97 protein-coding genes and 2 pseudogenes (1 of these 99 running past the window's edge) are annotated in these 115,343 nt (G+C 72.1%); 48 read left to right on the top strand and 51 right to left on the bottom strand.

What is annotated here, in order from left to right:
- The 5 genes in view from ID574_RS45195 to ID574_RS45175 are tightly spaced (at most 29 nt apart) and all read right to left on the bottom strand, a layout consistent with a single transcriptional unit that may run on beyond the window.
- Positions 1-1,232, bottom strand: partial view of an acyl-CoA synthetase gene (locus tag ID574_RS45195; RefSeq protein WP_188195227.1) — the 5' portion only. Its footprint begins 271 nt before the window's first position; 1,232 of the gene's 1,503 nt are visible here — the first part of the coding sequence; it begins with the start codon at positions 1,230-1,232; its stop codon lies beyond the left edge, outside the window.
- 14 nt (positions 1,233-1,246) lie between these two features.
- Positions 1,247-2,578 (bottom strand): MFS transporter, encoded by a 1,332-nt coding sequence (locus ID574_RS45190; RefSeq protein WP_188195226.1) that lies wholly within the window; start codon positions 2,576-2,578, stop codon positions 1,247-1,249.
- 29 nt (positions 2,579-2,607) lie between these two features.
- Positions 2,608-3,066, bottom strand: coding sequence for a MaoC family dehydratase (locus ID574_RS45185; RefSeq protein ID WP_188195225.1), 459 nt, complete (start codon positions 3,064-3,066; stop codon positions 2,608-2,610).
- The gene (locus ID574_RS45180) at positions 3,063-3,938 is read right to left on the bottom strand and encodes an amidohydrolase family protein (protein WP_188195224.1); all 876 of its coding nucleotides are present in this window, start codon (positions 3,936-3,938) and stop codon (positions 3,063-3,065) included. Before ID574_RS45180 ends, ID574_RS45185 begins: the two co-directional genes overlap by 4 nt.
- Positions 3,935-4,846 carry an SDR family oxidoreductase gene (locus ID574_RS45175; RefSeq protein WP_188195223.1) on the bottom strand — a complete coding sequence of 304 codons (912 nt, stop codon included), beginning with the start codon at positions 4,844-4,846 and terminating at the stop codon, positions 3,935-3,937. The genes ID574_RS45180 and ID574_RS45175 overlap by 4 nt, the downstream gene beginning before the upstream one ends.
- Positions 4,847-5,308: 462 nt before the next feature.
- Here ID574_RS45175 and ID574_RS45170 point away from each other — a divergent pair, with 462 nt between their 5' ends.
- On the top strand, positions 5,309-6,154 hold the full coding sequence (locus ID574_RS45170; protein WP_223167739.1) for a PaaX family transcriptional regulator: 846 nt from the start codon (positions 5,309-5,311) through the stop codon (positions 6,152-6,154).
- On the opposite strand, the gene ID574_RS45165 is transcribed toward ID574_RS45170, so the two are convergent.
- Positions 6,155-6,955 carry a TauD/TfdA family dioxygenase gene (locus ID574_RS45165; protein WP_188195222.1) on the bottom strand — a complete coding sequence of 267 codons (801 nt, stop codon included), beginning with the start codon at positions 6,953-6,955 and terminating at the stop codon, positions 6,155-6,157.
- Between the two features lie 77 nt (positions 6,956-7,032).
- Between ID574_RS45165 and ID574_RS45160 the strand changes: the two genes are divergently transcribed.
- Positions 7,033-8,094: a phosphotransferase enzyme family protein gene (locus tag ID574_RS45160; protein ID WP_188195221.1), complete on the top strand. Its 1,062-nt coding sequence runs from the start codon at positions 7,033-7,035 to the stop codon at positions 8,092-8,094.
- Positions 8,095-8,420: 326 nt separating this feature from the next.
- On the opposite strand, the gene ID574_RS45155 is transcribed toward ID574_RS45160, so the two are convergent.
- Together ID574_RS45155 and ID574_RS45150 are read right to left on the bottom strand one after the other, a co-directional pair.
- The gene (locus ID574_RS45155; RefSeq protein ID WP_188195220.1) at positions 8,421-9,839 is read right to left on the bottom strand and encodes an amidase; all 1,419 of its coding nucleotides are present in this window, start codon (positions 9,837-9,839) and stop codon (positions 8,421-8,423) included.
- A gap of 241 nt (positions 9,840-10,080) precedes the next feature.
- Positions 10,081-10,536, bottom strand: coding sequence for a GNAT family N-acetyltransferase (locus ID574_RS45150; protein ID WP_223167738.1), 456 nt, complete (start codon positions 10,534-10,536; stop codon positions 10,081-10,083).
- A gap of 242 nt (positions 10,537-10,778) precedes the next feature.
- Here ID574_RS45150 and ID574_RS45145 point away from each other — a divergent pair, with 242 nt between their 5' ends.
- The 4 genes from ID574_RS45145 to ID574_RS62035 all read left to right on the top strand — a co-directional run bounded on the left by ID574_RS45145 (position 10,779) and on the right by ID574_RS62035 (position 14,188).
- Positions 10,779-11,645 carry a sulfotransferase family protein gene (locus ID574_RS45145; protein ID WP_188195218.1) on the top strand — a complete coding sequence of 289 codons (867 nt, stop codon included), beginning with the start codon at positions 10,779-10,781 and terminating at the stop codon, positions 11,643-11,645.
- Positions 11,642-12,832 carry a glycosyltransferase family 4 protein gene (locus ID574_RS45140; RefSeq protein WP_188195217.1) on the top strand — a complete coding sequence of 397 codons (1,191 nt, stop codon included), beginning with the start codon at positions 11,642-11,644 and terminating at the stop codon, positions 12,830-12,832. Before ID574_RS45145 ends, ID574_RS45140 begins: the two co-directional genes overlap by 4 nt.
- Before the next feature lie 63 nt (positions 12,833-12,895).
- Positions 12,896-14,047, top strand: a complete 1,152-nt coding sequence (locus ID574_RS45135; RefSeq protein WP_188195216.1) for a ferritin-like domain-containing protein — start codon at positions 12,896-12,898, stop codon at positions 14,045-14,047.
- A gap of 6 nt (positions 14,048-14,053) precedes the next feature.
- Entirely contained in the window at positions 14,054-14,188 is a 135-nt protein-coding gene (locus ID574_RS62035) for a hypothetical protein (RefSeq protein WP_262496127.1), read from the top strand.
- A gap of 90 nt (positions 14,189-14,278) precedes the next feature.
- Here the strand turns inward: ID574_RS62035 and ID574_RS45130 are convergent, their stop codons facing one another.
- The gene (locus tag ID574_RS45130) at positions 14,279-14,926 is read right to left on the bottom strand and encodes an alpha/beta fold hydrolase (RefSeq protein WP_188195215.1); all 648 of its coding nucleotides are present in this window, start codon (positions 14,924-14,926) and stop codon (positions 14,279-14,281) included.
- Positions 14,927-15,140: 214 nt separating this feature from the next.
- Between ID574_RS45130 and ID574_RS45125 the strand changes: the two genes are divergently transcribed.
- From ID574_RS45125 to ID574_RS45115, 3 genes are all read left to right on the top strand, one after another.
- Entirely contained in the window at positions 15,141-16,532 is a 1,392-nt protein-coding gene (locus ID574_RS45125) for an amino acid permease (protein WP_188195214.1), read from the top strand.
- 113 nt (positions 16,533-16,645) lie between these two features.
- The gene (locus ID574_RS45120; RefSeq protein WP_188195213.1) at positions 16,646-18,979 is read left to right on the top strand and encodes an ATP-binding protein; all 2,334 of its coding nucleotides are present in this window, start codon (positions 16,646-16,648) and stop codon (positions 18,977-18,979) included.
- Positions 18,976-21,033, top strand: a complete 2,058-nt coding sequence (locus tag ID574_RS45115) for an ATP-binding protein (RefSeq protein ID WP_188195212.1) — start codon at positions 18,976-18,978, stop codon at positions 21,031-21,033. The genes ID574_RS45120 and ID574_RS45115 overlap by 4 nt, the downstream gene beginning before the upstream one ends.
- Here the strand turns inward: ID574_RS45115 and ID574_RS60780 are convergent.
- From ID574_RS60780 to ID574_RS45095, 4 genes are read right to left on the bottom strand one after another with little or no spacing between them, the layout of a single operon-like run.
- On the bottom strand, positions 21,012-24,950 hold the full coding sequence (locus ID574_RS60780; RefSeq protein ID WP_223167737.1) for a hypothetical protein: 3,939 nt from the start codon (positions 24,948-24,950) through the stop codon (positions 21,012-21,014). The two genes, ID574_RS45115 and ID574_RS60780, sit on opposite strands and share 22 nt — an antisense overlap.
- The gene (locus ID574_RS45105) at positions 24,947-25,759 is read right to left on the bottom strand and encodes a carbohydrate ABC transporter permease (protein WP_223167736.1); all 813 of its coding nucleotides are present in this window, start codon (positions 25,757-25,759) and stop codon (positions 24,947-24,949) included. Before ID574_RS45105 ends, ID574_RS60780 begins: the two co-directional genes overlap by 4 nt.
- The gene (locus ID574_RS45100) at positions 25,756-26,682 is read right to left on the bottom strand and encodes a carbohydrate ABC transporter permease (protein ID WP_223167735.1); all 927 of its coding nucleotides are present in this window, start codon (positions 26,680-26,682) and stop codon (positions 25,756-25,758) included. Before ID574_RS45100 ends, ID574_RS45105 begins: the two co-directional genes overlap by 4 nt.
- A complete protein-coding gene (locus ID574_RS45095) occupies positions 26,679-27,980 on the bottom strand; it encodes an extracellular solute-binding protein (protein ID WP_188195211.1) in 1,302 nt (433 codons plus the stop codon). The genes ID574_RS45100 and ID574_RS45095 overlap by 4 nt, the downstream gene beginning before the upstream one ends.
- 189 nt (positions 27,981-28,169) lie before the next feature.
- Here ID574_RS45095 and ID574_RS45090 point away from each other — a divergent pair, with 189 nt between their 5' ends.
- The 6 genes from ID574_RS45090 to ID574_RS45065 all read left to right on the top strand — a co-directional run bounded on the left by ID574_RS45090 (position 28,170) and on the right by ID574_RS45065 (position 35,144).
- Positions 28,170-28,907 (top strand): DeoR/GlpR family DNA-binding transcription regulator, encoded by a 738-nt coding sequence (locus tag ID574_RS45090; RefSeq protein ID WP_188195210.1) that lies wholly within the window; start codon positions 28,170-28,172, stop codon positions 28,905-28,907.
- Between the two features lie 95 nt (positions 28,908-29,002).
- A complete protein-coding gene (locus tag ID574_RS45085; protein WP_188195209.1) occupies positions 29,003-30,574 on the top strand; it encodes an alkaline phosphatase D family protein in 1,572 nt (523 codons plus the stop codon).
- Between the two features lie 13 nt (positions 30,575-30,587).
- Positions 30,588-31,472, top strand: a complete 885-nt coding sequence (locus tag ID574_RS45080) for a discoidin domain-containing protein (protein WP_188195208.1) — start codon at positions 30,588-30,590, stop codon at positions 31,470-31,472.
- A gap of 17 nt (positions 31,473-31,489) precedes the next feature.
- Entirely contained in the window at positions 31,490-32,920 is a 1,431-nt protein-coding gene (locus ID574_RS45075; RefSeq protein ID WP_188195207.1) for an L-fucose/L-arabinose isomerase family protein, read from the top strand.
- A gap of 431 nt (positions 32,921-33,351) precedes the next feature.
- On the top strand, positions 33,352-34,491 hold the full coding sequence (locus tag ID574_RS45070) for a sensor histidine kinase (RefSeq protein ID WP_223167734.1): 1,140 nt from the start codon (positions 33,352-33,354) through the stop codon (positions 34,489-34,491).
- Positions 34,488-35,144 carry a response regulator gene (locus ID574_RS45065; protein ID WP_188195206.1) on the top strand — a complete coding sequence of 219 codons (657 nt, stop codon included), beginning with the start codon at positions 34,488-34,490 and terminating at the stop codon, positions 35,142-35,144. The genes ID574_RS45070 and ID574_RS45065 overlap by 4 nt, the downstream gene beginning before the upstream one ends.
- Here the strand turns inward: ID574_RS45065 and ID574_RS45060 are convergent.
- Entirely contained in the window at positions 35,134-35,790 is a 657-nt protein-coding gene (locus ID574_RS45060; RefSeq protein ID WP_188195205.1) for a DUF2306 domain-containing protein, read from the bottom strand. The genes ID574_RS45065 and ID574_RS45060 overlap by 11 nt on opposite strands.
- Before the next feature lie 154 nt (positions 35,791-35,944).
- Here ID574_RS45060 and ID574_RS45055 point away from each other — a divergent pair, with 154 nt between their 5' ends.
- Together ID574_RS45055 and ID574_RS45050 are read left to right on the top strand one after the other, a co-directional pair.
- Positions 35,945-36,943 carry an NAD(P)-dependent alcohol dehydrogenase gene (locus ID574_RS45055; protein ID WP_188195204.1) on the top strand — a complete coding sequence of 333 codons (999 nt, stop codon included), beginning with the start codon at positions 35,945-35,947 and terminating at the stop codon, positions 36,941-36,943.
- Between the two features lie 89 nt (positions 36,944-37,032).
- On the top strand, positions 37,033-37,845 hold the full coding sequence (locus ID574_RS45050) for a peptidoglycan recognition protein family protein (RefSeq protein ID WP_188195203.1): 813 nt from the start codon (positions 37,033-37,035) through the stop codon (positions 37,843-37,845).
- A 40-nt stretch (positions 37,846-37,885) separates the two neighbouring features.
- On the opposite strand, the gene ID574_RS45045 is transcribed toward ID574_RS45050, so the two are convergent.
- The 4 genes from ID574_RS45045 to ID574_RS60775 form a co-directional block, all read right to left on the bottom strand.
- Complete coding sequence (locus ID574_RS45045) at positions 37,886-39,790, bottom strand: S41 family peptidase (protein ID WP_223167733.1); 1,905 nt, start codon at positions 39,788-39,790, stop codon at positions 37,886-37,888.
- Between the two features lie 164 nt (positions 39,791-39,954).
- The gene (locus ID574_RS45040; protein ID WP_188195201.1) at positions 39,955-41,421 is read right to left on the bottom strand and encodes an MFS transporter; all 1,467 of its coding nucleotides are present in this window, start codon (positions 41,419-41,421) and stop codon (positions 39,955-39,957) included.
- A gap of 61 nt (positions 41,422-41,482) precedes the next feature.
- Positions 41,483-42,112 (bottom strand): TetR/AcrR family transcriptional regulator, encoded by a 630-nt coding sequence (locus tag ID574_RS45035; protein WP_188195200.1) that lies wholly within the window; start codon positions 42,110-42,112, stop codon positions 41,483-41,485.
- 4 nt (positions 42,113-42,116) lie between these two features.
- Entirely contained in the window at positions 42,117-42,692 is a 576-nt protein-coding gene (locus ID574_RS60775) for a TetR/AcrR family transcriptional regulator (RefSeq protein WP_223167732.1), read from the bottom strand.
- A gap of 116 nt (positions 42,693-42,808) precedes the next feature.
- On the opposite strand from ID574_RS60775, the gene ID574_RS45025 reads away from it, so the two are divergent.
- Positions 42,809-43,465 carry a class I SAM-dependent methyltransferase gene (locus ID574_RS45025; RefSeq protein ID WP_188195199.1) on the top strand — a complete coding sequence of 219 codons (657 nt, stop codon included), beginning with the start codon at positions 42,809-42,811 and terminating at the stop codon, positions 43,463-43,465.
- A 28-nt stretch (positions 43,466-43,493) separates the two neighbouring features.
- Here the strand turns inward: ID574_RS45025 and ID574_RS45020 are convergent, their stop codons facing one another.
- A complete protein-coding gene (locus tag ID574_RS45020) occupies positions 43,494-47,999 on the bottom strand; it encodes a cation-translocating P-type ATPase (protein WP_188195198.1) in 4,506 nt (1,501 codons plus the stop codon).
- A 134-nt stretch (positions 48,000-48,133) separates the two neighbouring features.
- Complete coding sequence (locus ID574_RS45015; RefSeq protein WP_188195197.1) at positions 48,134-48,694, bottom strand: TetR/AcrR family transcriptional regulator; 561 nt, start codon at positions 48,692-48,694, stop codon at positions 48,134-48,136.
- A gap of 64 nt (positions 48,695-48,758) precedes the next feature.
- Here ID574_RS45015 and ID574_RS45010 point away from each other — a divergent pair, with 64 nt between their 5' ends.
- On the top strand, positions 48,759-49,508 hold the full coding sequence (locus ID574_RS45010) for an SDR family NAD(P)-dependent oxidoreductase (RefSeq protein ID WP_223167731.1): 750 nt from the start codon (positions 48,759-48,761) through the stop codon (positions 49,506-49,508).
- A 564-nt stretch (positions 49,509-50,072) separates the two neighbouring features.
- Here the strand turns inward: ID574_RS45010 and ID574_RS62030 are convergent.
- The 6 genes from ID574_RS62030 to ID574_RS44985 all read right to left on the bottom strand — a co-directional run bounded on the left by ID574_RS62030 (position 50,073) and on the right by ID574_RS44985 (position 55,406).
- Positions 50,073-50,201 carry a hypothetical protein gene (locus ID574_RS62030; RefSeq protein ID WP_262496126.1) on the bottom strand — a complete coding sequence of 43 codons (129 nt, stop codon included), beginning with the start codon at positions 50,199-50,201 and terminating at the stop codon, positions 50,073-50,075.
- A gap of 63 nt (positions 50,202-50,264) precedes the next feature.
- Positions 50,265-50,690, bottom strand: a complete 426-nt coding sequence (locus tag ID574_RS45005; protein WP_188195195.1) for an SPW repeat protein — start codon at positions 50,688-50,690, stop codon at positions 50,265-50,267.
- Positions 50,691-50,804: 114 nt separating this feature from the next.
- Positions 50,805-50,960, bottom strand: coding sequence for a zinc ribbon-containing protein (locus ID574_RS45000; protein ID WP_188195194.1), 156 nt, complete (start codon positions 50,958-50,960; stop codon positions 50,805-50,807).
- A gap of 28 nt (positions 50,961-50,988) precedes the next feature.
- The gene (locus tag ID574_RS44995; RefSeq protein WP_188195193.1) at positions 50,989-52,158 is read right to left on the bottom strand and encodes an SRPBCC family protein; all 1,170 of its coding nucleotides are present in this window, start codon (positions 52,156-52,158) and stop codon (positions 50,989-50,991) included.
- A 149-nt stretch (positions 52,159-52,307) separates the two neighbouring features.
- Positions 52,308-53,969 carry a heparinase II/III family protein gene (locus tag ID574_RS44990; protein WP_188195192.1) on the bottom strand — a complete coding sequence of 554 codons (1,662 nt, stop codon included), beginning with the start codon at positions 53,967-53,969 and terminating at the stop codon, positions 52,308-52,310.
- 402 nt (positions 53,970-54,371) lie between these two features.
- Complete coding sequence (locus tag ID574_RS44985; protein ID WP_188195191.1) at positions 54,372-55,406, bottom strand: LacI family DNA-binding transcriptional regulator; 1,035 nt, start codon at positions 55,404-55,406, stop codon at positions 54,372-54,374.
- A gap of 221 nt (positions 55,407-55,627) precedes the next feature.
- Between ID574_RS44985 and ID574_RS44980 the strand changes: the two genes are divergently transcribed.
- Positions 55,628-57,049 (top strand): RICIN domain-containing protein, encoded by a 1,422-nt coding sequence (locus ID574_RS44980; RefSeq protein WP_188195190.1) that lies wholly within the window; start codon positions 55,628-55,630, stop codon positions 57,047-57,049.
- Between the two features lie 310 nt (positions 57,050-57,359).
- On the opposite strand, the gene ID574_RS44975 is transcribed toward ID574_RS44980, so the two are convergent.
- Positions 57,360-59,441 (bottom strand): P-loop NTPase family protein, encoded by a 2,082-nt coding sequence (locus tag ID574_RS44975; protein ID WP_188195189.1) that lies wholly within the window; start codon positions 59,439-59,441, stop codon positions 57,360-57,362.
- A 595-nt stretch (positions 59,442-60,036) separates the two neighbouring features.
- Here ID574_RS44975 and ID574_RS44970 point away from each other — a divergent pair.
- From ID574_RS44970 to ID574_RS44950, 5 genes and pseudogenes are all read left to right on the top strand, one after another.
- A complete protein-coding gene (locus ID574_RS44970) occupies positions 60,037-60,981 on the top strand; it encodes a cucumopine synthase-related protein (protein ID WP_188195188.1) in 945 nt (314 codons plus the stop codon).
- Positions 60,982-61,036: 55 nt separating this feature from the next.
- A pseudogene (locus tag ID574_RS44965) lies at positions 61,037-62,128 on the top strand (NAD(P)/FAD-dependent oxidoreductase); the annotation flags it as partial.
- A gap of 3 nt (positions 62,129-62,131) precedes the next feature.
- Positions 62,132-63,358 (top strand): cytochrome P450 family protein, encoded by a 1,227-nt coding sequence (locus tag ID574_RS44960; RefSeq protein WP_188195186.1) that lies wholly within the window; start codon positions 62,132-62,134, stop codon positions 63,356-63,358.
- A 202-nt stretch (positions 63,359-63,560) separates the two neighbouring features.
- Positions 63,561-64,733: a mannose-6-phosphate isomerase, class I gene (gene manA, locus ID574_RS44955; RefSeq protein ID WP_223167730.1), complete on the top strand. Its 1,173-nt coding sequence runs from the start codon at positions 63,561-63,563 to the stop codon at positions 64,731-64,733.
- A 146-nt stretch (positions 64,734-64,879) separates the two neighbouring features.
- Positions 64,880-65,080, top strand: coding sequence for a hypothetical protein (locus tag ID574_RS44950; protein WP_188195185.1), 201 nt, complete (start codon positions 64,880-64,882; stop codon positions 65,078-65,080).
- Between the two features lie 20 nt (positions 65,081-65,100).
- On the opposite strand, the gene ID574_RS44945 is transcribed toward ID574_RS44950, so the two are convergent.
- On the bottom strand, positions 65,101-65,745 hold the full coding sequence (locus ID574_RS44945; RefSeq protein ID WP_188195184.1) for a response regulator transcription factor: 645 nt from the start codon (positions 65,743-65,745) through the stop codon (positions 65,101-65,103).
- A gap of 15 nt (positions 65,746-65,760) precedes the next feature.
- Positions 65,761-67,011 (bottom strand): sensor histidine kinase, encoded by a 1,251-nt coding sequence (locus ID574_RS44940; RefSeq protein WP_188195183.1) that lies wholly within the window; start codon positions 67,009-67,011, stop codon positions 65,761-65,763.
- Positions 67,012-67,671: 660 nt separating this feature from the next.
- Between ID574_RS44940 and ID574_RS62525 the strand changes: the two are divergent.
- Positions 67,672-67,785: pseudogene (locus tag ID574_RS62525) on the top strand (hypothetical protein); the annotation flags it as partial.
- Positions 67,759-68,607: an alpha/beta hydrolase gene (locus ID574_RS44930; protein WP_336245616.1), complete on the top strand. Its 849-nt coding sequence runs from the start codon at positions 67,759-67,761 to the stop codon at positions 68,605-68,607. The pseudogene ID574_RS62525 and the gene ID574_RS44930, both read left to right, overlap by 27 nt.
- 59 nt (positions 68,608-68,666) lie before the next feature.
- Here the strand turns inward: ID574_RS44930 and ID574_RS62520 are convergent, their stop codons facing one another.
- The gene (locus ID574_RS62520) at positions 68,667-70,397 is read right to left on the bottom strand and encodes an FAD-dependent oxidoreductase (protein WP_188195180.1); all 1,731 of its coding nucleotides are present in this window, start codon (positions 70,395-70,397) and stop codon (positions 68,667-68,669) included.
- A gap of 93 nt (positions 70,398-70,490) precedes the next feature.
- On the opposite strand from ID574_RS62520, the gene ID574_RS44920 reads away from it, so the two are divergent.
- The 4 genes from ID574_RS44920 to ID574_RS44905 all read left to right on the top strand — a co-directional run bounded on the left by ID574_RS44920 (position 70,491) and on the right by ID574_RS44905 (position 73,480).
- Positions 70,491-71,069 carry a helix-turn-helix domain-containing protein gene (locus tag ID574_RS44920; protein WP_188195179.1) on the top strand — a complete coding sequence of 193 codons (579 nt, stop codon included), beginning with the start codon at positions 70,491-70,493 and terminating at the stop codon, positions 71,067-71,069.
- 92 nt (positions 71,070-71,161) lie between these two features.
- Positions 71,162-71,725, top strand: coding sequence for an Rv1733c family protein (locus tag ID574_RS44915; RefSeq protein WP_188195178.1), 564 nt, complete (start codon positions 71,162-71,164; stop codon positions 71,723-71,725).
- A 196-nt stretch (positions 71,726-71,921) separates the two neighbouring features.
- Positions 71,922-72,263, top strand: coding sequence for a YciI family protein (locus tag ID574_RS44910; protein ID WP_188195177.1), 342 nt, complete (start codon positions 71,922-71,924; stop codon positions 72,261-72,263).
- A gap of 50 nt (positions 72,264-72,313) precedes the next feature.
- The gene (locus tag ID574_RS44905) at positions 72,314-73,480 is read left to right on the top strand and encodes an RNA polymerase sigma factor (RefSeq protein WP_188195176.1); all 1,167 of its coding nucleotides are present in this window, start codon (positions 72,314-72,316) and stop codon (positions 73,478-73,480) included.
- On the opposite strand, the gene ID574_RS60760 is transcribed toward ID574_RS44905, so the two are convergent.
- From ID574_RS60760 to ID574_RS44895, 3 genes are read right to left on the bottom strand one after another with little or no spacing between them, the layout of a single operon-like run.
- The gene (locus ID574_RS60760; protein ID WP_223167729.1) at positions 73,452-73,883 is read right to left on the bottom strand and encodes an aldo/keto reductase; all 432 of its coding nucleotides are present in this window, start codon (positions 73,881-73,883) and stop codon (positions 73,452-73,454) included. The genes ID574_RS44905 and ID574_RS60760 overlap by 29 nt on opposite strands.
- Positions 73,805-74,509, bottom strand: coding sequence for an aldo/keto reductase (locus ID574_RS44900; RefSeq protein ID WP_223167728.1), 705 nt, complete (start codon positions 74,507-74,509; stop codon positions 73,805-73,807). The genes ID574_RS60760 and ID574_RS44900 overlap by 79 nt, the downstream gene beginning before the upstream one ends.
- 35 nt (positions 74,510-74,544) lie before the next feature.
- Positions 74,545-75,390 carry an NmrA family NAD(P)-binding protein gene (locus ID574_RS44895; RefSeq protein ID WP_188195175.1) on the bottom strand — a complete coding sequence of 282 codons (846 nt, stop codon included), beginning with the start codon at positions 75,388-75,390 and terminating at the stop codon, positions 74,545-74,547.
- Positions 75,391-75,732: 342 nt separating this feature from the next.
- Between ID574_RS44895 and ID574_RS44890 the strand changes: the two genes are divergently transcribed.
- On the top strand, positions 75,733-76,644 hold the full coding sequence (locus ID574_RS44890) for an AraC family transcriptional regulator (RefSeq protein WP_188195174.1): 912 nt from the start codon (positions 75,733-75,735) through the stop codon (positions 76,642-76,644).
- Between the two features lie 543 nt (positions 76,645-77,187).
- Here ID574_RS44890 and ID574_RS44885 read toward each other — a convergent pair.
- Together ID574_RS44885 and ID574_RS62025 are read right to left on the bottom strand one after the other, a co-directional pair.
- Entirely contained in the window at positions 77,188-77,673 is a 486-nt protein-coding gene (locus ID574_RS44885; RefSeq protein ID WP_188195173.1) for a VOC family protein, read from the bottom strand.
- Between the two features lie 35 nt (positions 77,674-77,708).
- Entirely contained in the window at positions 77,709-77,843 is a 135-nt protein-coding gene (locus ID574_RS62025; RefSeq protein WP_262496124.1) for a hypothetical protein, read from the bottom strand.
- Positions 77,844-78,303: 460 nt separating this feature from the next.
- On the opposite strand from ID574_RS62025, the gene ID574_RS44880 reads away from it, so the two are divergent.
- A complete protein-coding gene (locus tag ID574_RS44880; protein ID WP_188195172.1) occupies positions 78,304-78,456 on the top strand; it encodes a hypothetical protein in 153 nt (50 codons plus the stop codon).
- Between the two features lie 108 nt (positions 78,457-78,564).
- The gene (locus tag ID574_RS44875; protein ID WP_188195171.1) at positions 78,565-79,539 is read left to right on the top strand and encodes a TIGR04222 domain-containing membrane protein; all 975 of its coding nucleotides are present in this window, start codon (positions 78,565-78,567) and stop codon (positions 79,537-79,539) included.
- 54 nt (positions 79,540-79,593) lie between these two features.
- On the opposite strand, the gene ID574_RS44870 is transcribed toward ID574_RS44875, so the two are convergent.
- The 4 genes from ID574_RS44870 to ID574_RS44855 all read right to left on the bottom strand — a co-directional run bounded on the left by ID574_RS44870 (position 79,594) and on the right by ID574_RS44855 (position 83,148).
- Positions 79,594-80,487, bottom strand: a complete 894-nt coding sequence (locus tag ID574_RS44870; RefSeq protein ID WP_188195170.1) for an ABC transporter permease — start codon at positions 80,485-80,487, stop codon at positions 79,594-79,596.
- A gap of 62 nt (positions 80,488-80,549) precedes the next feature.
- Positions 80,550-81,194 carry a TetR/AcrR family transcriptional regulator gene (locus tag ID574_RS44865; protein ID WP_188195169.1) on the bottom strand — a complete coding sequence of 215 codons (645 nt, stop codon included), beginning with the start codon at positions 81,192-81,194 and terminating at the stop codon, positions 80,550-80,552.
- A 41-nt stretch (positions 81,195-81,235) separates the two neighbouring features.
- Positions 81,236-82,126, bottom strand: a complete 891-nt coding sequence (locus ID574_RS44860) for a LysR family transcriptional regulator (RefSeq protein WP_188195168.1) — start codon at positions 82,124-82,126, stop codon at positions 81,236-81,238.
- A 146-nt stretch (positions 82,127-82,272) separates the two neighbouring features.
- On the bottom strand, positions 82,273-83,148 hold the full coding sequence (locus ID574_RS44855) for a hypothetical protein (RefSeq protein ID WP_223167727.1): 876 nt from the start codon (positions 83,146-83,148) through the stop codon (positions 82,273-82,275).
- Between the two features lie 144 nt (positions 83,149-83,292).
- Here ID574_RS44855 and ID574_RS44850 point away from each other — a divergent pair, with 144 nt between their 5' ends.
- From ID574_RS44850 to ID574_RS44835, 4 genes are all read left to right on the top strand, one after another.
- On the top strand, positions 83,293-84,363 hold the full coding sequence (locus tag ID574_RS44850) for a hypothetical protein (protein WP_188195167.1): 1,071 nt from the start codon (positions 83,293-83,295) through the stop codon (positions 84,361-84,363).
- A 72-nt stretch (positions 84,364-84,435) separates the two neighbouring features.
- Positions 84,436-85,278 (top strand): hypothetical protein, encoded by an 843-nt coding sequence (locus tag ID574_RS44845; RefSeq protein WP_188195166.1) that lies wholly within the window; start codon positions 84,436-84,438, stop codon positions 85,276-85,278.
- A gap of 51 nt (positions 85,279-85,329) precedes the next feature.
- Positions 85,330-86,082, top strand: a complete 753-nt coding sequence (locus ID574_RS44840; RefSeq protein ID WP_188195165.1) for an HAD family hydrolase — start codon at positions 85,330-85,332, stop codon at positions 86,080-86,082.
- Positions 86,079-88,982, top strand: coding sequence for a pyridoxamine 5'-phosphate oxidase family protein (locus ID574_RS44835; protein ID WP_188195164.1), 2,904 nt, complete (start codon positions 86,079-86,081; stop codon positions 88,980-88,982). Before ID574_RS44840 ends, ID574_RS44835 begins: the two co-directional genes overlap by 4 nt.
- A 60-nt stretch (positions 88,983-89,042) precedes the next feature.
- Here ID574_RS44835 and ID574_RS44830 read toward each other — a convergent pair whose 3' ends face one another.
- Together ID574_RS44830 and ID574_RS44825 are read right to left on the bottom strand one after the other, a co-directional pair.
- A complete protein-coding gene (locus ID574_RS44830; RefSeq protein WP_223167726.1) occupies positions 89,043-90,146 on the bottom strand; it encodes an esterase-like activity of phytase family protein in 1,104 nt (367 codons plus the stop codon).
- Between the two features lie 193 nt (positions 90,147-90,339).
- A complete protein-coding gene (locus ID574_RS44825; protein WP_223167725.1) occupies positions 90,340-90,975 on the bottom strand; it encodes a TetR/AcrR family transcriptional regulator C-terminal domain-containing protein in 636 nt (211 codons plus the stop codon).
- A 458-nt stretch (positions 90,976-91,433) separates the two neighbouring features.
- On the opposite strand from ID574_RS44825, the gene ID574_RS44820 reads away from it, so the two are divergent.
- Positions 91,434-93,590 carry a S9 family peptidase gene (locus ID574_RS44820; RefSeq protein WP_223167724.1) on the top strand — a complete coding sequence of 719 codons (2,157 nt, stop codon included), beginning with the start codon at positions 91,434-91,436 and terminating at the stop codon, positions 93,588-93,590.
- Positions 93,591-93,897: 307 nt separating this feature from the next.
- Here ID574_RS44820 and ID574_RS44815 read toward each other — a convergent pair whose 3' ends face one another.
- Positions 93,898-94,290, bottom strand: a complete 393-nt coding sequence (locus tag ID574_RS44815; RefSeq protein ID WP_188195162.1) for a hypothetical protein — start codon at positions 94,288-94,290, stop codon at positions 93,898-93,900.
- 227 nt (positions 94,291-94,517) lie between these two features.
- Between ID574_RS44815 and ID574_RS44810 the strand changes: the two genes are divergently transcribed.
- A complete protein-coding gene (locus ID574_RS44810; RefSeq protein WP_188195161.1) occupies positions 94,518-95,354 on the top strand; it encodes a putative protein N(5)-glutamine methyltransferase in 837 nt (278 codons plus the stop codon).
- Positions 95,355-95,532: 178 nt separating this feature from the next.
- Here the strand turns inward: ID574_RS44810 and ID574_RS44805 are convergent, their stop codons facing one another.
- From ID574_RS44805 to ID574_RS44795, 3 genes are all read right to left on the bottom strand, one after another.
- Positions 95,533-96,396 carry an SMP-30/gluconolactonase/LRE family protein gene (locus ID574_RS44805; protein WP_188195160.1) on the bottom strand — a complete coding sequence of 288 codons (864 nt, stop codon included), beginning with the start codon at positions 96,394-96,396 and terminating at the stop codon, positions 95,533-95,535.
- Positions 96,397-97,260: 864 nt separating this feature from the next.
- Positions 97,261-98,637, bottom strand: coding sequence for a TrkH family potassium uptake protein (locus tag ID574_RS44800; RefSeq protein ID WP_188195159.1), 1,377 nt, complete (start codon positions 98,635-98,637; stop codon positions 97,261-97,263).
- Between the two features lie 391 nt (positions 98,638-99,028).
- The gene (locus tag ID574_RS44795) at positions 99,029-99,691 is read right to left on the bottom strand and encodes a potassium channel family protein (protein ID WP_188195353.1); all 663 of its coding nucleotides are present in this window, start codon (positions 99,689-99,691) and stop codon (positions 99,029-99,031) included.
- Between the two features lie 253 nt (positions 99,692-99,944).
- Here ID574_RS44795 and ID574_RS44790 point away from each other — a divergent pair, with 253 nt between their 5' ends.
- Positions 99,945-100,088, top strand: coding sequence for a hypothetical protein (locus ID574_RS44790; RefSeq protein ID WP_188195158.1), 144 nt, complete (start codon positions 99,945-99,947; stop codon positions 100,086-100,088).
- Positions 100,089-100,404: 316 nt separating this feature from the next.
- On the opposite strand, the gene ID574_RS44785 is transcribed toward ID574_RS44790, so the two are convergent.
- Positions 100,405-100,881, bottom strand: coding sequence for a fasciclin domain-containing protein (locus ID574_RS44785; protein ID WP_223167723.1), 477 nt, complete (start codon positions 100,879-100,881; stop codon positions 100,405-100,407).
- Positions 100,882-101,348: 467 nt separating this feature from the next.
- Between ID574_RS44785 and ID574_RS44780 the strand changes: the two genes are divergently transcribed.
- Positions 101,349-102,059, top strand: coding sequence for a spondin domain-containing protein (locus tag ID574_RS44780; RefSeq protein ID WP_188195157.1), 711 nt, complete (start codon positions 101,349-101,351; stop codon positions 102,057-102,059).
- Positions 102,060-102,288: 229 nt separating this feature from the next.
- On the opposite strand, the gene ID574_RS44775 is transcribed toward ID574_RS44780, so the two are convergent.
- Positions 102,289-105,813, bottom strand: a complete 3,525-nt coding sequence (locus tag ID574_RS44775; protein ID WP_188195156.1) for a serine/threonine-protein kinase — start codon at positions 105,811-105,813, stop codon at positions 102,289-102,291.
- A gap of 478 nt (positions 105,814-106,291) precedes the next feature.
- Between ID574_RS44775 and ID574_RS44770 the strand changes: the two genes are divergently transcribed.
- Positions 106,292-107,581, top strand: a complete 1,290-nt coding sequence (locus tag ID574_RS44770; protein ID WP_188195155.1) for a TRAFAC clade GTPase domain-containing protein — start codon at positions 106,292-106,294, stop codon at positions 107,579-107,581.
- Positions 107,578-108,300 carry a hypothetical protein gene (locus tag ID574_RS44765; protein ID WP_188195154.1) on the top strand — a complete coding sequence of 241 codons (723 nt, stop codon included), beginning with the start codon at positions 107,578-107,580 and terminating at the stop codon, positions 108,298-108,300. The genes ID574_RS44770 and ID574_RS44765 overlap by 4 nt, the downstream gene beginning before the upstream one ends.
- A 209-nt stretch (positions 108,301-108,509) precedes the next feature.
- Here the strand turns inward: ID574_RS44765 and ID574_RS62020 are convergent, their stop codons facing one another.
- Both ID574_RS62020 and ID574_RS60750 read right to left on the bottom strand, forming a co-directional pair.
- Positions 108,510-108,608 carry a hypothetical protein gene (locus tag ID574_RS62020; protein ID WP_262496123.1) on the bottom strand — a complete coding sequence of 33 codons (99 nt, stop codon included), beginning with the start codon at positions 108,606-108,608 and terminating at the stop codon, positions 108,510-108,512.
- Positions 108,608-109,114: a hypothetical protein gene (locus ID574_RS60750; RefSeq protein WP_223167721.1), complete on the bottom strand. Its 507-nt coding sequence runs from the start codon at positions 109,112-109,114 to the stop codon at positions 108,608-108,610. Before ID574_RS60750 ends, ID574_RS62020 begins: the two co-directional genes overlap by 1 nt.
- A 517-nt stretch (positions 109,115-109,631) precedes the next feature.
- Between ID574_RS60750 and ID574_RS44755 the strand changes: the two genes are divergently transcribed.
- Both ID574_RS44755 and ID574_RS44750 read left to right on the top strand, forming a co-directional pair.
- A complete protein-coding gene (locus ID574_RS44755) occupies positions 109,632-111,032 on the top strand; it encodes a family 43 glycosylhydrolase (RefSeq protein WP_223167720.1) in 1,401 nt (466 codons plus the stop codon).
- Between the two features lie 10 nt (positions 111,033-111,042).
- Positions 111,043-112,497 carry a glycoside hydrolase family 43 protein gene (locus tag ID574_RS44750; protein WP_188195153.1) on the top strand — a complete coding sequence of 485 codons (1,455 nt, stop codon included), beginning with the start codon at positions 111,043-111,045 and terminating at the stop codon, positions 112,495-112,497.
- 305 nt (positions 112,498-112,802) lie between these two features.
- Here ID574_RS44750 and ID574_RS44745 read toward each other — a convergent pair whose 3' ends face one another.
- The gene (locus tag ID574_RS44745) at positions 112,803-113,330 is read right to left on the bottom strand and encodes a MauE/DoxX family redox-associated membrane protein (RefSeq protein WP_188195152.1); all 528 of its coding nucleotides are present in this window, start codon (positions 113,328-113,330) and stop codon (positions 112,803-112,805) included.
- 83 nt (positions 113,331-113,413) lie between these two features.
- On the opposite strand from ID574_RS44745, the gene lepB reads away from it, so the two are divergent.
- Together lepB and ID574_RS44735 are read left to right on the top strand one after the other, a co-directional pair.
- The gene (gene lepB, locus ID574_RS44740) at positions 113,414-113,872 is read left to right on the top strand and encodes a signal peptidase I (RefSeq protein ID WP_223167719.1); all 459 of its coding nucleotides are present in this window, start codon (positions 113,414-113,416) and stop codon (positions 113,870-113,872) included.
- 354 nt (positions 113,873-114,226) lie between these two features.
- Positions 114,227-114,931, top strand: a complete 705-nt coding sequence (locus ID574_RS44735; protein WP_188195150.1) for an endonuclease/exonuclease/phosphatase family protein — start codon at positions 114,227-114,229, stop codon at positions 114,929-114,931.
- 299 nt (positions 114,932-115,230) lie between these two features.
- On the opposite strand, the gene ID574_RS44730 is transcribed toward ID574_RS44735, so the two are convergent.
- The coding region (locus tag ID574_RS44730) for a Sua5 family C-terminal domain-containing protein (RefSeq protein WP_262496129.1) at positions 115,231-115,343 on the bottom strand (113 nt) is incomplete at its 5' end.

The following is a 115,343-nucleotide window of genomic DNA, read 5'->3' as shown; positions in this document are numbered from 1 at the left end:
GCGGGATAGACGTTCTCTCCCCCGGAGATGTACATGTCCTTGACCCGGTCGACGATGTACAGGTGCCCCTCCTCGTCGAGGGTGGCGACGTCGCCGGAGCGGAACCAGCCGCCCTCGGCGAAGGCCGCCTCGGTCGCCGCCGGGTCGTTCCAGTAGCCGGGGGTGACGTTCGGGCCCTTGATCAGGACCTCCCCGGGCTCGCCGGGCCCGGCGTCGGTGAGGTCGGGCCGGACGACCCGGACGTCGGCGAAGAAGACCGGCACGCCGGCCGAGCCGGCCTTGCGCTCGCTCTGGCTGGCCTCCAGGAAGGTCGCCCCCGGCGAGGTCTCCGTGAGCCCGTACCCCTGGCAGAACACCAGGCCCCGCTCCTGGTAGGTGCGGATCAGCGCGGGCGGGATCGACGCTCCCCCGGACATCAGCGTGCGCAGCGAGGACAGGTCCGCGCGGTCCCAGCGCGGCGAGCGGGCGAGCGCGGCGAACATCGTGGTGACGCCGAACATCCACGTGACGCCGTGCTTCTCGACGAGGTCGAAGCACTCGTCCACGTCCCACGACGGCATGATCACCGAGCGGCCGCCTTTGACGAACGTCGGCAGCAGCGTCTGGTTCAGCGCCGCGACGTGGAACAGCGGGGCGCTGACCAGCGTGGTCTCGTCACCGGCGACGTCGACCCCGATGAGCATGTTGTACGTGTTCCACACCAGGTTGGCGTGGCTGAGCGTGGCGCCCTTGGGGCGGCCGGTGGTGCCCGACGTGTAGAGGATGAGCGCGAGATCCTCCAGGGCCACCGGCACGTCGATCGGCGTGGGGTCGCCGCCGGCCAGCCAGCTCTCGTAGTCCTCGAGGGCCACGATCGCGTCCGGGGCCGAGCGGTCGGGCAGGGCGTCCACCACGCCGGCGCACTGCGGCGCGTAGATGAGGACCTTGGCGCCGCAGTGACCGAGCATGTAGTCGATCTCGGGCGTCGCGAGCCGGAAGTTCAGCGGGACGAAGATCGCGCCGAGCGCGTGTGCGGCGAACATCGTCTCGGCGAACGCGGTGTGGTTCGGGCCGAGGTAGGCGACCCGGTCCCCGGCGCGCACGCCGCTGTCCCGCAGCCGCGACGCCAGCCGGTTCGCCCGCTCGTGGACCTCGGCGTACGTCAGGGAGCGCGCGCCGAAGACGAACGCCGTCCGGTCCGGCGTCATGAGGGCCCGCCGCGCAGGCCAGCCCCCGATCCCGGAGTTCTGCATGACGTGTGGTTCTCCTATCGGGACGAAGGGGCGCCGGTCGCGCCCGCTGCCGCGCCGGTGGCCGGCTCCCCGGCCGCCAGGTCGCCGCGGCTGGTCTCCTTGAGCGCCAGCGTGCAGGCCACGGCCAGCAGGCAGGCGGCGGCGATGACCGCGGAGACCACGAGCGTCCCGCCACCGCCGCTCGCGGCCTGGATCTGGGCGAAGAGCACCGGTGCCAGACCGGCGCCGAGCCCGGCCAGCTGGTAGCCGAGCGACGCGCCGGTGTAGCGGGCGCGGGTGCTGAACAGCTCGGTGTAGAGGGCGGCGAGCGGGCCGTACATCAGCGGGTGGATGACGGACTGGCCCAGGACCAGCGCGAGGGCGAGCAGCGCCGCGTTGCCGCTGTCCACCAACGGGAACAGCGCGAACGCGAACACCGCCATGATCAGCGCGCCGGTGACGACGACGGGGCGCCGCCCGATCCGGTCCGACAGGGCCGACCAGCCGAGGATGCCGACCACGGCCAGGCCCGAGGACAGCGTCAGCCCGTTCAGCACGGTCTGCCGCTCGAAGCCGGCCTGGACGCCGTACGCGATGAGGAAGGTGGTGAGCGTGCCCTGCGCCACGAACGCGGCCAGGCCGACCCCGATCCCCAGCAGCAGCGTCTTCGGGTGGCCGCGCAGCACGTCCATCAGCGGGGTCCTGGAGACCTTCTCCTCCCTGAGGGCGGCGCTGAACACGGGGGTCTCCTCCACGCGCGTCCGGACGAACAGGCCGATCGCGAGCAGGACGATGCTGATCAGGAACGGCACCCGCCATCCCCACGCCAGGAAGGCGTCGTTGCCGAGGACGGCGGCGGTGCCGCTCAGCGCGCCCGTGGACAGCACCATGCCGAACGGCGCCCCGGCGTTGGTGAAGCTGGCCCACAGCCCGCGGCGGGCGGTGGCGTGCTCTGCCGACATCAGCACCGCGCCGCCCCACTCGCCGCCGACCGCGATCCCCTGCACGAGCCTGAGCAGCACGAGCGCGATGGGCGCGAGCACGCCGGCCTGCGCGTACGTCGGCAGCAGCCCGATGAGGAAGCTGGCCACGCCCATCAGCACCATGGTGAGCACGAGCATGCGCTTGCGGCCGAGCCGGTCGCCGAAGTGGCCGAACACCACGCCGCCGACCGGCCTGGCCAGGTAACCGGTGGCGAACGTGCCGAAGCTGGCGACCGTGGCGGTCAGGGGGTCGAGGTTGGAGAAGAAGACCTTGTTGAACACGACCGCGGAGGCCGTGGCGTACAGGAGGAAGTCGTAGTACTCGATGACGCTGCCGAGGAAGCTCGACGCTACCGCGCGGCGCAGCTGGACGGGGTTCGACATGAGTGGGGGGCTCCTCACATCCGGGCAGGTCAGGCGTAGTGCCGGTAGACGGCACGGGCGACGCACGCGGGCTTGGCCGCGCCGTCGATCTCCACGGTGAAGTCGAGCAGCATCTGGACGCCGTCGCCGGGCACCTCCTCGACCTCGGCGACCGTCGCGGCCAGCCGGATCTTGGCGCCCACCTTGACCGGGCTCGGGAAGCGGACCTTCTCCAGCCCGTAGTTGATGCTCATCTTCACGCCCTGGATGTCGAGCAGCTCGGTGAAGAGCGGGATGAGCAGCGACAGGGTCAGGTAGCCGTGCGCGATCGTGCCGCCGAACGGGCCGTCCTTCGCCCGCTCCGGGTCCACGTGGATCCACTGGTGGTCGTTGGTGGCGTCGGCGAAGGTGTTCACCCGCTCCTGGGTGATCTCCAGCCAGTCGCTGCGGCCGAGGTCCTTCCCGGCCAGGGCCTTCAGCTCGTCGAGGCCGTTGGCGGTGGTGGTCATGACTGCTCCTTGGGGGTCAGGCCGAGCAGGCGGGCGGCGTTGTCCTTGAGGATCTTGGGCCGGACCTCGGGCTTGATGTCGAGCTTGGCGAAGTCGGCCAGCCAGCGGTCCGGGGTGATCACCGGGTAGTCGGAGCCGAACAGCACCTTGTCCTTGAGCAGCGTGTTCGCGTAGCGGACGAGCTGCGGCGGGAAGTACTTCGGCGACCATCCGGACAGGTCGATGTGGACGTACGGCTTGTGCGTGGCGACGGCGAGAGCCTCGTCCTGCCACGGGAACGACGGGTGGGCCAGGATGATCTTCAAGTGCGGGAAGTCCACGGCCACGTCGTCGACGAGCATCGGGTTGGAGTGCTTGAGCCGGATGCCGCCGCCTCCCGGCACGCCCGCGCCGATGCCGGTCTGGCCGGTGTGGAACAGGGCCACCGCGCCCAGCTCCTCGATCACCTCGTACAGCGGGTACGCCATGCGGTCGTTGGGATCGAAGCCCTGGATGCTGGGGTGGAACTTGAAGCCGCGCACCCCGTACTCCGTGACGAGCCTGCGGGCCTCGCGGACGCCCGCCCGGCCCTTCCACGGATCGACGCTGCCGAACGGGATGAGCACGTCGGCGTGCTCGGCGCAGCTCTCGGCGATCTCCTCGTTGGAGATGCGCGGATGGCCGGTGGCGTGCTCGGCGTCCACGGTGAACACCACCGCCGCCATCTTCCGCTCCCGGTAGTAGGCGGCCATCTGGTCGATGGTGGGCCGCTCGTGGGAGCCGAAGTACTCCTCCGAGGCGCCGAAGAGCGCCGGGCTGAGCGAGCCGTGGCCATCCTTCGAGATCTCCGCGTGGGTGTGGACGTCGATCGCGGTCAGCTCGCCGACGTTCATGACGAGGGCCCCTTGGGGGCGGGGATGCCGTACGTCTCCGGCTCGGCGCCCACGGTGGCGGTCCAGGAGGCGGCGATGGCGTCGGCGCTCCAGCCGCCGTCGGCGTACGCGACGGCCTTCTCGGCCGGGTGGGACCAGAGGGCCAGCTTGTCGCCGCCGACGCCGATGGCCTGCCCGGTCACCTCGCCGGAGGCGTCCGAGGCGAGGTAGACGACGAGCCCGGCCACGTCCTCGACGGTGCCGAGGCCCTCGTCCTTGCGCAGCCAGTCAGGCAGCGGGCCGCCGGTGCGCTCGGCCTCCTCCAGGATCGGCGCGAAGACGGGGATCGTCTTGGTCATCTCGGTGGCCGCGACGGGGACGACGGCGTTGACCGTGATGTTCGCCCGGGCCAGCTCCATGGCCCAGGTGCGGGCCATGGCGACGATGCCGGCCTTGGCGGCGGCGTAGTTGGTCTGGCCGAAGTTGCCGCGTTGGCCGGCCGGGGAGGAGATGAGGATCAGTCGGCCGCCCTCGCCCTGCTCGCGCATGCGCACGGCCGCCGCGCGGGCGCAGGTGAACGTGCCGCGCAGGTGCACCTCGACGACCGCGTCGAAGTCGTCGTCGGACATCTTCCACAGGACGCGGTCGCGCAGGATGCCTGCGTTGGTGACCATCACGTCGAGCCGGCCGAACTCCTTGACCGCCGTGTCCACGAGCCGCTGGGCGACCTCGCTCCCGCCGACCGGGCCCGCCTCGGCCACGGCCTTGCCGCCCGCGCCGGTGATGGCCTCGACCGCCTGGGCGGCCGCCTCGGCGTCCACGTCATTGACGACCACGGCCGCGCCGGCGGCGGCGAGAGCCTGGGCGTACGCCCGCCCGAGACCACGACCGGCTCCGGTGACCACTGCCACCTTGCCCGACAAATCCATCTATTCCACCCCAAACACGCAGGCTTCTCCGACTTCGTCAATGTAAGGCAGTTTCATGACGCAGGTCAAAGTTCTGCCCAATATTCACCTCGCCCATGCTTCCCCATCGCCGCCCGCCCCGGATTGCCACCACCGCACGGGACCGACACCGCCCGACAGGGCCACCCGCGCCCCACCCCACTCGCCGCCGCCCTGGCACGCGGGCCTTAGGGGGTTGTGACATGGGGCGCCGTGGCAAGGGGCGCCGTGGCAAGGGAGTGACGTGGCAAGGGAGTGACGTGGCAAGGGAGTGACGTGGCAGGGAGTGACGTGGCAGGGAGCGCGCCATGCCGTGGAAGTGCCGTGGTGCCGGGCGCCGTGACATCTAAGTGCCGTGGCTGGGCGTCCCGGGGCATCGCCGCTGGGCGGCGCGGTGGAGGGGGCCGGCGACGGTGGCTCGTGGCGCCCTCTACGCTCTTGCCTGTGAAGCGCGAGGGTGAGCAGGATCAGCCGCAGATGCCGTCGGCGCGCCCGCAGTCCCTGATGTTCAGCTTTCTCGGCATCTACGTCCTCGGGCGCGACACCGCCGTCTACTCCGGCAGCGTCATCGACGTCTTCGCCCGCCTCGGCGTCTCGGAGGAGGCGGTGCGCTCGACGCTCACCCGCATGGCCAAGCGCAACCTGCTGAGCAGGCACCGCCAGGGCAAGAAGGTCTATTTCGGCCTCACCCCGCACGCCGCCGAGGTGCTCGACGACGGGCGCAGGCGCGTGTGGGAGACCGGCGCGGTCAACCGCGACTGGGACGGCACATGGACCCTCGTCGGCTTCTCGCTCCCGGGCAACGAGCGCAGCACCAGACACGACCTGCGTTCCCAGCTCAGCTGGGCCGGGTTCGGGCTGCTGCAGAGCGGCTTGTGGATCGCGCCGGGCACGAAGGACATCGAGGCGATGCTCGCCCCGCTCGGGCTGGGCGACAACGTGACGGTGCTCCAGGCGCGGGCGCTCAAGCCGACCGAGTCTGCCGACCTGGTGCGCAGGGCGTTCGACACCGACCAGATCGCCGTACGCTACCGGGCCTTCCTCGACCGCTGGGACACCCCGCACCCGCTCCCCGGCGCCGCCGACGACCTGGCCAGGCAGCTGTTCCTGCACACCGACTGGCTCCAGCTCGTCCGCCAGGACCCGCACCTCCCGGCCGAGCACCTGCCCGCCGACTGGCCCGCGATCCGTGCCGAGACGCTGTTCCACTCCCTGGCCCGCCGGTACGAGCCGATCGCCGCGAAGCTGGCCGAGTCCGTCCTCGACGAGCTCCCCCTGGAACGAGGGTGATCAGTCCAGCCACAGCCGGGCCAGGCACCGGCCCTGGCCGGGGCCTCCGGCGTCGGTGAACGCCGTCCGGCCGTGCAGGATCACGTCGTTGTCCATCACGAGGAGGTCGCCGGGGCGCAGCCGGACGCGGACCGCCATCGCGGGGTCGGCGAGGACGCCGTCGAAGGCGTCCAGCGCGGCCAGCGTACGGGCGGCGAGCGGCTCGCCCGCCTCGCGTTGCCCGCGCTCGATCCAGTAGCGGTTGTACTGCACGCGGAGCCGCCCCTCGTCCCACCGGAACACCGGGTACACCCGGTCGAAGCCGTCACTCGCCCCGAAGCGGAAGTCCCGCCGCAGCTCCGCAAGCGCCCCGGGACGCTCCCGGGCCAGCCGGTTGTAGACGGAGTGGCCGCTGACCAGCAGCGAGTCGCCACCGTGGACGGCGGCGCGCACGCAGAACAGGCCGAGCAGCCGCGGCGGTCCCGGCGGGCCCGCCCGGTCGGTGTGGAAGGCCAGCTCCTTGTCGCTCATGCCGCCGCGCTCCTGGACGGCGGGCTCCTGGGTCACCAGGGTGAGGCCGCCCGCGCGCGGCGTGCCCAGCAGGCCGCCGAAGTCGTGGTACAGCGCGTCGAGGTTGTCGACGGCGTGACGGCCCGGCCAGCCCCGCAGGAGCGCCAGCCCCGGGCCGTGCTCCAGGGCCAGCGCGACCCGGCGGGCCAGGGCCGCGAGGTCGGTGTGCCGTCCGCCGAGGTGGATCAGCCAGTCCTCGTCGCGAAGGGTGTCCCTCGTCCACGCCGTCGGGGCGAGCACCGTTCGGGTCATGGCCGTCTCCGTTCCGCGTCACCTAGGGGGTACCCGGCTGATCGACCCGGACGCGCGCGTGCGGCCATACTGTGATCGTGGCCGAGGAGCTGGTGGTGTACGCGCGGGAGGCGTTCGGGTGGGGGAAGGACGTCGTCGTGTCCGCCGGGCCCCGTGGTGCGCTGGGACAGATCTGGCGGGTGGACGCCGGCCCTGCCCGCTACGCGCTCAAGCAGATCTTCTACGAGCCGCCCTCGGAGCGCCTGATCGCGGCCGAGCTGGCGTTCGCGCGGCGGGCGGCCGAGGCAGGGGTTCGGCTGCCGGCGAGCCACCCGGGCAAGGACGGCCGCCATCTGCTCGCCGCGCCCGGCGGGACGTGGCTGCGCCTGTACGACTGGTTCGACCTGCGTCCGGTCGAGCTGACGGCGGCGGCCACGCCGCGAGAGCTCGGAGCGCTGCTCGCGCGCCTGCACCGGTGCGCGCCCGCCGAGAGGGCCGAACCGGACGGCGGGCCCCCGGATCCCTGGTACGACAGCGCCCCTGCCCCGGAGACGCTGGCCCGGGCAGCGGAGTCGGACGCGGAGTGGGCTGCGCGCCTGGCCGATCGGCTCGCCACGCTGCCCGAGCTGTGCGCGGCCGTCGCCCCGGCCGACCCCGCCGAGCTGATCCTCTGCCATCGCGACCTGCACCCGGAGAACGTCCTGGCCGACCCCGCCGGCGGGCTGGTGGTCGTCGACTGGGACAACCTCGGCCCAGCCGCACCCGGCAGGGAGCTGGCCAGGGCGCTGTTCGACTGGTTCTGCGACGGCCCGGCCGCCGACCTCGAGGCCATGGCCGGCATGTACGACGCGTACATCCGCGAGGACGGCCCCGGGAGGGTGACCGAGCCCGCGGACTTCACGATGCTGATCGCGTCCCGGCTGAACTTCCTGGTGGTCCAGTCGCGGGTCGCGCTCGACCCGCGAGCCGAGCGCCGGCACCGCGAGTGGGCCGAACGCGAGATCGACGAGGGGCGGCGCATCCTGCCGACCCCGCGCCAGCTGGCCGACGTGCTGGAGATGACGCGCGCCCGGGAAAGCTCGCTGTCGAGGGGGAGACCGATCGGCCAGGATGGCGATCATACGGCGAACCCAGTACGAGGGGCCGATCGCGCTTCGTGACATGCGGAGCCTGGCGATCCGGTCCTTTCCGGTCACGGGGTTTCCGGCATGCCGGCGACCTGGCCTGGAACCGGTGTCTGGCGCTCGACAGGTCCGGCGCGTGTCCCACGGCCGTCTGGAGCGACGGCCGTGAACCCTGGCCTGGGCCTGGCTCGACCTGCCCGGCGGCCTGATGCTCCAGGTGGAGCCGGGCCGGGACGACCCGCTGGAGCGGCGCGGCGACCTCCGCGCCGCAGACGGCCCGTTCACGGTGCACCAGGGGCGTCACCTCCGGCTCGGGCCGGCGCGGGCCGGGTGCGCGGCGGTGCGGCACGCGCCCGAACCGGTCAGCGGTTCCCGGCGAAGACCGGCGGGAGCCGGTCCTTCCACGGCATGGCCTCCTCCAGGCGGGCCGCCACCTGGAACAGCAGATCCTCGCGGCCGTACGGGGCGACGAGCTGCACGCCGATCGGCAGCCCGCCGTCACCCGTGCCCAGGGGCAGGCTGATCGCGGGCTGACCGGTGAGGTTGAACACCACCGGGAACGGCGCGTGATCCGTCAGCGACTCCAGCCAGCTGAGCAGGGTGTGGCCGGGGTCGTCGTACCGAAGGGTGCCGTGCGGCGCCGGGAGGCGGCCGAGCGTCGGGGTGACGAGCAGGTCGTACTCGGTGAGGAACGCGCCCACCGACCGGGTCACCCGGTTCTGCGCGTCGAAGGCGGCCAGCATGTCGAGCGCGGTGTATTCCTCGGCCGTCTGCAGGAAGCGCCGGGAGACGGCCTCCATCATCGCCGGGTCGGGCCGGCGAGGGGCCCTCAGCAGCGTGGAGGCGACCGCGACCCCTTCGCACACCCAGGCCCGCAGGACGTCGTCCCAGTCCACGTGCGGGGCGGCCACGGAGACGGTGTGCCCCATCCGCTCCAGCGCGCGCCCTGTGCGGACCGCCGCCGCGGCCACCTGGTCGTCGACCTTCGTCCCTGCCCACGACTCAGTGGTCACCGCCACCCGCAGCCGGCCGGGGGCGGTCTCGGTCTCCTCGGCGTACGGGCGGCGCGGGGGCGGCGCGGTGTACTTGTCGCCGACCCCCGGCCCCTGGACGGCGTCCAGGAGGTGGGCGGCGTCGCGGACGGTGCGCGTCAGCGCGAACTCGTACGCCATGCCGAGCATCATCTCCCCCGTGTCCGGCCCGCAGGGGACGCGGCCCCGGCTCGGCTTGAGCCCGACCAGGCCGCAGCAGGAAGCCGGGATGCGGATCGAGCCGGCTCCGTCGCTGGCGTGCGCGACGGGCACGGCCCCGGCGGCGACCAGCGCGGCGGCGCCGCCGCTCGACCCGCCCGCGCCCCGGTCCGGGTCCCACGGGTTGCGGGCGGGCCCGAACCTGACCGGTTCGGTGGAGAAGCTGACGCACATCTCCGGTGAGGTGGTCAGGCCCAGGGTGACCAGGCCGGCGGCCCGGAAGCGGGCCATCAGGTCCGTGTCGTGCTGTGGCGCGATGCCGGGCAGGGCCCGGCTCCCGAGGAAGAACGGCACCCCCTTCGCCACCGGCCCGTGGTCCTTGATCAGGAAGGGGATTCCCGCGAACGGGCCGTCGGCGGCGTGGTCGAGCGCCGGTGCGAACACCGGCAGCGCCAGGCCGTTGACCTCCGCGTTCGCCACGGCCAGGGCCTGCCGGGCGGCCGCCTCGACCTCGCCCGCGGTGACCTCGCCCGCCTTGATCAGATTCCGGAGGCCGAGGGCGTCGTACCGCGCGTACTCGTGAAGTTCCATGAAGCGTCTCTCTTCCGGGCGTCCTGGACGCCCGCACGTCGATCACAGGTGAATCGGTGGAGGGCAGCGCACGGCGAGCGCTGCCGGTGAACGAACAGCCCGAACAGGGCGATGGCCACACGCCGGGCCTTTCGCGGCTCCGGGGCCATCCCCTGCTGTGATCGAGGTGCTTCTACGCTCGGTACATCACGACCCATGGTGGCGGCGGCCACCCGCGCCCGTCGACCGAATTTCCGGTGTCTCAGGCGGACGGGGTGAGGGGGTGGGTGAGCAGGCGGCGGCCCTCGTCCACGAAGCCGAGCCTGGCGTAGAAGTCGAACAGATGGCTCACGTCGCCGCCGTTCGGGGCGATCACGACCTCGAGGTCCGCGCAGCCCTTCTCGGCGGCCCAGCGCCGGCTGTCCTCGATCAGCCGGGCGGCCAGCCCGCGCCGCCGCGCCTCCGGGGCCACGTAGAGGTCTTCGAGTTCGGCGTACAGCCCCGATTCGAGCCCGAACGTGGTCGTGGTGATCGCGAACGCCACGAGGCGTCCGTCCCCCTCGCACACCGCGACCCTCGCGGTGGGCCAGGCGACGAGCGTGTCCAGGTTGGCTCGTAGCTCGCTCTCCGGCGTGCTGAAACCGCCCTCCCGGTAGAAGGCTGCGGCGAGGTCGAGCAGGGCCGGCAGGTCGTCCGGCCGGGCGGTGCGGATCTGCATGACGACCATGATCCACCGGTGGCGCGCTTCCTGTCGCCTGCTGCGGTCGGTGGGGGGAGCTGCCGACGGCCTCTACCGGGAAGATCCAGAAATATGTCCTGCGCGAGAAAGCATGGGCGGGCCGGAAAACGTCGCATGAACCAGCCGGGAACGGCAGACTACGGGGTAGCGGGTCAGGCCGCGCACGCGGTGTTGTCCCGTTCCCAGTCAATCCCCAGAAAAGGTCAGTACCCTCCCCCACCATGAAGTGGCAGCGTAAGATCACCGGCGCGCTGGCCAGGCACGCGGGCCTCCGCATCGAACGGGTGAGCAAACCCGTGGGCAAACCCGCCGAGCAGGCGAAGAAGGCCGCCGACGTGCCGTTCAGGCCCCCCGCCGACCCCCAGGTGGATCGCCTGCTCACCGCCCCCGTATTCGTCATGTCCCCCGTCCGCTCCGGCTCGACGTTGCTGCGCTCGATGCTCAACGCCCACCCGGACCTGCACGCGCCGCACGAGTTGCACGTCCGCAGGCTGAGCGTCGAGTTCGGCACCGGCCTGGCCGAGAAGGCGATGGCGGCGCTCGGGCACAACCGGGCCGATCTGGAGCATCTGTTGTGGGACCGGGTGCTCCACCGCGAACTGGTGCGCTCCGGCAAACGGTTCATCGTCGACAAGACCCCGGCCAACGCCTTCGCCTACGAGCGGATCGCGGCGTGCTGGCCGGACGCGCGCTACGTGTTCCTGCTGCGCCATCCGGCCTCCATCGCGACCTCGTGGCACGAGGCGAGCCCGGACAAACGCACCCCGCAGGAGGCGGCGGCCGACGCGCTGCGGTACATGAAGGCCGTGGAGCGTGCCAGGAAGGCGTTGCCGGGCCTGACGGTGCGTTACGAGGAGCTGACCGCCGAGCCGGAGAAGACGCTGCGCGCGATCTGCGAGTTCCTCGACCTGCCGTGGGCGCCGCAGATGCTCTCCTACGGCACCCCTGACGTGGTGACCAAGGGGCTCGGCGACTGGAAGGACAAGATCCGCTCCGGCCAGGTGCAGCCGGGCCGCGACCTGCCCCACCCGGAGGAGATCCCCGATGTGCTCATGGGCATGTGCCGCACCTGGGGGTACCTCCCGTGAAGATCCGCTACATGCTGCTGCACGCCTACGGCATGGGCGGCACCATCCGCACGGTGGTCAACCAGGCCCATGCGATGGTGGAGGCGGGCCACGACGTCGAGATCGTCAGCGTGGTGCGCCGCCGCACCAAGCCGCAGTTCGCCATCGATGCACGGGTGCGCCTGTCGGCGCTGGTCGACCAACGCGACGGGGTGGTGCCCGACTCGCTGGCCCGCAAGGTGTGGCGGCGGGCCCGCGGCAAGATCGTGCCGTACGGCGAGTTCGCCGCCGAATACTTCACCGAGCGGGTGGAGGCGGCGGTGATGGACTACGTGTCCTCGGTGGACGACGGCATCCTGGTCACCACCCGCCCGGCGCTCAACCTGATCTCGGCCCGCCGCGCCTCCCGCAAGGTCGTCCGGGTGGCCCAGGAGCACATGAACCTGGCCGCCTACCACCCGGCCGTCCGCGAGCAGATCGCCCGCCACTACGACCGCTTCGACGCGATCGCGGTGCTGACCGAGACCAGCCGGGCCGAATACCGTGCGCTGCTGAGCACCGCCACGCCGATCGTGCGCATCCCCAACGCCGTGCACATGGAGCACCGCAAGCATTCCGACCAGAGCAACCCGGTCGTGATCGCGGTGGGCCGGCTGGTGCCGCAAAAGGGCTTCGACATGCTCATCCCGGCCTTCGCCCAGGTCGCGGAGGCATACCCGGAGTGGACGCTGCGGATCTTCGGCACCGGGCCGTCGCAGCAGCGCCTGCAGGAGCGGATCGACGAGCACGGGATGAGCGGACGGATCCGGCTCATGGGCCGCAGCGACCGCATCCACGAAGAGCTGTCCAAGGCGTCGATCTACGCGCTCAGCTCGCGCATCGAGGGGCTGCCGATGGCCATGATCGAGGCGATGGGCCACGCTCTGCCGATCGCCGCCTTCGACTGCCCCACCGGCCCCGCCGACGTGCTGACGCCCGGCAAGGACGGGCTGCTGGTGCCGCCGCGCGACGTCGAGAAGCTCGGCGAGGCCCTCGGACTGCTCATGGGCGACCCCGAGCTGCGCCGGCGCCTGGGCGCCGCCGCGGCGGAGACGGCCCACGCCTACACCCCGGAGGTCGTGATGCCGCTGTGGGAGGAGCTCTTCACCGCCCTGGCCGACGGCCGGTCGATCCCGGCCGGTTTCGGCTCGACGAGCACCCGGTCGTGACGGTGGTGACCCCCGGCTGAGAGGGGAGCGACGAGCAGGGGGTTCTGTGTAATCGTGTAAGCCATGACGGAGCCCCCCATCGTTGTCGAGCACCGCGAACACGTGTGGTACCTGCTCGTGCAGGCATCCCAGCTCGAGCACATGATCATGTGCCAGTACCTCTTCGCCGAGTTCAGTCTCAAGACCGAAGGGCTCACCGCGGAGCAGCAGGCCGCGGTCGACCGCTGGCGCCGGGAGCTGCACGACATCGCCGTGCAGGAGATGCTCCACCTCGCGCTGGTGGCCAATCTGATGGCGGCCATCGGCGCCGCGCCCACCTTCGGCCGGCCCAACTTCCCGCAGTCCTGCGGCGCGTTCCCGCCCTCGATCCAGATGCGCCTGCTGCCCTTCGGCGAGGAGGCGCTGACGCACTTCCTCTTCCTCGAAAGGCCCGAGGGCATGGAGCGGGCCGACGCCGCCGGTTTCATCGCCTGCGACCCGCCGCCCGAGCCGATCATGCCCGGCGAGATCTTCCCCAGGGCGCAGGAGTTCGCCACGGTCGGCCATCTCTACCGCGGCATCAGGGACGGCCTGACCGCTCTCGTCGCCCAGCACGGCGAGGAGCAGGTGTTCTGCGGCTCGCCCAGAGCGCAGGCCACCCCGGAGCTGTTCCAGTGGGACGAGGTGGTGGCGGTGTCCGACCTCAAGTCGGCCTGCGCCGCCATCGACGAGATCATCGAGCAGGGCGAGGGCGCCCAGGGCGACTGGCAGGATGCCCACTACGGCCGCTTCCTGAAGATCTGGGAGGAATACCAGGCGCTGCGGGCCGCCGACCCGGGCTTCGAGCCCGCCCACCCCGCGCTGGCCACGTTCACCCGCCAGCCCTTCGACGTGCCGGAGCCGCAGCCGCTGATCGGCGACCCGGACACTCTGGTGCTGGCCGAGCTGTGCAACCTCGCCTACGAGGCGATCCTGTGGATGCTCACCCGCTTCTTCACCCACACCGAGGAGAGCGAGGAAGAGCTCGACGTCCTGGTCGGCGGGGCGATCTCGATGATGGCGGGCGTGCTGCGGCCGCTGGCCACCGAGCTCACCCGGCAGCCCGCCGGCCCGGGGCATCCGGGACGCACGGCGGGGCCGGCGTTCGAAATGTACTACCTGATGGACAACGTGGTGCCCTGGCGCGAGGCCGCGTGGACGGTGCTGGCCGAGCGAGTGCGCCAGATCGCCGACTGATGCGCCGTGCACGCGTCCGGCGACCCCGTGATCGCCGCGGCCGCACAACGCGTCGCGGAGGTGGCCGACACGATCGAGACCACGCGCCGCGCGATCCTCGAGGCGGCCGGGACGCCCCTCAGGACGCCGCGAAATCCCTGATGATCGACGCCAGGACCCTGGGATCACGAAACGGGATCATGTGCGGCATTCCCGGCACGACGACCAGCCTGGCCTTCGGCGTCAGGCCGGTCACCCGTTCCGCCCAGTCCTGCGGGACCATCGGTCGTACGCTCCCCTGACCACGAGCGTGGGCACGGTGACGTGCGGCAGCTTGTCCTCCACCCGGTCGCGCATCGCCACCTGGAAGGTGGCCACGACCCGCCGCAACCCCGCGTCGCGGTAGTCGGCGACGTTGAGCGGGGTCATCCGCGGGCTCTCCCGTACGGAGTTGCGCATCCACCTGGCGATCATCCGCGGCCAGGACCGCGCCCGCGGATCGACCGTCGGCCCGGCCAGGACGAGCGAGTGCACCCGGGCGGGGTGACGCACGGCCACGTCGACGGCGAGCTGGCAGCCGAACGAGCAGCCCACCAGGCAGGCGGGCGGCAGCCCCGCCGCCGCCAGCCAGCCGGCCAGGGCGTCGGCGAGCCCGGTCAGGTCCAGCGGGCGGGGCGGCTTCGCGCTCTGCCCGAATCCCGGCAGGTCGACGGTCCAGGCCGGCACGTGCTCCCCCAGCACCGCGACCAGCGGCTTCAACTCCCTGCTCGACACACCGGCGCCGTGCACGCACACCACCGGCGGTGTGCCCGTGTCCTCTCGCGGCAGGCGCCGCCACGCGGTCAGCGGCCAGTCGCCGACCTTGACCGTCAGCCGTTCGAGCCCCGTGTCGAGGTTCATCCGTTCACCCGTGCCCGCAGGAGCGCCCGGAACACCGCCACGAAGTCGTCAAATCCCGGCGGCGGCCGTATGTCCCGGGGCAGTGCAGGTAAGAGGGCAGGAAAGAAGCCAAGAGACGAGCCGACGGGTGCACCAGGAGGGCTGTGATGGATCCGCAGCGTAGCGAGGACGTCCATCACAGCACGCCGAGCTCGGCTCGGCAGAAGGAGGCGTGATGGCTGCGACGCACGGCGTGTTCCGCCGCAAGCCGGTCGAGCAGATCGCGGAGGAGCACGAGGGTGAGCTGTCCCGGTCGCTCGGGCTGTGGCAGCTCACCGCGATCGGCATCGGCGGCATCATCGGCGCCGGCATCTTCGCCCTGGCCGGGGCGGTGGCCAACCAGACGGCGGGGCCGGCCGTGCTCGTGTCGTTCCTCATCGCCGGGGTGGCCAGCGCGGCGGCGGCCTTCTCGTACGCCGAGTTCGCCGGCATGATCCCGAAGGCCGGGTCGGCCTACACCTACGGCTACGCTGTGCTCGGCGAGCTCGTGGGCTGGTTCATCGGGTGGGACCTGCTGCTGGAGTACACGGCGATCGTGGCCGTCGTGGCCATCGGCATCTCCGGATATTTCGGCTTCCTCGTGCAAGAGCTGGGATTCGGCCTGCCCGCCTGGATGCTGGGCGCGCCCGGCACCGGGGACGGGCGCGTGGTCGACCTGTTCGCGGTGCTGCTGTGCCTGCTGATCGCCTTCCTGCTGAACCTCGGCATCCGCACGGCGGCCAGGTTCGAGACGTTCGTGGTGACCATCAAGGTCGCCGTGGTCCTGCTGGTGATCGTGGTCGGCTTCTTCTACGTCAACACGGCCAACTACACGCCGTTCTTCCCCTTCGGCGTCGGCGGGGCGATCACCGGGGCGGCCACCGTCTTCTTCGCCGTCTTCGGCTACGACGCGATGAGCACGGCCGCCGAGGAGTCCAGGGACGCCCGGCGGCACATGCCCAAGGCCATCGTCTACTCGCTCGTCATCTCGATGATCCTTTACGTGCTCGCCACACTGGTGCTCACCGGCATGCAGAACTACCGGGACATCGACCCGGAGAGCGGTTTCTCCTCGGCGTTCGCCGCCGTCGGGCGGTCGGGGCTCGCCACGGTGATCGCGGCCGGGGCCATCATCGGCATCCTGACCGTCATGTTCACGTTCATGCTGGGCGTCACGCGGGTCTGGTTCGCGATGAGCAGGGACGGATTGCTGCCGCAGTGGTTCGCCCGGCTGCACCCGGTTCGGCGGGTGCCCTCGCGCGTCACCTGGATCGTGGGCGTCGCCTCGGCGTTGATCGCCGGCTTCCTGCCCATCAGGGAGGCGGCCGAGCTGACCAACATCGGGATCCTGCTGGCGTTCGTGGTGGTGTGCGCGGCGGTGATCGTGCTCCGATACCGGCAGCCGGACCTGCACAGAGAGTTCCGCACGCCGGGCATGCCGGTGGTGCCGGCCATCGGCGCGATCTTCTCGGTGTGGCTGATCACCTTCCTGGATCCGACGACCTGGCTCCGCTTCGCCGTGTGGTTCCTGCTGGGGCTGCTCATCTACTTCGTGTACAGCCGCCGTCACTCCGTGCTCAACGTATGAGCGGGTTTTACCCCTGCCATACCGTTCCCGGACGCACCCTGGTGAGGGGGGAAACGGTCCAGACATAACCTGGGTTAGGAGGCCCGCGCAACGACCGGGCCGTTGGAGCGATCATGACCATGGCCGCGCCGAACGTTGCTGGCGTTTGCGCACTGCCGGCCGAGCTGAACAGCTTCGTGGGCCGACGGCACGAGATAGCCGAGGTCAAACGCCTGCTGTCCGAGGGAAGGCTGGTGACGCTGGTCGGTGTGGGCGGCGTCGGCAAGACCCGGCTCGCCCTGCGAGTCGGGTTCGACCTTCGGCGCGCCTTCCACGACGGGGTGTGGCTGGTGGAGCTGGCCGCGCTGGAGAACCCCGACCTGCTCGTCCAGACCGTCACGGAGACCCTGGAGATCCACGACCGTTCCGTGCGGCCGCCGATGGAGGTGCTCATCGACCACCTGCGGGACCGGGAGACCCTGCTGATCCTGGACAACTGCGAGCACCTGCTGGACGCGTGCGCCGCCATGGCGGAGACGCTGATGCGCTCCGTGCCCGGCCTCCGCATCCTGGCCACCAGCCGGCAGGCGCTCGGCGTCGTGGGCGAGCGGATGATGCCGCTGCCGCCGATGTCGGTGCCGGAGGCCGACGGCGTGCGGCCGACGGCCGAGTCGCTGCGGCACTCCGACGCGGTTCGCCTGTTCGCCGAGCGGGCGCAGGCCGTGGTCCCCGGCTTCGAGATCACCGACGCCAACCGGGACAGCGTGGCGGGGATCTGCCGGCGGCTGGACGGCATCCCGCTGGCCATCGAGCTGGCCGCCGTACGGCTGCGGGCGGTCTCCGTGCAGCAGCTGCTGACCCGGCTGGACGACCGCTTCCGGCTGCTCACGACGGGGTCGCGCGCCGCCATGCCGCGGCAGCAGACGCTCCGGGCGCTGATCGACTGGAGCCACGCGCTCTGCACCGACGCGGAGCGGCTGCTCTGGAGCCGGCTGTCGGTGTTCTCCGGCGGCCTGGACCTGGAGGCGGCCGAGCACGTCTGCTCGGGGGACGGCATCGCCTTCGAGGACGTCTTCGACCTGGTGAACGGCCTGGTCGACAAGTCCGTGCTGGCCCGAGAGGAGCACGGGGCCACCGTGCGCTACCGGCTGCTGGAGACGATCCGCCAGTACGGCCGCGACCGGCTGCGCGACTCGGGCGAGGAGGCGGTGCTGAGGGACCGCCATCGCGACTGGTACCTGGACCTCGCCACCCGCGCCCAGCGGGACTGGTACGGCCCCGACCAGGTGACCTGGTTCGCCCGCCTGCGCGCCGACCACGGCAACCTCCGCACGGCCCTGGACCACTGCCTCACCACGCCCGGCCAGGCGGAGGCCGGGCTGGCCATCGCCACCGCGCTGCGGTTCTACTGGATCGCGGCGGGCGCGCTCCGCGAGGGACGGGTCTGGCTCGACCGGCTGCTGGCCACCGCCCCGGAGCCGACGGCCGAGCGGGCCAAGGCCCTGTGCGTCAACGCCCGGCTCGCGGTCCTGCAGAGCGACTTCGAGGTGGCCGGGAAGACCCTGGACGAGTGCCGGGACCTGGGCCGCCGACTCGGGGACCCGGCGGTCATCGCGGGCGCCGCCTACGTCGGCGGCCTCTCGGCGCTGATCCGGCGTGACCCGGAATCCGCCGTGACCCTGCTCGGCGAGGCGGCCGAAGGCAACCGCGCGGCAGGCGACGAGATGGGCCTGGTGAACTCGCTGATGTACCTGGCCACCGCGCACTCGCTGCTCGGCCACTCCGACCAGGCGACCGCCCAGTTCAAGGAGTGCCTGGCGATCTGCGACACCCGCCACGAACATTGGTTCAGGTCGTACACCCTGTGGGTGTTCGGGATCGAGATCTGGAGGCAGGGCGACACGGCGCGGGCGGTCGAGATGGAGCGCGAGGCCATCCGGCTCAAGCAGCCCTTCGACGACCGGCTGGGCATCGCGCTGTGCGTGGAGGCGCTGGCCTGGATGGCCGCAGGCGACGCGACCGATCGGGCGGCGGTGCTGCTCGGGGCCTCTCAGGAGAGCTGGCGCTCGTTCGGCGGCCCCCTGTTCGGCTATCTGTCCGGCTACCACGACACCGCCGAGACCGTCGCGCGCGAGCGGCTCGGCGAGGACGCCTTCGAGGCCGCCTTCCGCAAGGGGACCGAGCTGAGCGGCGACGAGGTGCTCGCGTACGCGATGGGCCGCGACGCGCGGCCCGTGAAGCGCGCCGCCCCCGAGCCCTCGCCGCTGACCCGGCGGGAGACGGAGATCGCCCAGCTCGTCGCCCAGGGCTTGAGCAACAAGGAGATCGCCGCGAAGCTGGTGATCGCGCAGCGCACCGCCGAGGCCCACGTCGAGCACATCCTGTGCAAGCTCGGGTTCAACTCGCGTACCCAGATCGCCGCCTGGGTCGCCGAGCAGGCCTCCTCGCCGCCCGGGGGCTCGTCATGACCACCGGCCTGCTGACGGACGCGACGACCTTCGTCGGTCGGCGGCTCGAGCTGTCCACGGCCAGGCGGATGTTGTTCACGAGCCGGCTGCTGACCCTGACCGGCCCGGGCGGCGTCGGCAAGACGCGGCTGGCGCTCCGGGTGGCCGACACCGTCAGGAACGCGTTCCCGGACGGGGTGGAGATCGTCGAGCTGGCCACCCTGGAGAACGCCGACCTGCTGGAGCCGACGCTCACCGCCGCGCTCGGGCTGCGCGAAGGGGCCCCCGACCCCATGAGCGTGCTGGTGGACTACCTGTCGGGCAGGCGGATGCTGCTGGTCCTGGACAACTGCGAGCACCTGCGTGGCGCCTGCGCCTGCCTCGTGGAGCGGCTGCTGCGGGCGGCACCCCGGCTGCGGATCCTGGTGACCAGCAGGCAGTCGCTCAGCGTGTACGGCGAGCAGGTCCTGGCCGTCCCGTCGCTGTCGGTGCCCGAGCCCGGCCGGGCCCTGCGGGAGATCGCCCGCCACGACTCCGTCCGCCTGTTCGTGGACCGCGCGGCGAGCGTCCTGCCCGGCTTCACGCTGAACCTGGACAACATGCCCTACGTGGTGCGGCTGGCCCGGCGCCTGGAGGGCCTCCCGCTGGCGATCGAGCTGGCCGCGGCCCGGCTGCGCACCTTGTCGCTGGAGGAGCTGACCCGCGAGCTGGACGAGCGGTTCGACGTGCTGGCCGCCGACGCCCCCACCGCGTTGCCGCGCCATCGCACGCTGCGCGCCACCATCGACTGGAGCTTCGGCCTGTGCTCGGAGGGGGAGCAGCGGCTGTGGGCGCGGCTGTCGATGTTCCCCGGCGGGTTCGACCTGGACACCGCCGAGTGCGTGTGCGCCGACGACGGGGGCGACGGGCTCGACGTGCTCGACCTGCTGACCGGGCTGGTGGACAAGTCGATCGTGGTCGGCGACCGGCGTGACGGCGAGATCAGGTACCGCATGCTGGAGAGCCTGCGCCAGTACGGGAGCGAGCGGCTGGCGCCCGCCGACAGGCGGTGCCTGCGCGCCCGGTACGTCCACCACTACCGCGACCTGGCGGAGCGGCACCGGGTCGACCGATTGGTCTCCGACCAGCTGGAGCGGTACCGCCTGCTGCACAAGGAGCTGGCCAACGTGCGGGCCGCGCTCCAGGCGTGCCTGAGCGACCCGGCGCTGGCGCGGGTGGGGCTGGAGACCGCGTCGGCCATGTGGTGCTACTGGCTGCTCGCCGGCTCGATGGCCGAGGGCCGGTACTGGCTGGAGCGCGGGCTGGAGCTGGTGCCCGAGGGCGGCCGCGTGCGGGCCACCGCACTGTGGGCCGACAGCATGCTGGCCCTGCGTCAGGGCGACGTGGAGGCGGCGCTGCCGCCTCTGGAGGAATGCCTCGTCCTGGCCCGCCAGGCGGGGAACGAAGACATCCTGGCGTACGCCGTCCGGACCTCGGGCGTGGCCGCGTTCTCCAGCGGCGAGCCGCGGCGCGGGCTGGAGCTGATGCGTGAGTCCATGGAGCTGCACCGATCCGTGCAGGACATGGACGGGATCATGTACAACCTCTACTTCGCCGCCCTCTACGGCTCGATCGAGGACCCCGGCCTGGCCGCGGAGTTCGGCGAGGAGATGCTGGACATGTGCGAGCGGCACCATGCGCTGACCTCCCGCGCGTACGCCCAGCTGGCCCTCGGCCTGGCGCGCTGGAACCTGGGCGACTGGCCCCAGGCGGAGAAGCTGATCATGGAGGCCGCCGAGTACTCCGGCGGGATCGACGACCGGTGGTGCCTCACCCAGTGCCTGGAGGTGCTGGCGTGGGCGGCCGGTGCGCGCGGCGATCACGAGCGGGCCGCCGGGCTGCTGGGGGCGGCGCACACGCTGTGGCAGGCGGTGGGTTCCTCACCGGAGCGGCTGTCCTACCACGCGGCCTGGCACGAGCGCTGCGTCGAGCAGGCGGAACGCGCCCTGGGCAAGCGGGCGTTCATCGGCGCCTTCCGCGTCGGCGAGCGGCTCGGCCTGGACCGCGCCGTGAGCTACGCGACCGGACGCGGCTGAGCACCCCGCCGCAGCCGCACCGGTCCTGACAGGCCCGTGCGGCGCTGGCCGGGGAAGACGAAATGCGTCGGGCTGACCTCGTCGAGGTACGGGCCCAGGGTGCCGAGCACGAGGACCTCGACGGTGTTGTCGCCGTCGTCCAGCTCGACGTCGAAGACGTACGGGGAGCACACCCTGACGCCGCAGGGCCGCCCGTTCACCGTGACCTCCGCCGTCCCCCGCACCCGGCCGAGATCGACGACGCCCGGCCCCGCGCAGGCCGTGACGGTGGTGCGGTAGCGCACGCCGCCGCTGTAGCCGGCCAGCCCGTGCTCCTCCCAGTCGCCGAGCCGCATGCGGCCGGGCCCGCAGGTGAACCGGACGGGTCCGGTGAACGCGGCCCCCGCCTGCGCGCCGGGGACCGTGGTCACGCGGAGTTCGAGGCTCCCGCCCTCGGCCGGGACGGCCTTCACGGGGCCGGCCGCGTCCACGTCCAGGCCGGTCATCCCGGGCGGCGGTTCCAGGAGGAAGCGCTCGACCCGCGGGCGGGCGCCGGGCACCGCGAACGTGGCGGGCAGGGCCGCCGGACGCCCGTCGAGCCAGCCGGCCTCGGGCAGCGGATGCGGGCGCGGGCGCAGGCAGAGGGCGGCGGGGTCGCCGTGCTGGCGCCTGCGTACCCGGGGGCGGGGGGACCAGCCGGGGCCGGAGACGGCCAGGCCGTCGACCAGGACCCAGCCGTCCGACTCGATCCTGATCGTGTTGTCGCCCGGTCGCAGCAGGTGGGACACGTCGTAGCGGCGCACGCGCGGGATGTCGGCCTCCGCGTAGGGGTCGAAGCCGCCCTGCCGGCCCGCCTCCACGCCGTTGACCAGCACCCGGCAGAACGCGGTGGAGGCCACCTGCAGCAGCGACTCCCCCTGATCCGCGCCGACGACGGTCTCCAGCGGCGTGCCCGCGATCCATTCGGGGCGGGCGGCGTCGGCCGGGTCGGCCACCAGGCAGACGTAGGCTCGCAGGTCGAGCTCCTCGTCCGGGACGAGCAGCAGCTCCAGCAGGTGCTCGCCGGGCGTGACGGGTTGGCGCGCGACCGCGGCGTACCCCGCGTCGTCCAGCTGCAGCTCCACGCCGTCGAGCCAGAGGGTCTTGGCGGCCGCCGCGCCGATCGCGAGCCACCCCCCGCCGGGGGGCGCGGTGAGCACCGTGCGGAAGCGGGCCTCCGCGCCCGCCCGCACGCGGCCGAACGCGAGGAACTCCGCGGGGACGTGCCCCTTGGGGCCGAGCGTCTCCCGGTGGATCGGATCCTTGCGCAGCCCGCGCGAGGCCGACCACACCGAGGGCGTCCACGGGGCGTCGCCGACGCGCTGCTCCCCTCGCGGGCCGAACGTCACGGCCACGGGCGCCCCGTCCGGGGTCCGCAGCGTCCAGCGTTCGACCGCGCCGCCGCCGCCGAAGTCCGACCAGGTGTCGTCGAGCGTGGGCACGAGCTCGACATCCCATTCGTCCCCGAGGTCGACCTCCACCGGGTACGCGGGCCGCGGCGGCGCGGGCTCCCTCTCGGATCCGTCGAACACCAGCAGCGCGGCCGGCCCGTCGTCGAACGGCACGACCACCTCCACCGCGTCCCCGTCCCGCGTGTGCGGCAGCGCGACGGGCTCGCCGCCGGCGAACGGGCGGGCCAGCAGCGGGGTGCCCCGCACGCCTCTGACGACGACCCGCATGTCGGGGGCGTACCGGGCCGGGTCGAAGTCGATGTCGGCGTCCAGCCAGCCCAGCTCCACGCCGCGTTCCTCGGGCCGTCCCACGCCGATCCTGCTCGCCATGGGGAAGGTGGCGGTCAGGAACACCAGCGTGGTGTCGCCTGCCTCCCGTACGAGGGCGGGCACCGGCGCTTCGACCCGCCTGGGCAGGTCGGCCAGCGCCTCGCCCAGGCCGTCGGGAGACTCCACGTACCGGGCCAGGCCGCCCAGGGCGTCGGGGAGCGCGCCGACGGCGACGAGCCGGCCGCCGGCCGCGGCGAACTCGCGCAACCTGGCGGCGACGTCGGCGTCCAGCACCGTGACGGCGGGCAGGATGATCGCCCGGTACGCCTCGGTGGAAACCGTCAGCCGCCCGTCCTCGACGACCGCCCGCCGCACCGAGTCCTCGTCGATCACGTCGGCGTCGAGGGCCAGCCGGTCGAGCGCTCCCGGCCTGGTGTCGAACCACGCCATGTCGCCGACGACCTGCCGATACACCTCCTGCGCCCGCCTCGCCCACTCCCCGACGCCGCCCGATCCGCCGCAGCCCGTGCCTGCGCCACCCGAGCCCGCCCCGGCCCCTTCCGGACCTCCGCCGCCCGACGCCGCGCCGTCGACCAGGGCACCGTCCGACGCGGCTGCCTGCACAAGGGGGCCGAGTGGGGCCACGCCGGAGCCGGCTGGGGCAGACCCGTCCGAACCGTAAAGGGCCGGGTCGGACGAAACCGGGTCGGACGGCGCCGAATCGCCGGAGGCACCCCACGCACCACCACCCGGCCCGCCACCGCCCGGCCCGACCTCGCCCGGCCCGACCTCGCCCGGCCCGACCGGCCCGGCCCCGCCGGGCGCGGGATCGCCGGGCGCGGGACTGCCCGACACGACGCTGCCCGACACAGCGCTGACCGGCACGGAATCGGCCGAAGCACCGCCGCGCGATGCGGTGTCATCCGGCGCGGCGCCCGCCGGACCGACCGCGGTGCCGTGTGATGGGAGACCGGTCCCGCCCGAAGGGGGGCTCTCCGGGAGGGGCGGGGTGGCGGGCGGCGGGGTGCCGGTCTGGGCGGTGGCGATGGGGAGGAGGACGGCGACGTCGCAGGCGTGGCGGCCCAGGGACAGGGCGGCGCACAGCCGGGCGACGGCGTCGGCGAAGACGCGGTGGTGGCGCCAGTACGGCTGCCGCCAGTCCGTGGACGGCGGCGCCCACTCCCACCAGCCCCGCTTGGTCGTGTAATAGACCGCGTGCGGGTTGTACAACGTGGCCCCGGCCCGCAGCCACGGCAGCAGCCAGTCGAAGGTCTCCTCCAGCGTGCCGCCCCACCCGCTGGAGTGGAACGCCTCGATCCAGGTGCGCGGCCGCCCGTACAGGTGGGCCAGGGAGGAGTGCAGGCGGGCGTCGCCGTGATGGTCGGAGCCGGGCGCGCCGAACCACCGGTGGGTACGCGCGTAGTCGGCGTACAGCCGCACCCCGTCCACCGGATGCCCGGCCCGCGCCGGATCCTGCTGGTCGCACCCGCTCAGCAGCCCGTGCCGCGCGTGCCACTCGGCCAGCGGCCGGAAGAACGCCTCCTCGGCCAGCTCGGCCCGGGTGCGCTGGTACGCCTGCCAGTCCGGGTCCTCAAGGGAGAACGGCCGCCCACGGCGCGCGAGATATTCGGCGGCGAAATGGGACGACCAAGTAGGAAGCGTCGGCAGCTCGTCCTGGAACGACCCGGCGATCACCCGCCCGAACCAGTGCCCCACCCGCCGCTCGAACTCGCCATGCACCCGGTCGAGCAGCACCGCGCAGGCCTCCGGCGACAGGTAGTCGAAGCCGCGCAGCGTGACGGACCCGTCGGCGGCCAGCCACTGGCCAGCGAACTCGGGGCGTTCCTGGACGAGCCGGGCCTGGAGGTCGGCGCCGGAGAAGCCGAGCTGGTCGTAGAACCACAGGTGGGCGCCCAGCTCGTACGCGTCCGCGCACACCCCGTCGAGCAGCTCCCACCACGCCTCGGACAGGAACGGCGGGTCGTCGGCGTCGGCGCCGAACATCGGCCCCGAGGGCGCCAGGTTCAGGATGACGAGGTTGCGCACCCCGCCGTCCACCAGCCGCGAGAGCTGCCACCGCAGCCGGTCGCGGCGCAGCGGCTCGCCGCTCCACCACCAGATCGCCGCCGGCGAGTACTCGCCAGGCGGCGACCCGCGGAAGAGGTCGAAGACGTTCACCCTTTGAGCCCGCTGGAGAAGCCCTTGATGACGTAGCGCTGCAACGCCAGGAAGACCACCACGATCGGCAGCGCGCCGAGCACGAGCCCGGCGAAGACGAGGCCGTGCTGGGAGACGTACTGGCCGACGTAGGCGAAGACGCTCACCGGGATCGTCTCGTAGCCGGAGCCGCCCAGGTAGACCAGCGGGGTGAAGAAGTCGTTCCAGATGAAGACGGCGTTGAGGATCAGCACGGTGCCGGTGATGGGCCGCAGCAGCGGAAAGACCACGCGGGTGAACGCCGTCAGGTGGGAGGCGCCGTCGATCTGGGCGGCGCCGGCGTACTCGCGCGGCAGCGCCCGGATGAACCCGGTGTAGAGGAAGACGGTGAACGGCAGTTGGATGCCGGTGTAGAAGAGGATCATCCCGGCGTGCGTGCCGATCAGCCCCAGATCCGTCACCAGCTCGTACAGCGGGATCATGCCCAGCTGGAACGGCAGCACGATGCCCAGCAGGAACAGGATGTACAGGCCGTAGCCGAGGCGGCTCCGCACGCGGGCCAGGAAGTAGGCGGCGAACGAGCCGAGCGCGATGAGCGCGACCAGGCTGACCACGGTGATCACGGTGCTGTTCACCAGGGACGGGCCGAGCGCCGCGGCCGACCAGGCGGTGGTGAAGTTGCCGAAAGTGGGCGGGTTCGGCGGTGCCAGCGGCGACTGGGCGATCTGCCCTGGGTCCTTCAGGGACAGCGAGACCAGGGTGTAGACGGGGAACAGGAACGCCACCGCCACCGCGATCATGACGATTTCCAGGAGGAAGGTCCTTCTCACGCGCTCACCTCCCGGCCGCGCAGGTAGTAGACCTGGACGAGCGAGACCGCGGCCACGAACAACGCCAGCACCAGGGCGATCGCGGTGCTGTAGCCGAACTTGCCGAAGACGAACGCCTGCTTGTACAGCACCGTGGACAGGGTCTCGGTGGCGTAGCCGGGGCCGCCGTTGGTGGCGGCGAAGACCTGGTCGAACAGCTTGAGCCCGCCGATCGTGGACAGCATCAGGTTGATCGTCACGGCGGGCGCGAGCAGCGGCCAGGTCACGTAGCGGAAGCGTTGGAAGGTGCCCGCCCCGTCGATCATGGCGGCCTCGTGCAGCTCGCGGGGGACGCCTTCCAGCCCGGCCAGGAAGATGACCATGGAGTACCCGGCGTACTGCCACACCACCATGCCGGCGATCGACCACAGCGCGACCGAGGGGTCGCCGAGCCAGTCGACGCGCAGGCCGAGCAGCCCGTTGAGGCCGGCGGACGGGTCGGGGTTGTAGATGTACTTCCACAGGAACGCCACCATGACGGGGCTGACCACGACCGGCGAGAAGAAGACCACGCGGAGCAGGGCCCGGCTCTTCAGCCTGGCGTGCACGCCGAGGGCCAGCAGCAGCCCGACGCCGTTCTGGACGACCACGATGGCCACGGTCAGCAGCAGCGTGTTGCCGATCGAGCCCATGGCCTGCTCGTCGGCCAGGAGCGTGCGGAAGTTGGCCAGGCCGACGAAGGACATGTCCTGGCCGATGCCGCTCCAGTCCGTGAAGGCGTACACCACGCCGCTGACCGCCGGGTAGAGCACCACCAGCGCGTACACCACGAGGGCGGGCGCGGCGAACAGCCAGGGCGGGGTCTCGGGGTTGAAACGCCCCCCAAATCGACGGCGCCGCCCGGCGTGGGCCGGGCGCGTCCGCCGAGCGGTCAACAGGGTCACTTCCGGTATGCCTCGTCCATCTTCTTCAGCGCCTCGTCGATCGTCGAGTCACCGGCCAGCAACTCCTGGATCACCGCGAAGTGCACGGGCTGCACCTCGGCGTTGGGCCAGCGCTGGTCCATGAACGGCACCGCCCGGTCCTTGGTGAACGGCAGGAACGACTCCACGGCCGGGTCGATGGTGGAGGAGGAGTCCTGGGTGAGCGGGATGGCGGCGATCTCCTTGGCCCAGGCGTTGATGTTCTCCTGCTTGCCGAGGAAGTCGATGAACGCCTTGGCCTCTTCGGCGTTCTTGCCCTTGGCGCTCGCGCCGAGCCCGACGACGACGCCGGCCGGGATCCACACCGAGTTCGCGTCGTCGGCGCCCGGCAAGGGGAACATCGACAGGTCGTCGGGCGAGGAGGCGGCCTTGCGGAAGTCCGGCAGGACGGCCGAGACCTGGATCGCCATCGCCGCCTTGCCGGTGGCCACCATGGCGGTCTGCTGCTCGAACGTGGTGCCGTTCGGCTTGTCGTTGAAGAAGCCGCGCTTCTGCAGCTCCAGGTACATCTCCATGGCCTGGCGCCAGCCCGAGTCGGCGAAGCTGGCCTGCCCGGCGAGCTGCTTGTCGTCGAACGTGGGGTCCTTGGCGTAGACGGTCGAGGGCACCAGCGCGTACGTGATGAGCTGGGTGACCCACGGCGTCTGCGCGCCCAGCGCGATCGGCACCACGCCGGCCTTCTTCAGCTTGTCGCACAGCGCGAGGAACTCGCTCCAGGTGGCCGGCGGCGCCTCGACGCCCGCCTGCTCGAAGACCTTCTTGTTGTAGACGGCGCCGATGACCGAGGAGCCGGCCGAGAAGATGTAGGTCTTGCCGTCGAGCTGGAACGCGGGCTTGAACCCCGCGGGGATGGTCTTGGTCCACGCCTGCGCGGACAGGTCGGCCAGCAGCCCGGCCCCGGCGATCTGGGTCATCGACATCGCGCTGCCGTTGCCCGGGTAGACCACGTGCAGGTCGGGGGCGTTGCCGGCGCCGAGCTGGGTGCGCAGCGAGGTCTGCACCTGGTCGGTGGGCGCGTACGACGGGGTGATGCGCACCGACGGCTTGGCCTGCTGGTACGCGGCCGCCAGCTTGTCCATCGCCGCCTTCTGGTCGGCCACGCCGATGAACTTGAGCTCGGTCGCGGCGCCGCTGCCGGTCGTCGCGGTGGTCTCGGGCCGGGTGGAGCAGGCGGTCACGGCCGCGGCCGCGGCGAGGCCGCCCATCATGCGCAGGAACCGCCCGCGGCTCACCCTGGCGTCGTGCAACAGGTCGGTCATGCCCGCGCCACCTCCGGGAAGTGATTGTTAAATTAACAACCGATTTGTTAAAAGTGATGTATCAGCGGAGGGTACGAGTCGCCCGAGACTGGTGTCAAGGGATAAGATTCGCAGCCGGTCACGACGGGTGAGAGGGCTTCGGTGGAGTCGCGTAACCACACCCCCAGCAAGTCGGCCAGGTGGCGGGGCATGGTGGAGCACATCGTCCGCCAGGGCTCCGCCTCGGTGACGGAGCTCGCCGAGAGCTTCGGCGTGAGCGTGATGACCGTGCACCGCGACCTCGACGAGCTGGAGCGCCAGGGCATGGTGCGCAAGGTCCGCGGCGGCGCCACCGCCCAGCCCAGCAACGTCTGGGAGAGCAACATCGCCTACCGGCTCCAGGCCCACACCGCGGAGAAGGACGCGATCGCCCGCGTGGTGGCGGGCATGATCGAGCCGGGCAGCTCCGTCATGCTCGACGACTCCACGACCGCGCTGGCCGTGGCCCGCCACCTGGACGAGCTGGCCCCGCTCACCGTGGTGACCAACTTCCTGGAGGCGATCAGGCTGCTCACCGGCCGCCGCGACATCCGGCTCATCGCGCTCGGCGGCGAATATCACGCCACCCACGACTCGTTCCTCGGCCTCGGCTGCGTGGAGGCGGTGGAGGCGGTCAGCACCGACGTGGTCGTGGTCTCCACCTCGGCCATCTCCGACGAGTACGCCTACCACCAAGAGCAGGAGATCGTGCTGGTGAAGCGGGCGATGCTGCGCGCGGGCGCCCGCCGCATCCTGGCCGTCGACGGCTCCAAGCTGGCCCGCGTGGCCCTGCACCGCGTGGCGCCGCTCGACGACTTCGACGTCATCGTGGTCGACTCGGGCGCCCCCGCCGACCGGCTGCAGCGGCTGCGCGACCGCCACCGCAACGTCCAGGTGGCGCAAATGTAACGCTAAGGGCCGTGATTTGTAACTTGAGTCTTGTTAAAGGCTCACCTGCTTGCTACAAAGTGAGGGCTTTCGGACCCCCACCCAAGGAAGCAAGCATGGATTGCCCCTCGCGTCGATCCTTCTTCGGCCTCGGCGGCGCCGCGTTCGCCCTGGCCTTCACCACCGACCTCGCCCACCCCTGGACCGCGCGGGCGAGCGTGCGCGGCGGCGACTACCCCTTCCAGCTCGGCGTGGCCTCCGGCGATCCGCTGCCCGACCGGGTGGTTCTCTGGACCCGGCTCGCGCCCAAGCCGCTGGAGCCGCTCGGCGGGCTGCCGTTCAACAAGATCAAGGTCGACTGGGAGATCGCCGAGGACGAGGCGTTCACCCGGCGCGTCCGGCACGGCTCCGCCTGGGCCGCCCCCGAGTACGGCCACTCCGTCCACGTGGACGCGAAGGGCCTGCGCCCCGGCCGCGAGTACTTCTACCGCTTCCGCACCGGGGGCGAGCTCAGCCCCGTGGGCCGGACCAAGACCGCGCCCGCGCCGCGCAGCAGCCCCGACGCGCTCAAACTGGCCTTCGCCTCGTGCGCCAGCTGGCAGGACGGCTACTACACCGCCTACCGCCACCTCGCCGACGACAACCCCGACGTGGTCTTCCACCTCGGCGACTACATCTACGAGTACGGGATCGTGCCGACCGGCGGCAACCGCAAGGTCCCGGTGCCCGAGCAGTTCCGGGTGCAGTGCGACACGCTCGACCGTTTCCGCATCCAGTACGGCCTCTACAAGAGCGACCCGGACCTGCAGGCCGCGCACCAGCGCGCGCCGTGGATCGTCACCTGGGACGACCACGAGGTGCTCGACAACTGGGCCGGCCGTCACGGCCCCGGCGGGGAGGTGACCGAGCAGGACTATCTGGTGATCCGCGCCAACGCCTTCCGCGCCTTCTGGGAGAACATGCCCGTCCGCCTGCCCGCCGCGCACGGCCCGGACTTCCGCATCTTCCGCCGGTTCACCTTCGGCGACCTGGCCGAGTTCAACGTGCTCGACACCCGGCAGTACCGCGACGACCAGGTCTGCGGCGACGGCCAGCAGACGGACTGCGCCGCCCGCCTCGACCCGGCCAGGCAGATGCTCGGCCCCGAGCAGGAGGCCTGGTTACTCGACGGCCTGGGCGGCTCGCGCGCCAAGTGGAACGTGCTCGCCCAGCAGATCGCCATGATCCAGCTCGACTTCGACCCGGGACCCGCGCAGCGGCTCAGCATGGATCTGTGGGACGGCTACAAGGCCGCCAAGGACCGCCTGATCACGGGCATGATCGACCGCCGGGTCAGCAACCCCGTGGTCCTCACCGGCGACATCCACTACAACCTGGCCGGCGAGCTCAAGGCGAACTTCGACGACCCCGCCTCACGCACGGTCGGCGTGGAGTTCGTCTGCACCTCGATCAGCAGCGGCGGCAACGGCAACCCCGCCACGGGCCTGCCGCCCGGCGGCAGCGACCCCGTCAACCCCCACCTCAGGTTCTCCAGCTACCAGCGCGGCTACGTCTCCTGCGAGGTCACCCGCACCCAGTGGCGGTCCGACTTCAAGGTCGTCCCCTACGTGGACCGGCCCGGCGCGCCGGTCTCCACCAGGGCCAGTCTCGTCACCCTCGACGGCGTCCCCGGCCTGCAGGCGCTCTAGGAAGGACACGATCATGCGTTACGCAGCCGCCGCGCTCGCCGCCGTCCTGTTCACCACCGGCGCCGCCTGGGACCCCGAGGAGCCGCCCTCGGCGGTGTCCGTCAAGGTCAAGCCCGGCACCTCCAAAGGCACCGGCAAGCTCACCCCCATCGCGGGCGCCGACCGCCTCGTCGCCCCGCTCGGCGTGGACCCCGCCTGCCCCGCCACCATCAAGATCGGTATGCGCAGCGACGCCAGGAAGCCCGCGTACGCCACGATGAACGTCGAGGTCGACCCGCCGCTGACCGCCTCCCGCACGATGCTGACCAGCTACCTGCCGCCCGGCTACGAGCTCGGCGCGAAACTGCTGGTCGCCGTCCCGCCGGAGACCAAGGAAGGCACGTACGGCCTGCGCCTGCGCACCACCGACAAGACGCTGAGCGTGCCCGTCGACGTCATGCCCGTGGACCGGCTCGACAACGGCGGCAACCTGGCGCTGCGCCGCCCCGTCACCGCCTCCTCGCAGCACACCAACGCGAACTACCCGCCCTGCAGCGTCGTCGACGGCGACCGCTCCTCCAACGGCTGGGCAGGCGGCAACGGCTGGAACGACGCCACCGCCCGGGCCTGGCCCGACACGATCGCCGTCGCGCTGGGCGGGGCGAAGCAGATCTCCCGCGTGGACCTGTACACGCTGGACACCGAACGCTACCCCGCCTCCCGCTACGGCGTGCGCGACTGGGACGTCCAGGCGCAGGTGAACGGCCAGTGGCAGACGGTCGCGCAGGTACGCGGCAACACCGCGGGCAACGCGCGCTCCGACTTCGCGCCCGTCACCGCCGACGCGGTCCGCATCGTGGCGCTCGCCTCGAACGGCGCCAACGACTACACCCGCATCATCGAGGTCGAAGTCCGCTGAACGAAGGGAGAACCCCGGTGGACACCTTCCCCCGCATCATCCCGCCCCGCACCAAGGTGGGCCTGGTGGCCGGAGGGCTGGGGGCGTACTGGCCCCAGTTCCCCGACCTGCTGCCGCAGCTCCAGCGCTCCTCGGCCCGGGTGGCCGAGCGCATGAAGGCGCTGGACTGCGAGGTGGTGGACGTCGGCTTCATCTCCGACGCCCAGGAGGGCGCGGCGGCGGCCGAGAAGCTGCGCGCGGCGGGGTGCGACCTCATCGTCGGGTTCCTCACCACGTACATGACGGCCACCATGATCGTGCCGATCGCGCAGCGCAGCGGCGCGCCCGTGCTGCTGATCAACCTGCAGCCGACCGAGTCGATGGACCACGCCACGTTCGACACCGGCCAGTGGCTCGCCTACTGCGGCGCCTGCCCGCTGCCGGAGATGGCCAACGCGTTCACCCGCGTCGGCATCCCGTTCCGCTCGGTGTCCGGCTACCTGGAGGACGAGCGGGCGTGGGACCGGATCGGCCGGTGGGTGCGGGCCGCCGCCGTGCGCGCCGCGCTGCGGCGAGGGCGGCACGGGCTCATGGGGCACCTCTACCCGGGCATGCTGGACGTGGCCACCGACCTCACGCTCGTGTCGGCCAACTTCGGGGGCCATGTGGAGGTGCTGGAGTTCGACGACCTGCGGGTCCGCGTGGAGAAGGTCTCCGACGAGGAGACCGATTCGCGCATCGCGCTGGCCCGCGAGGTGTTCGAGCTCGCGGACTCGGTGAACGAGGAGGACCTGGCGTGGGCCGCCCGCGTGTCGGCCGGGCTGGACCGGCTGGTCGAGGACTTCGAGCTGGACAGCCTGGCCTACTACCACCGCGGGCTGGACGGCGAGATCCACGAGCGGCTGGGGGCCGGCATGATCCTCGGCGCCTCCCTGCTCACCGCCCGCGGCATCCCGGCGGCCGGTGAGTACGAGCTGCGGACGTCGCTCGCCATGCTGATCATGGATCGGCTGGGCGGCGGTGGCTCGTTCACCGAGCTGCAGGCGCTCGACTTCGCCCGCGGCCACGTCGAGATGGGCCACGACGGGCCCGCCCACCTGGCCATCAGCTCCCGCAAGCCGCTGCTGCGCGGGCTCGGCGTCTACCACGGCAAGCGCGGGTGGGGCGTGTCGGTCGAGTTCGACGTGACGCGGGGGCCGGTGACCGCGTTCGGGCTGCGGCAGGACCGGGACGGCCGCTACGGGTTCGTGGTGTCGGAGGGCGAGGTCGTGGAGGGCCCGCTGCTGCAGATCGGCAACACGACGTCGCGGGTGGACTTCGGCTGCGACCCGGGCGAGTGGACCGACGCCTGGAGCGCCAGCGGCATCTCCCACCACTGGGCCCTGGGCACCGGCCACCGCCTCGCCGACCTGCGCGCGGTCGCCGACCTCCTGGGCGCGGACCTGACCCACGTCCAGCCCGCCCGCTGACCCCCGGCGGCCACCACCCGCCCCGCCGAAGCAGCCGCACCAGCCGTCAGCGCGGGGCACGCCACCATCCGTCAGCGAAGTGAGCGGCGAGGCGCGCATCACGGCGGCGGCGCATGCTCGCCCGGCGGCGCCCTCTCGCCCTTCTCCCCCAAGGGACGTGCCCCGAAGGGCAGGCCGCCCCACACGAGCCGCGCCGAAGCGAGCGCGAGGTGCGCCTCCGCCCGCCCTCGGCCGACGCGGGGGCCGCCGCCCCAAGGCCGCCTGGCCGACGCGGGGCCGCCGTCTCAGGACCGCCTGGCCGCGACCGGAGGGCACCGGCCCCTCTCGGTCCCTCCCCCAAAGGGACCTGTACCGAAGTACGGCGAGGGGGTGAAGAACGCAGGGCAGTCGCGGCGGCGCGCGGCCATCGGGCCTGGCCGTACCATGATTGCGTGCGCGGTCTTCTTCGCTCCGTGTGGAACGAGCCGCGTCCCCCCGACGTGCCACGGCGCATGTGGTGGGACTGGGCGCTCACAGGAGTGCTCGCGGCGCTCGCCGTGCTCGAAGGGCTGCTCCGGCCGGACCTCCCCTGGCGGGCCGTCTCGGTGGCCGTGACGGTCGCCCTGGTGCCCACGCTGTTGTGGCGGCGCACCAAGCCGCTGCTCATGGTGCTGATCATGGTCGCCGTGACGAGCCTGGCGCCGCTGCTCATGAACGGCGCCTCACTGAACTCGTACACCATGGTGTACGTCCTGATGCTGCTCTACTCCCTGTACCGGTGGGGGTCAGGGCGCGAGATCGTGGCCGGGCTCGTGGTCATGCTGGGCGTGGTCGCCACCTCCATCGTCTCCGGGCGGACCGTCGGCGGCGACGTGTTCGGCGCCTTCACCGTCGTCTTCGCCGCGTTCGCGCTGGGCACGGCGTTCCGCTACCGGGCCGGGGCGCGCCTGCGCGAGCTCGACCAGGTCAAGCTGCTCGAACGCGAACAGCTGGCCCGCGACCTGCACGACACCGTGGCCCACCACGTCTCCGCCATGGCGATCCGTGCCCAGGCCGGCCTGGCGGCGTCGGCGACGAAGCCGGAGGCCGCGACCGACGCCCTGCGCGTGATCGAGGCCGAGGCGTCGCGCACGCTGGCCGAGATGCGGGCCATGGTGCGCGTCCTGCGCAGGAACGAGCGGGCGGAGCTGGCACCGGGCAAGCACATCGCCGATCTGAAGGAGCTGGCCGGCCAGGGCAGGGACGGCCCGGAGGTCGCCGTGGAGATCAGCGGCGACCTCGGCGACGTCCCGCCGCCGGTCGGGGCCGCGATCTACCGCATCGCCCAGGAGTCGATCACCAACGCCCGGCGGCACGCGCGGCACGCCACCCGCATCGACGTCAGCGTCGCCGCCGACGACACGTCGGTGCGCCTGCGCGTCAGCGACGACGGCGACAGCAGCGCCGGACGCCCGATCACGTCGCCGGGGTACGGGCTCATCGGCATGATGGAACGCGCCGGCCTGCTCGGCGGCACCTGCGAGGCCGGCCCCAATCCGGGCCGGGGATGGACCGTGACGGCCGTGCTGCCGCGTACCGGGATGGTGACATGAGCATCAAGGTGATCGTCGCCGACGACCAGGAGATCGCCCGCACCGGGTTGAGGATGATCCTGGAGGCCCAGGAGGGCATCGAGGTCGTCGGCGAGGCCGCGGACGGGCAGCGGGCCGTCGAGCTGGCGCGGCGGCTGCGGCCGGACGTGTGCCTGTTCGACATCCGCATGCCCCGCCTCGACGGCATCGAGGCCACCCGCCGGCTCGCAGGGCCGGACGTGGACGACCCGATCGCCGTGGTCGTCATCACCACGTTCGACCTCGACGAGTACGTCTACGCCGCGCTCCGGGCGGGCGCCAGGGGCTTCCTGCTCAAGGACGCCGGCCCGGCGCTGCTCGCCCAGGCCGTCCGTGCGGCCGCCGACGGCGACGCGCTCATCGCGCCGAACATCACGGCCCGGCTGCTGGGCGCGTTCGCCGGCGCGGGGCCGGCCGCGCCGCCGGCGCAGCCGATCGAGGCGCTCACCGACCGGGAGGAGCAGATCCTGGCGACGGTGGCGCGGGGGCGCACCAACAGCGAGATCGCCAAAGAGCTGCACATCTCGCTGAGCACGGTCAAGAGCCACATCGCGAGCCTGATGACCAAGCTCGGCGTCCGCAACCGCGTCGAGATCGCGATCTGGGCGTACGAGACCAACCGCGTCAAGACCTGACCCGCGCGGCCCTGCGACCCCTGAGGATCGCCCATTCGGCCACGGCCAGGTTGATCACCCAGGCGAGGCCGAGGAGCAGCTGCCTGGTGAGGTCGTCCGGCGCGCCGTAGATCGCGAACCACAGGCCCACGGTGACCGCCTGCGTGCCCGCGCCCATACCGATCGCGTACGCGCGCATCATCCAGGCGCGGTGGCCGGCGACGTCGCGCCGCCGGATCGCGGCGAGGCCGAGCACGAGGAAGACGGCCATGGCCGAGCCGAACCCGAGCCTGAAGACGGTGAGGAGCCCGAGGTCCCCCGCGGGCAGGGCGGAGAACAGGGTCATCCACACGCCCGACAGCGCCGCCACCAGACCGCTCACGACCAGGACCCGCCCGGCGGCGCGGTGCCATCCGGGCCTGCGGCGGCGGAACCGCGGCGAGAGTTGGAAGGCCCCCAGCGCGGTGTAGAGGCTCGCGGCGACGATGTGCAGCACCACGGGCAGGGGCGCGGCGAAGAACCGCGCGTTGCCGGGCGTGACGTCGGCGCCGGCGGTCAGCTCGGTCAGGCGGATGGCGCCGGCGAGCACCGGGACGAAGCAGAGGGCGAGCAGCCCGGTGACGAGGGGCCATCCCGGCCTCGTGGCGGCGGGCGTCTGGAGGGTCATGCCTCGATGGTGCGGGGCGGAGCGGGCGCGGCTCATCGGCAGAAGGGCCCGCTCCACCTCGGCCTATGAGCCACCGCCGGCGTCGTACTTTCGGCTGTTACCCCGGCCGCGGGCCTCGCTCACACTGGCGGTCACCCGACAAGAGGAGAACGTGATGAAGGCCTTCGTCTTGCGGTCGTACGGACCGCCCAGCGCCCTGAAGCTGATGGAGATCGACAAGCCCGTCCCCCGCGACGACGAGGTGCTGGTGCGCGTGCGCGCCACCTCCGTCCAGCCCTACGACTGGCACCTGATGCGCGGCGAGCCGTACGTCGCCCGCCTCATGCCCGGCGGCCTCGGGCTGCGCAAACCGAAGATCGCGATCCTGGGCGCCGACGTGGCCGGGGAGGTCGAGGCGGTCGGCAAGGCCGTGACCGGGTTCCGGCCGGGCGACGAGGTGTACGCGATGTCCAAGCAGGGTGGTTTCGGCGAGTACGTCTGCGTGCGGGCGGACGAGCTGGCGCCCAAGCCGGCGAACCTGTCGTTCGAGGAGGCCGCGGCGGTGCCGCTCGCGGCCAACACGGCCCTGATGGCCCTCCGCGACCAGGGACGGCTCAAGCCCGGGCAGAAGGTCCTGGTGAACGGGGCCGCAGGTGGCGTGGGGACGTTCGCGGTGCAGCTCGCCAAGGCGCTCGGCGGCGAGGTCACGGGCGTCTGCAGCCACCGCAACGTGGACCTGGTCCGATCGCTCGGCGTCGACGAGGTCGTCGACTACACCAAGGAGGACGTCACCCGGCTGGGCCGCCGCTACGACGTGGTGATCGACAATGGGGGCGGCCACAGTGCCTCGGCCTACCGGCGGGTCCTGAAGCCCACGGGCGTCCACGTGCTCATCGGCGGGCGGGGCGGCCGCTGGCTGCAGCCGGCCGGGCACATGTTCGCCACGCTCGCGGCCGCGCCGTTCCTGCCGCACAAGGTGAGGCAGACCGACGTGGTCGGCTGCAAGGAGAACAGGCGGAACCTGATCGCGCTGGCCGAGCTCATCGAGGCGGGCGAGGTCACTCCGGTGATCGACCGGCGGTACCCGTTCGAGGAGATCCCGGCGGCCGTCCGGTACTCGGAGGAGGGGCGCGCGGCGGGGAAGATCGTCGTCACCGTGGCAAAAGCCATGTAGGACATTTCCGGATTTCCCCAACCTTCATATGGGACAGCATGCTAAAGATCTGTAAAGCGGTGATCGCAGACCGTTATGGAGGTCCCCTCATGCCGTTCCTGACCCAGCTCGCCGACGTCGCCCGCCGTACCGGCAGTCCGGTGACCGAAGTGGCCGGCTGGAAGACCCGCGGTCACGGGCCGCAGCCCGAGGTGCAGGGCATCGTCTGCCACCACACCGCGGGCCCGGCCGGCGGCGGGGACTACCCGTCGCTCGCGGTGGTCCGCGACGGCCGCCCCGGCCTCGACGGGCCGCTGTCCCACTTCGGGCTCGGCAGGTCCGGGACCATCTACGTCATCGCCGCCGGCCGGTGCTGGCACAACGCGCCCTCGACCTCGCCCCGGCACGACAACTCCAGCTCGATCGGCATCGAGGCCGAGAACGACGGCTCCCAGCCGTGGCCGGAGGCCCAGACGGAGGCCTACATCCGGCTGTGCGCGGAGCTGTGCCGCGAGTTCGGGCTGCCCGCCTCGCGCGTGAAGGCGCACCGGGAGGTCAACACCTCCAAGCCGGACCCCCACTCCATCGACATGAACGACTTCCGCGCGGCCGTCGAGGCCATCCTCGAGGGCGACGAGGAGCCGGAATTATCCTGGACGGAGAAGATCGTGAGGAACCTGCCGGTGGTGCGGCTCGGTGACGACAACTACGACGTCAAGACCGTGAGAGGCTGCCTGTTCGCCCGGGGCCACGTGCCTCCCGCCGCGTACGCGAACGTCCCGCAGGGACTGCAGGGGTGGCTGGAGTCCACGCAGTGCGACTCCGGCCTTGTCGAGCTCGTCCGCGGCTTCCAGCGGGCCAAGGGCATCGGCGAGGACGGCGTCGTCGGCCCGGAGACCTGGCCGTCGCTGCTGCGCGTGTGACCGGCCGTGCCCCCGCGTCCGGGGACACGGCCGGAGCGGCTCAGCCCGTGAGCGTGCGGGCCGCCACGAGCTCCCCGTCCTCGAAGCCTTCCACGCGGACCACCTGGGCGGCGCCGATGCCCGGGACGGTGACCGTCACGGACTCCTGTGACAGGTCCACCGACGCCTTCGGCCTGTCGTCCAGGTAGACGTCGGCCCGGTCCAGGAGCCGGGTCCGCAGGGTCAGCTGGTCGCCCGTCGCGGAGACCTGAGCGTCCAGGCGGCGCACCGGCTGGGCGGCGAGCAGCTGCCCGGCCCGCTCCATCAGGTCCGCGTTGTTCTCGAGGACGTCGCGGCGGGTCATGCGGTGGCGGTGGTCCGGCACCACGCCGAGGTCCTCGACGGGAGTGCCCGCGAGGTCGTGCACGCGCAGGGTGCGCCGGATCGACACCCGCATGCCCGCCTCCCCCGGCAGCGGCCGGTACGGGCTGCCGTCCGCCGGCTCGGGCAGCTCCAGGAGCAGCTTGAGCAGCTGGTGGGTCCAGACGTTGGCGCCGCCCGCGCCGGTGTTGTCGTCCACGCCGAGGACGGGACCGATCTTGTGGTCCTGGAAGCCGGCGGCGAAGATGTCGGTCGCCGAGTAGCAGCGCGCGTCGGTGATCAGCACGACCGGGCCGTGGTACTGCTGGCCGATGGCGTTGGCCCCGTCGGCGGGCGTGATGGGGAAGGCGTTGGAATAGACGGCCGCCGTCTCCGTCGCCTGGTCCATCGAGGCGCACCACGGCGTGAGGTCGATCTGGCCGGTCGGGTCGCCCTTGTGCTGGCTGCAGATCCGCGCGTTCAGCGGCGTCGTGATGAACTGCGTCGGCTCCGGTGAGACGGGGCGGGGGGTGAGCGTCTGCAGGAGGAACTCGCTGGCGAAGATGTGCCCTCCGCCGTTGCCGCGCACGTCCACGATGAGCCCGGTCTGCGGCAGCAGCCGGATGAGCCGGACGAACTCCGCCACGAACCCGTCGGGGTCGTTGACGTTGAAGGTGAACACGCGGATGTGGCCGAAGGTGCCGGCCGCGGTCACCACGCTCCTGGCCCGGAACACCGACGGCATGGAGGTCGGGACGTCCGCGCCGGCCGCCGCGGGCTCGCTCGTGAGGTCGGCGACGTCCAGCGACTCCCGGATCGTGACCGCCTCCGGGACGTAGAGCATCTTGACGGCGCGGCCGATCTCGTCCGTGCCGAGGTCGAGGCCCTGGGCCACGGCGGCGGTGGTGAGCTGGTCGGCGTCGACGAAGGGCGGCACGTTGTCGGCGACGCGCCACCGCTCCCGCAGTTCCTTGGTGATGCCGTCGCCGTTGACGTAGCTGAGCGTCACCCAGTCCTCGTCCGGCGGCACGTGGATGCGCAGCGGCCGGATGGTGAGCGACTGCAGGCCGCGTGAGTGCCGGGCCGCCGCGTTGCCGCCCGCGAAGCGCGCCGCGTTGATCGCCACCGCCCGGTCGATCGGGATGCCGTTCCAGTGGGTCACCTCCACGCCGGGGGCGAAGCCGGGGACGGAGAAGCCCGCGACGACCCTGGTCACCACGTAGTGGCGGACCTCGCCGTCGTAGTATTCCTCGATCTGGTACGGCAGGTACGCGATCTTGCCGGAGAACGGCTGCGGCAGCAGGTAGTTGGTGTGGAGGTCGCGTACCGAGTGGAAGATCTCCGACAGCTCCGCGTGGAAGCGCCACTCCGGGTCCATGGTCGCCTCGGTCTGCCTGCTGAGCCGCAGTCCCAGCAGCCGCAGCCGCTGGACCGGGTTGATCGCGTGCATCGCCACCTTGAGCGGCAGATGCACGTAGTTCTGCTCGACGAGCACCAGCGCCTGCTGGACCAGCGTGCGCCGGTCGGCGAGCGTCAGCGTGCCCGCCGTACGCAGGAAGTCCCGCAGCTCCACGGATTTCGCCATTGAACCTGATGGCTGGGTCATGCCTGCTTCCTTCCCCATCCCCTTGGCCGTGGGCGCTCCTCGCACCGCGCCGCCCGGCCTGCTCGAAGCCGACTGGATCCCAGCAGCGTGGCACGGTTGGCCGGGCGGCGCCTCGGGACCTGCCCTAGGGCTTTCCCTAGGCCGCCGGGCCGGTCCCCGGGCGGCTACGCGCCGACCGGCACCGGCTGCAGGTCGCGGGCCCGGATGAGCAGCAGCGAGACCGCCACGCCCGCCACCCCGGCGGCCGCCGCCACCAGGCAGGTGGTGGACAGCGCGCCGGTGAAGGCGCTCCTGGCCACCTCCAGGGCGGGCCCGCTCACCTGGTCGAACCGGCCGCCGGCCACCGCCGCGGCCTGGCCGGGGAGCTCGGCGCCGATGCGGGAGGTGAAGACGGCGCCGAACGCCGCCACGCCGGTGGCGGTGCCGAGCGGGAAGAAGGTGTTGGACAGGCCGGAGGCCATCCCGGCCCGCTCGCGCGGGACGACGTCCAGCGTCACGCCCATCAGCGGCGGGAAGGCCAGCGCGCCGCCGACGCCGAGGAGCACGAAGCCGGGGAAGGCGACCGTCCAGTCGCTGTCCGGGCCCACCCTGGCCATGAGCAGGAAGGCGACCGCGATCAGCCCGAAACCGGCGGCCATCAGCCGGGAGGCGGGGATCTTCTGCCCGAGCCGCCCGGCCAGCGGGGCCACGACGAGGATGGGCAGCGTCATGGCCAGCAGCCGCAGCCCGGTCTCCAGCGGCGAGTGGCCGAGCATGCCCTGCAGCCACAGGATCAGGTACGGCAGGATGCCGAAGCTGCAGATCCTGGCCAGGAACGTCAGCAGCACCGCGCCCGTGAACGAGGGCACCCGGAAGAGCCGCACGTCCAGCACCGCATGCGGGCGGCGCACCTGCACCGCGGCGAACAGGCCGAGCAGCAGGAGCCCCGCGACCAGCGCGGTCAGCACGCCCGGCGCGCCCCAGCCCTGGTCGGGACCGGCGATGAGCGCGTAGTTGAGCGCGAACAGCATGGCGACGGCCAGCACGGCGCCGAGCGCGTCGATCCGTCCCGCGGGCGTCTCCCTGGCCGGCTCGCGCAGCCGCAGCAGCGCCCCGGCCAGCACGAGCAGCCCCACGGGCACGTTGATCCAGAAGATCCAGCGCCAGCCGAGCGTGTCGACCAGCAGGCCGCCGACCAGCGGCCCGAGCCCGGCGGCGGCGCCGCCCGCCGCCGAGAAGGCGCCGATCGCGCTCTGGCGGGCGCGGCCGGCCGGGTAGGCGCCGGCGATGAGCGCCATCGCGGTGCCCATGACCATCGCGCCGCCCACGCCCTGCGCGATGCGGAAGGCGACCAGGGCGCCCGGGCTCCAGGCCGCCCCGCAGGCCGCCGAGGCGGCGGTGAACAGGACGACCCCGGCGGTGAAGATGGCGCGGCGGCCGATCCGGTCGGAGACCGATCCGGAGGTGAGCAGCAGGGCGGCGAAGGCGAGGGTGTAGCCGTTGATGGCCCACTGCAGGCCGTCCAGGCGGGCCGACAGCTCGCCCGCGATCTCGGGGAGGGCCACGTTGACGATCGTGATGTCCAGGGTGAGCAGGACCGCGGCAAGGCAGACGACGGCCAGGGTCCACCCGGCCTTCGGTGGCTGAGTCATGCGTACAAAGTACACACAAATTAGGCAAACCTAAATAGAGGGACCGACGCCATCGGGGCGGTCAGCGGGCGGCGAGCGCGTCCACCAGGGCGCGGAGCCCGTCGAGGAAGGCGGCCTCGTGGTCGAAGGAGCGGACCGCCCGGCGGGCCCGTTCGGGGTCGCCGACCGAGGAGGCCAGCAGCTCCTCACGGGCGGCGCGCCGCTCGGGGGCGACGCCGGGCAGGTAGGACAGGTGACCGAGGACGTACCACCACAGGGCCGCGTACGCGTCGGTCCCCCGGCGGTCGTCCAGGCCGAGCTCGGCGAACCGGTCGAGGGTCCAGAGGAACAGCGCGGCGGCGCGCGGCGCGAACAGCTCGCCCTGCCGCAGGATCTCCACGACCCACACGTGCCGGGCGAGGTAGGCGTCCACGGTGGCGAACGCGGTCACGATCCGCTCCTGCGGGGTGCCGCCGTCGTCCGGCAGCGGCGGAAGCCCTTCGGCCACGTCCTCCAGCAACGCGAGGACCAGCTCCTGCTTGTCCTTGACGTGCCGGTAGATCGCCATGGGGGCCGCGCCCAGCTCGGCGGCGACTCTCCGGATGGTCAGCCCGCCGACGCCCTCGGTCTCGGCCACGCGCCGTCCGGCGGCCACGACGATCCGGCGGGTGAGGAACTGGCGGCGTCCGCTGGAGCTCGTACGTGTGGCCACGCCCTCACTGTAATGGCCGCGTTCCGCCGGCCCGCGCCAGCGCAGCGCGCACGCCGGGCTCGACCGCGGCGCGGAAGGCGGCGTCCAGCTCGGCCGGCGAGGCGGTCGTCTCGCCGTCCAGCCACGACCGCAGCAGCCCTATGTACGCCCCCACCACGCAGACCACCAGCAGGTCGAGCGAGGCCGACGCCCGCGCGCCGGCGGCGAGCAGCTCGTCCCTGACGATGGCGGCGATCAGCTTCTCTCCGTGCGCCACCATCATGGCGCCGCCGCACCGCCCCAGCACGGCACGGACCAGCTCTCGCTGCTCCCGAACGTGCTCGAACATGGGCAGGCTGAACGCGAACGGCTCCCCCGGCCCGCCGGCCGGAGCGGGGCGGAGGAAGGCGAGCTGGTCGAGGTTGCTGAGCAGCACGTCCTGTTTGTCGGAGAAGTGCGCATAGAACGTGGAGCGGCCCACGTCCGCCCGTTCGATGATGTCGGTGACGGTCACCGCGTCGTAGCCCTTCTCCAGGATCAGCGCCACGAGGGCCTCCTGGACCATCCGCCGCGTACGCCGCACCCGCCGGTCTCCGGACACTTTCCCGCTCCCTGTTCAGTACGGCACACCACGGCCGATCTGGTCGTTGACCCTCCCCCAGTATGAACGCATCATTCATAACCGAACAGGTTGTTCGACACCGGGAAGGCACTGCCATGGGCTTGGGAAAGCTGCTGCACGACCACGCGGAGCACGCCGACGAGGGCGGGACCATCGACCACCCGCGGGCGTACGAGATCCTCGCCTCGATCGGCTTCGCGGGCGGCCGCCGCGCCGCCTTCACCCGCGTGGCCGCCGCCGCCCGGCCGCGGGCCGGGGATCAGGTCCTGGACGTCGGGTGCGGCACGGGCTACCTCAGCCGGATCCTCTCCCCGGTGGTCACGCCGAGCGGCCACGTCACCGGCCTCGACCCGTCCCCCTCCATGATCGAGTACGCCACGCGGCGCGCCCCGGCGAACTGCACGTACGTGCGCGGCGAGGGGCAGACCCTGCCGTTCCCCGACGGCTCGTTCGACCTGGTGGTCTCCAGCCTCGCCGTCCACCACATGCCCGCGGGCGCGCGGCCGGAGGCGATGCGGCAGATGCACCGCGTGCTGCGCCCGGGCGGGCGGCTGCTCATCGCCGAGTTCCGCCCGCCGGCCGGCCGCCTGGCCCGGCAGCTCGTCGGCCTGCTGTCCGGGCCCGCCATGCGGCACGAGCCCCGCGAACTGCTGGGCACCATGATCCCGGACGCCGGGTTCGAGGTGGAGGCGGAGGGCGACCTGCCGTACATGCTGTACTACGTCCGCGCCAGGAAGCCCGCGGCGGACTGAGGCCCTCGTCCGCCGCGGCCTGAGACGGTCAGAGCGACAGTCTGTCCAGCATCCTGTTCAGAGGGCGCTCGGCGAGCCGGTCGCAGGCCAGCGCGGCGGCCACGGCGGCGACGGCGACCGTCCAGGCCACCGGTCCGAGCGGTGTCGAGCCGAAGAAGTGGCTGAGGCCGGGCGTCTGCACGATCGCGGCCAGCGCCGCCGCCGAGCCGAGCGCGCTGAGCAGCACGGTCCGGTCCCGTCCCGCGGCCTGCAGTGTCTGGGCCAGCTGGGTGCCGACCAGGGCGACCAGCGCGACGGTGCGGGCCCGCGCCGCCGTGCCGGTCCACCGGGCCAGCGTCCAGCCGAGCCCGGCGCCGACCACCGTGATCAGGGCCCGCCGGGTGATGTCGCGGGTGAGCGCCTGACCGAGCGAGCGTTCCGGCCCCTCCTGCAGGAGGTTCGCCGTCTCCTGGGCGGAGGGCGCGCGCAGGGCGATGGCCAGCGCGGGTGCGAGGTCGGTGAGCATGTTGACCAGCAGCAGCTGGCGGGCCGACAGCGGGGAGGCGCCGGAGGCGAGCGCGCCCAGCACAGTGAAGCCGGTCTCGCCCAGGTTGCCGCCCACCAGGATGGCCAGCGCCTCACGGACCGAGGCCCACATGGCGCGGCCCTCGGCCAGCGCCGAGACGATGGTCTCCAGCCGGTCGTCGCCCACGACCAGGTCGGCGGCGGCGCGCGCGGCCGGGGTGCCGGTGCCGCCCAGGGCGATGCCGACGTCGGCCAGCCGGATGCCGGCGGCGTCGTTGGCGCCGTCGCCGGTCATGGCCACCACCTTGCCGAGCCGCTGGAACGCCCGTACGACCCGGACCTTCTGCTCCGGCGTGCAGCGGGCCACCACGTCGGCGGACGGCAGCCGCTCGTCCAGGTCCGCGTCGTCCAGGTCGTCCAGCTCGGCGCCGGTGAGCACCCGCGGCTCATCGGCGATCAGCTCGGCGGCGATGGCGGCCGCCGTGCTGGGGTGGTCACCGGTGATCATGACGATCTGCACGCCGGCCGCGCGCAGGCGGGCCACGGCGGGGCTGGCGGCGTGGCGTACCGCGTCGGCCAGGCCGAGCAGCCCCACGAAGGTCAGGCCGGTCACGTCGCCGTCGTCGAGGTCGTCTCCCCGGGTCCGGTGCTCGGCCACCGCCAGCACGCGGTGGCCGGAGGCGGCCAGGCGCTCGACGCGTTCCTCGATGCGGCGGTACTCCTTGTCGTCCATGGGACGTTCCTCGCCGTCCACCCGGACGCGGGCGCAGCGCGGCAGCACGGTCTCGGGCGCCCCTTTGACGCTGAGCAGCCGGGTCCTGCCGGTGCGGCCGAGCGTGGCGTGGAAGCCCCTGGACGGCTCGAACGGCAGCGCCGCCAGCTCCCGCCAGCCGCGCGCGCCCGTCCGGCGGGTCACCCCCGCCTCCTCGGCCCCGGCGGCGACGGCCGCGTCGGTCAGGTGGCTGTGCTCGCCGTCGCCCTCCACACCGGGCGTCGCCCGCAACCCGGCGGCCAGGACGGCGCCGAGCTCGTGGACGTGGTCCGCGCCGGGCCCGCCCGGCTCCCGCGCACGCTCGGCGCCCGCCCCTTGAGCAGCCGGGACCGCGCCACTCGCCCCCTTAGCGGCCGGGACCGCTCCCCGACCGCTCAGTTCGTCAAGGGACGCCTCGCGGCGGGCGCCGCAGACGCGGGCCAGCCGGATCTCACCGGCGGTGAGCGTGCCGGTCTTGTCGAAGCACAGCACCTCCACCCGGCCGAGCGCCTCGACGGTACGCGGATCGCGGACGTGCACGCCGTGCGCGGACAGGCGGCGGGTCGCCGCCAGCTGGGCCGCGCTGACCAGCAGCGGAAGCCCTTCGGGCACGGCGGCCACGGCCAGGTTGACTCCTTCGCCGAGCGACTGGCGCAGCGGGCGGCCGCGGACCAGGCCGGCCAGCGCCACGGCCGCCGCCGAGCCGAGGGCGATCGGCGCGGTGGCCCGGGTGATCTCGGCCAGCCGGCCGGCCACGCCGCTGCGCGGAGCCCGTTCCTCCGCGGCGGCCATGGCGCGTCCCGCCTGCGTGTCCTCGCCCACGGCCACCACCACGGCCCTGGCGGTTCCGGCCGCGATCGAGGTGCTCTCGTACAGCATCGAGCCGCGCTCGGCCACCTCCCTGGCGAAGACCGGCGCGGCGTCCTTGGCCACCGGCAGGGATTCGCCGGTCAGCGCCGACTCGTCGGCCTCCAGCCCGTCGGCGGCCACGATCCGGCAGTCGGCGGGCACCACCTGACCGGCCGAGAGCGCCACCACGTCGCCGGGGACCAGGTCGCGGGCGTCGATGTCACGTTCCTTGCCGTCGCGCAGGACGCGGGCGGGGACACCGACGTGGCGGGCCAGGTCGGCCAGCGTCCGCGCGGCGGCCCGGCGTTGCCCGCCGCCGACCAGCGCCGACAGCCCCACCACTCCCGACACCAGGACGGCGTCCATGAGCGAGCCCAGCGCGGCCGAGCCTGCGGCCCCGGCCGCGAGCACGGGGGTGAAAGGGTTGGCCAGCTCCGCGCCCGTCTCGCGCAGCAATGAAGGCCGTTCGTGGCCGGCGGTCGGCCTTCGCCGGCGGGCCGCCTCCGCCGTGCTCAGACCGTCGGCATCCGTGTCCAGCTCATGCAAGACCGCCTCGACCGGCATCGCGTGCCACGGCCGCGCGTCCGCCGGCGCCCGGACCGGGGTGCGTGCGGCACGCCAGGCGCGCCAGGCGCCGTGGCCCATCGACAGGCAGGTCGCGACGTGCACCGCGGACAGGGCGTGCGCCGCGGACCGCGCGGCGGGAGAGGTGAGGGCCAGCAACGCGGCGACCGCCGTGCCCGCACGAGCCAGCCGCACCCCGGCTGCGGCCACCTCACGCGCCACCGGCACCGCCGCGATCAACGCCACCACCGGCACAAGGTCCCCACCGAGCAGCACGTCAGCACCCCACGGCACGTTCGCCGCCCCCTCATCGGCTCCCACCGCGCCACCCGAGAACCCTTGCGCCGCACCGGCCTCGCCGCCCGACTCCGGGTCCATGCGGCCGGTCGGCGACGCCTCCACCACACCGGATCCGCTGTCCGGCCCCGCCGCGGACCGATCGTCCTGGAGCGCCATGGGAACGACCGCTCCGCAGTCGGCGGGCACGGACGCGTGGGTGAAGGCGGACGTCTGGGCAGACACGGACGCGCGGGGCAGCACGCCGACTCCGCAGTCGGCCTGGGCCAGAGCGGGGCCGTCCGCCGATACCAGAAGGACGGCGGCTCCTTCGGCCTGCAGCCGCCGCACCTGCTCGGCGTCCACCCCCGGGCGCACCACCACCCGCAGCCCGGCGGAGCGGGCCGCGGACAGGGCGGCCTCGGCGTGGGGCGAGCGACGGCGGGCCGTCACGGCGGTCGCCTGCTTCTCGCCGTCGCGTGTCAGCGTCAACCGCGAACCTCGGGCGCGGAGCCGCCACGGTCCTTCCTGCCGGGTGCCCCGCGCCCTGTCGGGGCCGAAGAGCCGGTAGAGCCAGGTGGCGACCTCCTCGTGGTCGGCTCCCGCAGCGGGCTTCACCTCAGTGATCATGTGGCTCGGCGACAGCAGCACCTCCTCGTCGAACACCACCGTGTCGATCCGGTCGAGCCGCCGCAGAGCCCGGCGGTCGGCGATCACCACGCCCCGGCGCGACAGCATGGTCCCGAGCTCGGCCGCGAACGTCTCACGCCCGGCGAACGCCGCCTTGGGCGTGCAGATCATCGCCGTCTGGAGGCCGCGCCGCACGTTCATGCTCAGCAATGCGCCGGCCAGCCCGCCCAGGGGCGCTCCGGCGACTAACCGGTCGGCGTACCGCTCGGCCGGGCCGGGTGGCAGCGCGACCGGCCGGTTCACGGGGATCTCCGATGCGGCCGCCCGCTCGGGCGTCCCGGTCAGGCTCTCCTGCGCCGCATGCCACGCCTCCTCCGCCGCCCTGCCCTCGCGCAGTTGCACCAGGCGCTGTGTCAAGTCGACCGCGAGCCCCGTCATGCCGGGCGCCAGTCCCTGTACGGCGGCGCTCGCCACGGGCAGCCACGTCTTCAGCGCGGGCAGGGGGATCGCGTCGTCGATCGCCTCGCGCAGCCGCGGCAGGTTGTCGACGAGCGAGAGCAGGCCGGCGGCCTCGGCGGGCAGCGGCGTGCGGCGGATCAGCCACTCCACGCCGGTCGCCACGATGCCGCCCACGTCCGCCGCGAGGACCAGCCCCAGCGGCGGCTCGCCGGGCACCCGCTCGCCGGCCTCGGCCTCCGCCTCGTCCAGCGCCCTCATCAGCTCGCCTGTTTCGGCGGGCGGGTCGTCGAGGGCGACGATCGCCCGGCCCAGCGGCACGTTGACCCGCGCCCACCGGACTCCCGGCACCGCCTGCAGCCGGCTCTCGATCTCGGCCTCCTGAACCGGACGGCGCAGCAGCTCCAGGTGGATCCGGTCCGGATAACTCCAGGTGGAGCGCCCGCCGAGAGCTCCGACGGCGTCCGCCACGCGACGCAGGGAACGGGTGATGTGTCCGAGCATGCGGGTCCCCGTACCCGTTGTGCCGAGATCAGTCGGCATCCGCGATGAACTTTCCATGAATGGATCACAACAGCGGATGACGACCGGACCGGCCCTGCGCTCCCGCCATCACGCGCGAAGGGCGGAGGTCGCGGTCAGGCCTCGATGCCCTTGCGGAGCAGCTCCCACACGCGATCGGCGGTCCTGCGGCGATCGGCGGCCGGGGTCTTGGCGAGCACGCCGGCGAGCATGCCGATGACCAGCACCAGGTCCTCGGCCGTGACGTCCGCGCGGATGCCGCTCGCGCGACGGGGGTCGGCGAGCACCCGGGCCAGCAGGTCCTCCACCCGCCGGCGCACACTGAGGATGCGGGGGTCGGGGTCGACCGGCGGCGTGCTGACCATGTCGATGAACGCCGTCGAGGCGATGGTCTGCTCGGTCATCAGCGCCAGCACGTCGGCCAGGGTGGTGCCCGGCTCGGCGGCCAGCGCCTCCAGCGCGGCGACACCCTCCTCGAACACCGCCAGGGCGAGGCTGATGCGGTCGGGGAAGTGACGGTAGAGGCTGCCCTGGCCGACCCCGGCCGCGCGGGCGACCGTGCTCAGCGGTGCGGCGTATCCGGCAGCGGCGAAGACCTCCCTGGCGGCGGCGATCAGCGCCGCGCGGTTCTCCGCGGCGGCGCTCGGTCCTCTGTTCGGTCGACGCGGGCCCGGCACAGCCGCTATGGTAGCAACCGGACAAAGGTGTCCGGTTATCCCGGCCCGATCGGAAGGACGAGCTTTGAGCACATTGGACAACCGCGTCGCTCTGATCACGGGTGCGGGCTCCGGAATCGGCAGGGCTATGGCCCTGGCCTTCGCCAAGGCCGGCGCCCGGGTCGTGGTCTGCGACATCGATCGCGAGCGGGCCGAGCAGACCGCCGGCGAGATCGGGCAGACGGCGATCGCCGTCCCCGCCGACATCGCCGACGAGACCTCGGTGACCGCGCTGGCCGAGGCCGCGATCGACGCGTACGGCCGGATCGACGTGCTGTGCAACAACGCCGGGATCATGGACAGCATGGCGCTGCCCGCCGACATCACCCCCGCCCAGTGGGAGCGGGTGCTGCGGATCAACCTGACCGGCACCTTTCTGGTCACGCACGCGGTGCTGCCGCACATGCTGGGGCAGGGCGGCGGCTCCATCGTCAACACCGCCTCCGAGGCCGGCATCCGCGGCGGCGCGGCCGGGGCCGCCTACACCGCGTCCAAGCACGGCGTGGTCGGCCTGACCCGCAGCGTGGCGTGGGCGTACGCCAAGGACGGCATCCGCTGCAACGCCATCCTGCCCGGCCCCACCATGACCAACATCGCTACCGGCGCCTCCTTCGACCCGACCGGCGCCGCCCGCCTCGGCCCGGTACTCGCCCTCGGCGAGAGGCTCGCGCAGCCGGAGCAGATGGCCGACGCCGCCCTGTTCCTGGCCTCCGACGCCGCCTCGTTCGTCAACGGCGCCATCGTCCCGGTGGACGGCGGCTGGTCCGCGGCCTGAGCCACAGATGGGTGTCGCGCCGACCCCGGAGAGCCGCGCGCTGACGCCCGCGGCATCCCTCGAGCAGTGGGAGAACGTGCGCAGCCCCGGCACCACCGTCGCCGTCCCCTCCTGTGAGAGCTCCATGGAGGGGACGGCGGTCACATGGCGGCGCGGCCTTGCTCCGCGGCGGCCTGGCCGGCCGCATTTCAACGCGAGCATCCAGCAGGAGCCCACGGCCGCTCCCGCGCGGCGATGACCGCCGAGGGGCACGGTCACCGTCCCCCCGGCCGCCCCCGGAGGCCCCCCGGCCACCGGGACCGTCGACGTCATGCCTGGTGGTCGCCTGTCGTCTGATCGTTTAGATCCGTATTATGCGCTTCGTCTTATGGTGACGCCCGAGCATGTTTCGGGAGTGCCCATGTCACAGCGAAAGGTCAAGCGTAGGCGCGCCGCGTTGCGGCGCGAGGAGGCCAGGCTGCGGGAGCAGCGCAGGCGGGTGATGCGAAGAGTCGTGTACGTCACCGCGGCACTGGTGGCGGTAGTGACCGCGGGGACGGCGGCCTTGGTGTTCACCTCCGTGAATCAGCCTCCGGATGCGACGGCGCCGGCCGCGAGCGCCTCGCCGCAACCGTCCGTATCGGCATCGCCGTCGGCGTCCGCATCGGCATCGCCGTCGCCCTCAGCGCCGGCGACGTCCAGCGCGTCGCCCACGGCGGAGAAGTCAGGCCGGTGACCAGGGACCGGGCCGGAGATGATCCGGCCCGGGACAGGTTCTCACCGCCTTCTCCTCATGGACATGCCGAGAGTGATCAGGCCGAGAATCGCGATGACCGCGCCGAGGATCACGTTGGTGGTGATCGTCGCGGCCGTGTCCGCCTCGCCCCTGATCAGCCATGGAGCCAGTATGGTCCAGAGGCCGATGAGCGGAGCGGTCCACGCGATGCCGTAGGTGCGGCCGAACGCCGAGCTGAAGCCCAGCGACAGCAGCGCCACGGCTATCCCCGTGACCAGGTTGTTCATGGTGAGCGATTCGACGTTCGTGAATCCGACGATCCACGGCGACAGCGCCAGGAACAGCCCGGCCAGCAGGGTCAGGCCTTCCGCCAGCTGAACTGCCGGATTGGCCGCGGCCACCTCGTATCTCTCCCGCATGCGGATGATGTCGGGGTGGCTCTCCATCTGGCGGGTCATTGGGGACATCACCTCCCCCTTGCGATGACGGGACCGTCTCCCGTCCCTGGGCTCCCTCTACCCGGGCCGGGCAGTCGCATACACGTCGGGTGACGTGCGGGAACGGCCCACTGTTCGAGGTGGTCAGCGGCCGGGTTCGCCGGTCCTGCGGTCGAAGGTGGTGTGCCCGTTCGGGCATTTGGGGATTTTCGCCCCTTTCTTGACCTCCACTTTCTCGCTGCACTCGGCGCAGTGGAAGACGCCGCTCTCCTGGGCTTTCTCTCCTGCGTGCGCGACCATGGCACCTCCATCGGCCCCGGCGATCCCGTCATCCGCCGCGCGGGCCGACGGGCTGTCGCTCCCGCTCGACGTACGACTTCAGACGCAGCAGGTCATGCCGCAGCTTGCGGGCCGGGTTCGCGCCGAGGAGCCGGGCGACGGCGTGGCCGGCGGCGCCCGCCACGGGGTTGTAAGCGAGCTGCACCTGCACGCGAGTCCGGCCGTCGGGCTGCTCCGTCAGGCGCAGGGAGCCGGTGTGCGCGATCAGCTCGCCCTCTGCGGACCGCCACGCGATCTCCCGGCCCTCCTCGCGCCTGGTCTCGGTGGCGTCGAAGCGGATCGGCGTCCCGGCGGGCCCGCTGATCAGCCAGTGGGACGTACGGCCGTCGGCGGAGCGGCGCACCTCGCGCACGTCCGGCATGAACCGGGGGAAGACCGAATAGTCGCTCACCAGCGCCCAGATGGTCTCGGCGGGCGCGTCGATCGTGATGGCCGAGGTGATGTCGACGGCACGCCGACCGGCGTTGACCCCGGTCAGGCGGCGCAGCGGCAGGTTCGTGGCGGCGCGGGCGGCCAGCACCGTGCCGGCGCCGCGGACGACCCACGCGGCCGGACGGGGCAGCCCGCGCGACATGGCCCACAGGGCTGCGCCGCCCGTACCCGCCAGGAATCTGGCAGTCGGCGACCACTGCTCCTGCAGCAGCTCCGGCACCGGCTCGCGCCGCCTGCCGCCGCCCTGCAGCATGAAGCTCTCCCCGGCGTCGCGGTGGGTGTTCCAGCGCGCCTCGACGCGCTTGACGCCGGGGACGCGGCGCACCGCCCGCCGGGTCCGGTCCTCCTCGGCGGTGAGGATGTCACCGGTGAGCGTCACGACACGGTCCTGGACGTGGACCTCCACCGCGTGCGGGTGGCTGACGTGGCGGCCGAGCTCGGCGCGTACGCGCTCGTACAGGATGCGGTCGTCGGCCCTCCGGCCGGCGACCCGGTACCGCACGGCCGCGGCCGAGCCCCGGCCGCGATTGGCCAGGTCACGGCCGAGAACGCCGATGCCGTCCCGCAGTTGGTGCGTCGCGTGCGCCGCCTTGTCCCGGGTGCGGGCCCGGCGCGTGCGTCCCCGCGCCGGATCGAACAGGTATGCGACGGCGGCTCCGGCGCAGAAGCCCAGCCCGCCTGCGACGATGCTCCTCGGCAGGAGTGGCCGCCGTTCCTCGGCGGTCATACCGGTGTTTCTCGCACGCATAGCGATCAACCCCCTCGTGGACACCCTGGAGCTGTGCGGCTACCCGGCACCTGTGCCCCCTAACGGCCGCCCACCTGCTCCGCCTCCGGGGTAAGCGACACCCGCGGCGGCTCCGGCACGCTCTCCGGTCAGTCCTCGGACTGCACCTGGTGGCGCGGGCAGAAGACCGCTTCCTGCTCTGCCGCCTGAGCCCGCACGGTGAAGACGAAGCGGTGCGCGCCGGACGGGACGGTCGCTGTCAGGCGTACCCGGTGGACGGTTTCCGGGACGCCGTCGTGGCCGCGGACCTCCAGCTCCTCCGCTCGGGCCTGCCAGGGGGCGGGAACGTCGAGCTCGACCGGGCCCCAGACGACCTTGCCGGGCCGGACGTCGGGGCGGCGGCGGGAGACGAACAGCTCCTCCACCAGGCATTCACCGGCGGTGAAGTCGAAGGCGTCCGTGAGGTCGAGGCGGCCGGGGCGCCAGGTGAAGGTGCGGGTGATGCGGGCCAGGCGCGGGGTGTCGTAGGCGGCGGTGAGGTCGAGCGCGAAGGTCAGCGGATGTCCCGGCGCGTGGTGGACGACCGTGGCCCGGCGGTCGCGGCCGGGGCGCTGGGCGGTGCCGTCGATCATCGGGATCGAGTGCCACTCGGCCGCTGCCTGCGGGGTTTGGTAGCGGTCGTCGCCGAAGTAGCCGCGGGTGTATTCCGGGGCGCCCAGGTCGTCGAGGATCGTCTCGCCGTCCGCGTGGACGACGAAGTGGCCGAGGTCGAGGTGGTTGTGCGGCTCGTCGTTGTGCCCGCCCTTGGCGGCGAACGCCGTGCCGCCGGCCCTGGCGACGACGATGCCGGCGTCCGGAAGGTACGTCTGCGGCTCGGCGGGGTGGCGGGCGGCGCCGGTGGTCCACCACAGGGTGCGGCTGAGGTGGGCCCACCGGTAACAGGGGTCGTCGTGGAAGGACGTCTCTCCCGGCTGGTCAGGCATGGCCACGCCCAGCCGCTCCGAGAGCCGGTCCAGCAGGCCGGACGGATACGCGCCGTGGCCTTGGGAGTCGGCGAAGGCCGGGCGGTGGCCGTCGCCGAAGTCGATCCCGGCCGGGTAGGAGGCCATCGCGCGGACGTGCGGGTCGTCGAGCAGGTCCCGGCCCGTGCGCTCGCGCAGCGCCTCGGCGAAGTACACCAAGTAGCCGAAGCCGTAGGTCCAGTAGTCCGGGCCCTCCAGGCAGGCGCCGTCCGGGCCCGTGCCGGACAGGAACGACGCCATGGCCTGCTCCAGGCGGGGCAGGAGGGCGGGCAGGCGTTCGGAATCCAGGGCGAGGGCGGCCATGCCGGCGGCGCCCGCGCAGACGGCCGCCCAGTTGTGCTCGGCCGTCTCCCACCACATGCGGTTCTCCTGCAGGGGGCGCAGGACCCTGCGGTCCACCTCGGCGCGCACGCGGGCGCGGACCCGGGGGTCGACGTGTCCGTCCGGCAGGGTGACCACCTCGGCCAGGGCGTGGGCCGTCTCGGCGGCGAACAGGTCGACGGCGTCGTTGACGGGACGGTCCTGCGGCTCGTGGGCGGGGAGGACCCACGCGTACTCGTCGCAGACCGACCAGAGCAGGTCGTCGAGCGCCGGGTCGGGGCGGTCGTCCAGGCACGCCGCCAGGGCGAGGGCGGCCAGGCGGCGGCGACGCTCGAAGTAGGCGCGCTCGTAGGCGCGGCGGTCGCCGGTGTCGGCGAAGCGCCGCCACAACGTGAAGGTGAGCTCGGGGGCCGTGGTGGTCCGGGCTCTGACGGCCTCCTCACGGATCTCCCGGATGAGGCGGGGCATCGGGCGCTGCGGTCCGGGCCATGCCGCCGGTCGAGGGGGATCAGGTCGTGCCGCCGGGCGATCCGGTTCCGGTCGTGCCGCCGGTCGATCAGGTTGCGGCCGTGCCGCCAGGTGATCCGGCTCCCGCCGTGCCGCCGGGCGATCCGCTTCAGGCCGTGTCATCAGGTGATCCCGTTCAGGCCGTGTCCTGGCACGGCGTTGGCCTCGGCCGCCGGCGGGACGGCGAAGCGCCGGTCGACGACCGCTGGAGTGAGATGGCCCTTCACGTCTGGCCCATGTTGCCGGTGGCGTGCACGGCCGCCGCGCAGTCGGGGCCTCGGCGCGGGGACGGCCGGATCGCACAGGTCCAGGGGCAACAGCCCGGGCGGCAGGAGCGGCCGCATGCGGAGGTCACGAGAGGAGTCATCGCGGGCCGAGGGGCCGGACGGAGTCGCGGACCACGATGTGGGTCCCCAGCGTCAAGGGGTTGCCCCCCATCCGGCCGAGCGCCAGGCGGACCGCGGCCCTGCCGAGCTCGTCATGCGGCAGGTGGACGGTGGTCAGCCCGAGGTCCTGGGCCGGGGGGACGTCGTCGTAGCCGACGATCGACATGTCCTCGGGCACGCGCAGCCCGTGCTCGCGCAGCGACTGGATCGCTCCCGCCGCCACCAGGTCGTTGCCCGCGAAGATGGCAGTGAAGTCGGGCGGGCCGGCGGCCAGGCGGCGGTTCATGGCGGCGTACCCGGCCTCGCGGTTGAACTCGGCCTCCACCTCCAGCGAGGGGTCGGCGGCGACGCCGTACTCGGCCAGGGCGCTGCGGTAGCCGGCCACGCGGCTGTCGGAGGTGGTGTGGCCGGGGCGCAGGCCGAGGTAGAGGATCCGGCGATGCCCGGCCGACAGCAGGTGGGCGGTCACCGCGTGGGCGCCGCCGGTGTTGTCGAAGCCGACGACCAGGGCAGGCGCCCCCTCCCCCAGCGGCGGGCGGCCGCACAGCACCAGGCGCGAGCCGGCCGCGGCCAGGGCGTGCGCGTATTCCGTCATCCGCTTGCGGTATTCCTCGTCCACGATGACGCTGCCGACCAGGATGACGGCCTCGGCCCGCTGCTCGCGCAGCAGCTGCACGATCGACAACTCGCGGCCGGTGTCGCCGCCGGTGGTGCAGATCAGCGACAGCCGGCCCTCCTGCGCGGCCTGCTCCTCCACGGCCTGGGCGATGAGCGCGTAGTACGGCACCGCGACGGAGTTGACGACGATGGCGATGGCGCCGGGCCGGGCCGCCGACAGGTTGCGGGCGTGGGCGTTGGGGACGTAGTCGAGCTCGCGCACGGCGCGCATGACCTTGGCGCGGGTGGCGGCGAGCACCGGGTAGTCGCCGCCCAGCACGCGGGACACCGTGGCCACCGAGACGCCGGCCCGCCGGGCCACGTCCCGGATGGTGACACGGTTGGGCGTGGTCATGCGGGCCTCCACGTGAGTAACCGGTTACTGAGCAATGACCAGGACGGTAGGAGATCCCCTCAGAGCCGTCAACCCCGACCTGACAGCGATTGTAACGAAAAGTTAACAGCGGATTGACGTCGCCGTCCGATCGCGTCTAGCGTCCGCGTCACGACGCCTGAAGTAACCGGTTACCTGGCCTGCTCACCGGCATCAAAGGCCCCCCGAGAGGAGCCGCACCCATGTCCCGCGTCCTCACCCTCCTGGCCGGGCTCTGCCTGGCCCTGGCGCTCTTACCCGCCGCACCCGCCGCCGCGGCGCCGGTCACCGTGCCGGTCGGCGCCCCGTTCACCGACACCTCAGGCAACCTGCTGCACGCCCACGGCGGCGGGGTCGTCAAGGTCGGCTCGTACTACTACTGGTTCGGCGAGAACCGCAACGCCGACGGCACCTTCCGCTACGTCTCCGCCTACCGCTCCGCCGACCTGCGCACCTGGGAGTTCCGCAACCACGTGCTCACCCAGTCCAGCCACGCCGAGCTGCAGGTCGCCAACATCGAGCGGCCGAAGGTCATCTACAACGCGAGCACCGGCCGCTTCGTCATGTGGATGCACAAGGAGAACGGCCGCGACTACGGCGAGGCCCGCGCGGCCGTGGCCGTCTCCGACACAGTGGACGGGAACTACACGTACCTCCGCAGCTTCCGGCCGCTCGGGCACATGTCGCGCGACATCACCGCGTTCGTCGACACCGACGGCGCGGGCTACATGATCTCGGCCGCCGACGAGAACTACGACCTGCACGTCTACCGGCTGACCGCCGACTACACCGACGTGGCCACGCTGGCGCGCATGTGGGACGGCGACCACCGCGAGGCCCCCGCCATGTTCAAGCGCGACGGGGTGTACTTCCTGCTGACCTCCGGCGCCACCGGGTGGCAGCCCAACCAGGCCAAGTACGCCACCGCCACCAGCATCACCGGCACGTGGAGCGCCTGGCAGAACGTGGGCGACGCGGTCACGTACGGCTCCCAGCCGGCCTTCGTGCTGCCGGTCCAGGGCACGTCCGGCACCTCGTACCTGTACATGGGCGACCGGTGGGCCGGCGCCTGGGGCGGCCCGGTCAACGACTCCCGGTACGTGTGGCTGCCGATCCGGTTCCCGAGCAACACGACCATGAGCCTGTCGTACGCGCGGGAGCTCACCATCGACGCCGCGGCAGGCACGATCGCCGCCACCGGCTCCGGCCACGACCGGCTGACCGTGCGGCACTCGGGCAAGTGCGCCGACGTGCGCAACGCCTCCACCGCCAACCTCATCGCGGTCATCCAGTACACCTGCGGCTCCGGCGCCAACCAGCAGTGGCGCATCCAGTCGGTCAGCGGCGGCTACGTGCAGATCGTCGCCCGCCACTCCGGCAAGTGCCTGGACGTCAACGGCGTCAGCACGGCCGACGGTGCGGCGCTGCAGCAGTACGCGTGCGGCAGCGGCCACAACCAGCAGTGGCATGTGCAGGACGCGGGCGGCGGCTATGTGCGGCTGGTGGCCAGGCACTCCGGCAAGTGCGCGGACCTGCCGTCGTCGTCGCAGGCGAACGACGTGCAGTTCAAGCAGTATCCGTGCAACGGCGGCCAGAACCAGCAGTTCACCCGGACGTCGCTGTAGCCCGCCGCGCCCGGATCTCCGGCTCAGCCGGTCACGTAGGCCGGCGCGACGATGGCCGTGTCGAACACAGCCTGCCGGAGCGCCCCGGATCCAGTGCAGGATCGACCCGACGACGTGCCTCCTGCGACCAAGCGCTGGAACCGGTCCGGCCCAACGGCCTGTCGCCCTGGAAGGGGCCGCCGTGGCCGCGGTGGCGGAGACCGGACGGGGACGGGCGCAGCGGCCGGGCTCTCGATCATGGTCAGAGCCCGCGCATGCAGTAGTCCCATGATCGACCGGAGATCCGTGTCCTGAACGGCTCAGGCACGTCTCAGACACGAGCCGCCTGGGCAACCCTCGAAAGTCTGGTCAGGTCCGCGACGATGGCTTCGCCTTCGGCCGCGATCGGTTCAAGGTCCAGAATGAGCTGCTGCTTGCCGGAATGTTCAGGATCGGCCAGTCGCTGATCGATCAGCAGCAGGGCCTCGACGATTTCGTCTTTTCTGCGGGTCACGAGCTCCCCGGCCCGGCTGATCACGTCCATGCCTCTGAGGGACGCCGCCGCTATGAACTGCTGTTTCACGTTTTCCGCGATCTGGCCCAGGTCTTCGACCCATTCCTCCCGGAGCAGTTCGAGGGCGGTCTTCCTCGCCTTCCGCTGCCGGCTTGTCGCTATCGCCAGGACACCTATGGTAACCGTCGCCGGAATGGCGAGAAGCGGACCGGTGACGATGCCCAGAGCCGCCAGTGCGGTAGTGGCGACCGGCGTCACCACCCCTGCCGTGGTGAGTGCGCCCTGCAACAGGTCACGGGTCTCCTCTCGCGATCTCTGCGTTTTCGGGATGTCTATGCCGTCCAAGTCGACATCGGCGTCATCGCGTAGTTTCTCGATGCCCGACGCGTCTTCGAGGGAGCTCTTGAGTGAGAGCTTGATCTCCTTGAGGAAATGCCGTAGTTCTGTGTCCCAGGTCGCGCTCGGGCCGTTCGCGGAGGCCATCCATTCATGAATGACCTGTGCCTTCTCCACTTCGATCCTGTTCACCTCGGTCGGATCGTTCAGATCGGCGGAACGAATGGACTGCTCCAGGCGCGAACGAAGGTGCGCGGACAGGCCGCGAAAACTGCTGTCAACAGCTCTCAGCCGTTGCTGTAGGCGGCGTTGGAGAGTGGCCGTGATGCCGTCGGACAGTTCTTCGACGCTGTTCAGCCGCCGCTCGAATTCTTCTCGTTCGATCGTCAGCCGATCGAGGGGCACCTTGGCTGACCTGAGCATTTCTGAGACGAGCCGGAACCTCGGTGCGACGATCGCTCGTGACTCGCTCGCGACTCGCGCTATGTGCCTGGAGCCCGTCTGGGTCTCGATGAGCCGGCTCAAGGCGACCCGGAGTTCGCCCATCCTGCTTTGCGCGATGCACTCCTGAGCCTCGCGGCCGTCCTCATTGGTCTTGAGGTACTCTCCGCGAGCCTCCAGCGCGGGTGAAACGCCGATGAATCCCTGGCCTATGAACCCTGCGTCCGGACGACCATCCGGAAGTTTGAAGTTCTCTTCCAGGTATTGTTTGTTGCGTGCGACCGTGGCTTCCCAGGCCAGCGTCTCCCCGTCGAGACCGAGATTCATGGCGAGGTCGATGGCGGTCACCACCCAGAGCACCGGCTTACCGGTGTGCGTGTGATGCTCGTACAGACTTCGAATCAGTGACAGGTCGCTCTCGGAAAGCGTCCGAGAGGCGTTCGCCACGTAAATGAAGCAGTCGGCGTCGATCATCGCGCGGCGTATCACCGCATCGTGCATCGCGTTGGGGGATCCGTTGCCCGGCAGATCATAGAGCTTCGCGGGCAGCTTGTACGAGGAGAGCAGGATCTCTATTTCGGCGACCTCGCGATCCCAATGTTCCTTACGGCGATACGTTATCAGTTCTGGCTCCTGCATAGCGTAGGAAGCCACTACTTGCGGTTTCGGGGAGTTTCCGATGTCGATCCACTCTTCGCTGTCCGTGAAAAGCACACGGAGGTAGCCGCGATCGGCCGTGTCGAAATCGCTGTCCGCGTTGCACGGGATGACGCTGGCCGGGCACGCACTGGTCGGGGTCGGAGCCGATGGAAGGAGCCCGATATATTGGTCGGAGTATCCCATCTTGGTTCTCACCTTGACCAGCGAGAGTCCGCCCTGCAGTCCGCTGACGAGAAAGCTCTTGCCGGACGAGAACCCTCCCAGCATGGCGATGTTTATCAAGCTCGACGCTGCTCGCGAACGCAACTTGGATATCTCGGATTTATCCGCCCACAACCGCGCCTGGAGCCCGGCCGCGGGCGCGTTTCCTTCGAACCGGACGTCCGCCAGGCGCCTGAGCCATCTTTCCGACCGGTCGAGGGCGTCCTGCAGATCAACGCGAAGCCCGAGCACATCATCCATACGCCTAATCAATACCGGCCCCTAACCGCACATACCTGCATGTTATGCGATTGTAGCCAAGCAACTTCACGGAAGCCCATATTGCCAATTTTTGTCCTTCATTAAAGAGGGTCGTACTGAACCCCTTTCATTTCCCGGAGCGCCGAGGGCGAGAAGCTCGTCGGCGGCAACACCGACGTCTTCACGCATGCCGGCGTGCTGATGGACCTCACCACGACCGACGCCTGAATCACATCCTGCGGGAGAAGCACCAGGCCGCGCCCCGCCGGCTGCTGGGCAGCGACCGGACCTGCGGGGGAGGACCCATGGCCATCGATCTCTATCGGGGAGGGGCCTGGGCGTTCGCAGCCGGGCCTTGGGCGGCCTTCCACGACGCGACGCGCTTGCCGGCGTGGCCAGGAAGCGCCTCCGACGAGTTGAACGGCCGCGCCGACGCGGGCTCAGCGCGCCGCCGCAGCCGTATGTGGGCGCGGATTCGATCTGGGGCGACGACCGGAGCCGTGCCCTGCCGAATCCCCCAGAGGCGGTCATGACCTGGTAAAACACCACACCCTCCCCCAAATCGCCACAAACCGTCACGTTAGAGTGACAAACTGTGAACGAATCGAAGCGTGTGGAAATAGCCTGGCCTGGCCTCGGGATCACCGTGGCCGCCGAACTCGACCAACGCAACCCGGCACTGGCCCAGTGTTTCTGGGACGCGCTGCCGTACCGCAGCCTGCAGGGCCACGCCCTGGTCGCCGGCCATCATCTGTACCACGTCGCACCGGTCCATTCGCTGCTGCACGCGCCCGCGGAGTACCGCGTGGACCGGCGCACCGTCCCCGACGGGACCCTGTTCTGCTCGCGGCTGCAGCACCTCGGCATCAAGTACGGCGAGCTCACCGAACCCATGACCGCCACGCCCATCGGGCAGGTGGTCCCCGAAGATCTCGACGCCCTGATCGAGGCCGGCCGCGAAGTGTGGCGGTCGGTCTACACCACCAAGGAGCCGGTCATCGCCGAGGTACGGCGGGCCGGCGAACCCGGCGGCCACAAGCTGCCCCGGCTGCCCGTCGGCGACCCGGAACTCAACGACCTGGTCGCCGACGTGCACGCCGAAACCGACCGCATCTGGCTCGAACCGCCGCGCGAGCTGGTCGACCTGCACGCGGGCCGGATCGCGTCCCGGGCCGGCAGCTACGAGACGGTCCTGACCACCCTGCTGTTCGTCAACGGCGAGACCCGCCCGCTCGGCTACAGCTGCTACGGCGGGCTCGTCCGCGCCGCCATCGACGGCATGCCGCTGCCGTGGCTGCGCCAGATGACCCGTCAGCTCGCCCACACCCCGGCGGAGTTCCTCGGCTACTGCGGCCTGGACACGCTGTGGGGCTTCACCAAGCGGCTCATCGACGGCCTGGAGCGCCTCAACAGCCACGTCGACTTCATGTCGGCGATGGCGCACATGGCGCTCTACTGCAACTGCCTGGGCGGGTGGAACCTGCACCTGTTCCCGTGGCAGGCCGGCGACAACCTGCGCCGCCTGGAGGCGACGGCATGAGCGGGCGACCGATCAAACACAGCCGACCGTCGCTCATGCGACCGACGGAGGAGGGCGCATGAGCGACACGCGCGTGGCGGTGATCGGCGGCGGCGTGATCGGGCTGTCGATCGCCTTCCATCTCGCGGAGGCCGGGGTCGAGACGACGCTCCTGGAACGCGGCGCGCTCGGCTCCGGCGCCTCACGCGCCACCGCCGACGTGGTCCGGTCGTACTTCGCCGGCAACCCCGTCAGCTCGGCGCTGGCCGTGCGCAGCCTCGACGCCTACCGCGCCTTCCCGGCGCGGCCCGGGGCCGACCTGCCGCTGCGGCAGGTCGGCTACCTGGTCCTGTTCACCGAGCGTGAGCAGGTGGCGGACTTCGAGGCCGACCTGCCCGCCCAGCGGGAGGCCGGCGTGGACGTCGAGCTGATCGGCCCGGAGGAGGCCAGGCAGCGCAATCCGCTCATCGGCGACCTGCCGCTGCTGGCCGCCGCCTACTCGCCGCAGGCGTACGTCTCCGACACCCGCGCCATCGTCAACGCCTACGCCGACGCGGCCGCGAGGGCCGGAGCCAGGCTGCGTACGAAGTGCCCGGTCACCGGGCTCGACACGCAGAGCGGCCGCATCTTCACCGCCGACGGCGAGCTCACCGCCGACGCGATCGTGTGCGCCGCCGGCGCCTGGTCGGCCTCGCTGCTGCGCTGCGCGGGCGTGGACATGCCGCTGATCGAGCCGATCGAGCAGGAGCTGCTGGTCACCGACCCGCTGCCGCCCGGCACGCCCAACATCCCGATGACCCTGCACGCCGCGAGCGGCCTGCTGGTACGGGTGCGCGGCGACCGGCTGCTGATCGGCATGGGCTATCCGGGCCCCGATCGGGAGGCCTGGCGACGCCAGGTGGCCGAGCGGCTCGCGGTGACGTACCCGAGCCTGGCCGGACTGGCCCTGCACACGGCGGTCACCGGGCTGCGCGACGCCAGCCCCGACCGCACGGCCTTCATCGGCCACCACCCGGGACCTCCGGCGTTCCTGTACGCGACCGGCTTCTCCGGCCACGGCCTGTGCAACGCGCCGGCCGCCGGCGAGCTGGTCCGCGACCTCTACCTGAACCAGGACCCCGGCATCGACGTGACCGCCCTGGCGGTCGGCAGACAACGGACGGGATGACCCATGACCGAGCTGATCCGCTTCGTCCTCGACCCGGCCACCCCGGACCTGCACGCCGACAACGAGCGGCTGCGGCAGGCCGGGCCGCTCGTGCCCGTGACCACGGAGGGCGTGGACGCCTGGGCCGCCACCCGGTACGCGACCCTGATGACCGTCCTGACCCATCCGGACATGACCAGGGAGATCCGACACTGGGACCCGGTGGCCCGCGCCGGCGCCCCGCCGGGAACCGCGATCACCCGTATCGTCACCGACGTCTCCATGCTCAACGCCGAGGGCGAGGACCACCGCCGGCTGCGCGCCCCGCTGGCAGCAGGGTTCGGCCCGCGCAGGATCGAGCGGCTCCGGCCCAAGATCGCCGCCATCACCGCGGAACTGATCGACCGGCTCGCGGAGATGCCGCCGGACGAGCCGGTGGACCTGCGCAAGCACTTCGCCTACCCGCTGCCGCGCGAGGTCATCTCCGAGATGATCGGCATCCCGCGCGCGCACCAGGAGCGGCTGCACGAGCTCACCGACGCCGTCGCGCAGGTCAGCAGCGACCTCGAGGACAGTCCCGAGGTGCGCAGGGACCTGCACGGGCTGCTCCACCAGATCATCGAGGAGCGCCGGCGCACGCCCGGAGAGGACCTGATCACCGACCTGATCACGCTGCGGGAGCAGGACGGCGGACGGCTGTCGGAGACGGAGCTGTTCGCCACCATCGACCTGCTGTTCATCGCCGGGCACGTCACCACGGTCAACCTCATCACCAACGCCATCGGCGCCCTGCTCAATGTGCCGGGGCAGCTCGACCTGCTGCGCTCGGGGCAGTGCCCGTTCACCGCCGCCGTGGAGGAGACGCTGCGCTGGGACTCGCCGATCGCCTACTTCCCGTTCCGGTACGCCAAGCGCGACGTCGAGATCGACGGAGTGCACCTGCGCGCCGGGGAGCCCGTGCTGGCCTGTTTCGCCTCCGCGGGACGCGACCCCGAGCAGTCCGGGGAGGACGCGGACCGCTTCGACATCACCCGGCCGCCGGCCGCGCACCTGGCGTTCGGCCACGGGCCGCACTTCTGCCTCGGCGCGCCGCTGGCCAGGGTGGAGGCCGAGGTGGCACTGAAGGCGCTGTTCGAGGCGTTCCCCGGCATCAGGGCGGGCGCCCGGCCGGAGGAGCTGCGCCCGCTGGACACGCTGCTGGGCAACAGCACCCGCTCCATGCCCGCCGTGCTCGGCCCGCGCGCCCGCTGACCCGGTTTTCCGCACCTTGCCACGACCGCCCCGCCGTTCGTCCGGCACCGCCGATCATGGCCGGAGGTCCTCTGGGGAGGGGACCCGCATGGGAGGCGGTGCGCACGGTCAGGTCGAGCCCGTCCGGCGCCTGCTTGGAGCCGAAGTGGTGGCGTACCGGCCCCGGCGACACGCCTGGCGGTCTCCGCGATAGTCTTGCGCCGTGTCACAGCCTGACCTGCACTCCCCCCTGCGCCTGACCACCACCATCCGCCCCTACGACTGGGGCTCGGTGACCGCACTGCCCGAGTTGTTCGGCACGGAGCCGACCGGGCAACCGCAGGCGGAGCTCTGGATGGGCGCCCACCCCGCCGACCCCTCCACCGTCGGCGACACCCCGCTCGACGCGCTCATCGCCGCCGATCCCGGCGGCACGCTCGGCGAGCCCGCCGCCGCCCGCTTCGGCCCCTCCCTGCCCTACCTGCTCAAGGTCCTGGCCGTCGCGCGGCCGCTGTCGCTGCAGGTCCATCCGACCACCGAGCAGGCGCGGGCCGGGTTCGCCGACGAGACGGCGCGCGGCATCCCCCTCGACGACTTCGCCCGCACGTACAAAGACGCCTCCCACAAGCCCGAGATGGTGTGCGCGGTCACCCCGTTCCACGGGCTGTGCGGCTTCCGCTCCCCCGCCGCCACCGCCGATCTGCTCGCCCGCCTCGGCCTCCCGGGTCTGCGGCCCTGGATCGACACCCTGCGCACCGCCGAGTCCGGCCACGCGCTGCGCACCGTGTTCGCCGAGATGCTCGACGACGCCTCCCGGCCGCTGCGCGAGGAGGTCGAGCGCGCGCTGCTCGACTCCGGCGACCCCGATCTCGCCGTCTACGCCGACATCGCGCGCGCCTGCCCCGCCGACCGGGGCCTGACCGCCGCACTCCTGCTCAACCACGTGAACCTGCTCCCCGGCCAGGCCCTCTACCTGGGCGCCGGGGTCCCGCACGCCTACCTCGGCGGCATCGGCGTGGAGATCATGGCCAACTCCGACAACGTGCTGCGCTGCGGGCTGACCACCAAGCACATCGACGTTCCCAAGCTGATGCGGGTCGTCGACTTCACGCCCGGCGAGCCGCACCTGGTGCCGGCGGAGCCCGGCGCCCCCGGCGAGCACCACTACCGGCCGCCGGCGCCGGAGTTCGCGCTCAGCCGCCACGACCTCGACGGCGAGACCCCGCACGAGCTGCCGGGCGGCCTGCCGCAGATCGTCGTGTGCATCGAGGGCGAGGCCCGGCTGGGCGACGCGCTGACGTTGCGGCCGGGGCAGTCGGCCTTCATCCCGGCGGCCGCCTCGCCGACCCGGCTCGACGGCAAGGGCACCGCGTACCGGGCGCTCCCCGGGAGCTGATGCACCGTACAAACCGGGCATCTTTACAAAGTAGATTCATTGGCGGCAAACACTGCCGCAAGTCCCGGTAAATCAACCTCTTAGCTGCTATCCCTCCCCCGGCTGCCCGGTGACCATCGTCTTGTCCCCTTTACGGAGGTGAACCGATGATGATTGGCGGTCGGATGCTCATGGAGTCGCCGGCCCTCGATGTCGAGCTGATGGCATTGAAGAGGCGGGTCACGGAGCTCGAGGAGCAGATCCGCATGCTCAACGCGGCGAATCTGGCGCTCGTACGCGCCATGGAGGCCTTGAACGACCAGATACGCCTTCCTCCTGTGGAGGACCGGCTCGCGCGGACCGGCTGAGCGGCGGCCGGCCGCCACCGTCACGCCTGCAGGTAGTGCAGCACCGCGAGCACACGACGGTGGTCGCTCTCGGAGGGGGGCAGGCCCAGCTTGGTGAAGATCTGGGTCACGTGCTTCTCCACCGAGCCGTAGGAGAGGAACAACGCCTCGGCGATGGCGCCGTTGGAGCGTCCTTCGGCCATCATGGCGAGCACGTCGCGTTCCCTGGGGGTGAGCGTGCTCAGGGCCTCGGCGCGCCTGCCGGCGCCCATGATCTGGGTGACGACCTCCGGGTCGAGCACGGTCTCCCCGGCGGCGACGCGGTCGAGGGCGGAGAGGAAGTCCCTGATGTCGGCGACGCGCTCCTTGAGGAGATATCCCACTCCGTCGGCCCCGCCGGCGAGCAGGCGGGCGGCGTAGCGCGTCTCGATGTACTGGGAGAACATCAGCACGCCCAGGTCCGGATGGTCCTCGCGGATGCGGATGGCGGCCCGCAATCCTTCGTCTGTGTGCGTGGGCGGCATGCGCACGTCGATCACGGCGACGTCGGGACGGTGCTCCTCCACGGCCGCCTGGAGCGCGTCTCCGTCGCCCACGGCGGCGGCGACCTCGTGTCCCCGCGTGGTCAGCAGCAGCCGGAGGCCGTCCCTCAGAACCGCGGCGTCCTCGGCGATGACGATGCGCATTGCTTCGGCCTCCCATCAGATGTGCAGGGGCAGCCGGACGGTGACCACCGTGGGTCCGCCGGCCGGGCTGCGGACGTCGAACGCGCCGTCCACGACCGCCACCCGCTCGGCCAGGCCGCGCAGCCCGGATCCGGCGCCGACCACCGCACCGCCTCGCCCGTCGTCCCGCACGGTCAGGACGAGCAGGCCGTCCCGCACGCGTACCTCGACCGCGGCGTGCCGGGCGCCGCTGTGTTTGACCACGTTGGCCAGGAGTTCCGCTGTGCAGTAGAAGGCGATGCTCTCGACGGCGGGGGACGGCCGTACGGGCAGGTCGGCGTCGAGCTCGACGGGGAGCGGGGTGCGTGCGGCGAGCGTGGCCAGGGCGACTTCCAGCCCTTTGTCCAGCGCCGGCGGGTGGATGCCGCGGATCAGGTCGCGCAGCTCGGCCAGGATCTCCTTGGCGCTGCTGTGCGCGCCGCCGACCAGGGCGCGGGCGCGTTCAAGCCGCTCGGGACGGTCGGCCTCGGCCAGTTCCTCCTGCGCCATGCCCAGGCTCATCGCGAGGGTGACCAGCCGGGCCGCCGTGCCGTCGTGCAGGTCGCGTTCGATCCGGCGCAGCGCGGCGTCCGCGTCGAGCACCGCCCGCGCCCGCGTCTCCTCCAGGGTCCGGATCCGCAGGGCGCCGGGAGCGGGGCCGAGCAGGGTCCGAGCGAGCAGCCGCTCGGGCCCGAGCGCCAGGTGCACGCCCGCGGGGGCCAGGAGCAGCAGCGCCAGCCCGGCCACGCTCAGCAGCGGCGCGCCCGGCCAGATGTCCGGTCTGAGCCGCGCGGGGGCCCACAGCGGGGCGCCGAGCAGGAACAGGCCGCCTGCCCACAGTGTGGCGGCGGCGCCGAAGGCGAGGGCCGCGGCCGGCAGTCGGACCACGCTGTGGATGACGGCGCGCCATCCCGCGACGTCGCAGAGCGCCGCAGTGAACCAGTTGAGCAGCCCAGGCGGAGCGCGGAAAGGAGCGGGAGCAGGCGTCGGCTCCCCGGCAAGCACCCGTGCCAGGCCGCGGTTGACCGCGCCGAGGCCCCGCGCGCCATGCGCGCACAGCGCCAGCACCGGCAGGCCCACGACGTTGGCGGCCAGGAGCACGCCCACCAGCACGAGGAGGAGGTACGCGACGCCGATCCCGGCCATCAGCGGCATCGCCAGCGCGTACGCGAGTTCACGCCACACCGCGGCCCTGGCCCATGCGCGCCACGGTCCGGAGCCGCCGTCCGCCTGCCTGTCCGTACGCATGCCCGTCCAGTTTGACCGACAGCGCCCCGCCGGGCCACCCGGGGGACATCCCGAAGCCGACACGGCGGACATCCCCGTGGCGGCCGGACGATCGACCGCGCGAGCGTGGACGGAAGGTCCGCAGGAAACGGAGGAGAAGCATATGGTCCGCAGGACCGGACGGCTGGTCGCCGGATTGACGCTGGTGGCGCTGGCCGGAATCAGCCCGGCACCGGCATCGGCCGCGCTCGGGGAAGGGGACCGGCGACCCGGGTGGCGGCCATGCACCGGCGAGGGCGTGCCCGCGCGCATGGAGTGCGCCACCATCGAGGTGCCCGTGGACTGGGCGAGGCCCGCCGGGCGGAAGATCTCGCTGGACCTGGCCCGGCTGCCCGCCACCGAGCCCGCGCGCCGCATCGGCGCCGTCCTGGGCGTTCCCGGCGGCCCCGGAGGCAAGGGGATCGAGGACCTCGAGCACGCGGCCGGCGACCTGACCGAGCTGGGCCGGCGGTTCGACCTCGTCGCCTATAACCCCCGCACCACCGTGTGGTCCGACCGGCTGCCGCCCGCGTGCAGGCGGCCCGGCACCACGCTGTCCGAGCCGCGTGACCGCCGGCAGTACGAGGCCCTGGTCAAGGCGATGGCCACGCCTTCAAGGCATGCCGTGCGGCGGATGAGACCGGGCTGTTCGCCCATATGGACTCCCTGTCGGTGGCCAGGGACATGGAGGCGGTCCGCCAGGCCCTCGGCGAGGAACGGCTGAGCTTCATGGCCGCCTCCTACGGAGGGGTGCCCATGGCCGCGTACGCCCGCCTGTTCCCGCAGCGCATCCGGGCCATGTACGTCGACGGAGTGGTCAACCAGACCCTCGGGTGGCACCGGGTGAGCGGGACCACCTCGCCGTTCGAGCGGGCGTTCGCCCGGTTCACCCGCTGGTGCGCGGACACCGCTGCCTGCGCGCTGCACGGTGAGGACGCCGGAGCTGTCTGGCGCGCGCTCACCTGGAAGGCCGATCGCGAACCGATCCGGGTCACCTCGCAGCAGTTCGGCGAGGGGCAGCTGACCGGATGGCATCTTCGCAGCTTCGGCTTCCTCGGCGACCCCGGTCCGGGGAACTCGCGGTGGCTGGCCTTCGCCGACGCCGTGGACAAGGCCAGGCGCGGGGACGGGTCCGGCTTCGCCGACTTCGCGCTCGGCAACGCCCGTGTCTGGGCCATGCCCGGGGCGCTCGCGATGACGTGCGGAGACGACCGCGGGTACCGCGGATTCGCACAGCTGCGGAAGCACAGCCGCCAGGCGCGCAAGCTCTCGCCGAACTTCGGCGGCGCCGCGTTCGACTCCCTGGGCTGCGCCGGCTGGCCGCTGCCGGTGGCCAACCGGGCCCGCCCGCTGCCGGTCCGCGGGCTGCCACCGGCCCTGGGAGCGGGCAGTACGTGGGGCGACTACGTGCTGACCAGGCGTTTCACCGACATGATCCCCGGCTCGGTCACCGTCGCCTACGACGGCCCCGGGCACGTCATGTACCTGTCGGGCAAGAAGTGCCCGATCCGGCACGCCACCACGTACCTGACCGACCTGGAACTGCCCGCGCCCGGCACCGTCTGTCCCGCCGAATGACGGGGGCACGGCGCGCCGCCGGAGGCCGGCGGCGCGCCGTGGTGCTCCCCCACGGCCGGTCAGGGGAGTCGGCGGACCTTGAGCACGTTGTCCCTTCGGGTGCCTGGACGGCCGTCGGGAGCGGTCTGGGCGCGTTCGAACTCCTCGCAGCGCAGCACCTCCCACTCCCCGTCCGTCAGTTCCAGCGTCTCCAGGACCTCCTGCGGGGTCGGGAAATGCGCCTCGAACGGCGGGTTGTCCTCCCAGGACGGCCAGCCCGCGTGCCCGGCGACCAGCAGCACCCCGCCGGGCGCGACCGCCGCGGCCGCGGCGCGCAGGATCTTCTCGCGCGGCAGGTCGGTGGGCGAGTGCAGGTAGCAGGCGGAGACCAGGTCGTAGGAGCCTTCGGGGAAGGACGCATCCAGGTCGTGCCGCTGCCAGTCGACGCGGCCGGCGACCTCCGCCGCCTTGGCGTGCCCGGCGGCGCGGTCGAGCGCCACCTGCGAGATGTCCGCGGCCGTGACCCGCCAGCCGCGGCCGGCGAGCCAGATCGCGTCGGCTCCCTCGCCGCTGCCGAGGTCCAGCGCCCGGCCCGGCGCGAGGTCGGCGGCCTCCTGGACCAGGACGGCGTTGGGGTTGCCGCTCCAGACCTGCGGCTTGTCGGCGTAGAAGGCGTCCCAGAACTCCACCGGGGAGGCGGGGATCTCTCCGGGCCGGCCGTGCCACCCCGATGCGTGCGACCCCGGCCCTCCGTGGGGCGTCCCGTGCGACGCCGACCCTCCATGGGGCGTCCCGCGCGAGGCCGGTCCGTCGTGGATCGAGGCGTGCGACGCCGGTCCGTCGTGGGGGGTGGCCTGCGCGGCGCGGCGGGCGGCGACCGCGCGGCGGGTCTCCTCGGCGATCAGGTCGAAGTTGATGGCGGCCGCCGCCCGCACTCCGCCCGCCGCCGCGGCGACGACCTGGTCGGTCACGCTGGCCGCGTTCCCCGCCACCCACACCCCGGGCACGCTCGTGGCACCCGTCGCGTCGGCCGGGATGCGGGTGCCGACCACGTGCCCGGCGATCTCCTGTTCCTCCACCTCCAGCCCCAGCCCCGCCAGCAGATCTGCGCGGGCGGTGAGGCGGGTGGCGACGGCCAGCGCCCGGCAGGCCACCACCCGGCCGTCGGCCAGCCTCAGCCCGGTGAGCGCGTCTCCCGCCACCTCCAGCCCCGTCACCTCGCCCTCGACCACCGTGACGTCCCGGGCGGCCAGTTGCTCGCGCTCCTCCTCACCGAGCCCCGGCCCGGTGTGCAGGAAGAGGGTCACGTCGGCGCTCCACTGCCGCCACAGCAGCGTCTGGTGCACGGCGAGCGGCCCGGTGGCCAGCACGCCGATGGCCTGGTCGCGTACCTCCCAGCCGTGGCAGTACGGGCAGTGCAGCACGTCGCGCCCCCACCGCTCGGCCAGCCCCGGCACCTCGGGCAGCTCGTCGACCAGGCCGGTGGTCAGCAGCAGCCGGTCCGCCACGACCGCGGACCCGTCCTCGAGCACCACCCGGAACCCGCCCTCGCCGAGGCGCTCGGCGGCCACGGCGGTGCCGGTCACGACCTCGCCGCCGTACCCGGCGACCTCCTCACGGCCGGTGGCCAGCAGCTCCAGGGGCGGCGTGCCCTCCCGCGTCAGGTAGGTGTGCACGCCCCGCGCCGGGGCGTTGCGCGGCCGGCCCCCGTCGATCACCAGCACCTTGCGGCGCGCACGGCCCAGCGTGAGCGCCCCGCTCAGCCCGGCGGCCCCGCCGCCCACGACCACCACGTCGTACTTCGCGTCCACAGCGCGACTCCTCTCGCATCCATCGGATGCGCCACTGTCCGCCCGGAGGCGCGCGTTTGACAAATATCGTTGCCGGAATGGCAAAGTGGCCGGATGGACCTCGAGGAGACCCTGCAGGCGGTGGGGCCGCGGCTGCGGGCGCTGCGCCAGGAACGCGGCGCGACGCTGGCGGAGCTGGCCCAGAGCACCGGCATCTCGGTGAGCACCCTGTCGCGCCTGGAGTCGGGGCAGCGCAAGCCGACCCTGGAGCTGCTGCTCCCGCTGGCCCGCGCCCACCAGGTGCAGCTCGACGAGCTGATCGACGCGCCGGTGACCGGCGATCCGCGGGTGCACCTGCGGCCGGTCAAGCACCACGGCATGACGTACATCCCGCTGAGCCGCCGGCCCGGCGGGCTGCAGGCGTTCAAGCAGATCTACCCGCCGCACTGGCCGGGCTACGAGCCTGAGCAGCAGGTCCACGAGGGCTACGAGTGGCTGTACGTCCTGTCGGGGCGGCTGAGGCTGCTGCTGGGCCGGCACGAGGTGGTGCTGACGGCGGGAGAGGTGGCGGAGTTCGACACCCGCACGCCGCACGCCTTCGTCAACCCGGAGGCCGAGCCGACCGAGGTGCTGGCGTTGTTCGGGCCGCAGGGCGAGCGCATGCACGTGAGGGCCCGTCCTGCCGCCAAGTGAGGCGCGTGATCGGCGCCGAGGGCCTAAAGTCCCAGTGCGGAGGAACGCGTGACTCCGCTCGACTTGATCACATCGGCGGCAGGGGGTGCTCGATGCGGCGTGTGCGGTGGTGGTTGCGGAGATACTGGCCGGACGGCAATCCGCTGCGCCGGCGCGCCGATCGCCTGGAGGCCGCCGGGCTGCTGGTGGCGGTGCTGCTGGTGACGGCCTGCGTGTGGCCGGCGGTGGCGGCCGGGCGGCAGACGCACGACTCGGCCGCGGACGACCGCGGACGGGTCCGGGTGATGGCGACGTTACTGGCGGACGCGCCCGTCACGCACCTGTCGTTCGGCGCGGTCGCCGCCGGGCAGACCACGGCGGCGCGCTGGGCGACGCCCTCCGGCGAGCAGCGCACCGGGCAGGTACGCGCCCCGGCTCGGGCCAAGGCGGGCGCCCGCGTGCCGCTCTGGGTCGACGCCGCCGGGCGGCCGGCCCTGGCCCCGCCGGGCCGCCTAGCGCTCCAGGTGACGGCGGTGGCGACGGGGACGCTGGTCTGGGCGGTGTCGGCGGCGCTCGTGGCGGCGGCGTTCGCCGGGTTCCGCCGGCTGCTCGATCGCGCCCGGTACCGCGCCTGGGACGCGGCCTGGATCTCCCAGACCCGCGAGCGCCGCCCGTAGACCGCCGCCCCTGCCCATGCCCCTGGTCATGGATCCGGGAAGGTTTTTCTGGGAACCTGTCGATTCCGGCCTCACCCGCTTGTCGGTGTTGCACCGGGGCCGCTGGAGTGCGGCCGGCGACGACCCGAGAGCGGAGGCCGATGACGATGTCCACCAGAGGATTCGAGATCCCCGGCGTGTGCGCGGAGGTGGCGTGATGCCCCAGTACGCGGTGCTGCTGTACGAGCGCGTCCCCCCGGCCGACCTGCCCGAGGAGGTCCAGCGGGGGCACCTGGCGATGCCGGGCGAGGCGAAGGAGCTGGGCGGGCGGATCGTCTCGGGCATGGCGCTGGACCAGCCGGACACGGCCACCGCGATCCGCGGCGGCCTGGTGACGGACGGGCCGTTCATCGAGACGAAGGAGGTGCTGGCCGGGGTCTTCGTGATCGAGGCCCGCGACCTGGACCACGCGCTCGCCATCGCCAAGCTCACCCCGACCGTGCAGGGCGGCGTGGAGGTCCGGCCGCTCGTCGGCTACGAGGTGCTGGAGGAGAGCTGACCGCGGTCGAGGAGGCCGTCGCCGAGGCGCACCGCCGCGAGTGGGCCTTCGTGCTCGCTGCGACGGTGCGCGTGACGCGCGACCTGGACGCGGCCGAGGAGGCGGTGCAGGACGCCTACGTGCAGGCGCTGCGCACGTGGCCCCGCGACGGGGTGCCGGCGCGTCCGGGCGCGTGGCTGACCACGGCGGCCCGGCGCAACGCGCTCACCATGCTGCAACGCCGTGCGACGCTGCGGCGCAAGCTGCCTCTGCTGGTGGAGCCGGAGGAGGACGCGGGCATGCCTGAGCCGCGGGCCATCCCCGACGATCGCCTGCGGCTCATCTTCACCTGCTGCCATCCGGCGCTCTCCCCCGACGCGCGCGTCGCGCTCACGCTGCGGCTGGTGTGCGGGGTGGCGACGGCGGACCTCGCGCAGGCGTTCCTGGTGAGCGAGCCGACCATGGCCGCCCGGCTGACCCGGGCCAAGAAGAAGATCGCCGCGCGGATCCCGTACCGGGTGCCGGCGGGGGATCTGCCCGCGCGGGTGGACGCGGTGCTCACCGCGATCCACCTGCTCTACTCCACCGGTCACACCGCGCACTCGGGCCGGGAGCTGGTACGCGACGAGCTCACGGACCGGGCGCTGGACCTCGCGCGCCTGCTGCACCTGCTGTTGCCCGCCGAGCGGGAGGCCGCCGGGCTGCTGGCGCTGCTGCTGGTGCATCATGCGCGGCGGGCGACCCGTACCGACGCCGACGGCCGCCTGCTGCGGCTGGAGGAGCAGGACCGCTCGGCGTGGGACCGGGAGCTGATCGCCGAGGCGGACCGGCTGCTGGTGGCGACACTGCGGTCGGGGCCGCCGGGGCGCTTCACGCTGCAGGGGGCCATCGCCGCCGTGCACGCCCAGGCGCCCGGCTACGCGAGCACGGACTGGCCGCAGATCCTCATCCTGTACGGCGAGCTGCTGCGGATCTGGCCGTCGCCGGTCGTCGCGCTCAACCGGGCAGTCGCGCTGTCCATGGTGGAGGGGCCGGGGGCGGCGCTGGCCGAGGTCGAGGCGCTCGAACGCGACGGCCGCCTGGCCGGCTACCGCTACCTGCCCGCCACCAAGGCCGACCTGCTGCACCGCCTGGGCCGCGACACGGAGGCGGTGGAGGCGTACCGGGCGGCGCTGGCGCTCAGCGACAACGCGGCCGAGCAGGAGTTCCTCACCGAACGCCTCCGCGAGATCGGTTGACCGGCAGGGCAGGGGGCGCGGGATCGGCCGGCCGCCCGAGAGGTCGGCGCGAGATCGGCCGCCCACCCGAGAGGTCGGCGCGAGATCGGCCGCCCGCCCGCGAGGTCGGCGCGCGATCGGTCACCCGGCGGAGCGGTCGGCGAGGGGGCGGCGGCGGCCCGTCCACGTCGGCGAGCGCCGGTGGCCGCCAGGCACCGTCCGGCTGGTACAGGTTCGTGCCCGGCGGCACGATCTCGTCGATGCGGTCCAGCGTCGCGTCGTCCAGTGTCACCGAGGCGCCCTTGAGGGTGGCGTCCACCTGCTCCATCGTCCGCGGGCCGATGATCACCGACGTGACGGCGGGGTGCGTCGCGGGGAACGCCACGGCCAGCTCCGGCAACGTGCACCCGAGCTCCTCGGCCACCTCCGCGAGCCGTTCGACGCCTCCGGCTTGGTGACGTTCTCGGGGATCGACGGGTCGAAGCGATGGCGGTCGAGCAGCGAATACGGCGGCTGCTCGGTCCTGAACCGCTGCAGCCTGCGCCGTCCGGCCACGTGGTGCGCCTCCACGATCTCCTCGGCCGGGAACGTCGAGCAGCCGAACGCGCGGATCTTGCCCTGGGCGACCAGGTCGCCCAGCGCGCCGAGGGTCTCCTCGACGTCGGTCGTGTGGTCGGGGCGGTGGACCTGGTAGAGGTCGATCCAGTCGGTCTGGAGGCGCCGGAGACTGTCCTCGACCTCCTTGACGATCCACCGCCGCGAGTTCCCGTTCCTGTTGCGGCCCTGCCCCATCTGGAAGTGCACCTTGGTGGCCAGGACGACGTCGTCGCGCCGCCCGCGCAGCGCCTTGCCGACGATCTCCTCCGACTCGCCGGCCGAGTACATGTCGGCCGTGTCGATGAAGTTGATCCCCTCGTCGAGGGCGTGGTGGATGATGCGGGCGCAGTCGTCGTGATCGGGGTTGCCGACCGCGCCGAACATCATGGCGCCCAGGCAGTGGACGCTCACCTCGATGCCGGTGCCGCCCAGGGTGCGATAGCGCATGGTCATGGCGGGCAAGCCTAGAAGCTCGAGTCGGCTCTAGATCAAGCCCGCCAGGCGCCGGAGCGGGCCGCTTCCCTGACGAAGCCGGTGAAGTCGCGGGCGTCCCTGCCGAGCGCGTGCCGGACGCCGTCGGAGATGTGGGCGTCCAGGCCGAGCCGGATGGCGGCGACCACGTCGGCGTACTCCTTGGCGTCGCCGGCCGGCCATCCCTGCTCGACCAGCTCGGCTACGAACTCGTCGGGCGACAGCGGGACATAACGGATCTTCCGGCCAGTCACGGCCGAGATCTCGGCGGCGGCCTCCGCCATGGTGAGGGCGCGCGGGCCGGACAGCTCGTACGTGCGTCCGGCGTGGCCGTCCTCCGTCAGGGCGGCCACGGCCACGTCGGCGATGTCCTCGGCGTCCACGAAACTGGCCGCGCCGTCCCCGGCGGGCAGCCTGAGCTCGCCGGCCAGGACCGCCTCCCGGAAGAAGCCCTCGCTGAAGTTCTGCGCGAACCAGCCCGGCCGCAGGATCGTCCAGGGCACGTCGCCGCTCCGTACCGCGTCCTCTCCGTCGACGTGGGTCCGGCCCACGGCGCTGGACGGGTCCCCGTAGCCCGGCACGTCCACGCCGCGGCCCGACAGCAACACGAGACGGCCCACGCCCAAACGCGCGGCGCGTTCGGCGAAGGGGCGGGTGAGGAGCGCGCCGTCGAGCGGCACCACGTACGCCGCCGCGACGCCGTCGAGGGCGGCGTCCCAGGTGGCACGGTCGTTCCAGTCGAAGCGCACGTCAGCAGAGCGGGCGGCCACACGGACGTCCGCCCCGCGCGCCCGCAATCCGGCGGCGACCCGGCCGCCCGTCTTGCCCGTGCCGCCCACCACGAGAATCGAATGCATCGTCATGGGGCAAGTCAACGGGCATGCCGGGGCCGCGGGCCATACCTGTGCGGCTCGCACGCATGTCCGTGCGTCTCGGGGCGGTACGCGTTTCCGTGGCCGCCTTCCGGGCGTCTCGGGGCGGGACGTGATCTCCGGGCGACTCAGGTGCGGTTCGGGCAGGATGTGACCAGAGGGCGTTCTGCCTACGGCCCGGGCACGGCGCGACCCGCAGCCCTCTCGGGTGCAGGTCGGGCAGGGCGAGACCCGCGGCCTTCTCGGGTGCGGCTCGGTCAGGGCGAAGCCTGTCCGAGCTGTCTTGGCGGCGGCTCTGGCAGAGCGTGATCTGCGGGCGTCTAGGGTGGTGGCGTGGACGTGCTGGCCCGCTTGATGGACGGGGTGCGGGCGCGGGGGGCCGTGTTCGGGCAGGCGGTGCTGGACCCGCCGTGGTCGCTGCGGTTCGCCGTGGACGCGCCGCTGGCGCTGGTCGCCATGCTGCGCCACCGGGCGTGGCTCGTTCCCGGTGACGACCATGCGCCGGTGTCGCTGGGCACGGGGGACGTCGCGGTCGTCCGCGGGGAGTTCACCGTCGCCGACGACCCGTCCACGCCGCCGCGACACGTGGTCACGACCTCCGGCTACTGCGCCGAGGGCGTCCGGCCGCTGGCCGCCCGCACATGTGGCGACCGTCCGGATGCGACCGCCCTCCTCCTCGGCGGCGCGTACGGCGGCGGCGTCAGCGCGCGGCTGCTGCGGGCGCTCCCCCAGGTGCTGGTGGTCGGCGGGGACGATCGGCAGCGGCCGCTGCTGGACCTGGCGACCGGCGAGGTGACCAGCGACGTCCCGGGACAGCAGGTGGTGCTCGACCGGCTGCTCGACCTGCTGCTGGGCGCCACGCTCCGGAGCTGGTTCGACCGGCCGGGCGCCCGTGCCCCGGCCTGGTACCGGCCGACGGGCGATCCCGTCGTCGACCGTGCCCTCAGGCTGATGCACGACGATCCGGCCCATCCGTGGACGGTCGCGGGGCTCGCGTCCCGGACGGGAACGTCGCGGGCCGCGTTCACCCGCCGGTTCACGGCGCACGTGGGTGAGCCGCCGATGCGGTATCTGACCGGCTGGCGGATCGCGCTGGCGGCCGACCTGCTGCGCGAGAGCGACGCCACGGTGGCGGCCGTCGCCCGTCAGGTCGGCTACGCCAACGCCTTCTCGCTGAGCGTCGCCTTCAAACGCATCAACGGCATCCCCCCGACCCAAGGCCGCCCCCACCCCACTTCTTCCTGACCCACCGCCCTTCCACTTCACGACATCCCGTGGAAGGAGGAGCCGGGGCCCTTCTCGGCGGGCTGCCGGCCGTCACACGCCCCGGAAGCGTGCCGGCGGCCGCAGGACGCGCGGCGAAGACAGGACCCCCGCCGAAGACAGGACACGCGGCCGGAGACGGCACCGCAGCCGGGCGGGTGGCGGGGCCCGTGCGGCGGGGCCCGCACCCGAAGCAGGGCCCCGCCGCAGCGACACCCGCGCCAAGGCGAGGAAGCCCCGTGGCTGGACCGCTGGGCGCCGACTGCGCGGTACGACCGGGCCCAGCGCGACCCACCCGCCCAGACCGACGCCACACAACCCGCCCCAGACCGACGCGACCGCCCAGACCGACGCCACACAACCCGCCCCAGACCGACGCGACCGCCGAGCCCGTGGGGCGCGTGTCCAGGCGGGGTGGGCGAATAGGGCGTATCCGGGCGGGTGGGCGGCGGATCGGCCGGGTCCGGCCGGAGTGGGGCGGGTGGAGGCGGGGCCATGGGGGCGGGGCGATCCCGGGCAGGCGGGTCAGGAGTCCGGGTGCCGGTCCTCGTCGGTGGCGAAGCCGTCCAGGGTTTCGCGTTCCGCCAAGGTGCGCAGTTCCTCGAAGACGGTGATGTGGAGGCCGGCGGGGGCGTCGAGGCGGGCGTTCAGCGACTGCCACGGGGTGACCGTGGGCGGGGCGACCTCGGTCGCGCCCGCGGACACCAGGCGCTCGGTCGTGCCCCGGGCGTCGTCCACCTCGAATGCGACCCGGATCTTCGGGGCCACCTGCCGCCCCACCTCCACCTCGTCGATCATTTTCTTCTGCGCCGGGTTGGCGATCTCCAGGGTGGCCCTCCCGGCGTCCAGGATGGCCACCCTGGCACCGTCTCCGCTGGAGAACGCGGCCTGCTCGGGCAGCCCCAGGACGTCGCGGTAGAAGGCCAGCGCGGCCTCGTAGTCCTCGGCCTCCACCACCAGGCGGAGCTGACGGACGGGGCGGCCGCCCGCCGGATCGGTGTGCGTGCTCATGGATCTCCTTCGCGGAAAATGATCGTCCCCTGCACTCAACCCGCCGGCCCCATCCGTTCATCCCGGCCGGCGCGCGGCAGCCCGCCGAGCAGCTCGGCGAAGGTGGTGGCGAACCTGGCCGACCGGCCCGTCCAGTTCACCTCGTACAACGGCCCCATCGGCATCCGCAAGACCCGGGCGTGGGACCCGGCGAAGAGGGCGTTCGTCTGGGCCGAGGGCGACGTGGCCGTCTCCCGACGAACGCCGGCAGGCCACCCTGTTCAAGGACCTTAGCCGGCCACCGCGCGTCCGGTTCGCCGACCGCCGGACGGGCCGCAAAAGCGAGGTCGAGCTGCCCGTCGCGCTCGACCCCAAGAGGAACGTCGCCTACCTCGACACGCTCTCGCCCTCCTGGTCGCCGGACGGCCGGCACCTGCTGGTCAACGTCTTCGAGCACGGCGTCGGCGGCTTCCAGTGGACCTGGCACGTCCGCGGCCCGGCCGCCGCGGACGTGGGGCACGTTCACCCCGTCCGGCCGCCGTTTCGTCATCGCCTGCACCTCACTGGAGAAGGCGGCCTGCGTGTGAGACACGGCGACCGGCAAAGGCCGTCACCCGCATCAAGACCACCTTCAGCTCTTCGCGGGGCCCGGTGCTCGGCTGGTACGACGAGCGCCATCTGCTCGCCCCCACCGACCAGGGGTTCGGCATCGTGAACTTCAAGGGAAAGGTCGTCGAAACGCTTATCAAGGTCGGTAAGAATGACCATTTCCACCCTCGTTTAGAAGCGCGCGCCCGCAACTGAGGCCCCTTTTGCTCATTTTGACAACTTTCCCGGGAACCGCCGCTCCGGCCGGAAACGTCATTTGACCAAACGGGGTATCCGGGAAATTCGTCAGTAAGGGGGACGCTCATGCACGAGGTCTTCTACGGGATCTCCATCGTGTTGTTCGCGCTCGTCGCGTACATCGCGATCAGGACCCGGCTCGCATTGGTCCTCGCCCGGACCGCTCCCGCTCCGGCCTCGCGCCATCCCCTCGACCTCTATGAGGCGGCGTACCTGGCCGGCGGGCCCCGCCGGGTCGTCAACACGGCGCTCGTGTCGCTGGTCGCGCAGGGCGGGATCCGGGTGTCGAGCGAAGGGGTCGTCACGCCGGTGCAGGGCTTCCGGCCGGACGACGACACGCCGATCGAGCGGGCGGCCTTCAAGTACGTCAGGCAGGCTTCGGGCGGGCTCACGACGGCCCAGGTACGGCACAGCACGGTCGCGGACAACGCGATGCGGCGGCTGACCACGCCGCTGTGGCGGAACGGCCTGCTGATGTCGCCGGCCGACCGGGTGCGGGCGCGGCGGCGTACGAGGCTGCTGATGGTCTTCGGCGTGCTGGCGGCGATCGTGGCCGTGGCAGGCCTGGCCCTGCGCGGGCCGATCGGCGCGGCCGTGATGGCGGCCGCCGCCGCGGTCGTGGGCTTGGCCTGCTACGCCTGGCTGCGCCGCGCCATGACGAACCCGCTGACGAACGCCGGCAGGGCCGCGCTGGAGCAGGCGGACCTGCGCGGGTCGGCGGACGGGTCGTGGTCGAGCTCCGACGACATCAAGGTGGTGGCGCTGCACGGGCTGACCAAGCTGCCGGACCGGCAGCTGGCCGACACGCTGCAGCGCGACACCCGGATCCACCTCGCGTCCGGCGGGACCGCCGCGTGCTGCGCCCCGGGCCACTGCGGGTCGTACGGCCCCTCGTACGTCCCCGTCTACGACACCGGATCGTACGGCGGAAGCGACTTCGGCGGAGGCGGCGGCTTCTCCTTCGGCGGCGGTGACTTCGGCGGAGGCGGCGGGGGCGGGGGTTGCGGGGGCGGCGGCGGATGCGGAGGCGGCGGCTCCTGACGGCGGCTCCTGATGGGGGCCCGGCCGGGGGTCACGGCCTCCGGCCGGCGGCCGTCAGCCGCGACCGTACCGGTCCTCCGCCCGCCAGAAGTACCAGGAGCCGACGACGAGCGCGGCCACCGCCCAGCTCAGGCACGACACCCACACCATCTGCGGCGGCGTGTGCTTGACGATGAGGATGTCGCGCATCCACTCGATGTAGGAGGCGGCCGGGTTCAGGTACATGGCGGTGGCCACCCATTCGGGCAGTTGCGCGCTGTTGACGACCTTGTCGTGGATGGCGAAGAAGACGCCCGACGCGTACAGCCAGGTCCGCATGATGAACGGCAGCAGCTGGTTGAGGTCGCGCATGGACGCGCCCAGCCTGGCCAGGATCAGCCCCGCCCCGATGTTGAAGAGGGTCTGCAGCAGCAGCACCACCGGGATCATGAGCCAGAACCAGGTGGGCAGCTCGCCGGTGATCACCACGATGACCAGGAGCACCCCCATGGAGATCACCAGCTGCTGGAGCTCCTGGATCGTGTACGCCAAAGGCAGCGAGGCGCGCGGGAAGTGCAGGGCCCGGATCAGCGACAGGTTGCCGGAGATCGACTTGGCGCCCGCGGTGACGGTCCGCTGCGTGTACGTGAACACGAACATGCCGGTCAGCAGGAAGGCCGGGTAGTTGTCGATGTTCTTGCTGCCGCCCAGGATGAGGCCGAACATCACGTAGTAGATGGCCGCGTTGAGCAGCGGGGTGATGACCTGCCACAGCTGGCCGAGTGCCGAGCCGGAGTATTTCGAGACGTTGCGCGAGGTGGCGTACGTCAGGACGAAATGCCGCCGCTCCCACAGCTGGCGCAGGTAGACGGGGAACCGGGGGCGTGCTATGGCAGGACGGAGGCCGTACTTCTTGGCGAGCTCGGCCAGCGACCCGCTCTCCGGGGAAGCGTTTTCCAGTTGGCTCATGGGCACCTCGATGCTTTGCGGTCACCGCTCGCCCGGTGACCGGTGGGTCGTCAGCATTCAGATCATCCCTTGTCACCGGGGGTGTCAGTCCAGATTTCAACGGGAGCGTCGTGGAAGGGTCGGCCGGCCAGGTGCGGCCGCAGCGTCTCGTCGAGGGCGTCGCGCATGGCCTCGGCGAGAGGGCGCTCGCCGGTCAGCGCCCACAGGATGAGCACGCCGTTGTAGGTCACCTGGACCGCCCGGGCCAGCCGTCCGACGTCCGCCTCGCCCGCCAGCTCCCCCGCCGCCACGGCGGCGGACAGCAGGCCGGCGATCTCGTCGCGGGTGCGGCGGGCGTGCTCGGCGGCGTGCCCGCGGAACTCCGGGTCGGTCAGGTCGAGCTGCAGGAAGCCGAGGCTGTGGGCGAGCTCCTCCGGTGTGGAGACGCCCTCCGTCAGCTCGGCGAGCGCGGCGTGCAGGGCCTCCAGCGGCGAGCCGTGAACCTCGCGGGCCCGCTGGAACGGCAGGGGCACGGTCTCCGCGGAGTGGCCGGCGAGCGCCAGCAGCAGCCCGCGCTTCGAGCCGAACCGCTGCACCAGCGTGGCCGGGGACAGCCCGGCCTCCTGGGCGACCGCGGCCAGGGTGACGCCCTGCGGGCCGTGCCGCCCGACCGCGCGGGCGGCGGCCTGCAGTATGGCCTCGTCGCTGGTCGTGCGCGGCCTGCCCATGATCGCCTCCCCCTCGTTAGTGAATCGTGGTTCGTAAACTATCAGCCGAGGTCGGGCAGATGGCGGCGGGCGTGGCCGAGGAACGCCCGGGCGGCGGGGCTCTTCGGCCCGTCCGGCCGCCAGACCAGGCCCATCCTGGCGCGGGTGCTCGGCTCGGTGAGTGCCAGCACGTGCAGCTCGGACCTGGTCGCGGCGGCCGCCGACTCCGGCAGGATCGCCGTGCCGAGCCCGCGCGCGGCCAGCTCGCCCAGCACGTACGGCTCGCTGGCCTCGAATGACACGTGGGGCGCGAAGCCGGCCCGGGCGCAGACGTCCTCCAGCGCCGTCCGCAAGCCGGTGCCTATGGGCAGGCTGATCAGCGGCAGCCCGGCCAGCTCTGCCACGGTGATCGAGTCTCTGGCGGCCAGCTCGTGATCGCGGCGCACAGCCGCCACGAGCGCCTGGTCGACGACCACCTGCGCCTCCAGCCCCGGCGGGAGCGGGCCGCCGAGCCCGAGCAGGCCGAGGTCGAGCCGGCCGCTCAGGAGGCCGTCGACCAGCGCCTCGGGCTGGGTCTCCACGAGCGAGATCTCCACAGCCGGGTGGAGCTCGTGGAACGAGGCGAGCATGTCGGCCAGCCTGAGCACCGAGGGCGCGGTGACACCGGCCATGACGACGTGGCCGCGCAGCAACTCGGTGAACTCCTCCACGGCCTGCCGCATCCCGGCGACCGCGCCCAGCGCGGCCCGCGCGTACGGCAGCACGGCCTCGCCCACCTCGGTCAGCCGGACCGTGCGCCCCGTCCGGTCGAACAACGGCTCGCCGAGCTCGCGTTCGAGCTGGCGGACCTGCGCGCTCACGCCGGGCTGGGCGACGTGCAGGCGGGCGGCGGCCCGGGTGAAGCCGCCCTCCTCGGCGACCGCGACGAGATATTCGAGCTGGCGCAGTTCCATAGCCGGGCAGGTTAGCAACGGCCCACCGGCCCTCTTTCCGCACCTTCGTCACCGCTGTCTTCGACCGAATGTCCGCACTTCGGCGGAGGTCTTCTCGGGGATATACGGGGAGGCTGCCGAAGGGGCGGCACGGGCGGACGACGCGGCTAGCGGACGGCGGTCACGCCCGTCACCGCGAAGCGCTCGACGGTGGCGACGTGGCCGCCGGTGGAGGCCACGATGGTCAGCGTCCCGCCGGGCGCGCCGGTGAAGGAGACCCGGGCTGACCAGGGGGCGTTCTCGCCTCCGGCGCTCTGGCAGCACCGTTCGCCGAGGACCGCGCCGGCGTCCGGGTGGCGTACCTGGATCCTGATGCTCTCGTCCACGCCGGTGATGCGGCCGCCCACGGTCAGCGGGGAGCGGACGGCGGCGCCGTACTCGGGGACGGTGAGCGAGAAGGAGGTGTCGTCGGTGCCGACCACCTCCCACGGCGCGTCCGCGCCCGAGCCGTACCTGACCAGGTGCACGACGGCCGCCACCAGCGGGCGCGGCCCCTCCTCGGCGCGCAGCCCGACGTGCACCCGCGCGTGCCGGCCGTCGCGCACGGTCTTGACGGCCTGGTCGATCTCGGTGAAGCCGAGGAAGTCGCGGGTGAAGGCGAGCGCCGTGCGGCCGGGGTCGAGCCGCCAGGCCTCGCGGCCGTCCTCGCGGTGGGCGCGCTGCCACGCCGCCGCCTCCTCCTGGGTGGAGAACGGCCACAGCGGCTGGTAGCGGCCGGCGACCAGGTGATCCTCGGCGCCCGGCTCCGGTGGTGACGCGGCCGGGGTGGACGCGGGCGACGACGGGGGCGCGGGCGGCTCCGGTGTCGGCGAGTCCGCGGTCGGCGAGGCTGTGGTCGGCGGGTCTGTGGTCGGCGGGTCTGTGATCGTCGGGGAGGAGGCGGTCGCCGTCGCGGTCTCCCCAGGCGGCCGGTCGCCGCAGCCCGCGACGGCCAGCCCGAGCGCGAGCAGCAGCGGCAGTACGCGCTCGGTGCGTGGTGTCATGCGGCGCCTCCGGGGCGGGAGCGGGGGGTCGTGCCTATGAGAACGTACCCACGCAGGCGTCCCCCGTACAGGGACACGCCCGCGGAGGCACGTCACCCGCTCATGCTCTGGCAGCATGGGGGCAGCCGAGCGCGGGGGCGAGCGATGAAGAGGGTCATTGTGGCGGTGCTGGCCGGAGCGGGGATGCTCGCCGCCGGGCTGCTGACGGCGATGCCGTCCGGCTCGGCGGGCAACTCGGCGTGGCGGCTGGTCCACCAGGCGTCCTCACTCGCCTTCAGCGACGACCTCGTGGCGCTCGGCGAACGGGACGTGTGGGCGTTCGGCAGCCGGCAGATCGGCTACTGGCGGTTCGGCGCGACGGCCTACCACTGGGACGGCGAGCGGTGGGCGGACACCGGTCTGCCGACCAGGCCGGGCGGCTCCTTCATGACGGCCGGCGCCTCCTCCCCGACGAACGTCTGGGCCGTGACCAGCGGCGACGAAACCGGAATGGAGGTGCTGCGCTGGGACGGCCGCGCCTGGACGCCGCAGCCGAGGCCGCCGGTCTCCTCGGCCCAGGACCTGATCGTGCTGGGCGAGGACGACGTCTGGCTGTTCGGTGAGCAGAGCTGGCACCGCACCGCCTCCGGCTGGGCCGACGCCCACGTCCCGATGGTGGTCTCCAGCGCCTCCGCCCGTTCCGCGACCGACATCTGGGCGGTCGGCTGGGACCGCGCCGAGGGCGGCACTCCCCTGGTCGGTCACTACGACGGCAGGGCCTGGAGGCTCGTCCCGCTCGGCGAGGCCCTGCCGCCCTCCCCCACGCGCCGCTACTCGCTCGCCTCCGTGGCGGCCGGCGCCTCCGGCGTCGTGATCACTGCGAACGTCTTAGACGACACCACCCAGACCACCAAGCCGATCCTGCTCCACCGTACGGAGGACGGCTGGCGCACCGAGGCGGTGACTGAAGTGACCGGCCCCTGGCGGGAGACGTCCGCCCCCATCCCGGACGGCCGGGGCGGCCACTGGTTCCTCGGCTCCACGGACGTCAACGGCTACGACTCGGCCCTGGCCCACCGCTCCGCCGGCGGGGCCTGGACCGTGACCCCGGTCAGCCCGATCCCGGGCACGGCGGAGTTCGTCACCCTGGCGTCGGTCCCCGGCACCTCCCGGTTCCTCGCCACCGGCCAGATCGACTCCACGCCGGGCGTCTACCTGCACGACGCCGAACCGTAGACGCCCGCCGGGCGCCGATGCGGTAGCCTCGGCCCCGCACAAGATCACATGGACCCGGGGAGAGGCCGCCTGATGTTCCGTCTCCTGGCCGTGCTGGCAGCCGTGACGCCGGCCGTCTTGTCGTTGCTGACCCCCGGCGAGAGCTGCGGGTATTTCGCCTACACGCCTGCCGCCCACGAGTTCCCCGGGCCGAGCGTGCCGGCGACGGTCGTGTGGACGACAGGCGGGTGGGGCGCGGATCTCCTGCCCATGGTGCTCGCGATGCTCGCCCTGTGGGCGCCGCGCCGGTTCCCGGTCCTCGGCGCGTCCATGTCGGCCGCGGTGCTGCTCCTGGGCGCGCTGACGATCGTCATCCCGTACACCTCGCCCTGCGGGCCACAGAGCGGAGAGTGGCCGCTGCTGCTCTGCTACGCGATCGCCATCGTCGCCTGCCTCCTGGATCGCGACGACCTCCGCAATCGCATCGGCTTCCCCGACCGCCTGGCACGGGTGCCGGGCCGCCCGGTGAGGCGGGCGACCGCCCTCGCCTGGACCGCCGTCCTGTTCACCGCCTTCGGCCTCGACCTGGCCGCCACCATGCCCGTCTCCTCCACCGAGGACCTCGGCTGCCACGCCGAGCTGAAGGACACCTGGGCGCTGGTCCAGATGCACCTCTTCACGGCCGAAGCCGTCGGCGTTTGGGTCGGCGTGGCCGCGATCGGCGCCGTGCTCGTCCGGGGCCCGGCCGCGCTGTCCGCCGCCCTGGCGCTCCTCGTCCCGGCCCTTTACGAACCGGCCGCCCAGCTCGCCTCGTCCGCGCCGCACGGCTGCTCCGGCACCCTCGAACTGATCGCCTGGCCCTATGGCGCCGCCGCGGCCCTGGGCGTGGCGGCCTGTCTCGCCGCGACGGTCCCCGTCCGCCGAGAGCCCTCCTGACCAGGCCTGACGCGCAGGTCTTGGGGGCGTTTGCGCGGGTAGCGTCCAACCATGGCCACCTTCGACCTGACCAGGATCCGCGCAGTCGTCTTCGACACCGATGGCGTGGTCACCGACACGGCACGCGTGCACGCGGCCGCGTGGAAACACGTCTTCGACGGCTTCCTGCGGGGCCGCGGGGCGGCGTCGTTCGACATCCGCGCCGACTATCTGACCCACGTGGACGGGCGGCCGCGGCTGGACGGGGTGCGGACGTTCCTGGCCTCGCGCGGCATCTCGCTGCCCGAGGGCGGCCCGGACGACGAGCCGGGGGCGGCCACCGTCCACGGGCTCGGGCGGGCCAAGGACGCGTTGTTCGTCAAGGCGATCGAGCAGCACGGCGTGGCGGCGTTCCCGTCCACCGTGACGCTGCTGCACGAGCTGCGGCGGCGCGGCTGCCGCACGGCGGCCGTGTCCGCCAGCAGGCACTGCCGGGCCATCGTGTCGTCGGCGGGGCTGCTGCACCTGTTCGACGTGCTGGTGGACGGCAATGAGGCCGCCGAGCTGAGGCTGGCGGGCAAGCCGGATCCGGCGCTGTTCCTGGAGGCCGCGCGCCGCCTGGAGCTGCCCGCCGCCGAGGTGGCGATCGTGGAGGACGCGCTGCCGGGCGTGACGGCCGCGCGCAGGGGCGGGTTCGGGCTGGTCGTCGCCGTGGACCGGGGCGGGGCGCAGGCGGCGGCCATGCGGCAGGCCGGGGCCGACGTCGTCGTCGGTGACCTGGCCGACGCGGGCGTGACGGGGCGCGTGCCCGTGAGGCGGCGATGAGCGCCTGGACGTTCACCTACGAGGGCTTCGATCCGGCCGGAGAGGGGCTGCGCGAGGCGCTGTGCACGCTGGGCAACGGCAGGTTCGCCACTCGGGGCGCCACGCCGGACGGTGAGAGGCGCACGCCGGGAACGTACGTGGCGGGCTGCTACAACCGCCTCGACTCTGTCGTCGCCGGACGTACCGTGACGAACGAGGACCTCGTCAACCTGCCCGACTGGCTGCCGCTGACGTTCGCCACTCCGGACTCCGGCTGGTTCGCGCCCGAGCGGGCCGAGCTGCTGCGCTACCACCACGAGCTGGACCTCTGGAACGGGGTCCTGGTGCGGGAGCTGCGCTGTCGCGACGGCGCGGGCCGCATCACGGCGGTGCGCCAGCGCCGGATCGTGTCGATGGCCGACCCGTACCTGGCGGCGATGGAGACCGCGTTCACCGCCGAGAACTGGTCGGGGCCGCTGCGCGTGTGCTCCATGCTGGACGGGCGGGTGGCCAACGAGGGGGTGGCGCGCTACCGGGACCTGCGCGGCGACCACCTGACCCACCACGAGACCGGCACGCAGGACGACATCGCCTGGCTGACCGCCGTCACCTGCTGCTCCCACATCGTCATCGCGATGGCCGGCCGGATCGACGCTCCGCCGGCGCCGCACTCCCTGCACCGGGAATCCGGCCGCATCGTCTCCGAGCACGTACTGGAGCTGGCCGAGGGGCGGCCGGTCACGTTCACGAAGACCGTGGCGCTGACCACCTCGCGCGACCACGCCAGCCACGACCCCCGCTCGACGGCCCTGCGTCACGTACGCCGCGCCCCGCCCTTCGACGAGCTGCTGGCCCGCCACGCGGCCGCCTGGGAGCGGCTGTGGCGGCGCGCCCGGCTCGACGTGGACGGGTCCGAACTGTCGCAGATCGTCCACCTGCACATCTTCCACCTGCTGCAGACCCTCTCTCCGCACACCGCCGACCTCGACGCGGGGGTGCCCGCCCGCGGCCTGCACGGCGAGGCGTACCGCGGGCACGTGTTCTGGGACGAGCTGTTCGTCCAGCCTTGGCTCGATCTGCGCTTCCCCGAGATCTCGCTCGGCCTGCTGCGTTACCGCTGGCGGCGGCTCCCCGAGGCCAGGGACGCGGCCGCGGAGGCCGGGTACGACGGCGCGATGTTCCCCTGGCAGAGCGGCAGCGACGGCCGCGAGGAGACCCAGACCCTGCACCTCAACCCCAACTCGGGCCGCTGGCTGCCCGACCACTCCCACCTGCAGCGGCACGTCGGCCTGGCCATCGCCTACAACGTGTGGCAGCACTACCTGGCCACCGGCTCGATGCCGCCGTGGTGCGCCGAGCTGCTGATCGACATCGCCAGGTTCTTCGCCTCGATGGCGGTGCTCCACGGTGACCGGTACGAGATCCGCGGCGTCATGGGCCCCGACGAATACCACGACAGCTACCCGGGCGCCGACCGGCCGGGCCTGGACAACAACGCCTACACCAACGTCATGACCGCCTGGCTGCTGATGCGCGCCCAGGAGACCGCCGCCCTGGTCCCCGACCAGTCGCCCGCCTCGGCGGAGCTGGACCGCTGGGACGACATCAGCCGCCGGCTGCGCGTCGACTTCCACGACGGGGTCATCAGCCAGTTCAGCGGATACTGCCACCTGGAGGAGCTCGACTGGGGCCGCTACCGCGGCGTGCGGCGGCTGGACCGGGCGCTGGAGGCCGACGGCGACGACGTCAACCGGTACAAAGCGTCCAAGCAGGCCGACACCCTGATGCTGTTCTACCTGCTGACCGCCGAGGAGCTGCACGGCATCCTGGAGCGGCTCGGCTACGCGACCGACCCGGACCTCATCCCCCGTACGGTCTCCTACTACCTGGAGCGCACCAGCCACGGCTCCACGCTCAGCGCGGTCGTGCACGCGTGGGTGCTGGCCCGCTCCAACCGGGCGCAGTCCTGGCTGTTCTTCACCGAGGCCCTCTACAGCGACATCAAGGACATCCAGAACGGCACCACCGCGGAGGGCATCCATCTCGGCGCCATGGGCGGCACGCTCGACCTGCTGCAGCGCTGCTTCCTGGGCATGGAGCTGCGGCGGGACGGGCTGCTGCTGGATCCACTGCTGCCCGGGCAGCTGGGGCTGCTGTCCATGCCGATCCGCTACCGCGGGCGGCAGATCTTCATCGACGCCGACAACCACGAGGCACGCATCAACGGCACCGCACGCCGTTTCTACAGACGGGGGGAGACGACCATGGCCGGCACCGGCGATCTCGGACGACGCATCATTCACCACCGCAGGCGGCTCGGAATGACCCGCGAGGAGGTCGCCGAGCGCGCCGACATGTCCCCGGGCTACCTCAAGTATCTGGAGGAGAACCCCGACACGCCGGACACCGGCGCCCTCTACCGGCTGGCCGACGCCCTGCACACGACCGTGGGCGAACTGCTCGGCGGCGGCAGGGAGCGGCCGCCCGGGCGCGGCCCGGCCATGGCCCATCCGACGCTGGAGGTGCTCGACGAGGAGGAGTGCCGGCGGCTGATCGAGCCGGGCGGGATCGGGCGGGTGGCGTTCAGCGGCTCGCACGGGCCGACCGTGCTGCCGGTGAACTACAAGATGCACAAGGGCGCCATCGTCTTCCGCACCGCCTTCGGCGGGCCCATGGACCGGGACCTGCGTACGGGGCTGGAGGGGGTCGACATCGTGATCGCCTTCGAGATCGACACGTTCGACGAGATCAACCGGGAGGGGTGGAGCGTGCTGGTGCAGGGGCCGGCGCACCATGTTCCGGAGGAGGAGGTCGAGGAGGTGGCCGCCTGCGGCGTGACCCCGTGGGCGGGCGGCGAGCGGGAGCTCTACGTCCGCATCGCCCCGCACCAGATCAGCGGACGCCGCATTCACGGCTTGTAGAACGCCGGCCCGTCCGACGGTCGCACGTTCACGCGCGACGACGCCGACGGGCTCGGCGTCTCAGCGGCAGCCGGTCGCGCCGAACGCCAGGAACTGCGTGGCCTCGTCCGGGTGGAAGTTGTCGTCCGAGCCGATCACGAGCGTGCACTCGCCGCTCGGCAGGCGCGGGCCCCAGGCCATGCTCTCCAGGTTCTGCGCCGGCGGGAGCACCTCGCTCAGGTCGTGTACCAGGCGCTTGGCCACCGGCCGGTACGGCCTGCCGCCGGACAGCGAACGCCGGTCGAGGACGTCGGTGGCGCCACGCAGGTCGATCTCGTACAGCCGCACCTTGTAGCCGACGCCCGGGATCCAGGACCGTTCGAGGGCCAGGTAGCGGAACTGGTCGATGGCCAGGAGCTCGGACACGCCGCTGTCGGCCTCGGCGGAGGGCGGGACGGGCGCGACCGGCAGCGGGTCGAGCGGGTAGACGAACTGGGCGTGCAGCCCGCCGAGGCGGTTCCACACGGTCAGCCGGACGGGCGCGCCCTGCTCCAGGGTCGGCGGCGGCCCGTCCTCGTAACGCGGGCCCTCGGTCACGGCGGTGATCGTACGGGGCGTGACGGCCAGCCCCTCGAAGCCGAAGTTGCGCCGCGGCCCGCGTTCGACGGCCGTCAGCCGCAGGTTGCGCGGCAGCCGCAGCTGGCCCAGGTGCCGGCCCTGGAGGTCCATGCTGCGGACGGCCGGCATGGAGAGCGGGATGCCGGGGTTCCTGGCGTCCGGCCGGTCGCCCTCGTCGCCCCACAGCAGCCGGCCGCTCCACCTGTCGAACCTGATCGTCTCCGGGTCCGCCGACCACGGCCGGCCGTATCCCGGGTACGGCGTGCCGTCGGCCCTGGTGAGCGTGGTCACCCCGGTCAGCCGCACCCTGGTGAGCTCCCCCGACACCGCGTCGAAGTCGAGGCGGCCGGTGTAGAAGCGGGCCGGGTCGTAGCGCCACCGGTCGTCGGAGATGAAGTACCAGGTGCCGGTGCGCGGGTCGCGGTCGATCCCGGACAGGCCGCCGACGGCGGTGCCCTCGAACCGCATCAGGTGCGGCAGCCGCTCCTCCCCCAGGAAGCGTGTGATCCGCACCGGTTCGCGGCGCCCGGCCGCCGAAGCCGGTTGGGCGATATTCGCCACCACCATTGCGAATGCGATGGAAACCGCCATTATTCTCCGCGAAAGAGCCATTTACTCCCCCACTGTCGAAGGCCGCCGAGTGAACTGCCGGAGCAAATGAAATCGCGAATTCAGAGGGAAGTCCATGCAGGTGGAAAGCCTGGTGAACGCACCCCGCACACAAAAGGGGGCGAATTCCCATAACCAGGAAATAAGCCGGTCAGAGGCCGGCGGCCGGGGGATCAATCGTGCCGGCGATTCCGTCGAGAATGAGCCGCAGGCCGTGGGAGAACGCCTCGTCACTGGCCGGCGCGCCGGCCTCGCGCACGCCGGCGACCGTGAGGGGGAACTCGGCGGCGTACGCGGCGAGGTCCGGGGCTTCGCCGCCCGTCCGCCGTTCGCCGCGGGCCTGCTCGTTCAGCACGAACCCGAGGGTGTAGTGGCTGAGGGAGGAGATCGCGTGCAGCCCCTGCCCGGGGGTGAAGCCCAGGCCGGTCAGGATCTCGAGCTCCTTCTCGAAGGCCCGGGCCACCGTGGGTCCCGGGTCGCCGCCGGCGACCAGCCGCGCCCCGTCGCGGTGGCTCAGCAGCCGGCGCCGGTAGCGATGCGCCCGTCGGGCGAGCCACTCCCGCCAGCTCTCGCCCTCGTGCGGGCCGCCCATGTCGGGGGCGAGCAGCTCGCGGGTCATCTCGTCGAGCAGCTCCTGCTTGTTGCGGAAGTGCCAGTAGAGCGCGGGGTTCTGCACGCCCAGGCGGGCGGCCAGGCGGCGGACGGTCAGGCCGTCCAGCCCCACCTCGTCGAGCAGCTCCAGCGCGGCGCGGACGACGGTCTCGCGGGCCAGTCCCTTCTGTGCCATCGCCCGCCACCTTAACATCGCTAAGGGCGGAGTCAGGGGTTTGGTGGGGGCGACGTCCAGCCCGCGCCTGCGGACGGGAAGGGCCGTCTGCGGCGTCATCCGGCTCCGGCGGCACCGCGGGAAACCCGCGGGCGGGTTTGCCGGCCGATGTGAACGTCGCCCATATCTTGGACCGCCCCGCCGCACCCTCCGGTTCCATGTCCGTACGGAAAAGTACGCCAAGGGACGATGCCGCACCCGGGATGCGCGCCACCCGGGCTTTCATGATCACGTTGCTGTTCCGGCCGGGATGTGCCTACGATGCCGCAGCGCTTGATCGCCTCCATCCGGCTCGGCAAGCGCCTGTCCGGGTCCCCGCCTGACGCACGGCGAACGGCGACCCGTCACCACCCACCCGCGCGCGGGCTGCTCCGGCAGCCTCTTCGGCGCGCCTTCTGATCGATTGAGAGGAAACACGCATGATCGGCATGCCCGAGAACGGCCCGGCCCCGCGATCAGTGGGGGCGGACGGCCTGCCCAGGCAGTTCGCCAGGACCCGGCGGTTCAGCCTCGGCGCCCCGTCCGCGTTCACCGTCTCGGCGGACGGCGCGACGGTGCTGTTCCTGCGCAGCCGGGGCGGCGACGACCCCGCCGCCTGCCTGTGGGCCCTGGACGTGGAGTCGGGCGCCGAGCGGCCGCTGGCGGACCCGTCGGGCGGGATCGCCGCGTACGCCACCGACGAGGCGGCCGGGCTGGCGGCCTTCGTGTCGGCGGGACGGCTTCGGGTCGTGGACGTCGCCGAGGGGAAGGTACGCGAACTGCCCGCGAACGGCGTGGTGAGCGATCCGCGCCCGGATCCGACCGGCCGGCGCGTCGCGTACGTCAGCGACGGCGGCGCCCTCCGCGTGATCGGCGTCGACGGCTCCGGCGACCGCCTGATCGCCGAACCGGACGGGCCCGAGGTCAGGTTCGGCGTCGCGGAGTACGCGGCGGCCGCCTCGATGGGGCGCACGCGCGGCCACTGGTGGTCGCCGGACGGCGCTCGGCTGCTGGTGGCCAGGGTGGACGAGGGCGACGTGGCCCTGTTGTACGTGACCGACCCGTCGGAGCCCGCCCGGCCGCCGCGCGCGGTCCGCTACCCGGCCGCCGGGACCGCCAACGCCGAGGTCACGCTGTGGATCGCCGGGCTGGACGGCAGGCGCGTCGAGGTCCGGTGGGACCGGGCGGCCTTCGAGTACGTGACGGCCGCCGGCTGGGACGCCCACGGCCCCTACCTGGCCGTGCAGAGCCGGGACCAGCGCAGGGTACGCACGCTCGGCGTCGACCCGGACTCCGGGCGTACCGCGCTGCTGGCCGAGCAGCACGACGCGCACTGGGTGCACCTCGCCGGCGGCACGCCGTCGCGTACGGCGGCGGGCGCGCTGGTGGCCCACGCCGACCTGGACGGCACCCGGCGGCTCGCCGTCGACGGCGTCCCCGTCACCCCGCCCGGGCTGCAGGTGCGCGAGGTGCTGAGCGTGGACGGCGACGCGGTCCTGTTCACCGCCTCCACCGACCCCACCGAGACGCACCTGTGGCTCTACCAGCCGGAGAACACCGGCACGCGCCCGCCCGCCGCGGCGCCGGAGACGCCGGAAGGCGTGCCGGGCCCCGGGCAGCCGGGCACCGCCCCGGAGGCGAGCGAGCGCACGCCCGGCCTGCGGCGGCTCAGCGTCGAGCCGGGCGTGCACACCGGGGTGTGGCGGGCGGGCACGCTGGTGCACGTCGCCCGCACCCCGACCCGCCCCGGCGCCACGACCAGGGTCCTGCGGCCGGGCCGGCCCTCCGTGACCGTGGCCTCGCTCGCCGAGCGGCCGGTGCTGGACCTGCGCGCCATCCCGCTCACCACCACCGAGCGCGAGCTGCGCAGTCACCTGCTGCTCCCCTCCTGGCACCGCCCGGGAGACCCCAGGCTGCCCGTGCTCGTCGACCCGTACGCGGGCGCCGCCCTGCAGCGCGTCACCGCCGAGCAGGCGCCCATGACGTTCGTCTCCCAATGGTTCGCCGAGCAGGGCTTCGCCGTGCTGATCACCGACGGCAGCGGCACCCCGGGACGCGGCCCGGACTGGGAACGCGAGGTCCACGGCGACCTCTGGGGCCGGCCGCTGGCGGACCAGGTCGCCGCCCTCCACGCGGCCGCCGCCCGCCACCCCGAACTGGATCTGGACAGGGTCGCCATCCGCGGCTGGTCCTTCTCCGGGACGCTGGCGGTGATGGCGGTGCTGCGCCACCCCGACGTGTTCCACGCCGCCGTGGCGGGGGCGGGGACGAGCGACCAGCGCCTGTACGACACCCACTGGCGGGAACGTTTCCTCGGCCACCCCGACCGGCACCCGGAACGCTACGAGGCCTGCTCGCCCCTCCCCGAGGCGTCCCGGCTGTCGCGGCCGCTGCTGCTGATCCACGGCCTGGCCGACGACAACGTCTTCCCGGCCGGAACCCTGCGGCTGTCCGCAGCGCTGCTGGCCGCCGGCCGCCCGCACGAGGTGCTGCCGCTGTCCGGGGCCGCGCACGCGCCCACGTCCGACCCGGCCGTCTTCGAGGGCCTGCTCCTGCACCAGCTCGGCTTCCTCAGGAGGCACGGTCTAGTGGGTTGACCACGAACGTTCACCGGGTCGGTAAGGCGCCGCTCCGGGATGCGCGGTGGGGCGCTGACCGGTCAATCTCAATGCACGCCTGTTGTCATTGAGCGAGGTGCCTGGATGGCGAAACCGGTCAGCGCACGGCGGTTGAGTGAAGATGATGGGTGCCGGTTGCAGCAGATCGTGCGCCGGGGGCAAGCACGACTCGATCCGGGCACGCCGGGCAAAGATCATCATGGCATCGCGTCCGAGTCTCCCGCTCCAGCGACCGCGCGACTGGTCGCGGCGCATGAAGACACCGTGCGGGATGTGATGCATGCCTTCAACGAACGGGGGCCGGCCGCATTACCTGCAGCAGCCACACGCCACGCCGGAAAATCAGGTCGGCCTCGCCGAGCGGGAGCGTGTCGACGGCCTTGAGATCCTCTGGCCGCCCCACGTAGGGCACGGTCACGCGGCCGGTCAGGGTCCACAGCGAGACGGTGCGGGCATCGCGGTTCCAGCTCATCAGGCGCGCGTCGTAGGCGACGGCGTCGTGCGGGCGGAACACGTGTGCGCGCTTCTTGGTGGCGCGCCGGTTGGCGTAGGCGCCGGCCACCCTGGCAATCGCCCGCACCGCCGCCTGCGCGCCCAGCGCGGCGAACTGCGCGCGCACCGGATAGTGGGCAAGCCGGTGCAGCTCCACCACGGCGAAGGTACGCTGCTGCCAGGCCAACTGGGAGACGAAGGTCGCCGCCTCATTACACACCTTCACCGCCGCTGTGAGGGCATCGGCCTGTGCGTCCTACGTTCAGAGGAACGACCGCCTCGGCGCGATCGGCGGCACCCTCACCATCGACGCCAGACCGGGCGCGGGGCTCCGCCTGCACGGCGACATCCCGAAGGTCGCCCGGCTGGGGCCGACTGCCGGGAGGTGAGCACACTCTGCTAGGAAAGACGCCCATGTCGCCCTTTTCCGAACCCGTCTCCGGATCCGTCTCCGAACCCGGCTCCGAACCCGTCCCTGCGCCGGACATCGTCGCCAGGCTCCGCGCCGCCGGCTGCGTGTTCGCCGAGGAGGAGGCGGAGCTGCTCGTCGCGACCGCGCGCACCCCCGGCGAGCTGGCCGCCATGGTGGAGCGGCGGGTCTCCGGGGAGCCGCTCGAGCACGTGCTGGGGTGGGCCGCGTTCTGCGGGCTGCGGCTGGTGGTGGAGCCCGGGGTGTTCGTGCCGCGGCCCCGTACCGAGTTTCTGATCGGGCAGGCCGTCGGCCTCGCCCGCGACCTCCCCGGCACCCCGGTCGTCCTCGACCTGTGCTGCGGGACGGGCGCGATGGGCGCCGCGCTGGCCGCCGACCTGGCACGGCCCGTGGAGCTGCACGCCGCCGACCTCGACCCCGCCGCCGTGCGCTGTGCCCGCCGCAACCTCCCGGACGGGCACGTGTACGAGGGCAACCTGTACGACCCGCTCCCGGCCGCACTGCGTGGGCAGGTGAACATCCTGATCGCCAGCCCGCCGTACGTGCCGTCCGCGTCGGTCGGGCTGCTGCCTCCCGAAGCCCGCCTGTACGAGCCGCGCGTGGCGCTCGACGGCGGCGACGACGGGCTCGACGTGGTACGGCGGGTGATCGCGCAGGCCCCGGACTGGCTCGCGCCCGGCGGCCACCTGTTCATCGAGACCAGCGAACGCCAGGCGGCCGACACCGCCCGGGCCATGTCGCGGGCGGGCCTGGCAGCCCGCGCGACCAGCTCCGACGACCTGGACGCCACCGCCGTCATCGGCACCCGCCCCACCGCCTGAGCCACCGCCGTCATCGGCACCCGCCCCACCGCCCGAGCCACCGCGGCCCCGGGCGGAGCCGCGTCCCGGGCGCGTGGTGCTGTGGAGTCGGTGCAGGCCGGCGTCGAGCGGGACGACCAGCCCCGTGGGCGGGGTCGCCGTCAGGCGTGGCGGGCGGGTGTCCCCCCGCGGGCCGTCGTCAGAGGGTCGTCGGCAGGACCGGGCGGCCGCGTACGCCGGGGTCGGCCGCGAAGACGGCGCCCGCCTCAGGTTGCTCAGACCGGTCGACGTCCAGCGCCGAGGTGGTGATGAACAGCCGGTCGAGGTGCTCGCCGCCGAAGGCCACCGCGGTGACCTTGCGGACGGGCAGGCTGATGACGGCGTCGAGGCGGCCGCCGGCGTCATATCGGTGCACGGCCCCGCCCTGCCACAGCGCCACCCACACCCCGCCCTCGGCGTCGACCGTCAGCCCGTCGGGAGCGCCCCGCCCGGGATCGACGACCGCGAACGGACGCCGCCCCGACAGCCCGCGCTCCGGGTCGTAGTCGAGCACGTCCACACGCCCGGTCGGGGTGTCGGCGTAGTAGGCGCGGGAGCCGTCCGGGCTGAAGTCGAACCCGTTGGAGATCGTCACCTCGGGCAGCACCACCCGCAGCGTGCCGTCCGGCTCGGCCACGTAGAGCGAGCCGCGCCCGGGGCTCTCGTCGTAGGCCATGCTGCCGATGTAGAAGCGGCCGTCGGGGTCGCAGCCCCCGTCGTTCATCCTGACCCCGGGGTCGGTCCAAGCCTCGCCCAGGGAGCGCAACGGCGCGTCGAGGTCGTCGGAGTCGGCCAGGAGCAGCTCGCGCTCGGCAGCGACCAGGTAGCCGCCGGACACGCGCGGCCGCACGACCGCGGCGACCTCGCCGACGTGGCGGCGGCGCACCCCGCCCTGCGAGTCGATCGCGAGCACGTCGCCGGCCAGCATGTCGACGCATCGCAGCCCGCCCCAGCGGCTGGACCACACGGGCCCCTCCCCGTGCTCGGCGACGGGGTCGGTCATGGTGTACGCGGCGATGGTCATGCCGTTCTCCTTGGCGTCCCTGGTGTCACGTACGGATCATGTTCTCAGAAACGTCAGTAGGCGACCGTGAACCCGGCCCGGCGGTGCCTGGGCCGTTCCGCCTCGTCCAGCAGCGCCACGGGGCGCCGCGAGCAGTCCCACCAGGACGAGCGTCCCCACAGCCATGGCGAGCGGGCCCGGCGGGAGGAGGCGGGCAGCAAGGGCGCCGGGAATCACGCCCGTCATCCCGGAGGCGGCGAGCACCAGGAGCCAGGCGGCGACCAGTGCGAAGCCCAGCCCCGGTGACCCTCTGCATCAGCGCCCGGCGAAGACGGCCGCCAGAACCGGAAGCAGCCCTGTCACAACCCGAGGGCGACGTGGCGGACGTCAGTGAACTCGGCCAGGCCCAGGCCGGCACCCTCGCAGCCGAGCCCCGGCTGCTTGGCGCCGCCCATGGGCGCGTACGCCACGCTGGGGAGCGCTGTCGAGCACCTCCTCCTCGTCACGGAATCGGAAGACGGCAAGCACCGTTGGGATGCCGGCGCCGGCGAGAATCTCCTCCAAAGCGCCGGGACCTTCCCATCCCGGTCTCGGATCAGACAGCGGGTGACCGCCAAGATGTACTGGCGCCGCCCCGTTCAGAGTGGCGGTGCCGAGGAAATCGCAGGCCGGCAGGGCGTCGGTTTGCGACTGCAGGCCGCTGCTCTTCCCGCAGAACTCAAGGAGGGCGAATGGATCATGGGTGTGGAGGCTTGGTGCTCGCGGGCAGCGCGCCGACATCGGCTGCGAACCTCCGTGATCTCCTCAGGTCGCCCGTAAGAGGCAGCGTTCCTCCGGCGCTGGGGCCGGTGGGCACGTGATGCATCCCCTCTTTTCGTTGCGCTGTCAGCCCACGATCAGGTGCTCCTGGGGCAGTACGTAGCGGCGGTCACGCTCGCGCAGCGCCAAGGCCGAGCCCAGCGTGAGGGGACCGGTCCGGCCGATGAACATCAACACGATCAGCAGCAGCTGCCCCGCCGCAGGAAGGCCGGCGGTGATACCCAGGGACATGCCGACCGTGCCGAAGGCCGAGATGGCCTCGAACAGCACCTGATCCAGCGCATGGGGGCTGATCACCACCAGAAGATAGGTGGAGATCGCGACCAAGCTCACCCCCAACAATGTGATCGCGATGGCTTGGCGCTGGGCGGTGGCGGGGATCTGCCGGTGGCCGATGTTCACATCGGCGTACCCGCGCATCTCGGTCCACACCATGAAGATCACCAGTCCGAGAGAGGTCACCTTGATGCCGCCCGCGGTGCTTGCGCTACCGCCGCCGATGAACATCAGTAGGTCGCTGACCAGCCAGCTGGAGGGATTGAGCTGGGACAGATCGACGGTGTTGAACCCGCCGGTGCGCATCACGGTCAGGAAGAAGCTGGCAAGGAGCTTGTCCCAGTCGGCCAGCGGCCCCATGGTGCGGGGGTTGTTCCACTCGGTGGCCAAGAAGATCAGTGTGCCGGCCACGAGCAGCACGGCGGTGACGCCCACGGTGATGCGGGTGAGGACCGACCAGCGTCTGGGATGGCGCCACTGCCGCCACAGCTCGAACACGACGGGAAAGCCGAGCGCGCCCGCGAGGACGGCCAGCGCGATGGTCAGGCAGATCCATGGGTCGGTGGCGAAGCGCACCAGGCTGTCGGGCCATAGGGCGAAGCCGGCGTTGTTGAAGGCCGACATCGAGTGGAACGCGCCCAGATAGATGGCGCGGCCCAGGTCATGGTCGTAGGCGGTGGCGAACCGGACGGTCAGCACGATCGCCGCCATCGCCTCGATCGTCAGCGTGAACAGCACCACGTTGCGCACCACGCGGCGCAGGTTCGGCGTGCCCAGCGCCTTGCTCTCGGCTTGAGCCAGCAGCCTGGCGCGCAATCCCAGGCGGCCCGAGACGAGCAGGGCGAACAGCGTGCCCAGCGTCATGATGCCCAGCCCGCCGGCCTGGAACAGCAGGGCGATCACGACCTCACCGAACGTCGACCACGTGGAGGCGGTGTCGACCACGACCAGGCCGGTCACGCAGACTGCCGAGGTGGCGGTGAACAGGGCGGTCAGCCAGTCGACCGAACCCGGCGTGTCAGTGGAGACCGGCATCTTCAGCAGCAGCGTGCCGATGAGGATGGTCAGGGCGAAGACGCCGACCACGACCTGCCCGGGATGCTGAAACCTGCCGAAGAGACCGGTGAATCCGAGGGCCGGCCCGCCCCGCTCCCTGCGCACCCTCATTCCGGTCTCACTCTCGGACGCAGCCGGCCGACGCGGTCACGGGAACGAGCCGCCACGAACGTGGTGAGCCTTCAGAAAGCCTTGGCACGTGAACCGCCCGCAGGATCGGCAGGCGCATGATCAGCAATGCGACCACAGACGACCCACCTGCGCAACCGCCATCGCGCCCAGACGATGGGCGACACCACACGAGCTCAGGCACCCCGGCGGTCGCGTTCCGCCTCGGCGTGGCGGGCCACCACCGGCTGCCGGCGACTCGGCCTGCGCGATGGCGGTGTTGACCAGGCCGTCCGCCACATGATCGGCGGACGGACCACGGCTCCCCATACCAGCGACTCCATTCCCGACGCACGGCTCCATTACTCCCCATTCCGCGAATGTCCGCGTACGTTTACAGCAGTTCGGCGAAGCGTTCGACCCGGTCCGTACGGCCGGAAACGATGATCACATCGCCATGCCCGAGCTCGGTCTCCGCGGTTGCGTAGGTGAACTCCTCCCCTTGGGCCTTGACGGCCACGACCGTGACACCGTATTGGCGACGCAGGCCAGATTGCCCGAGCGGAATGCCGACGAACTCCTTCGGAGGACGCATCTTCGCCAACGCGAAGTTCTCATCCACCTGCATGTAATCGAGCATCCGGCCGCTGACCAGATGAGCCACCCGCTCTCCCATGTCGTGCTCGGGAAACACCACGTGATGAACGCCGACCCGGCGCAGGATCCGCCCGTGCTGCCGGCTGACCGCCTTGGCCCAAATATGGTCGATTTCCAGCTCGACGAGCAGGGAAGCGGTCAGGACGCTCGCTTCGAGGTCACTTCCGATCGCCACCACGGCGCGGTGGAAATCGGGCACGCCGAGCTGCCGCAAGGCAGCCATGTCGGTGGAATCCGCCGTGGCGATGTCGGTGATCTGCCCCGCAAGGGCCTGCACGTGTTTGGGACTGTTGTCGATGCCCAGTACTTCGGTGCCGCGCTGGGTAAGCTCGATGGCGAGTGCGCTGCCGAACCGTCCCAGTCCGATCACCGCCACGGGATCCCTCTTCTTGTCCACCAGCGATGCCCCCTCTCCTCCGGTACGTGGTAACGGCGGGTGCGTTCTCTTGAACCAGGCAGAGCCCACGGCGACAAGCACCGTCCCGCCGATGAGCGTCGGGGGCGACGAGGCGCATCAAGCTCTCGGACCACCACGCGAATCCCGCGGACATCGCGGCGAACCATGCCGCCGGCCAGCACGCCGACTCCCCGGCTCGGTGGCGAGCCGCAACCTGAGCAGCGCGGTGCCCATCAGGACAGCTACCCCGAACCTGGTGACGATCACCTGGTCCGGATACGGGAAACGGCGAGGAGTCCATGCGGCCGTTTCATGGTGCACCCCCGCGTTCGCGGAGCCGGCCGAAGTACGCTGGAACATCAGCCTCATCGTCGCCGAAGCCCGCTACATCGGTTTCTGATCGCCAGTCCTCGGCAAGAAGGCATCTGGCACGTGTTCCAGCCCTTCAGTCCGCTGATCCGGATCCAGGCCGGGCGCGAGGTGACCATGGCCAGTGGTCCGGCGAGGGCCGCGGCGGTCCGCCTTCCGCGACGGCCACCAAAGTCATGCAAACGCCTCAGCGCCCAAGACGCTGACGCACGCGCTGGAAGACCTCGCGATGATCCTCGAGGGGGTCACTTCGCGTCATCCCGGCGGCGAAGAGCACGATCCCGAAGCCCGGCGCCGGACTCGCTTCACCGGATCGTGCTCTCCACCCTCCGTCATGCGCTGGGTCACTACTGAGGCATGAGCACCTTGTCGATGACGTACACGGTGGCATTGGCCGTCGGGATGTTGCCGCAGACCACTTTCGCGTCGTTGATCGTAAGGTCGTCCCCCGAGCCCTTCACGGTCAGCTCCCGGCCCTGCAGGGTCTTGAGGGTGGCGTCCTCCAGGTCGGCGGGCGCCTTCTTGCCCTCCACCACGTGGTAGGACAAGATCCTGGTGAGCAGTTCCCTGTCCTTCATGACCGCGTCCCGCCTCTCCTGCGGGATCGCCTCGAAGGCCTCGTTGTTCGGCGCGAAGACCGTGATGTCCTTGGCGGCGTTCAAGCGGTCGGCCAGACCGGCCTGCTCCACCCCGTCCGCCAGCATGGACAGTTCGGGGACCTCAGAGATCGCGGTCCCGACCGGCTGGTCGGCGATGCCGGCGAGGCTGTCCTCGATCGCGCTGCATCCGGCCCCGAACGGGCTGCCCTCCGGTGAGGGCGACATGTCCGGAGATGCCGGCGGAGACATGTCCGGAGATGTCGGCGGAGACATGTCGGGAGAGGGTGGTGGCGAGATCTCTGGCGAGGGTGCGGGTGAGGCGGACGCGCCGGCGGCGCCGGCCATGGTTGCGGCAAGCGCCAAGGCCGCCGCGAGAAGCATGCGTTTCACGGTGATCCCTCCCAGCCCTGTGGAAGCCCGCTGTGACGTGTCCACTCCAGGATCGCCGCCACGACCGCGCATAGAGGCCACGACCAGGGCAAACGAGCTCAATAAGCCGTTGGACGTCGCCCCGGAGGTGGCGATCCAAACTCCCCGGCAGGTCTAGAGCGCACATGCCCATGCAGGGTCCCCCCGTTCAAGGGGTGACTCCGGGCTGCGAAGAAGAGACCGTCCACGGTGAGCGATGGCCGGGGAGCTCCGGCCTGCAGCCGTAATCGCCCGTAACCGTCAGGTAAGCCATGTGTAAGATCTTGAAGGCGGATCTCGCCATAACGTCCTTTGGGTCACGTCCCCCCGAAGGAGCACACGTAATGCGCCCTGTCCAACTGCTAGCAGGACTGACCGCTCTCTGCGCCGGCATGGTCGCCTTGCCATCCGCCGCACAGGCGGAGCCCATGACGACGTGGATGGTGAAAATCCAGAATCTGACGCCGTCGGGATCCCAGCCGTTGTCACCGCCCGTTGTCGTCGTCCACTCGCCCAGCGTCCATGTGTGGCAGATCGGCCGGTTCGCCAGCCGTGGCGTCGCCGCGGTCGCCGAGGACGGCGACGCGCCGAGACTGATCAAGGAGGTGTCCGGGCGGCCGGGCGTGCGTGACGCGTTCGCCGCCGCGGGCGCTCCGATCGCGCCGGGCAAAACTGTGACGTTCCAGGTCAAGGTACGGCCAGGCGACCGCGTCAGCATCGTCAGCATGCTCGTCAACACCAACGACGGCTTCACCGGCGTGGATGCGTTGCGGCCCCGGCCAGGCTCGGTCCGGACCATGGCCTACGACGCGGGCACCGAGAAGAACCTCGAGACCAAAGCCACCATCCCCGGTCCATGCTGCGGCAACCCGATGGTGCGTGCACCCGAGAAGAGGCCGATCAGCAAGCACAAGGGGATCATGGCCTGCGGTGACCTGGATCGCGATACGTACGGCTGGAGCGGCCCGGTCGCCAAGCTGACTTTCGCGCGTTGACGAGCCGGCCGCCAACGGAACTGCTGAGATGACAGGTCGCTCGGCCCGGCCCGGCTTCGGCCGAGCGACCTGACGCCGCGGCACTCCATGGAAGACCCTCTTCTGATTCCGCGACAAGCTCGCCGGCGGTTGGCCATCACCGTGGTGTACTCCGGCTTGGCGCGTTCGGCCGGAGTGAGTGGAGCGGCACGTCGGCCATCCCGGGCGCCCTCGAAACCGTGGTGGTTGTTCACCCTTGGGTCGCGGGGGCGCACACCCGGCGGTAGGGCAGCTCGGGGACGAACCGGCGCCATTCCTCCGGCGACAGCTCACGGCCCGCGAGCGCGCATACCGCCGTCGCCGTCCGTCCCGGATCCACGTTCTCCGCCCGCACCTCACCCCGCACCCCGACCGTGTACAGCAGCCCGTCTGAGGGTGCGAAGGCCAGGTCCACCGCTTCCTCGCCTGCGGTGAACGCCCCCATGGAACGTCCCGTCGCCACATCCCACATGCGGACTCCGGCCGGGGTGGACGCCGCCAGCGTGCGGCCGTCGCGGGAGAAGGCGGGCGTCGACGCAGACCTCACCGCCAGCCGTACCCCCGACGGCCGCCAGGTCCGAGCGTCCCACAGTGTGATCCCCGCAGGTCCGGCCATCGCCAGCGATCTACCGCCGGGGCCGAAGACGGGGATGCCCGCGTCCACCCGCCGCGTCACTCGACCCGACGGCATCTCCACCACCGCTCCGTTTCCGGCGACCAGTGTCCGTCCGTCAGGATTGAACGCCACCGGTTGATGGGCAGGCACCTCCCGCAACAGTGCCCCCTCCTTCGCGCGCCATCGCCACAGCTCCATCGGCGCTCCGTCGCCCACGTCCAGATCGCCCACCTGGGTGGGAGAGACGGCCAGCCAGGAGCCGTCCGGGCCGAACTCCAGCTCCGACACCCCCTCCAGCTGCTGCTTGATCGCGAACACCGCCAGCACTGTGAGATCGGCCGCGTCCAGGACCGCCACCGACGTCTTCTCCGGGTCGGCCCCCGGCAGGTTCAGGAATCCGCCCACCGCGACCAGCGAGCCGTCGGGGCTGACCGCCACCTGGCAGCAGGAGGGGTCGCCCGCGCCGTTTCCGGCGGCGACCCGCAGCGACCGTGGCGACCCGCCGGTCTCCGCGTGCCGCACCTCCAGCCGAGTCCCTCTGACCGCTGCGGCCGTGGTGTCGCCCACGGCGCCCTTCACCGGTACGGCGGCCCGCGCGCCGCCCGGCTCGGCCGTCCGCAACGTCAGCACCGTCCCATTCGGGCCCAGCAGCCGCAGCGTCCTGCCGTCGGCGCCGAACGCGGAGGGCGCCTCCACCCCGGACGTCGCGAACGGCAGCCGCGAGAGCTGACTGCCGTCCGAGGTCCGGTACACCGCGATCTCCCCGTCGTCGTCCGTCACCAGCAACGCCCCGTCCGGCGACAGCGCCGCTGTACGCGTGCCCGCGCCGTCGGCGAACGTCCAGTTCAGGTTGCGGCCGCCGGCGAGATCCCAGAAGTTGACGGCGCCATCGCGCACCGTGGCGAAGACCTTGCCGTCCGCGCTGAACAAGGCGTTCGTGACGTCCCTCTCGTCCGGCAGGAACTCCAGCGCGCGCCGCCTGCCAGACGCCAGGTCCCACACCCGCACCTGCGAGGCGCCGCCGGAGTTCAGGCCCACCGCCGCGTACCTGCCGTCCGGGCCGAGCTCCTCCACCAGGCCGCCCCCTGGCGCGCGGAGGGCCCGCCGGGTGCGCAGATCCACCCACACCGGGTTCGGCGCCCCTGTGCCCGAGGGCAGACGGAGGAACCGGCCGTCGGCACTGAACCGCATGGACCCCTCCACCAGGAACGAGTAGCCGCCGCCGAATCCGGCGCCGACCGGCCGCCCCGACCGCACATCCCACAGCCGCACCGACCGCTCGTCGCGCAGTGCCAGCAGCGAGCCGTCGTGGTTCAGCGCCGCCTGCCGCGCACCCGTGCTCACGCCCTTCACCCGCCCGGCCTGCCGGTGCGTGGCAACATCCCACACCGTCGCCACACCGTCGCGAACCCCGGCCAGCATCGTGCCCGTGGTGTTCAGCGTGTACAGCGTGCCCGGAGCCGCGTCCGGAGGGGAGAAGACGTCCCGGGCCGGATGCGCCAGCGCCTCGCGCAACCCTGCCCGCGTCTCCGGTTCCTGCGGGCCGATCCGCCACGCCGCCACGTTCAGCAGCATCGCCGTGCGCGGATCGGCCACCCGCATCGCCTCCGCCCGCACCGCCAGCGACCGTGCCAGCGCCCGTTCCAGATGCGCCGCCACCGCCGCCCGCTCGGTCACCGCTTCGCGCCGCTGCACCTCGGCGTACCCGCCCGCGCCCGACGCGACCAACGTCAGCGCCGCCAGCGCGGCCGTCACCTGGCGGCGCCGCCGCACCCGCCGCCCCGCCGCAGCCAGCCCCTCGGTCAGGAACCGGTCCTCCAGCGGGCTCAGCATCACATGGCGCCGCCCGCCGGTCGCCCACGTACACGCGATCTCCAGCGCGCTGCCCTGGTAGAGGTCGCCCGGGCGGCGATCGTGGGAATCCCACAACCGCGCGGCCTCACTCAGCCGCCGGTGGATCGCCAGCCCCGGCCGCTCCTCCTCCAGCCACCCCCGTAATCGCGGCCACGCCCGCGGAAGCGCCGCGTTCGCCAGCCGCACTCCCGCGTCCTGCCTGACCACCAGCCCAGCCTCGAGCAAGGCCCACAGGACCGCCTCGTGTCCGGGCCGGCCCTCGCTCACCTCCGCCGGGTCGGCGGTCCGCGGCGTGTCCTCGCCCCCGTCGCCCGTCTGGATCAACCGCAGCAACACGTCCGGCACCACCGCCCGCTCGGCGGGGGAAAGAGAGTCGTACGTCCGCTCCGCCACCGCCCCCAGCGGCGGCGAGGAGACCATCACCGCGGGCCGCGCCTGCGCCGCCGCGCTGAATCCCCGGTCCAGCAGCGCCCCGCCGGACCCGTGCCCGCCGCGGCCGCTCAGCAACTCCAGCAGCAGTTCCCGCGCCGCAGGGCGGTCCTGCGCCTGCTTGGCCAGGGCACGCCGCACAGCGGAGCGCAGCACCGGCGGCAGCACCTCGGAGTCCGGCTCCAGCGTCAGCACCCGATGCATGACCGCGGCCGAGGTCGTCGCCTCGAACGGGCTGCGCCCCGTGGCCGCGAACAGCACCACGGCCCCCCACGCGAACACATCCGACGCCGGTCCCGCCCGCTCCCCTCTCAGCACCTCCGGCGACATGTACGGCGGAGTGCCCTGCACGTGGTTGGACGCCGACAGCGACATCTCCTCGGTGCGGGCGATCCCGAAATCGATCACACGCGGCCCCTCGGGGCTCAGCAGCACGTTGTCCGGCTTGAGATCCCGATGCACCACCCCCGCCTCGTGGATCGCCACCAGCGCGGTCATGATGCCGATCGCCAGGGCGTGCAACCGGTCGCCGGCGAACACGCCGCCCTCCGCCACCGCCCGGCGCAGGCTCGGCCCTTCGACGTACTCGCTCACCAGGTACGGTTCCTCGCCCGAGCCGTCCGCCGCGATCAACCGCGCGGTGCAGAACGACGCCACCCGCTGCGCCGCGGCCACCTCCCGGGCGAAATCCCGGCCCCGGGTCCCGCGCCGGAGCACCTTGACCGCTACCCGGCCGCCCGCGTCGTCGTAAGCCTCGTACACGACGCCCTGGCCACCCTCGCCCAGCCGCCGCGCCACCCAGTACCCGCCCAGCCGATCAGGATCACCCGCCGCCATCGCACCTCCACCCCGCCGACCGGCCGTCTGATCGCTGCCCCTCCAGGAGAGTACGACGCCACCGGCACGCCGTTGGTTGCGGACGACCGACGGCTCCCGGGCCCGGGGACACCGGCCGATGACCGCTCGTGGACGTTCGCCACAGTCTCGGACTGCCCGCCGGGCGGGGACCCCGATACGACCGCGCCCTCCATCCGCTCTCACAGCCCGGCGGCGGACGGATGTGGATGACCAATGGACCTACAGGGGCGGTGGACCTGTGGAGCACCGCGTCTGACCGACCCCGGCGTCCGGCCGGCGAACGCCGAGGACGGGAGAGGTCATCGTGTTCGGTGCAGCCATCCGGCCTGGCCCGGCTTAGCGGCGATCGGCCGGAGAACGGTTGAGTAGCCCTTACTCAGGCGAGCCGACGTGCTCCCGGCCTACCCTCGCGTCGTAGGTGGGAACCCACTCCAGCCCCTTTCCGAGGAGCGGTCTCGTGAATGCGAGCTTCATCGTCATAGCCGCTGTCGTGCTGGCGGTGGCGGCGTGGTGGTTGATCGACAAACGGCGCACGAGCCACGTCCGGAAACTGCCGACCTTGGCCCAAGTGACGCGCGAACAACTGCTTCCCCAATTCCAGGTCGTGGCGCTCGGCGCCGCAGGTTCCGGCAAGACCGCTCTTCTCGCCAGCCTCCATCACGAACTGCAGACCCCGGCCGGTCGCGGCTATTACCTCACGCTTGCCGATCCGTCGGCGCGTGAGCTGACCGGGATCTATCTGCAACTCGCAGACCCCGGACAGAAGTGGCACGCCGGCACGAGAGCCGGTCAGGAGCGGGAATTCGTCTTCACGTGCGTCTCCCGATCCGGCCACCAGGAATTGGCCAGGATCACATACGTCGACTACGCCGGAGAGCTTCTCACCGAGATCCAGCCCGACGCCGATGAGTCGGTCGACAGGTTGCAGGCCTACATCCGGGATGCGCACGCCCTTCTGCTGATCATCGACGGTCTCCGCCTCTACCAGTACTTCGCCGGGCAACCGCAGGGCGCGATCCGTCTGGAGGAGGCGATCTCCACCTTCGTCAGGACGGCCTACCGAGCCTCCTGCCCCGTGCACTTCGTCATCACCAAATGGGATCTCCTCGAATCGATCGGCGCCGACGACCGGGACCGGCTCAGGAAGGTCAGAGACCTCCTGCTGTCCAATCCCCACTTCAGGTCGCTCGTCACAGAACATTCCCGCGACCGGATCATCCGGTTGATCCCCGTCTCCGCCGTCGGCTCCGGCTTCGCCCGGGTCGACGAGCACGGACACGTCGTCAAGCAACCGACTGCCTCGGCCAAGCCGCAGTTCGTCGACCTCCCACTCGCGACGGTGATACCGGACATCTTCCGGCAGCTGGAACTGCAGACGAGCAGGACCGCGCGAGAGACGCTCCTGGCGGAGATGGACAAACGCCTGGCCCTCGGCGCCGGCCATTGGCTCTCGGCACTCAAGCTCGGCATGGCGGGGCCCACTGGGGCCTTCATCAAGAACGCGTTGGGCACCGTACCCGTGGCAGGCACCCTGGGCGTGCACGGCATGGAGCTCTTCGTCCAATGGCTCAGCCGGCCCGCCCTGCAGCGGTACGACATCACCCAGGAGCAGTTACTGGAAGCGGGTGATGTCACCCAGCGCCTCCTGCTCGCCCGTCACACGGTGCTGGACGAGTTCGAGCGCAGGGTCGCCGCCTTGGAGAGCATCCTTCCAGAGTCCAACCTGTCAGACGGGCCACGGATGTGACCGCGGCCCGCGACGCCCAGACCTGGCTGCTGTTGTACGCACGGGGCAGGAGCCACGGCTATCGCCTGCTGATGGCTCCCGATTTCCTGAACACCGGGGCGGATCTGGGCCGGGTCGCGAGACTCGTCTCGCAACACCGGCCCGAACAAGTGGCGGTTCTGTCCGCCACGGGGACGCTGGCAGACGGACGGCGCGTACACGTCCTGTCACGCCCCTCGCGCCTGACACCTGAGGATCTGGGAACGGCGAGCGAGAGCGACGTTCTCGACGAGTACGGCAGGCCACTGGAGTTCACCTACGGCCTGCTCTCCCTCACAGGACAGCCCGAAGCCGACGACGACCTGTGGCGCCGATCGCGGGCCCAGGTGGTGGACGTCTACCGCGGGTTCCTCATCGCCGAGGAATCCTTTCCCCTCCAGAGCAGCCCAGCCTTCGTGATCCCGGTCACGGGGCCGGCCTCCGGAGCGGCCCGCGCGGGCACCGTCACGCGGGTGGTCACCGCTACGACGCTGAAGAGGGGAACCCTGGCCGCCACAGCCGCCGTTCTCGCCGTGATCTGTTTCGCCGCTCTTCGCGCGTGCGATGGCGAGACGCCACCACCGCCGCTTTGCCCTCCCACGTCCGGCACGACACCGAGTCCGACCGCCAGCGGATTGAGCACCCTACGCCCGGCACCCATGGGCCCGACCTGCCATTCCGCAGGTCAGAACACTCCATGAAGGTTCGGCAACCGCACGGTGGCAGTGCCGGGCTGCGACGGCGCGTGACGGGGCGTACGATCACGCACCGGGCCCGGCCGACGTCACTCCCGGCCGGACCCGAACCGACGCCGCCCCGCCCCATTTGCGTTGCGCAGGCGCGCTGCCCTGCGCCCGACCGGCCGTACATCGCTCCCTTCGAGCTCGTAATCTGGGAGCCGACCTGCTGATCAGGACGCGGTGCGCGACCATTGCTGGTTGCCGCCGCCGTTCCACGGATACTGCTTCACCTCGGCGTTGTCGGCCGTCGAGGCGCTGACCGCGTCCATCACCTTGCCGCTGTGGCAGGCGGTGATCCGGTAGTACGTGGGCGCCGTCCCTCCGTCCAGCCCCACGAATAGCGCAGCCGGTCCCTGCCGGAGGCGTTTGTGGTGGAGAGGGAGAGGTTCGTGCCGCTGCCATTGATGGCCTGCAGGCGGTACCAGTCGTTGGGCCGTACGCCGGGCCAGTAGACGGTGCCCAGCTGGAGCGCGCGAGCCTCGGCCGCCACCCTCCCGCAGGACTCCTCGGTGGTCCGGCTCGTGTCGAAGAACTGGTAGATGTGACGTGAGGTCAGAGTGCCGTCAAAGCGGCTGTCACTGCCGATCGTGATGAGCCGCTGGTTGTAGCCGGCCCCGCTGATGATGACCCTGCCGCGCGGCACGCCGGGGTGGCTGGCCGGCCATTGGGCGGCCAGGTTCTTCCAGCCGGCGTCGCTGTAGGCGTACGGCTCGTTCATCGGCTCGCAGTAGACCAGACCTGTGCCGCCGTACTCGGCGACGATGGTCTGCCACATGGACCAGAACTGGTTGAGATGTCCACCGTGCCGTTGCGCGAACTGGCGCTCTCCCAGTAGCTCAGGATGACCTTCATCCCCTTGCTGACGGCCATGGCGATGGCGCCGGTGTAGGAGTTCCAGTACGAGCCCGTCACGGTCGCGTAGTTCACCGGAACCGCACGGTTGCGACGGCGGCCGATCGGAGTCGTTTCATCGTCATGATGATGTCCTTGGTCAGAGGGCCGCAGATGCGGTGTTCGAGCAGCGCGCCGTCGCGCCCTGCGAGAGACGTCACGTCAGCGGGTCCGCGAGCAACCGTCCGGGCCACCTGCCTCTCACCGAGCAAAACGCCCGCACCAACATTGTCAAGAGGGCGTTGACTTTAGGGTATTGACCGCCGCGATGTTAGCGATCACACTGTCCGTAACAACGCTCAGCCGCAGCCGTTCAATCATTGAAACATGTCGTACGCGACCTCTGGGCACAGAAATGTTAGCGCTAACACTATGATCGCCGACCGGCGAAGGGGGCGCCTGTGGCCCCACCATCCCTGATCCTGCTCACCGGTATGGCCGCGCTCGTGATCTTCAGCGGCGAACTCGTGGCAGCCGATCCGGTGTACGCGGCGGCATTGCCGACCGGCGCCCGTTCGCTGGAGTCGGTCAACTATCCGGGCCGCTACGTGGGACACCTCGGCGCCCTGGGCCGGCTCGACCCCGTCACATCGAGCAGCACGCCCCAGGTCAAGCAGGAGGCCACCTTCACGGTCGTGAACGGCCTGGCCTCGCCGGCCTGCTTCTCGTTCCAGGCCCAAGACGGCCGGTTCCTGCGGCACCGAGACTGGCGGCTGCGGGTCGACGCCAACACCGGGGACCCGACCTTCCGGGCCGATGCCACGTTCTGCGCGGAGGACGGCTCGGTTGCCGGCTCGGTCTCGCTCGCCTCGTACAACTACCCGGACCGCCGCATCCGGCACCGCGACTTCGCGTTGTGGCTGGACACCTCCCAGGACACCGCGATCTTCCGCGCCGACAGTTCCTTCCGCATCACCACGCCGTGGGCGCCCAAGACGAACAAGGGCCCGGTCATCCCCGGACTGTTCGCCGACCCGCATCTCACCACCTTCAACGGCCGCTACTACCTCTATCCGACCACCGACGGGTACGCGGGCTGGAGCGGCGCCTACTCCAAGGCGTTCTCCTCCACCGACCTGGTGAACTGGACCGACCACGGCGTGATCCTCGACCACGGGCCCGACGTGTCCTGGGCGGACGACTCGGCCTGGGCGCCGGCGGTCGCGGCACGGAACGGCCGGTACTACCTCTATTTCAGCGGCGGCCTGGCCGGGGGCGCCAAACAACTGGGCGTGGCGGTGGCCGACTCCCCCACCGGCCCGTTCCGCGACGCACTGGGCCGACCGCTGATCACCAGCGGTCAGTTCTCCGGCGGCCAGGCGATCGACCCGATGGTGTTCACCGATGACGACGGCCGGTCCTACCTGTACTGGGGACAGGGCGTCGCCCGGGTCGTGCCGCTGAACAGCGACATGGTCTCGTTCGACCCGGCGCGGGTCCGCACGATCACGCCGTCCGGCTACAAGGAGGCGCCGTTCGTGTTCAAGCGCAACGGCACCTATTACTTCATGTGGTCGGAGAACGACACCCGCAGCGAGGACTACCGGGTGGCGTACGCCACCGGGTCCACACCGCTCGGGCCGTGGACCAAGCGCGGCGTCGTGCTGCAGAAGCGACTGGAGGCCGGCATCAAGGGCACCGGCCACCACTCGGTCGTCCAGGCGCCCGGCACGGATACCTGGCACGTCGCCTACCACCGGTTCGCCGTGCCGGCCGGCAACGGCACCAACCGGGAGACCACGATCGACCGGATGGAATTCAACACAGATGGCATGATCCGCCCCATTGTGCCCACTCTCTGAGGAGACGCGCATGTCGAGAGGCTTATCCCGGATGGGCGTGGTGCTCGCCACCGCCTGCCTGGTGTTCGCGTCGTTGACGATGGCCACCCCGAAGAAGGCGGCCGCCCTCGACCCGTTCACCGGGTACCTGATGGCGCACTTCACGGGGGAATCGGCGAACGGCGAGCAGATCTACCTCGCCCACAGCGACGACGGACTGCACTGGACCGACCTGAACAACGGCGCGCTGATCCTGCGCTCCACCATCGGCACGCGAGGCGTGCGCGACCCCGCCCTCGTCCGTTCCCCCGCCGGCGACCGCTACTGGATCGTCGCCACGGACCTGCGCATCGCCAGCGGCACCTCCTGGAGCGACGCCGCGAACCGGGGCAGCACCTCGCTCGTGGTGTGGGAGTCGCGCGACCTGGTGAACTGGTCCGCCCCATGGCTGATCAACGTCGCGGGCGGCATCCCCGGCGCCGGCAACGCCTGGGCGCCCGAGGCCATCTACAACCCCGCGACCGGCGACTACGTCCTGTACTGGGCGACGAACTCGCCGCGCAACGGCGTGACCAAACACCGCATCTGGTACACCCGCACCACCGACTTCCGCAGCTTCACCGCACCGCAGCTCTACATCGAGCGCGGCGGCACCCAGGGCGTCATCGACACCCAGATCATCGAGGTGCCGGGCAGCGTCGGCGGGTACCGGTACTACCGGGCCTCGGCGGACGGCCACATCACGATCGAGGCGAGCAACTCGATCCTGGGATCCTGGACGCCCCTCGGAAACCTGTCGCACATGGGCATCTCCAACGGCACGGGCGGCGGCAACGTCGTGGAAGGCCCGATGTGGGCGCAGTTCAACGGCCGCAACGAATGGGCCCTGTGGCTGGACCAGTTCGCCACCGGCCGCGGCTACATGCCCATCACCTCGGCCAACCTCGGCAGCACGCAGAACTTCCGCACCCGCTCCGACTACGGCATGGGCGTCAACCGCAAGCGGCACGGCTCCATCCTCAACCTGACCGCCGCCGAAGAGAGCCGCGTGCTCGGCCGCTGGGGCACCACCGTCCCGATCAACCGCATCCAGTCCTACAACTTCCAGGACCGGTACGTCCGGCACGCGAACTTCGACGTGCGCATCGACGCGAACGTCAGCCCGGCCCAGGACGCGCAGTTCCGGCTGGTGCCCGGACTGGCCGGCGGCTCCGGCACCGTGTCGTTCGCGTCGGTGAACTTCCCCGGCTACTACCTGCGGCACTACAACTTCGACTTCGTCCTGGCTCCCGACGACGGCACCGCCACCTTCGCGGCCGACGCCACCTTCCGCCAGGTCGCCGGGCTCGCCAACGCGTCGTGGACGTCCTTCCAGTCGTACAACCATCCCGACCGGTACCTCCGCCACTACGACTACCTGCTCAGGCTCGACCCGATCACCGATGCCCAAGGCCGTGACGACGCCACCTTCCGTGTGACGACTTAACCCCGACGGTCGCCGACCCGGCCCCCTGCTGACGGGGCCGGTCGGCGCTTCAGGCGCTCCCGCTTGAAATACGCCTCAAGTTCCTTGGGGTCTCTTCGGTCTCCTTAGCGCCAGGACCTGGGATTGTTTGCAGCGCGCCAAGACGGGCGACGCCTACAACGGCAACGTCTTCACCAGGCGCGTGGGCAGCGACGCCCGATCAAGATGGGCACATTGCGGTGCCCGGCGGGAGGCCGGATGGAACGCCGCATACCGTACACGCGAGATGGATGCGCGACGCTCCCGGGGATCCGGTAGGGCTAGTCTCACGGCGGGTCGGCGAAGAGGCCGACCAGGTCGTCCATCCGGATGATCAGTACGGTCAGCACGGCCGCGACGAACAACCCCAGCGCGAGCCCGGCGGGCTCCAGCGGCCCGGCGCCGGCGAAGACGCCGCCCGCGCCGCCGGCCAGCGACACGGCGAGCAGGATCGTGTTACGCACGATGTGGCGCGGCCCCAGAGTCCTGCTGGAAGCGCCGAAACACAGGCACGGCGCGGTGGTGCCGCGCCGGACGGCCGCGGAGATCGTGCCGATGAAGACCGCCAGCACGGCGGCCGCGAGCACGAAGCCGGCCGGCACGGTGGCGGGCACGGCCAGCGCCACGACCACGGCGACCTCGGCCACGAGGATGCCGGCAGCGGCCGCGGTGACCGAGCCGCGGGGCACGATCCCCAGCCGCCTGATCGAGGTGGCGAACTCCGCGAAGGGCGCCCGGCCGCGCAGCTTGCTCAGTGCCGACACCGCGAACACCAGACCCAGCAGCGAACGGCAGATCAGGACCGCGTAGTCCAATGTTAGGCTCCCTTGTCCAGCGCGCCCGGGTCCGGCCAGGGCGACAGGCGGATGGTTCGTCCACGCGACCCGGAGGTGTGGCCATGGTCGCCATTCTCGTCGGCGTCGGCGTCGGCGTGCTGGGCGCCGCGGCGTTCGCCGGTCTGCGCCATGTCCGGCGCACCTATTTCGTCGTCACCGTCTCCGGCCGCAGCATGGAGCCGACCTTGCTGGAGGGCGACCGGGTGCTGGCGCGCCGCGTGCCCGTCTCCGCTGTCCGCGCCGGGCGCGTCGTCGTGTTCGGCAGCGCCACGGCCGACCGGTGGATCGTCAAACGAGCGGTCGCCCTGCCCGGCGACCCCGTCCCGCGCGGAAAGGGACTCGACCTGCCGCCCAGCACCGGCGACATCGTGCCCAGCGGGCAGATGGTGGTGCTCGGCGACAACCCGGCCGAGTCCACCGATTCCCGGAATTTCGGCTTTCTGTCGACGGAGTGGTTGCAGGGGGTCGCGATTCGCCGGATCGGCGCCACCGCGGGCGACCAGCCACTCGACCTGCACTGACGCCGCGCACCACCGGTCTGGTCCAGGAATTCTCGCCGGGTTCGAAGTCGCCAGGCCTGCCGTCCACGGGGACGCGGCCGCCGGGGTAGGCGTCGACGAAGGACATGTAGTACCAGTCGCCGTTCTGGGTCTGGACGAGCCCGCCCTGGTGGGGGACTCCGCCGCCGGAGATGGGGCCGGGCATGTTGAGCAGGAAGTGGAACGGCGACGCTGTCGCCGGTAGCCGTGCCGGCGGATGAGCTCCTCCACGGCGGCGCGGGTTTCGGACGACACTGCGGAACGGCCGTTCACGACCTTGGAATCGCCGCGCTGCTATCCCCTAGCCTGCCCGCGCAGGCCCCCGTGCTTCACGTGATGACGTGGAACGTCTGCGCGGGCACGTACAACAGCTGCCCTCTCTTCCGCCGCACCACCGCCGAGCTGGCCTGGCACGTTGCCGTGCTGGCCACCAAGGCGGACGTGGTCTTCCTCCAGGAGTTCTGCACGGGCGCGGACGCCGACCTGGAGCGCGAGCTGGAGGCACGCACCGGCCGGGCGTGGAGCATCAAGTCGGCCGGGTTCGCCCATCCGGACGGCTCGCCGTACCAGTGTTCCCCCGACTGGAACGGCAGAGCGCGCGGGGTGCAGGGCGTCACACTGGCCGTAGCCGAGCAGGACGCCCGCTTCGAAGTACACGCGCTGACCTCGCCGCCATGGGGCACCCGCAGGTACGCGGTCTGTACGGCCGACCGAGCGTTCTGCACCGCGCACTTCTCGTCCGGCTCGATCTACGACGACAGGCAGAAGGGCGCGCCCTACCGGCACAGCCAGCTTCGTGAGCTGTTCAAACTCGGCCGGGGTGTCGTCGGCGGCGACCTCAACCTGGTGCCGCGCGATGCCGCCAGCGCCTACGAGGGCCGCGACGAATGCGACCCGCGCAACCGCTGGACCTACGTCACCCGCAAGCGGAAGATCGACTATGTGTTCGCCGGCGACGGCCGCATCCGAGATTGCTTCGTCGACTACGCCAGGAAACGATGGTCGGACCACGTACCGATGCACGCGTGGGTGGCGCGGTAGGAAGAGGTCGTGGTCTTGAGAGCCGCAGGTGGGAGAGGGGATATCTGCCCTCCCTCCGATCCCTCCCCCTAGGGAACGTGAGGCGATCTCATGCACCTCAGGACCCCGCTCCCGGTCCACACGTCCACCCCGCCAGACACTATGATCATTAACAGCGTCGACGGCTGGTCCTCGGTTCCTCAACCCCGGAGCCGGTCACGCTCCCCATCCCGTACCTCGCTCCGCGCTGGCCCGTGCCGCGGACTGCGAGGGGTGCCACGGGCGGGGAAAGCGTGATCACTGACGAGGGGCGTTGCCGGTCACTCGGCGGGCCGGGGCCCCGCGGCGCGGCGGAGCCGGTTGGCGATCGCCAGGCCCAGCCCCTCCTCCACCGGCAAGGACGCGACGATGAGGTCGCAGCCCCGCTGGTCGA

This window comes from Nonomuraea sp. SYSU D8015, assembly GCF_008065375.1.
Classification (GTDB): domain Bacteria; phylum Actinomycetota; class Actinomycetes; order Streptosporangiales; family Streptosporangiaceae; genus Nonomuraea.
Note: the sequence above shows the minus strand (reverse complement) of the source record. Positions and strands in the feature narration are given on the sequence as shown.

Excerpts from the sequence above, each read along its gene's own strand:
- ID574_RS45190 (WP_188195226.1), bottom strand. The coding sequence starts at position 2,578 with ATGTCGAACCCCGTCCAGCTGCGCCGCGCGGTAGCGTCGAGCTTCCTC.
- ID574_RS45185 (WP_188195225.1), bottom strand. The coding sequence starts at position 3,066 with ATGACCACCACCGCCAACGGCCTCGACGAGCTGAAGGCCCTGGCCGGG.
- ID574_RS45180 (WP_188195224.1), bottom strand. The coding sequence starts at position 3,938 with ATGAACGTCGGCGAGCTGACCGCGATCGACGTCCACACCCACGCGGAG.
- ID574_RS45175 (WP_188195223.1), bottom strand. The coding sequence starts at position 4,846 with ATGGATTTGTCGGGCAAGGTGGCAGTGGTCACCGGAGCCGGTCGTGGT.
- ID574_RS45165 (WP_188195222.1), bottom strand. The coding sequence starts at position 6,955 with ATGACCCGAACGGTGCTCGCCCCGACGGCGTGGACGAGGGACACCCTT.
- ID574_RS45155 (WP_188195220.1), bottom strand. The coding sequence starts at position 9,839 with ATGGAACTTCACGAGTACGCGCGGTACGACGCCCTCGGCCTCCGGAAT.
- ID574_RS45150 (WP_223167738.1), bottom strand. The coding sequence starts at position 10,536 with ATGCAGATCCGCACCGCCCGGCCGGACGACCTGCCGGCCCTGCTCGAC.
- ID574_RS45145 (WP_188195218.1), top strand. The coding sequence starts at position 10,779 with ATGAAGTGGCAGCGTAAGATCACCGGCGCGCTGGCCAGGCACGCGGGC.
- ID574_RS45135 (WP_188195216.1), top strand. The coding sequence starts at position 12,896 with ATGACGGAGCCCCCCATCGTTGTCGAGCACCGCGAACACGTGTGGTAC.
- ID574_RS45130 (WP_188195215.1), bottom strand. The coding sequence starts at position 14,926 with ATGAACCTCGACACGGGGCTCGAACGGCTGACGGTCAAGGTCGGCGAC.
- ID574_RS45125 (WP_188195214.1), top strand. The coding sequence starts at position 15,141 with ATGGCTGCGACGCACGGCGTGTTCCGCCGCAAGCCGGTCGAGCAGATC.
- ID574_RS45120 (WP_188195213.1), top strand. The coding sequence starts at position 16,646 with ATGACCATGGCCGCGCCGAACGTTGCTGGCGTTTGCGCACTGCCGGCC.
- ID574_RS45115 (WP_188195212.1), top strand. The coding sequence starts at position 18,976 with ATGACCACCGGCCTGCTGACGGACGCGACGACCTTCGTCGGTCGGCGG.
- ID574_RS45095 (WP_188195211.1), bottom strand. The coding sequence starts at position 27,980 with ATGACCGACCTGTTGCACGACGCCAGGGTGAGCCGCGGGCGGTTCCTG.
- ID574_RS45090 (WP_188195210.1), top strand. The coding sequence starts at position 28,170 with ATGGTGGAGCACATCGTCCGCCAGGGCTCCGCCTCGGTGACGGAGCTC.
- ID574_RS45085 (WP_188195209.1), top strand. The coding sequence starts at position 29,003 with ATGGATTGCCCCTCGCGTCGATCCTTCTTCGGCCTCGGCGGCGCCGCG.
- ID574_RS45080 (WP_188195208.1), top strand. The coding sequence starts at position 30,588 with ATGCGTTACGCAGCCGCCGCGCTCGCCGCCGTCCTGTTCACCACCGGC.
- ID574_RS45065 (WP_188195206.1), top strand. The coding sequence starts at position 34,488 with ATGAGCATCAAGGTGATCGTCGCCGACGACCAGGAGATCGCCCGCACC.
- ID574_RS45060 (WP_188195205.1), bottom strand. The coding sequence starts at position 35,790 with ATGACCCTCCAGACGCCCGCCGCCACGAGGCCGGGATGGCCCCTCGTC.
- ID574_RS45055 (WP_188195204.1), top strand. The coding sequence starts at position 35,945 with ATGAAGGCCTTCGTCTTGCGGTCGTACGGACCGCCCAGCGCCCTGAAG.
- ID574_RS45050 (WP_188195203.1), top strand. The coding sequence starts at position 37,033 with ATGCCGTTCCTGACCCAGCTCGCCGACGTCGCCCGCCGTACCGGCAGT.
- ID574_RS45045 (WP_223167733.1), bottom strand. The coding sequence starts at position 39,790 with ATGACCCAGCCATCAGGTTCAATGGCGAAATCCGTGGAGCTGCGGGAC.
- ID574_RS45040 (WP_188195201.1), bottom strand. The coding sequence starts at position 41,421 with ATGACTCAGCCACCGAAGGCCGGGTGGACCCTGGCCGTCGTCTGCCTT.
- ID574_RS45025 (WP_188195199.1), top strand. The coding sequence starts at position 42,809 with ATGGGCTTGGGAAAGCTGCTGCACGACCACGCGGAGCACGCCGACGAG.
- ID574_RS45020 (WP_188195198.1), bottom strand. The coding sequence starts at position 47,999 with ATGCTCGGACACATCACCCGTTCCCTGCGTCGCGTGGCGGACGCCGTC.
- ID574_RS45005 (WP_188195195.1), bottom strand. The coding sequence starts at position 50,690 with ATGTCCCCAATGACCCGCCAGATGGAGAGCCACCCCGACATCATCCGC.
- ID574_RS45000 (WP_188195194.1), bottom strand. The coding sequence starts at position 50,960 with ATGGTCGCGCACGCAGGAGAGAAAGCCCAGGAGAGCGGCGTCTTCCAC.
- ID574_RS44995 (WP_188195193.1), bottom strand. The coding sequence starts at position 52,158 with ATGACCGCCGAGGAACGGCGGCCACTCCTGCCGAGGAGCATCGTCGCA.
- ID574_RS44990 (WP_188195192.1), bottom strand. The coding sequence starts at position 53,969 with ATGCCCCGCCTCATCCGGGAGATCCGTGAGGAGGCCGTCAGAGCCCGG.
- ID574_RS44985 (WP_188195191.1), bottom strand. The coding sequence starts at position 55,406 with ATGACCACGCCCAACCGTGTCACCATCCGGGACGTGGCCCGGCGGGCC.
- ID574_RS44980 (WP_188195190.1), top strand. The coding sequence starts at position 55,628 with ATGTCCCGCGTCCTCACCCTCCTGGCCGGGCTCTGCCTGGCCCTGGCG.
- ID574_RS44975 (WP_188195189.1), bottom strand. The coding sequence starts at position 59,441 with ATGGATGATGTGCTCGGGCTTCGCGTTGATCTGCAGGACGCCCTCGAC.
- ID574_RS44960 (WP_188195186.1), top strand. The coding sequence starts at position 62,132 with ATGACCGAGCTGATCCGCTTCGTCCTCGACCCGGCCACCCCGGACCTG.
- ID574_RS44950 (WP_188195185.1), top strand. The coding sequence starts at position 64,880 with ATGATGATTGGCGGTCGGATGCTCATGGAGTCGCCGGCCCTCGATGTC.
- ID574_RS44945 (WP_188195184.1), bottom strand. The coding sequence starts at position 65,745 with ATGCGCATCGTCATCGCCGAGGACGCCGCGGTTCTGAGGGACGGCCTC.
- ID574_RS44940 (WP_188195183.1), bottom strand. The coding sequence starts at position 67,011 with ATGCGTACGGACAGGCAGGCGGACGGCGGCTCCGGACCGTGGCGCGCA.
- ID574_RS44930 (WP_336245616.1), top strand. The coding sequence starts at position 67,759 with ATGGCCGCCTCCTACGGAGGGGTGCCCATGGCCGCGTACGCCCGCCTG.
- ID574_RS44920 (WP_188195179.1), top strand. The coding sequence starts at position 70,491 with ATGGACCTCGAGGAGACCCTGCAGGCGGTGGGGCCGCGGCTGCGGGCG.
- ID574_RS44915 (WP_188195178.1), top strand. The coding sequence starts at position 71,162 with ATGCGGCGTGTGCGGTGGTGGTTGCGGAGATACTGGCCGGACGGCAAT.
- ID574_RS44910 (WP_188195177.1), top strand. The coding sequence starts at position 71,922 with ATGCCCCAGTACGCGGTGCTGCTGTACGAGCGCGTCCCCCCGGCCGAC.
- ID574_RS44900 (WP_223167728.1), bottom strand. The coding sequence starts at position 74,509 with ATGACCATGCGCTATCGCACCCTGGGCGGCACCGGCATCGAGGTGAGC.
- ID574_RS44895 (WP_188195175.1), bottom strand. The coding sequence starts at position 75,390 with ATGACGATGCATTCGATTCTCGTGGTGGGCGGCACGGGCAAGACGGGC.
- ID574_RS44885 (WP_188195173.1), bottom strand. The coding sequence starts at position 77,673 with ATGAGCACGCACACCGATCCGGCGGGCGGCCGCCCCGTCCGTCAGCTC.
- ID574_RS44875 (WP_188195171.1), top strand. The coding sequence starts at position 78,565 with ATGCACGAGGTCTTCTACGGGATCTCCATCGTGTTGTTCGCGCTCGTC.
- ID574_RS44870 (WP_188195170.1), bottom strand. The coding sequence starts at position 80,487 with ATGAGCCAACTGGAAAACGCTTCCCCGGAGAGCGGGTCGCTGGCCGAG.
- ID574_RS44865 (WP_188195169.1), bottom strand. The coding sequence starts at position 81,194 with ATGGGCAGGCCGCGCACGACCAGCGACGAGGCCATACTGCAGGCCGCC.
- ID574_RS44860 (WP_188195168.1), bottom strand. The coding sequence starts at position 82,126 with ATGGAACTGCGCCAGCTCGAATATCTCGTCGCGGTCGCCGAGGAGGGC.
- ID574_RS44855 (WP_223167727.1), bottom strand. The coding sequence starts at position 83,148 with ATGACACCACGCACCGAGCGCGTACTGCCGCTGCTGCTCGCGCTCGGG.
- ID574_RS44850 (WP_188195167.1), top strand. The coding sequence starts at position 83,293 with ATGAAGAGGGTCATTGTGGCGGTGCTGGCCGGAGCGGGGATGCTCGCC.
- ID574_RS44845 (WP_188195166.1), top strand. The coding sequence starts at position 84,436 with ATGTTCCGTCTCCTGGCCGTGCTGGCAGCCGTGACGCCGGCCGTCTTG.
- ID574_RS44840 (WP_188195165.1), top strand. The coding sequence starts at position 85,330 with ATGGCCACCTTCGACCTGACCAGGATCCGCGCAGTCGTCTTCGACACC.
- ID574_RS44835 (WP_188195164.1), top strand. The coding sequence starts at position 86,079 with ATGAGCGCCTGGACGTTCACCTACGAGGGCTTCGATCCGGCCGGAGAG.
- ID574_RS44830 (WP_223167726.1), bottom strand. The coding sequence starts at position 90,146 with ATGGTGGTGGCGAATATCGCCCAACCGGCTTCGGCGGCCGGGCGCCGC.
- ID574_RS44825 (WP_223167725.1), bottom strand. The coding sequence starts at position 90,975 with ATGGCACAGAAGGGACTGGCCCGCGAGACCGTCGTCCGCGCCGCGCTG.
- ID574_RS44820 (WP_223167724.1), top strand. The coding sequence starts at position 91,434 with ATGATCGGCATGCCCGAGAACGGCCCGGCCCCGCGATCAGTGGGGGCG.
- ID574_RS44810 (WP_188195161.1), top strand. The coding sequence starts at position 94,518 with ATGTCGCCCTTTTCCGAACCCGTCTCCGGATCCGTCTCCGAACCCGGC.
- ID574_RS44805 (WP_188195160.1), bottom strand. The coding sequence starts at position 96,396 with ATGACCATCGCCGCGTACACCATGACCGACCCCGTCGCCGAGCACGGG.
- ID574_RS44800 (WP_188195159.1), bottom strand. The coding sequence starts at position 98,637 with ATGAGGGTGCGCAGGGAGCGGGGCGGGCCGGCCCTCGGATTCACCGGT.
- ID574_RS44785 (WP_223167723.1), bottom strand. The coding sequence starts at position 100,881 with ATGTCGCCCTCACCGGAGGGCAGCCCGTTCGGGGCCGGATGCAGCGCG.
- ID574_RS44775 (WP_188195156.1), bottom strand. The coding sequence starts at position 105,813 with ATGGCGGCGGGTGATCCTGATCGGCTGGGCGGGTACTGGGTGGCGCGG.
- ID574_RS62020 (WP_262496123.1), bottom strand. The coding sequence starts at position 108,608 with ATGGACGCGGTCAGCGCCTCGACGGCCGACAACGCCGAGGTGAAGCAG.
- ID574_RS60750 (WP_223167721.1), bottom strand. The coding sequence starts at position 109,114 with ATGTGGCAGACCATCGTCGCCGAGTACGGCGGCACAGGTCTGGTCTAC.
- ID574_RS44750 (WP_188195153.1), top strand. The coding sequence starts at position 111,043 with ATGTCGAGAGGCTTATCCCGGATGGGCGTGGTGCTCGCCACCGCCTGC.
- lepB (WP_223167719.1), top strand. The coding sequence starts at position 113,414 with ATGGTCGCCATTCTCGTCGGCGTCGGCGTCGGCGTGCTGGGCGCCGCG.
- ID574_RS44735 (WP_188195150.1), top strand. The coding sequence starts at position 114,227 with ATGACGTGGAACGTCTGCGCGGGCACGTACAACAGCTGCCCTCTCTTC.